This is a genomic window from Shinella sedimenti (assembly GCF_022601905.1).
GTDB lineage: Bacteria > Pseudomonadota > Alphaproteobacteria > Rhizobiales > Rhizobiaceae > Shinella > Shinella sedimenti.
This window is the reverse complement of record NZ_JAKVIN010000001.1, coordinates 418,732-530,540: the sequence shown is the minus strand read 5'-3', so window position 1 is coordinate 530,540 and position 111,809 is coordinate 418,732. Positions and strand designations below refer to the sequence as shown.

Here is a 111,809-nt window from a genome sequence, read left to right as displayed (position 1 = left end):
CAAACGGCGGTTCGGGCACGGTGCGGGGGCGCGCCACGCCTTGACTTGGCCGGCCGGAATGTGAATGGAAAGGAAAACAGAAGACGGGAGACCCCGAAAATGAGCGTAGCATTCACTTTCCCCGGCCAGGGCAGCCAGGCCGTCGGCATGGGCAAGGAACTCGCAGACACCTTCCCGGAAGCGCGCGCCGTTTTCCAGGAAGTCGATGACGCCCTGGACCAGAAGCTTTCCGCCATCATGTTCGACGGCCCCGAGGACACGTTGACGCTGACGGCGAACGCCCAGCCGGCGCTGATGGCCGTTTCCATGGCCGTCATGCGCGTTCTGGAAGCGCGCGGCCTGTCGCTGAAGGACAAGGTATCCTATGTCGCCGGCCACTCGCTCGGCGAATATTCCGCGCTCTGTGCCGCCGGCACCTTCTCGCTGGCCGACACCGCACGGCTCCTGCGCATCCGCGGCAATGCCATGCAGTCGGCCGTCCCGGTCGGCGAGGGCGCCATGGCCGCCATCATCGGCCTGGAGCAGGCGGATGTCGAAGCCATCTGCCAGGAAGCGTCGAAGGGCGGCTCTTGCCAGATCGCCAATGACAATGGCGGCGGCCAGCTCGTCATCTCCGGTTCCAAGCCGGCGGTCGAGGTCGCAGCCCGGCTCGCGACGGACAAGGGCGCCAAGCGCGCGCTGATGCTTTCGGTCTCCGCCCCCTTCCATTCCGCCCTGATGGCGCCGGCCGCCGACGCCATGCGCGAGGCGCTTGCCGCCGTCGAGGCAAAGGCCCCGATCGTGCCGCTCATCGCCAATGTCCGCGCAGCACCCGTCAGCGATCCGCAGGAGATCGTCCGCCTGCTGGTGGAGCAGGTCACCGGCCAGGTCCGCTGGCGCGAAACGGTCGAGTGGTTCGGCGCAAACGGCATCACCACTGTTTACGAGGTCGGTTCCGGCAAGGTGCTGACCGGTCTGGCCCGCCGCATCGACAAGTCCGTCACCGGCATTGCCATCAACACGCCTGCCGACATCGACAATGCGCTCGCGGAGCTCGGCTGAGGGAACAGGCGATAGGCAGCAGATACTAGGGCGGAAAGCGCCCTGCATTCAAAACCCTGCTGCCTCATTCCGACTAGCCAATGCCTTCCCGTCTTCCGCTCAAACCACAGGAGCAACCCATGTTTGACCTTTCCGGCCGCAAGGCTCTCGTTACCGGCGCTTCCGGCGGCATCGGCGAAGAGATCGCCCGCATCCTGCATGCCCAGGGCGCCATCGTCGGCCTGCACGGCACCCGCGTCGAGAAGCTCGAAGCGCTTGCCAACGATCTCGGCGAACGCGTTCATATATTCCCGGCCAACCTGTCCGACCGCGCCGAGGTCAAGGCGCTTGGCGAGAAGGCCGAAGCCGATCTCGGCGGCGTTGACATTCTCGTCAACAATGCCGGCATCACTAAGGACGGCCTGTTCGTGCGGATGAGTGACGAGGACTGGGATGCGGTTCTGGAAGTGAACCTCACCTCCGTTTTCCGCCTGACGCGCGAGCTGACCCATCCGATGATGCGCCGCCGCTACGGCCGCATCATCAACATCACGTCGATCGTCGGCGTTACCGGCAATCCGGGCCAGGCCAACTACTGCGCCTCCAAAGCCGGCATGATCGGCTTCACCAAGTCGCTGGCGCAGGAGATCGCCACGCGCAACGTCACCGTCAACTGCGTTGCGCCTGGCTTCATCGAAAGCGCGATGACCGGCAAGCTGAACGACAAGCAGAAGGAAGCCATCATGGGTGCCATTCCCATGAAGCGCATGGGCACCGGCGCGGAAGTTGCGTCGGCCGTGGCCTACCTCGCGTCGTCGGAAGCCGCCTACATGACAGGGCAGACGCTGCACGTGAACGGCGGCATGGCCATGATCTGAATGGGCTGCGGGCACCCGGTCAACCGGCTGAAATTGCATGTTGACCGCTGGAGCGCCGGCCATTTTCGGACTTTGCGACAGACTTAAACCGTGTTAATCGGGCCATGACTGTCAGCAGTCGACCGGCAAAAGCCTGAGCGATCAGGCGGTGCGAATGAGTATCGCCGATGCCGTTTGCCGGTTGCAGGGATTGCCGGATGTGTTCTTGAGGCACATCGGGCGTGTTGAGTGTCCGGTGCCGTTAAAGGCGCCGATCAAAAACAAAGGTCGAGGAATCCGACATGAGCGATATCGCAGAACGCGTAAAGAAAATTGTCATTGATCATCTGGGCGTTGACGCCGAAAAGGTCAGCGAAGGCGCAAGCTTCATCGATGACCTTGGCGCGGACTCCCTCGACACCGTTGAGCTGGTCATGGCGTTCGAAGAAGAATTCGGCGTCGAGATCCCGGACGATGCCGCGGACTCGATCCTGACGGTCGGCGACGCTGTCAAGTTCATCGAGAAGGCCCAGGCCTGATCGAACCGATTTCCGGCGGGCCGCCTTCGGGTGGCCCGTCCCGGTCTCCGTCCGGGAGGCCGCTCCCCCCTCGTATCGAGGCAACAGAAATAACATTCTATAGGGTGGATCACGGACGATGAGGCGTGTCGTTATCACGGGTACCGGCATGGTATCTCCGCTTGGCTGTGGTACCGAAGTAACCTGGAACCGGCTTCTCGAAGGCCGCAGCGGTGCCGCAAGGGTCACTGCTTTCGAGGTGGAAGACCTTCCCGCAAAAATCGCCTGTTCCATTCCGCGCGGAGACGGCTCCGACGGCACCTATAATGCCGACCATTGGATGGAGCCCAAGGAGCAGCGCAAGGTCGATCCTTTCATCGTCTATGCGATGGCGGCTGCCGACATGGCGCTTGCCGATGCCGGCTGGCATCCGCAGAACGACGAGGACCAGATCGCGACCGGCGTTCTCATCGGTTCGGGCATCGGCGGTCTCGACGGCATTGTCGAGGGCGGCTACACGCTGCGCGACAAGGGCCCGCGCCGCATTTCGCCCTTCTTCATTCCCGGCCGACTGATCAACCTGGCTTCCGGCCATGTCTCGATCAAGCACAAGCTGCGCGGCCCCAATCATTCCGTCGTCACCGCCTGCTCGACGGGCGCGCACGCCATCGGCGATGCCAGCCGCCTGATTGCGCTCGGCGACGCCGATGTCATGGTCGCCGGCGGCGCCGAATCGCCTATCTGCCGCATTGCGCTGGCCGGCTTTGCCGCCTGCAAGGCTCTGTCGACCGAGCGCAACGACGACCCGACCGCCGCTTCGCGTCCCTATGACCGCGACCGCGACGGCTTCGTCATGGGCGAGGGCGCCGGCATCGTCATCCTGGAAGAGCTGGAGCACGCCAAGGCACGCGGCGCCAAGATCTACGCCGAAGTCGTCGGCTACGGTCTGTCCGGCGACGCCTACCACATCACCGCGCCGTCGGAAGACGGTGACGGCGCCTATCGCTGCATGCAGATGGCGCTGAAGCGCGCCGGCATTCCGGCAAGCGAAGTGGACTATATCAACTCTCACGGCACCTCGACGATGGCCGACACGATCGAACTCGGCGCGGTCGAGCGTCTGGTCGGCGATGCCGCGTCGCGGGTCTCGATGTCATCGACCAAGTCTGCCATCGGCCACCTGCTGGGTGCCGCCGGTGCTGTCGAGGCCATCTTCTCGGCGCTGGCGATCCGTGACAACATCGCGCCGCCGACGCTCAACCTCGACAATCCCGCCGTCGAGACGGCGATCGACTTGGTGCCGCACAAGGCCCGCAAGCGCGAGATTAACGTGGCGGTTTCCAACTCGTTCGGCTTCGGTGGAACGAACGCCTCGCTGGTTCTCAAGCGTTACGCCTGACCCTTTACCGCCGGCAAGGCATCCTCATCCGCCTGCCGGCAGTCTCTCCCCGCCGGGGAGAGGTAGAGAACCGAGATATCGCATTCTCATGACCTCCGCGCACAAGGCGGGGAGGTGGCCCGCGGGCCGGATGAGGGGAGAACTCGGCTGATCGATAGAGACGCGGGGGATCATCCCTGCTTTTGCCGCATTGCTCTGCTGGAAGACGTCGAGCAATGCCCGAACATGAGGACAGTCCGTGAGCGACACGAACGAACCTGGTGAAACGCCCTTTGGCCGAGCGGAAACATCCGGCCAGCCGCGCATCATCCCCAAGTCCGCCAATGAGGCTCTCCGGCCCGAACAGGTGCCTGAACCGCCGAGCCGCCGCCGTTCGCGCAAGGCCCGCAGCCAGGTCGTCATCTTCCTGAATTTCGTGATGACGCTGGTCGTCTTCGCCACGGTCATCGGCGTCGGCGTGTTCTATTACGGTGTCCGCAGCTACGACGAAGCCGGCCCGCTGGTCGCCAACACCAATTTCATCGTGCGCAATGGTGCCGGCACCAACGAAATCGCTGCCAATCTGGAGCGCAACAACATCATCACCGATGGCCGCGTGTTCCGTGTGCTCTCGCGCGTCTATCTCGACGGCGAGACGCTGAAGGCCGGCGAATACGAAATCAAGGCCGGCTCCTCGATGCGCGATATCGTCGAGCTCTTGAAATCCGGCAAGTCGATCCTTTACAGCGTCTCCGTGCCCGAAGGACTGACGGTCAAGCAGGTGTTCCAGCGCCTTGCGGACGATCCGGTGCTGGAGGGCGACCTGCCGCAGGACCTGCCGGTGGAAGGCACGTTGATGCCCGATACCTACAAGTTCTCGCGCGGCACCAAGCGTGCCGATATTCTCCAGCAGATGCTGAACGCCCAGAAGAACCTTGTGGACCAGATCTGGGCGCGCCGCGACGAAGGCCTTCCGGTCACCACCCGCGAGGATTTCGTGACGCTCGCCTCCATCGTGGAGAAGGAAACCGGCCGGGCGGATGAACGGCCGCGCGTTGCCTCCGTCTTCATCAACCGTCTCGAAAAGGGCATGCGCCTCCAGTCCGACCCGACGATCATCTATGGCATTTTCGGCGGCGACGGTAAGCCTTCGGACCGTCCGATCTATCAGTCGGACCTCGAAAAGCAGACGCCCTACAACACCTACATCATCCGCGGCCTGCCACCGACGCCCATCGCCAATCCCGGCCGTGCGGCGCTGGAGGCTGTGGCGAACCCGTCGCGCACGCCCGACCTCTACTTCGTGGCCGACGGCACGGGCGGCCACGTCTTTGCCGAAACGCTGGACGAGCACAATCAGAACGTCCGCCGCTGGCGCAAGCTGGAAGCCGAAAAGGCGGCCGCCGCCGCGAAGGAAGCCGAATCCGGCACTGCGCAGTGATGACAGGCAAATGATCAAGCGGCCCCGGAATTTCCGGGGCCGTTTTCTGTTGGAGGCAACACCCGTGCGGACGTCATCCATGGGCTTGGCCCGAGGCTCCGTCCATTGCATTGGCGATGCCGTTTTGGATGCTCGGAAAAGCGTGAATAGGGCGGGCGCCATGTCGGAAGTTCCTGATCCGTACATCCGTTGCCCCGTACATTGTCACCTTTGGTGTGGATCGCGCACGCTTCCGCGCCCTTGGGCGTTTCCAAGCCCTTAAAATTGTTTCACTTTGGGAAATGGTTCCGCCTCACCGGCGCGTATCGGGCTGCCCCCTTTCCGGCGGGCGCCATTGGAGGATGACATGACATTGCAGTCGATGACCGGTTTCTCGCGCGTCGAAGGCACCAGCGGACGAACGCGCTGGGCCTGGGAGCTGCGCTCGGTCAACGGCAAGGGGCTGGACCTGCGTCTGCGCCTGCCGCCCGGCTTGGAGGCGCTGGAGGCAGATGTCCGCCGCCTCGCAGGCGAGGCCTTTTCGCGCGGCAACATGCAGATCGGCCTGACAACGAGCGTCAGCGAGGCGCAGGTCGAGGCCGTCGTGAACGAGGGCGCACTCGCTGCCGTGCTCGCACTGCGCGACCGGCTTTCCGGCACCATCGATCCCGCGCCGCTGAAGCTTGAGACGTTGCTTTCGGTTCGTGGCATCGTCGATTTCCGCGAAGCCGAGGAAAGCGAAGCCGAAGCACAGACGCGCGACGCCGACATCCGCGCGGGCCTTGCCGAAGCGATCCGTCGTCTCGCCGAGATGCGGCGCAAGGAGGGGGCGGCCCTTGCCGACGTGCTGCTCGGTCAGGTCGCCCGTATCGAGGCCCTGACGGCAGCTGTCGAGGCCGATCCGTCGCGCAGCGTCGCGGCCATTGCCGAACGGCTTGCCGTCCAGGTCGCGACGCTCATGCAGGGTGCGACCGCACTCGATCGCGACCGCCTGCATCAGGAAGTGGCGCTGCTGGCCACCAAGGCGGATCTGCGCGAGGAGATCGACCGGCTGAAATCCCATGTGCGCGCCGCGCGCGAGCTGATCGCCGAGGGCGGACCGATCGGCCGCAAGCTCGATTTTCTCGCACAGGAATTTAACAGGGAATCGAATACCATCTGTTCCAAGTCGAACGCGGCTGCTGTAACGGCTGCGGGTATAGAATTGAAGGTCGTCATCGACCAGTTCAGGGAACAGGTCCAGAATCTGGAGTAGGCCATGGCCGAGCAGACCAAGCAGATCCACATCGAGCGCCGCGGGCTGATGCTCGTCATCTCCTCGCCGTCAGGCGCGGGCAAGTCGACCATCGCCCGCAATCTTCTCGAAGCCGACTCGGGCCTCAGCCTCTCGGTAAGCGTGACGACGCGTCAGCGCCGGGCCAGCGAGATCGCCGGCCGGCACTACCATTTCATCAACCACAAGGAATTCGAGCGCCTGCGCGACAGCGACGCCCTGCTGGAGTGGGCCGAGGTGCACGGCAATTTCTACGGCACCCCGCGCGAGCCGGTGGAGGAAGCGATGTCCGCCGGACGGGACATGCTGTTCGACATCGACTGGCAGGGGGCTCAACAGCTGCAGGAGAAGATGCCGGCTGACGTCGTCTCCATCTTCATCCTGCCGCCATCCATGACAGAGCTGCAATCGCGCCTGCACCGCCGCGCGGAGGATACCGAGGAGGTCATCCAGACCCGCCTCGCAAACTCCCGTGCGGAGATCGAGCACTGGCGCGAATATGACTACGTCATCCTGAACGACGACCTTTCCGTCGCCTTCGACGCCGTGCAGAGCATCGTCAAGGCCGAACGCCTCCGCCGCGACCGCCGCCACGGCCTGTTCGAGTTCGTGACGGGACTGGTGACGGAAAAACCGGTTCTGTAGGGCGACAGGGCGAATTCGCCCCTCAGCCTAACCTTCTCCCCGCAAGCGTGGAGAGGGAATTTGCCCCGTAAGAGGTTGCCGTGAGGGAAAACAGCGCAACGCGATTCCTTCGCCCCTCTGCGGGGAGAAGGTGGCCGGCAGGCCGGATGGGGGGCAATCTCTGCGGTCGTTACAGCGCGTTGGCCAGCCGCACGAACTCTTCCACGCTCAGCGTCTCCGCGCGCCGCTGCGGGTCGATCTGCGCCCGCGCCAGCAACGCCTCTCCACCGAGCGACTTCACGCTCTGGCGCAGCATCTTGCGGCGCTGGCCGAAGGCGGCCTGGGTAACGCGTTCGAGGGACGAGACGTCACAGGACAGGGGATTGGCGATCGGCTCCAGATGGACCACTGATGATGTCACCTTCGGCGGTGGCGTGAAGGCCTGCGGCGGCACGTCGAAGGCCATGTGCGCCCTCGTGCGCCAGCCGCAGAGCACGCCGAGACGGCCGTAGTGGTCGTCGTTTTCCTCGGCGACGATGCGCTGACCCACCTCGCGCTGGAACATCAGCGTCAGGGATTCCCAGAAGGGTGGCCAGGTCTTCGGCAGCAGCCAGTTGACGAGCAGCTGCGTGCCGACATTGTAGGGCAGGTTGGCAATGATGCGGACGGGCTCGCCGGGCGCCAGCGCCTCGAAATCCGTCTTCAGCGCGTCGCCTTCGATGACGGTCAGGCGCCCCGGATAATGCGCCGACACCTCCGCCAGCGCCGGAAGGCAGCGCGCGTCGCGTTCGATGGCGATCACGCGCTTGGCGCCGAGCGCGAGGATGGCGCGCGTCAGGCCACCCGGGCCCGGGCCGACCTCGATCACCGTATGGTTCTCGATGGGCCCGGCCGTGCGGGCGATCTTCTGCGTCAGGTTGAGATCGAGCAGGAAGTTCTGGCCGAGCGCCTTCTTGGCGTCCAGACCGTGACGCTGGATGACATCGCGCAGCGGCGGCAATCCGTCGAGGGCGGCCATCAGAGCGTTTCCTTCGATGCCCGCTCGTGCGCGGCGAGCGTGTGGGCGAGCCGCAGCGCCGCCAGCAGGCTGTCAGGCTTTGCGATACCTTTTCCGGCCAGCGCAAAGGCCGTGCCGTGGTCCGGCGAGGTGCGGATGAAGGGCAGGCCGAGCGTGGCGTTGACGGAATCGTCGAAGCCGAGCGCCTTGGCCGGGATCAGCGCCTGATCGTGATACATGCACAGCGCCACGTCATAGGTGGCGCGCGCGGCGTCGTGGAACATCGTGTCGGCCGGAAGCGGCCCGACGGCATCGATGCCGGCCGCCCTGAGACGTGCGACAGCCGGCTGCACCACGGCCTCGTCTTCCAGCCCAAGCGCACCGCCTTCGCCGGCATGCGGGTTCAGCCCGGCAACGGCAAGCCTCGGCCGCGCAATGCCGAAACGCTGGCGCAGATCCCGCTCGGTGATGACGGCCGTTTCCACGATCAGGTCCTCGGTGAGCGCGCCTGGTACGTCCTTCAGCGGGATGTGGATCGTCACCGGCACGCTGCGCAGCTTCGGCCCGGCCAGAAGCATCACCGGAAGCAGGCTCTCGGCGCCGGTCGCCCTTGCTGCGAGGTCGGCGAGGAACTCCGTATGGCCGGGAAAGCCGAAGCCGGCTTCGTAAAGCACCGCCTTGGCGATCGGGTTCGTCACGACGGCCGACGTTCTGCCTGCCATTGTCAGGGCGACCGCCGTCTCGATTGCGCCGGTCACGGCCGCTGCGTTGCGGGGATCCGGCGTGCCCGGCACCGGCGCGACGGCGCATTCGACCGACAGCACCGGCAGAGCCGTGTCAAACAGCGCATTCGCCGTTTCAGGCGTTGCGGTGGCGACGGCAATGTCGAGACCGAGCACGGCCGCGCGTGCTTTCAGCACCTGTGCATCGCCGATGAAAAGGAAGGGGGGCAGCGAAAGGGATCTACGGGCAGACCAGAGCGCAAGCGCGATATCCGGTCCAATCCCCGCGGGATCGCCCATTGTGAGCGCCAGCGGCGGAACAGTCGTTGTCGTCATGATACCCCGCAGCGGGTTGAAAAAGCGAATGCCCCGCCGGAGCGGGGCATCGTGTCGCCGACTCCGCGCTCAGCGGTCGGTGATCGTGGCCTTCTTGCGAAGCTCGGCAAGAAGCTTCTTGCTGTTTTCATCGTTCTCGTTGCCCTTGGCTTTCGCCAGGTCCTCGGCACGGAAAACCATTTCGGCGGCGACGTCGTCATTGACATCGCGCTTCATGCAGATCGCGAGATATTCAACGCCGCGTTCGGTCACGCGCGTGCCGGTCGTCTGACCGGTCGCCTTTTCGACCAGCGGCTTCCAGTCTTCGGGCATCTGCGGCGCAAGCACCCGGCCAAGGTCGCGGATCGATACGTCGTGCATCGTCGCGGCAAAGGCTTTGGCCTGGTCGCAGCCGGGGAATTTCGAGCGCGAGGCCTCCGCTTCCGACTTGCGCTTGCCCAGGATGGCGTTGCGGCGCTTTTCCGGTACGACGAAGATCACCTGCTTGAGGAAATATTCCGTCGTGACGGGCTTCTTGCCGCCATTTTCCTGCATGCGCTCGACGAGCGATTTTCCGGTGTTGGAACCAGCGAAGCGCGCATTCACCACGCGCGGCCAGCTCATCTGCAGCGCAATGAACTGCTTGAAATGCTCCGACCCGACGCCAGCCTGGCTAAGGACCTTGCCCAGCTGCTCCGCCGACATCTTGTTGGAGGAGGCAAAGCGCGCATAAGCGGCATCGACTTCCGACTGGCTGACGGACGCACGCACGCGCAGGATTTCTTCGCGCTTGAGCGTGTCCTCGATCAGCTGTTCGCGTGCCATGCTGCGGAGGTTACCCTTCGCGCGTTGCAGCTTGAGGAAGTTCACACGCTTTTCCACGTCACCGGTGGTGATCGCCGTATTGTTGACGACAGCGACAACGGAGCTTGCCGCCTGCGCCGTGCCGGCTGGCACAACGACCGCAACCGCCGCAGCCAGCGTCACTCCCATCATCACGGAGCGTAGCAGAGAGTGTCTCATCCCGTTCCCTTTCCCGTAGCCGTTCCGCATGGCTTCACCGCACAATGCCCTTTAGGCGTGCTGCCATCCGGAAGTTCTTTTCCCGGATGTGCATATTACATGCGGCCAAACGATGACAAGTCGTACAGCTTTTGAAGCCTTAATCGCTATCTGTGCCGATCTGGATGTCGCCGATCGTCCGGAACATCAGGCGGGCCATGACCGACCAGTCGTTCGCGGCGGTGTTGCTCTTGTCACGCGTCTGTTCATAGGCGATCGAGAAGAGCGTATCGCGGTCGTCATAGGCAAAGCCGACGCCGTTGCGCGCCACGACCTTGTTGCTGATATCATAGGTGACAGAGCCGAAGACCGACCAGTAGTCGCGGAACTTGAACGAGCTCCTGTTCTGCACTTCGCTTGCCGTTTCACTGGCGCCGTAGAGCGGCTGCGCGGCGACGCGGGTATACGTCGTTGTCGTGCTGAAGCGATCGTTGGCGAAGCCCAGCGACACATCGGAGCGGCGCAGCGACAGGTCGTCCTTGTCGAGACGCGCACCCGTGGTGAAGGTGATGCCGATCGGAAGATCGATACCTGCCATGCCGACATAATCGGAGCTATCGGTTTCCAGGCCAGAATTCGCGCCTGCATTGACCAGATCGGGTGTGGCGAAGGAATTCACGCCGCCGAGATGGTAGGACTGGCCGATAATACTGCGCAGCCGCACGTCGTTGTCGAATGTCCCGGTATAGCGGATGCCGACATTGGCCCGGCTGCCACCTTCGATCCGGTCGAAGCCCGAAAACTTGTCGCGCTCGAACAGATTGGAGGCGTCGAAGACGAAGCTCTGCGCATCCTCGTTCGGCAGGCGGCCTGCGAGATCCTCATCCGGCCGCAGATAAAGCTGGGCCATCGGCTCGAAAAGGTGGCTCGACGAGTCGGTGGTAACGAGAATCGGGTAACGGGCTTCCAGCCCCGCCGTCAGCATCGAGCTCGTCGCGCTGCCGGCGGTCTCGAAATCGCCGCCATACCCGACCGGCGAGCGAACGTCGAGGCGATGAATATCGCCACGTGCGGCAAGCAGGGGCGTCAGCACAAGGCCACCCGGCACGATGAACTGGCGCTTCCATTCAACTTCGCTGGTAAAACGTGTCGAGCCGCCTTCGAGGCCAGCAAACCGTATCCCACCGGGAACCAGGGTGCTGTCCGTCAGATCGCGATCGATATTGGTGAAGTTGGTCGTGACGGAAAGCTCGCCGCCGAGAACCGGCTGCGGGACGATATACTGGTGATCCAGAACCTGGGCGATCGCCTGCCGACGCTCAGCTTCATTATTCGGATCAGCGTCCTGGACGTCGAAGTAGAACGCGCGCAAATCAAAGCTATTACGCCGGCTCAAGCCCGTCAGGTAAGCCTGATTGACGTAGGTATCCGCCTTGAAACCTTTGATACTGTAGGTCCGCGAGAAGTTGTTGTCGCTCTGCAGCATGGCGTTCCAGCCGAACGCCCAGCGCGGATTGATCTGGAAGGCACCCGTCGTGCCGACCATGCCGCGATTCGTCTCAAGCTGGTCGCTTGTTCCAGCGGTGAAGCGATCCGGATCCGACTGGTTGATGCCGGCCGCATGCAGCGTCACCATGCCGTTATGGAAGCGCTTGCGGAACTCCGCTTCCATCAGGAAGCCCTGGCTGGTCAGGCCGGTGGGGGAGAGCGTCGCATCCATGTCCGGGGCGATCGCAATATAATAAGGTGTCGTGACGCCGAAGCCGAGCTTCTGATCGAAGCGGAACTGCGGGAAGAGGAAACCGGTTTTCCTCTTCACCGTATGATCCGGCACTTCAAGCACCGGGATATAGGCGACCGGCCGGCCGAACATTTCGAAGCGCGCATGCTCGAGGCGGATCGTCTTGGTGCGGCCGTTCTGCACGACGCGCTCGGCCTTGACCTCCCACACACCGCGATAGGTCGGATTGGTCGCGCAGGGCGTACAGGCGGTATAGACGGCGTGGTTGAGGATCATCTCCTCGTCATTCACGCGTTCGCCGCTCGTCGCCGCGAGCTTCGTCAGATCGGTCGTCTCGACGCGCACCGCATTGACGAAGCCGTTTGCGAAATCGTCCGACAGGTCCATTTCGTCGCCATAGAGGCGGTTCCCCGTTGGTTCGATCAGCTCGATATTGCCGTAGGCCTTCACCCGGCCGGTCTTCTGGTCATAGACCACCTGGCGGGCGACCAGCTTGTAGCCGGCATAATTGATCTGCACCGCGCCGCGTGCGGTCACGGTCTCGTTGTCCTTGTTATACACAACCTCGTTTGCCGCCAGAAGCAGCTTGCTGCCCTCAGGGACATTCGGCGCCATCGCATCGACGCGCGCGTTCTGGGAATATGCGGGGACTGCGGATGCGGACATGAGGGCGCACGCGGCCGCACCTGCAAGCAGGGCGGCTTTCAACCACCGATTCGTTTTGCGGGCGCCTGCCGCCACTAGCCGTCCTCCTGATGCAGAAGAATCGTTGCTCCCAGGGACATCGCGACGACCACTGGGAGCCAAGCCGCAACGAACGGAGGAACAACACCGCTGCTTCCGAATGCCTTCACAAGCACGGTGACGACATAAAGCATGAAGCCCGAAAGGATTCCACCCAGAATCACCGCACGCGATTGATTAAACCGGCTAAATTTCAATGATACACAGGCGGCGATCAGCGTCATCGCAACCAGGAGAAGCGGCAGCGCCAGCATCGTATGAAGCTGTGTTTCCATCGCATGCGTCGGGAAGCCGAAGGATTTTGCCGCTTCGATTTTCCGACCGAGATTGAAAAAGGCAATGGTTTCAGGCTTTTCGAGGCTCTCCTGAACGAATTCCTGTTTCAGGTTGGTACGAAGCTGTACCTCGTCGAGACGCACGGGCAATTCGCCGGCGCGCGTTTCGCGCACATTCTTAAGAAGCCAGTAACCATCTTCCAAAGTCGCCTGGTCTGCGTCCTGGCGAAGCGTGATGCGATTGTCGGTATCGAAGTGGATGACGGACACGTTCATCAGGCGCATTCCGCCGTCGAGAACGGCCTTGGCGCCGATGATCGCCTGGTCATTGCCGTAGATCTGGCGCAGCCACGGCACGGCGGTTTCGGAGCGCGCCGCGTTGGTCGCACCCCACGACGCTTCGAATTCCTGCGCCTTCTTGCTGCCCCAGGCGGCGAGCGGATTGATCGTCAGGATCGCGGCCACGCCGAACAGGAAGGCGCCGAGCAGGAAGGGGCGAAGGAACTGCCATGCGGAAATGCCCGCGGCGCGTGTCACCACCAGTTCATAACGCCGATTGAGCGAGATCAGCGCCGCCATACCGGCGAAGAGCGCGACAAACGGCACCGTCTGCATCAGGATCATCGGAATGCGCAGCGCCGTGACGACGAGGCCCATGCCGAGCGTATAGCCGGGCAGGCCGCCGACGCGATTGGACATCTCGCTGAAGTCGATGATGAAGACGAGCGCGAAGATGCCCAGCAGGAACCAGATGGTGGTGACGATGTACCGGCGAAAGAAATAGAGATCGAGTGTGCGGATCATGGCTGCTTGCCTCCGCCGGGCAGTGCGCGGCCCTTCGCAAAGCGCGACCGAAGTTTTTCCGTAAGCTCCGTCAAGCGCTCGCCTGCCGAACTGGGGAGATCGAGATTCTTGTTGCGTGCGAGATACCGGATCGCGATCGCCGCCGTGAGGAGGGGGATGATGTACATGACAGGAATGAAATAGGCGGATTTTTCGGCGCTGTTGGAGGCATAGAAACTCGCCCAGCGCACGAAGAGCGCGGTCAGCAGTGCCGTCACCATCGGATGCAGGCGCGCTTCGCGATGCGAGCGGGCGTCACCGCTCACCACGAGCGCGATCAGGCCGAAGACCGCCGGAAACAGCCATTCGGTGAAGCGTCGGTGCAGTTCGGCGCTGAAAGCCAGCGGATTGTTCTTGTAGTGCGAATCCGCGGGGTCGGGATTGAGCAGATAGGCGAGATCCCGGTCCTTTGGACGAATGTTTGCCGTGCCGGCGCTCTGCGTCAGGTCGGCGAGGTCGAAGGCGTAGGAATCGAACTTGATGATCGAGACGCTCCCGTCGGGAAGCTTGCGGTGCACCTCGCCGTCCTTCATCACCAGCGCGGCACTGTTCTCGTCCACCGCGCCTTCGCGGGCATAATAGATCATCTCGAAGCGCGGATCGCGCGTGTCGGCGACGAAGAGACCGTGCAGCACGCCGCCGTTGCGCCGCTCCGCCACCTGTACGTAGAGACCGTCCGTGACCTTGCGGAACGTATTTTCCTGCACGACCGAAGAAAGCATGTCCGCATTGGCGGTGGCGATCATCTGGCGCACGGCCATGCGCGAATAGGGCTCGACGAAATTGTCCACGGCGAAGGAGACGACGCTCGTCGCCATGGCGAGAATCATGATCGGCTTGATGATGGTCATGCGTGAACTGCCGGCGGCATTCAGCACCGTCAGTTCCGAATCGCCGTTCATCACGGTCAGCGTCTGCGCCACGCCGATGACCAAGGCGAATGGCAGGATGATTGGGATCACCGAGGGGAGGATGAGCGTCGCGAGCCGTAGGAAGGCGAAGATCGACTGGCCGCTGTCGGTGACGAGATTGACGCTGGTCAGCGCCTGCGTGACCCAGACGATGCCCAGCAGCGGCAGAAGCGTTGCCGCGAACATGAGCGACGCCCGCCGCAGGATATAGCGCTCGATCAGTTTCATCATTCAGTCCGCGTGGTCCAAAGGCGGCTCCGGTCAGCGCCCCCTGGCGCCCCTCTGCGGAACTGCAATGGGCATATAAGCTTTCTTGAGGCTGACGCCATACCCCGAGAGTCTCTACCCGGATGGAAAATTTATGGCGAACAAGCGTGGTTAACGTTCTCTAAACAACCGAACGCATCTTGCCAAGCGCTGCAAAAGCGACAAGGAGTCGATGTTATCGCGGGCTTTGCCCGCCCCGCCGGCGGGTTCCGGCGTCACATGCGGAGTAAGTCATGGCATCCAGGTTCGACATCGGTTTCGCAAAGACGGCACGTGCTTCGGGCGGCGTCGCAATCCTCCTGCAGGCCGCCGGCCAGCCGGCCGCGGGGCTCGCGGATGTCGACCCGGGCAATGTCGTCGGTCGTGCGGCGGAGGTGGCGAAATTCACCGGCAAGGCGCTGAAGAGCCTGGATGTTCTGGCGCCCCACGGCGCGCCGGTGGATCGCATCCGCGTGCTCGGCCTCGGCGAGGCCGACAGGCTCGTCGCGCACGATTGGCTGAAGGCCGGCGGTGCTGCTGCAAAGATTGGCCAAGCCGAAAAGGTCACCATCTATCTCGATGCGCCCGGCGTCACGGTGAGCGCGCGCAATGCCGCCGATTTCGCGCTGGGTATGCAGCTCGGCGCCTATAGCTTCGATACCTACAAGACGAAGAAGGGCGATGAGGACGAGGCAAAGCCCGGCAAGTCGGTGAAGGTGACGCTCGTCACCGCTGCCGCCAGCGCCGCGAAGAAGGCGAACGAGGTGTCCGACGCGGTCGCCGAGGGCGTGATCCTCGCGCGTGACCTCGTCAACGAGCCGGCCAACGTGCTCGGCCCGGTCGAGTTTGCCGCCCGCGCCAAGGCGCTCGAAAAGCTCGGCGTCGAGGTCGACATTCTCACCGAGCGCGAGATGAAGAAGCTCGGCATGGCAGCGCTTCTCGGCGTCGCGCAGGGCTCTGTGCGTCCGCCGCGCCTTGCCGTCATGCACTGGAAGGGCGGTAAGGAGAAGGACCGTCCGATCGCCTTCATCGGCAAGGGTGTCGTCTTTGATACCGGCGGCATTTCCATCAAGCCCGCCGCCGGCATGGAGGACATGAAGGGCGACATGGGCGGCGCGGCGGCCGTCATCGGCCTCATGCACACGCTTGCCGCCCGCAAGGCGAAGGCCAATGTCATCGGCATCATCGGCCTTGTGGAAAACATGCCAGATGGCAATGCGCAGCGCCCCGGGGATATCGTGAAATCCATGTCGGGCCAGACCATCGAGGTCATCAACACCGATGCCGAGGGCCGGCTCGTGCTGTGCGATGCGCTCTGGTACTGCAACGAGACCTTCAAGCCGCAGTTCATGGTCAATCTCGCCACGCTGACCGGCGCCATCATGGTCGCGCTCGGCAGCCATCATGCGGGCCTGTTTTCGAACGACGACACGCTCGCCACGCGCCTCACGGCGGCGGGTCTCACCACCAACGAGCGCCTGTGGCGCATGCCGCTCGGGCGCGAATACGATAAGATGATCGACAGCAGGTTCGCCGATATGAAGAACACCGGCGGCCGTTATGCCGGATCGATCACCGCCGCGCAGTTCCTGCAGCGCTTCGTCAAGGATACGCCCTGGGCGCATCTCGACATCGCCGGCACGGCGATGGGCTCGCCGACGGATGAGATCAACCAGTCCTGGGCGTCGGGCTTCGGCGTGCGGCTGCTCGACGAACTCGTGCGCGCCAATTACGAGGGATGAGGTGAGCGAGGTCCTCTTCTATCACCTTACCGAATCGAAGCTCGAGGATGCGCTGCCGCCGCTCCTCGACAAGAGCCTCGAACGCGGCTGGCGCGTCGTCGTGCAGACCGGCGATGCCGAACGGCGCGATGCCATCGACACGCACCTGTGGACGTTCCGGGAAGACAGCTTCCTGCCGCATGGTACAGACGAGCAGGCCTTCGCCGCCGACCAGCCTGTGCTGGTGACGGCAACGCCGGACAATGCCAATGCTGCAAATGTGCGCTTCATCGTCGCCGGTGCCGCCCCGCCGCCGCTCGATGCCTATGAGCGCGTCATCTTCATGTTCGACGGCTACGACCAGGCGGAGGTCGAGACCGCGCGCGAGCATTGGAAGCGCCTGAAAGGCGAGGGGCACCAGCTCACCTACTGGCAGCAGAACAATGACGGACGCTGGATGAAGAAGGCCTGATCGCGACACTGTCACCGCGCTCATCTTGCCGACGCGAATTCATGGGTATATACCCGCGAAATGAGCAAGGATCTCTGCCACTGCATTCTGCTGCGCAAGGCGTCGCGCAAGGTCTCGTCCTATTATGACGAGGCGCTGGCCCCGCTTGGCATAAACATCGCCCAGTTCAGCCTTCTCAGGAACATCAGGCGCATGGCGCCGGTGTCGCTGACGGATTTAGCCGCCCGCGTCGAACTCGACCGCTCGACTGTCGGCCGCAACGCCAAGGTGCTGGAGCGCATGGGATTGGTCGATATTCGCACCGGTAAGGATCAGCGCGAGGCGACGCTTCTGGTGACGGAGGCAGGCCAGGCGGTTCTGAAAGAAGGTGCCCCGCTCTGGGATCGCGTGCAGGCCGATATCGAATCCCGCCTGGGAGCCGATGGCATCGACCGGTTGCGGGACCTGCTCGCCGTTCTGTGAAATTTTTTGTCGTTAAATGGGTATATACCCGCAAATTCACCGCGACGCGGTGCTGACGAAAGGGACGTGAAGATGGTTTCGGCAAGTGTCGCCAGATGGATGGCCGGCAGGAATGTGCATTACGGCTGGGTGGTGGCCGCGACCACCTTCCTGACCATGCTGGCGACGGCCGGCGCCATGGGCTCGGCGGGCGTGATGATCCAGCCGCTGCATCAGGAGTTCGGCTGGGATATCGCCGACATTTCGTCGGCCATGGCCGTTCGGCTGGTGCTCTTCGGCCTGCTCGGCCCCTTCGCAGCCGCCTTCATGAACCATTTCGGCATCCGCCGGGTGGTGACTGCGGCCGTGTCGCTCATCATGGGCGGCATCGTGCTGTCCTTCTTCATGACGCAGGTCTGGCAGTTGCTGCTGCTCTGGGGCGTCGTCATCGGCGTCGGCACGGGCATGACGGCGCTGGTGCTCGGCGCCACCGTCGCCACCCGCTGGTTTTCCAAGCGCCGCGGCCTGGTCGTCGGCCTGATGACGGCAAGCAATGCGACGGGCCAGCTCGTCTTCCTGCCGCTGCTTGCCGCCCTCACGGAAGCCTATGGCTGGCGCACGGCGCTCACGCTCTCCGTCGCCGTCATCGCCACCGCGATGGTGCTCGTCCTCCTTTTGATGCGCGATCACCCCTCCGATGTCGGGCTGCCGGCCTATGGTGAAACGGCTGTCGTCGCGCCGCCAAAGCAGGATCACAAGCTCGGGGCCACGTTGCTCGCACCGCTCGTCACGTTGAAAAGCGTCTCAGGCAGTCCGGTTTTCTGGGTGCTGTTCGGGACGTTCTTCGTCTGCGGCCTCTCGACCAACGGCCTGATCCAGACCCACTGGATTTCGATCTGCGGTGATTTCGGCATGGCAGCCGTCACGGCGGCAGGCACGCTCGCCGTCATCGGCGTGTTCGATTTCTTCGGCACCGTCTTCGCCGGCTGGCTGGCCGATCGCTACGACAACCGCGTCCTGCTGTTCTGGTTCTATGGCCTGCGCGGACTGTCGCTGCTCTATCTGTCCATCTCGGGCTTCAGCTTCGTGGAGCTGTCGGTCTTCGCGGTATTCTACGGTCTCGACTGGGTCGCCACCGTGCCGCCGACGGTCAAGCTGGCGGCCGAAAATTTCGGGCGCGAGAAGGCCGGCCTGGTCTTCGGCTGGGTCTTCGCCGGCCATCAGCTCGGTGCCGCCACCGCCGCCTTCGGCGCGGGGTACCTCAAGAGCGACTTCGACACCTACATGCCGGCGCTGCAGATCGCGGGGATGATGTGCATCCTCGCCGCGCTGTCTGTGATGCTGTTGAAGCGCCCGCAGCCGCGCCCACTTGCAGCGCAGGCCTGAAAAGCGGAAGGCCCGCCGGAGCGGGCCTTTTCTCAGTCGTAGAACATGTCGACGAACTTGCGCCGCCCCAGCATGAAGGCGTCGGCGACATGGCGCAGCGGCGCCAGATCGACATCCGACTGCCCCGCCTTGATGATCTCCGCAAACCGCTTGTAGAGCATCGGATATTCCTGCTCTGGCTCGTCATGCACGAGCTTGCCGTCGATGGAAAGCTTGGCGCCGCCTTCCGAGAGAACCATCTCGCCCGCCTCGGTCTGTGCCACGATGTCCCAGCTCTGCTTGCCGGTCTGGCGCCAGTCGAACTCGGCCTTGAGGTCGAGACCCTTCGCGTCCGTGAAGGTGATGGCGGCGGCGATCGGCGCATCCCGGTTCTCCGGGAATTCCAGCGTGGCCTCGGTGATGAAGACCGGCCGCGGCAGGATATGGGTGACGATGGACAGCGCGTTGATACCGGGATCGAACACGCCAAGGCCACCGGCCTGCCAGATCCAGTCCTGGTTCGGGTGCCAGTGGCGCACGTCTTCCTTCCAGATCACCTGCATGGAACGCATCGTCGTGCCGGCAAGAAAGCTTTTCGCTGCCTCGACGGCCGGCGCATAGCGCGAATGCCAGCTGGCGAAGAGCGACAGGCCCTTGGAAGCGGCCAGCGCCTCGAGGTCGGCCACTTCCGAAAGCGTCGCGCCTGGCGGCTTTTCGAGGAAGACGTGCTTGCCGGCCGACAGCGCCTTTTCGGCGGCTTCGTAGCGGTATTGCGGCGGCATGCAGAGCGAAACCGCGTCGATGGCGGGCACGGCCGCAAGCATCTCGTCGATCGACTTGAAATTGTCGATGCCATCGACGACGCCATGCCGGCTTGCGGCGGCGATCAGCTTGTAATCGCCGTTCTTCGCGACGGCCGGAAGATGCTGGTCGCGCACGATCTTGCCGACGCCGACGATTGCGAGATTGATCGCTGCCATGTCTCCACCCTTATTTGTATGATGATTGCGCCGCTGTTTTAGCAGAACGCTTTGCGGCGGCAAGGCGTGTTCGCGCCGATAACTGCCTATTCCTTATGCAGTCGATATCCAGCCAGCCGCGCGGCGTTCGTCTTTTGTCTAATAAGGCAGGTGCCGGTCCGGTTTCTGACTTGAAAGCCCCCGCGAAATTGGCACTCTGACCGGGCTGGGCACCATAGAAAAATACGCCACGCGGGGAGGACTATTTCATGAAGACACTGCTGGTTTTCAGCCGGCTGATCGATGCTGTCACGGAAGGTGTCGGCAAGGCGGTCGGCTGGCTCATCCTGATCGCCGTACTCGTCAGCGCCGGCAACGCCGTCGTCCGGAAGGCTTTCAACATCTCATCGAACGCCTGGCTCGAGGCGCAATGGTATCTGTTCGGCGGGGCTTTCATGCTGGCCGCCGCCTACACGCTGGCGCAGAACGAGCACATCCGCATCGACGTGGTCTACGGCAAGTTCTCCCGCCGGGTGCAGCACTGGATCGATCTTCTCGGCCATTGCCTGTTTCTCATGCCCTTCGTGCTTTTGATGATCTATTACCTCGTGCCCTATGTGTTGATGTCCTATCGCTCCGGCGAGGGCTCTTCGAGCGCCGGCGGCCTGATCGTCTGGCCCGCCAAGGCCATCCTTCTCGCGGGCTTCCTGCTTCTGGCCGCCCAGGGCGTTTCGGAGATCATCAAGAAAATCGCGATCATGCGCGGCGACATGGAGGATCCCACCCCCTATGTGCCCACGCACGCGCCGCTCGATATGGCTGCAGGCGGGGAGAAGGGCGCATGATCGAGTTCATCGCTGAAAACCTCGCACCGATCATGTTCGTGTCGCTGATCGTGTTCCTGCTGCTCGGCTACCCGGTGGCCTTCTCGCTTGCGGCAAACGGTCTGCTCTTCTTCGTCATCGGTGTGGAGCTCGCGCCGCTGTCCGATTCCATCAACCTCTCCTGGCCTTTGCTCAATGCGATGCCGGAACGGCTGTGGGGGGTGATGTCGAACGACACATTGCTCGCCATTCCCTTCTTCACCTTCATGGGGATTGTGCTCGAACGGTCCGGCATGGCCGAGGACCTGCTCGACACGATAGGCCAGCTCTTCGGGCCGATCCGCGGCGGCCTGGCCTATGCGGTCATCTTCGTTGGTGCGCTGCTTGCGGCCACCACCGGCGTCGTCGCCGCCTCGGTCATCGCCATGGGCCTCATCTCGCTGCCCATCATGCTGCGCTATGGTTATGACCGGTCGATCGCGTCGGGCGTCATTGCCGCATCAGGCACGCTCGCCCAGATCATCCCGCCATCGCTCGTCCTGATCGTACTGGCCGACCAGCTCGGCCGCTCCGTCGGCGACATGTATGCCGGCGCGCTGATCCCCGGCCTGATCCTGACCGGGCTCTACATGGGCTATATCCTGCTCATGTCCTTCCTCAAGCGTGATTCCATGCCGGCGCTGCCGCTGGAGGCCCGTTCCCTCGGGTCGGGTGTCACGTCGCTGATCGTCGCTCTCGCGGTGGCTGCCGGCATTGCCTATGCCGCGCATGTCTATCTCTACCCGACGCATGGCGAGAATGCCGATATCCTCGGCGGTACGGTCGGGGTGATCTTCATCTACATCGTGGCGCTGGCCGACAAGGGCCTGAACATCAACATGATGTCGCGGCTCGCCCAGCAGGTCATCATCGTGCTGATCCCGCCCTTGGCGCTGATCTTCCTGGTGCTCGGCACCATCTTCCTCGGCATCGCCACGCCGACGGAGGGCGGCGCCATGGGCGCGGTCGGCGCGCTCGTCATGGCAGCAGCAAAGGGCCGGCTCAATCTGGACGTCATGCGCTCGGCGCTTGCCGCCACCACGCGCCTCTCGTCCTTCGTGCTGTTCATCCTCATCGGTGCGCGCGTCTTCTCGCTCACCTTCTATGGCGTGAACGGGCACCTGTGGGTCGAACACCTGCTGGTATCCCTGCCGGGCGGCGAGACGGGCTTCCTGATCGCGGTGAACGTGCTGGTCTTCTTCCTGGCGTTCTTCCTCGATTTCTTCGAGCTCGCCTTCATTATCGTCCCGCTGCTGGCACCCGCCGCCGACAGGCTCGGCATCGATCTCATCTGGTTCGGCGTGCTGCTCGGCATCAACATGCAGACGAGCTTCATGCATCCGCCCTTCGGCTTCGCGCTCTTCTACCTGCGCTCGGTCGCCGCCAAGATACCCTATCTCGACAAGGTCACCGGCAAGCGGATGGAACCCGTCACCACCGGCCAGATCTATTGGGGTGCGGTGCCCTTCGTCGGCATCCAGATCCTGATGGTCAGTCTCACCATCATGTTCCCGGGCATGGTCATGCACTACAAGGGCGAGGGCAGCGGCGTCGATCCCGCCACGATCAAGATCGAGGTCCCCGGCTTCGGCGGTAGCGGCAGCGGCGGCGGCCTTGGTCTGCCGGATAATGGCGGCGGTCTTGGCCTCCCGGGCGGCCTGCAATTGCCCGCCGGCAACCCGCTGGACGGCGGCGGCGAGCAGAAGCCCGCCGAAGGCAACCCGCAGGGCAACGAACAGAAACCCGCCACCGACCTCTCCAGTCCGCCGTCCTTCAACTGACGGGGAGGGGTTGGCAGGCCGGATGTGGGGTAACGCAAAGCGCAGCCCTGCCCGGCGACACTCAAACAAACAGAAACCCCGGAGCGTCGCCGCTCCGGGGTTTTCCATGTCTCGTTCCGACGTTGCTGGTTACAGCTTGTTGGCGCGCTGCTGGAGCATCATGAAGGTGTCGTAGTTGTATTCGGCGATCTGCAGGTTGAGGTAATACTCGCCGCGGAAGGCCTTGATGGAGTCCCAGATCTTCTTGAAGGTCGGGTTGGAGGCTTCCATCTCGGCATAGACCTCGTTGGCGGCGTCGAAGCAGGCCGAGAGGATTTCCTGGCTGAACGGGCTGAGCTTTGCGCCGGCCGCAACGAGGCGCTTGATCGCTGGCGGATTCAGCCAGTCGTATTTCTGCAGCATGTCGGCGTCCGTCGCCTGACAGGCCGTGCGCAGCAGCGACTGGTAGGCCTTCGGTAGGCCCTCGAAGGCCGCCTTGTTGAACAGTGCATGCACCGTCGGGCCGCCCTCCCAGAAGCCGGGATAGTAGTAATAGGGCGCTACCTTCACGAAGCCGAGCTTTTCGTCGTCATAGGGCGTCGTCCATTCGGCCGCATCGATCGTGCCCTTTTCCAGCGCCGGGTAGATGTCGCCGCCGGCGATCTGCTGCGGCACGACGCCAAGCTTCTCGACGACCTTGCCGGCGAAGCCGCCGATGCGCATCTTCAGACCCTTGAGGTCGTCGACGGTCTTGATTTCCTTACGGAACCATCCGCCCATTTGCACGCCGGTATTGCCGCCCGGATAGCCGACCAGGCCTTGCGTGGCGAGGAATTCGTTGAACAGGTCGATGCCGCCGCCATGGTACTGCCAGGCGTTCATGCCGCGCGCGTTCAGCGCAAACGGCACGGCCGCACCCAGCGCCCAGACCGGGTCCTTGCCCCAGTAGTAGTAGGAAACGGTATGCGCGGCTTCCACGGTGCCGGCAGACGCGGCGTCGGCGGCCTGAAGGCCCGGCACGATCTCGCCGGCCGCGAAGACCTGGATCTGGAAATTGCCGTCCGTCGCTTCGGACACGTATTTCGACAGCACCTCCGCGCCGCCGTAAATCGTGTCCAGCGATTTCGGGAACGACGAGGCGAGACGCCAGTTGATCTTCGGGTTGCTTTGCGCGAGGGCCGGCGCAGCGAGTACGGCGGAGGCTGCGCCGCCCACACCTGCTACACCGGCTTTCTTGATGAACGAACGGCGATCCATGGTTTCCTCCCAGTGGCGGGCAGGGCTCCTCAACCCCACCCTTGTGTGACCGGGGAAAGCTAATCATGCCGGGATGTGGGTTTCAAGCGAAGATGGGGCCGGATAAATCCCGCCCGCTACGACTTTCGTCTTAGAGGATGGCGCGCGCGACGCGCTGGTTTCGCAGGCCTTGCGCCGGGCCGGCCGGGTACGTTACCCGGCCATCGCCTCTTCGTATTCCGCCGAAAGCTCCAGCCACTGTTCCTCGGCCTCGTTGAGCTTGTCGGCGGCCATGGCACGCAGCTTGGCCTTCTCGGCGGCCTTTGCCGGGCTCTTCTCGTAGAGCGCGGGGTCCGCAAGTTCTGCGTCAAGCAGTTGAATCTGCTTGTTCAGTTTCGCCGTCAGGGATTCAATTTCATTGATCTTCTTCTTGAGCGGCGCGAATTGCGCACGCCTGTCGGCATTGGCCTTGCGCTGGTCGGCCTTGTTGGCCGTATCGCCGTTCGCCGCCGGCTTGTCCTTGTCGTCGCGCTTGCCGGACTGCACGATGAGGCCGCGATAATCCTCCATATCGCCTTCGAAGGTCTTCACCGTGCCGTTGTTGACCAGCCACAGCCTGTCGACGGTCGCCTCGATCAGGTGGCGGTCGTGCGAGATCAGGATGACGGCGCCCTCGTAATCGTTCAGCGCCTCGATCAGCGCGCGGCGGCTGTCGATGTCGAGATGGTTGGTCGGCTCGTCGAGAATGAGCAGGTTGGGCGCGTCGAAGGCGGCAAGGCCCATCAGCAGCCGCGCTTTTTCACCGCCCGACAGGTCCTTGGCGGGTGTGGACATCTTCTCCGTTGCAAGCCCCATCTGGGCGACGCGGGCGCGCACCTTGGCTTCCGGCGCCTCCGGCATCAGCCGGCGCACGTGCTCGACGGGTGACTGGTCGGGAATGAGGTCGTCCAGCTGGTGCTGGGCGAAGAAGCCGATCTTCAGCCCCGGCGCGCGCTTGACCACACCCGATTCCGCTTCCAGCCGACCCGAGATGAACTTGGCGAAGGTCGATTTGCCGTTGCCGTTCGAGCCAAGCAGCGCGATGCGGTCGTCATTGTCGATGCGCAGGTTGATCTGCTTGAGGATCGGCTTGCCGGGCGTATAGCCCACCGCGCCGCCCTCGATGGCGATGATCGGAGAGGCCGGCTGCCGTTCCGGCTCGGGAAAGGTGATCGGCTGCACCTGGGTCTCGATAACGGCGGAAACCGTGCCCATGCGCTCCAGCGCCTTGATGCGGCTTTGCGCCTGCCGTGCCTTCGTCGCCTTCGCGCGGAAGCGGTCGATGAAGCTTTGCAGGTGCTTGCGCGCGGCGTCGTTCTTGGCCTTCGCCTTCATCTGCAATTCGTCGTTCTCGGCCTTCTGGCGCTCGAACTGGTCGTAGGAGCCGCGATAGAAGGTCAGCTTCTGCTGGTCGAGATGCACGATGGCGTTGACGGCCGTGTTGAGCAGGTCGCGGTCGTGGCTGATGATGATGACGCTGTGCGGATAGCGCCGCACGTAGTCTTCCAGCCACAGCGTGCCTTCGAGGTCGAGATAGTTCGTCGGTTCGTCGAGCAAAAGCAGGTCCGGCTCGGAAAACAGCACGGCCGCCAGCGCAACGCGCATGCGCCAGCCGCCGGAAAAGCTTTTCGCCGGCCGCTGCTGCGCCTCGTGGTCGAAGCCCAGGCCGGCAAGAATGCTGGCCGCGCGCGCCTCGGCCGAATGCGCGCCGATATCGGTGAGCCGCGTCTGGACTTCGGCGATGCGGTGCGGGTCATCAGCCGTTTCCGCCTCTTTCAGCAGGGCGGCGCGTTCCTTGTCGGCGGCCAGCACGATCTCGATCAGCGCATCGTCCGTGCCGGGCGCTTCCTGCGCCACCTGGCCGATGCGCGCATTCTTCGGCAGCGTGATCGTGCCGGCCTCCGGCGAAAGCGCGCCGGTGATGATGCGAAACAGCGTGGACTTGCCGGTGCCGTTGCGCCCGACGAGACCCGCCTTCGTGCCTGAAGGCAGCGAAAGCGACGCGTTGTCGATGAGGAGACGCCCGGCGATGCGGGCGGTGAGGCCGGAAATCGTGATCATGGCGGGTCTATAACCAAATCCCGCGCAAGTGCGAAGCGGTTTTGCGCGCCAGACGCCGTCTCAGGCCGCGGCGCCGCCGCGATAGGTGCGGCCAGCCCGCTCGGCCACCTCCGCGGAGTAGATGCGCAGCGCAATTCCCGTCTCCGCTGCGTACGCCAGCGCCTGGTCGGCCTGTTCGTAGAGCGTGACGGGTGTCGTTGCCGAATCGGTCATCGAAACGCCGGCTGTCAGCGTCAGGAAGCCGGCCGGCAGTTCGCGGTCGAGGAAGGGAAACGGCATTTCCACCACCTTGTCGGCCACCCTTCGGGCAATGCCGGCGGCGATCTCGCGCGTGACATCGCACAGCAGCAGGCAGAAGAGGTCTGGCCCGGTGCGCGCGACGAGGTCGTTCTTCTTCACCGACTGGCGAAAGATGGTCGCCAGTCGCTTGACCGTCTTCTCGTCAGATCCGGCTGCGTGGCTTTCGGCGAATTTCCGAAGCTGCTCGACGCGGAAGACCAGCAGCGCGGAGGTTCCAGCCGCAGCCTTGTCGTCGAAGATACCGTTTAGATGGCTAAGCAGTGCGGCCTTGTTCGCAAGCCCCGTCACAGGATCGTGCGTCAGCGCGTCACGGCTTATGGCAAGGCCGGAGCGCAGGCTGTCGAGATGGCATTGCAGGTCGCCGATGCGGGCGGCAGCGGTCCGGTCGGCGCCGAGAATATCCTGCATGAGCGAAAGAAGCCGCGTCGCATCGCTGGTGAAGTCGGAAATGCCGAGCACCGGGTCGCGCTGCATCCTGGCGGCGATCTCCTCCAGTTCCTGCATTGCGGCGGCGCGCTGGCGCTGGCTTTCCTCGGATGTTTTCGCGATTTCGCAAAGGACGCGCACGGCTTCGTCGGCCGCCTGGCCGGCCGCCAGCGCATTGTGGCTGGGCAGCGCGTGGCGCAGCGCTATGGCATCGAGGGAAAGCTGGTCGGGCGTCTTGCCCAGCGCCGCGACGTCACGCGCGACGCCGGCATTGCCGTTCAGTGCCTCGAACAGCAGTTCGTAATTGCGCGGAAGCGCCGCGATGCCGAGGCCCGCCATCAGCTGCGCGATGCGCGCCACGATCGGCGGACCGGCCGGTTGCGTGCTTTTCGAAGCGGTGGAGGCTTTGCTGCTCATGAAACGCCATCGGGTTCGGCGCGGACGCCAAGGCCCGCGCTCAGAGAATTGTCGGCGTAACTATCGGATTGTGCGGTTAATTTTACGTTCGCCTATGGATGATCCGCCAGCAAATGACGGCGGGCAGGCCCAGCCGGTGTTTCGCGGTGAAACGCCCCGCCAACAAGGGCAGGGCCGTTTCCGTCAGGCGGTGCGTCGCGCTAGCGGCAGGGCCCGCATCACCTGGCCGATCACGTTCAGGCGTTGCTTCTTGGCGGTTCGCAGGGCGCGGTTCTGCTGCAGGTCTCGCAGCGCCGCCGCATAGCCTTCCGCGCGCGCATCCTTCAGCGCCACCTCGAAGGTCTGTTCAATGACCGGGTAGCACTCCTCGGGCAGGTAGGCGTTCGGGGCGTCGGTGCCATAGACACGCGCCATCTTGCAAAGCGTACTGCCGAGCAGGGCTGCCCACTCTTCGTTCGTTCTTGCCATAAGCTTTCCTCTCATCGGGCGAGGCACGCGCCATGAGCGTGGCCCCAACGGAAGCGACTATGCTGCCACCGATCGCCGCGTGGCTGTCACCTGGGTGACACGCACGCGGCAGCCCCCGAAATCGGTGTCGAGCGCTTCCATATTCCTTAACTGTATCACTACTATTGCAGGAGTCGACCCGTCGCCGCACCTCAGATGTGCAGACAAGCCTTTCCCTCGCTGCGGACGAAATAGACGAGGTCGAGTGGCACGCTCGGTCCGCCCAGTGCCGTCAGCATGGCGTGGCATTGCCCCCTGTGGTGGGTCTGGTGGTTGAAGACATGGGTAAGCGCAAGGCCGAGCGGGTGGGTTATGTTGCCCGGATTGCTGAGCGGGCTGTAGGTCACGTCGGCGGCAATCTGCGCTTCGCTCAGCGAATCGATGAAAGCGGCAATTCGTTCGTCCTCCGCCGTCCGTGCCGCATGAAGCCCTGCGAAATCCTCGTGCAGGATGGCGTCGAGACTGGTCGGCGCGTCGCCTGCGCCTGTGAAGCGCTTCAGCCAGATGCGGTCGGCGGCGAGCAGATGGTTGAGCGTTCCGTGTATCGAGCCGAAGAACGCGCCGAGATCGCGGCGATAGTCCGCGTCATCCAGCCTGGCGACGGCATCGTAGAGCCTGGCGTTCGCCCAGCTGTTATAGGCGCTGAACATGCGGTAGTGATCGTGCATCTGGTTCTCCTTGAAACGGCCAGTATAAAGCGCCGCGCATTCGGCGGATGAATGCAATGCATGAAATTATCTGATTTGAAGCCGCAAATTATCTGATTTGCAGCCGCGCCCGCCATGCGTTTCAATGCGCTGAACGGAGGCTTCCAATGACCCGACTGCTTTATGCCCTTGCCGGCGCCGACAAGGCCCGCCAATTCTCACCCCATGTGTGGAAGACGGTGATGTCGCTTGCCCACAAGGGGCTGGATTACCAGACGGTCTGCGTCGGTTTCACCGAAATACCGGCAATCGAAAACGGCGCGACCGCGACGGTGCCGCTGCTGCGCGATGGCGACAGGCTGGTGCGCGACAGTTTCGATATCGCCCTTTATCTCGACGAGGCCTACCCGGATCGCCCCACGCTGTTCGGCGGCGAGGGCGGCAAGGCGATGGCGCGCTTCATTGAAGCATGGTCGCAGTCGACCCTGCATATGGCCATAACCCGCATCGCGATCCTGGATATTCACAACCTGCTCGGCCCCGTCGACCGGGATTATTTCCGCCGCAGCCGCGAAGGGCGCCTCGGCGCGTCGCTGGAGGATATCGCCGCGGCCGGAAAACAGGAGATCGAAGGCTTCGCCAGGAAGCTCCAGCCGCTGCGCAACATGCTGAAGGTGCAGCCGTTCATCGGCGGCGATGGGCCGCTTTTTGCCGACTATATCGTCTTCGGCGCTCTGCAATGGCTGCGTACCACATCAGGCGCGAACGTGCTGGAGGCCGAGGATCCGGTGGCCCTGTGGTTCGAGCGTTGCCTCGATCTGCACGGCAGTGCGGGACGGCGTGTGACGGCGGCATGAAAGTTTTGTGCTGAAAACGCCAAACACCGCCACCCCCTTGTTTTGCCGGGCATTGGCAGCTATTGAACCGCCACTTTCACCGGAAAACCAAGGGAAACCTAAAAATGGCGATTGAACGCACCTTTTCGATGATCAAGCCGGACGCGACGAAGCGCAACCTCACCGGCGCCATCACCAAGATGCTCGAAGACGCAGGCCTGCGCGTCGTGGCGTCCAAGCGCGTCTGGATGAGCAAGCGCGAAGCCGAAGGCTTCTACGCCGTGCACAAGGAACGTCCCTTCTTCGGCGAGCTCGTCGAAGGCATGACCTCCGGCCCGACGATCGTCCAGGTTCTCGAAGGCGAGAACGCGATCCTCAAGAACCGTGAAATCATGGGCGCCACCAACCCGGCCAACGCCGACGAAGGCACTATCCGCAAGACCCACGCTCTCTCCATCGGCGAGAACTCGGTCCACGGCTCGGACGCCCCGGAAACCGCTGCCCAGGAAATCAAGTACTGGTTCTCCGACACCGAAATCGTCGGCTGAATCAATTCCTCCGGCCCCGGTCGGAGAGTATTGAAATGATTCGAAAACCGGGACCGAAAGGCCCCGGTTTTTTATTGCGATGCGATGTCTGCGTTGGCGTTATCCGGCACGCGCACCATCAATGAAAATGGGCGCGAACCTTGGCGATCTTCGGTAATGTCGTCAGCACCGTGGAATAGTGGCCGGCAAAGCTCGCCATATTGTCGGTAAGTGACGAGGCCTTGCAGAAGGACGCCCAAGTGGTGCCTTCAAGTGCCCAGCAATAGAACGCCTTCATCCGACGGTGCGTCCACGGCATTACGGCCTGCCATGGCTTCTTGCGTCCGGTAAAATGCACGATGGCCGGCTGTTCGATAAAGGGCAGGATACCGGTCTGAGCGTTGTAACGTGCATCGAGACGATGCCAGTTTCCATCATAGGCGATGTTTAGCACGTCCTGATCGTGCGACGGAAACCGCTCCGGCTCGCGTTCGAAAGTCTCACGCGCTTTTCGGATCAGGCCGTCCTCGACGCTTTTCTTCCAGTCGAATAACAGAACCCCGGCATTGAAATATCGTCCGCCTTTCTTCAGCCCGATCCTTTGCTGCCTGCGATCGATCTTCTCGGGAAAAGCCATGACGTAATCGTCGACCGCACCGAGCGCCTTGCCGTCGAGGTCTGCCTGGAAAAGCTCATCCAGTGACGCCACGGCGACCGCATCCGCATCGATGTAGAGAAGCCGGTCGATATCACCGGGGACAATGAGCTCCATGTAAAGCCGCGCGAGCGTCGCCCGCGACCAGCGGCCGAATGCGGGCTCATCCGTCCTCGGCGTGGGATCGGGCAGAACATCGATTGTGAGCGAATGCCGTTTTGCGAAGGCGGCGATTTCCTGGAGTTGTGTCTCTTCCGCGCCGAGTGCCAGCAGCAGAAGTTTCGCATTGACGGCCTTCAGGTTGTTGTGGATCGACAGCAGGGCACAGCAGGCGGCCGGCAGCATGTTGGCGTCGGCGCAAGCGATCGCACCATAATTCAGAGCGGGGGTTGGGGACATGAAGACGGCACTCCGACCGGGCAGGGCATGAAACGGGTGGTCGGTCGCGCGGGCAAACCGCCGGGAGCGTCAATATACGATGTCGCAACGGTTCGGAAGAGACAGCGTTGGAAACGCACCGATTGAATTGCGCATCGCGTTATTCCTGCTGGGATTGCGACGCTGCCGCATCCGCATTGTCTTGAGGTTCAGCCGGTGCACGTCGCCGTCTCGAAATGCGCCGGTGCCTTGCCGTCCTTGAAGACCGCGGGGTTTTTCTCATAGGCGGGGCCGATGACGAGGGGTTTGGCGGGCAGGATGTCCTGGTCGAGGCTGGAGGTCACCTGCGTTTCCAACGATTGCAGTTGCTCTCCGTCCGGCCCCAGCACACGGATCGACACCCTGTAGGGATGGTTCTTTTTCACGCAGGTGACATCAGGGCTTTCCAGCACGACGCGCGGCAGGCTGGCGAAGAGTTTGCGCTCCAGCGTCAGCGGTGCGCCGCCGGCCGGGTTCTCGAATTCGGCCCGCACGATCGATCCCTCTTTCAAAGGCTGCGTCTTCTCCAGCGTCACCAGATAGGTCGCATAGGCCAGCCTGTAGTTGAAGACGAACATCTTGCCCGTCAGCTTAAGCGGGTCGGGGCCGGTTTCGCGCTGGCAGGCGGCGAGAAGCAGGGCGAGGGGGAGCAGCACAAGCAGAGCCCGTTTCATGGTCTCTGGTCTCCGCGCCGGCGGCGATAGTGGCGGCTCGCCTTCACCCGGTTGCCGCACACCGCCATGTCGCACCAGGCGCGCGAGCGGTTGCGGCTGCGGTCGATGAACAGCCAGCGGCAGTTCGGGCAGATCTTCAGCCGGTCGGGTTCCGACTGCGCCAGCAGCAGCAGCGCCGAGCGCGCTGTCGCGGTATCCAGCGCCTGCGGACGCGCGCCGGATCGGCGTAGCGTCGCGGCGATCGCCTCCAGCAGGTCCGCGAGCAGATCCGGCGTTCCCGTACCCTCGATTTCGGCACGGAAATGCGCGTCGATGGCTTCGCGTAGCGCAACAAGCCCGTTGCGTGCATCCTCCCGCACCGGCGCCAGCGCACCGAACAGATCGCGCTCGGCCCCGTAATTACTCGCTCCGGCGCAAAAGGCATCCATGGCGGCAGGATCGGCGAACCGGTCGATCCGCCGCGCCGGGTCGTCTCGCAGCACGACGGCGTTCGCGACATCGAGCGCCAGCGCGCCACCGGAAAAACGATGCGGGGTCCAAGAGAAGGTCATGCGATATTCTAACTGGTAAAAGCGATTTTGCCAGTTATAATTTCTGCGGATCGGGGAAGCGCCATGGCCTATTTTCTTCAGCAGATTGCCAATGCCGTGCCCGTATCGGCACTCTATGCGGTGCTCGCCTTTGGCTATTCCATCGCCTTCGCCGTGACCCGCCGCGCCGATATCGCCTACGGTGCGCTCTTCGCGTTCTCGGCCCAGATCTTCGTGCTGTTTTCCGGTTACGGCTGGAACCAGCTCTGGCTCGTCCTGCCGGCCGCGCTCAGCTTCGGCGCAGTCTGCGCGCTGCTCTACAGCCTGGGCGCGGCCGTTCTGATCGGTCGCCACGTCATGCGCCCGCTCGCCTTTTCCTCAGACAATACGGTCGTGGTGGCCGCGCTGGGCGTGGTGCTCGTGCTCATGGAGATAGCACGGCTGGCATCGGATGCGCGCAGTCTTTGGCTGCCGCCGCTGCTCGCGACGCCGGTCGTCTTCTGGAACGACGCCGCATTCCCCGTGGCGCTCACCGTGCTGCAACTGGCCAACACGCTCGCCATGCTGGCCATGGTCGCGCTCGGTGCGGTCTTCCTCGCCCATTCCCGCTGGGGCCGCCGCTGGCGCGCGGTCTCGCAGGACAGGCGGGCGGCGGAACTCTGCGGCATCGATTCGGCGGGCGTCTACCTTTCCGCCTATGCGCTGGCGGCGCTGTTCGCCAGTCTCACCGGCATGCTTGCCGTCTCCTATTACGGCAACATGGATTTCGGCGCAGGGTTGGTCTTCGGCGTGAAGGTGCTGTTCATCGCGGCACTCGGCGGGGCGGGAAACCCCTTGCGGTCGGCCCTCGGCGGCGCGGCCATCGGTCTTGCCGAAACGGTGTGGAGCGCCTATGGCGCCTTCCTCTGGCGCGACGTCGTCGTCATCGCCGCGCTGGTGCTGCTTCTGATTGTTTTCCGGCGCGAGCGGCCCGTCGTGTAAGCAACGTGCCGTGCAGCTACGACCACTTTTCCAGCGCGGTGTCGTCGCTGTCCTTCGCCTCCACCCAGCCGCCTTCGGAACCGTCGGCGAAGTGCTCCTTCTTCCAGAAGGGTGCGGAGGTCTTGAGATAATCCATCACGAAGGACGCGCCGTCGAAGGCGGCGTGACGATGCGGTGCGGCGGCAATCACAAGCACGATGTTTTGCCCTGGCGTGATCCGCCCCACCCGATGGATGGCGGCGATGCCCAAAAGCGAAAAGCGCGTGACGGCCGCAAGGCAGATGCGCTCTATCTCGGCCTCTGCCATGCCGGGATAGTGTTCCAGTTCCAGTGCGGAGAGACGGCCGCCTTCGTCGCGGCAAAGCCCGGTGAAGCTGACGATGGCGCCGGCCGAGGCGCCTCCCGCCACAAGACGCGCCGTTTCGGCCGCCACGTCGAAATCATCGCGCTGCACACGCACGATCACCGGGGCAGGGGCCGCGCCGGCCACCGTTCAGCCCCCCGTCATCGGCGGAAACAGCGCGATCTCGCGCGCGCCGGCAATCGGCTCGTCGTGCTCGACATGCTCCTGGTTGATGGCGATGCGGATGACGTTTTCATGCTCCAGCGCATGGGCATAGCCGTCGCCGAGCGTCTTGAGATGGGCGAGAAGGTCTGCCCCCGTCGTTACGTCGGCGGGCAGGTCGATGTCTTCCTCGCCCTTGCCGATCCGCTCGCGAACCCAGGCGAAATAGACGAGCCGCGTCATCTTACTCGTCCACGATGTGCTTCAGGCCGACCCGGAAATAGTCGTAGCCCGTATACATGGTGATCGCAGCCGCGATCCACAGCAGCGTAATGCCGATCTCTGTGGTGTAGGGCAGCACCTGGTCGCCGGCCGGGCCGGCCAGCAGGAAGGCGATGGCGAACATCTGGATGGCGGTCTTCCACTTGGCGATGCGCGTCACCGGCACGCTGACCTTGAGATCGGCGAGATATTCGCGCAGGCCCGACACCAGAATCTCGCGGCACAGAATGATGATCGCCGCCCAGATCGTCCAGCCGGCAATGGTGCCGTCGGCCGCCATCAGAAGCAGAACGGAGGCAACCAGCAGCTTGTCGGCGATCGGGTCGAGCATGCGGCCGATATTGGAGGTCTGGTTCCAGATGCGCGCGAGATAGCCGTCCAGATAGTCCGTGATCGATGCCACGGCGAAGAGGACGAGCGCCGTCCACCGCGCGAAATCCGATGATTCGAGCCGCCCTTCGATGAAGAAGCACAGAACGATCAGCGGCACCGCGACAATGCGGGCGTAGGTCAGGAGATTGGGTATGCTGTATGCGCGGGAAGCCATGGATTTTCAGTCTCTCGATTTCTGGCTAGAAGATGTGTTTGTAGGAGTGACGTCAACCTTTGTTTCGGGCAATTCTTGGCGAATTTACGGAGCAGGGCACAATGACGCGGCAAGAGGCCCCTTCAAGCCCGCAAAACGGGTGTCACATTGGCGGCGAACCGTCTGTCGTGAACGATGCGGAGAACGTGCCGCCCTCCGAAAACGTGCCCTCGCAGGCGATGGTCATCGGTCCCTTCATGGGATTGCCGAAGCCGCATGTCCCGCGCGCCGGGAAGACATCCGGCGCGTCCGGTGTGTCCTTGCGCGTCATCAGCACCTTGTCGAGATGTATCACGTCCGTGTCGGGCGTCGGGTTCTCGCCGTCCATGCCGGAGAAGCTGACGACGGTGCCGTCCGACAGCAGGAAATAGAAGCTGACGCGCGCGTCCGGATAGGAGACGTTCACCACCTTGGTCGAGCAGGCGGCGGTCAGATCGCGTTCGCCCACCAGCAGCCGGCCGCAATGTCCCGTCACGCTGACCATCTGGGCATTGCCCAGCGTCGTCTGCGCGCCGGCGGCGGTGGCCAGCAGGGTCATGCCGGCGGCCAGGAGTGCTCTTGGGTGAAAGACAGTCATTGCGCCTCGCTGTCGGTTGGAGCGTGGGGTCAAGTTGACCCGGCGGTGGGGCGTAACCGGCCTATCCCGCCGAATCGTCGTGGAAATGGTTGTAGACGATGCGCGCGACGCTCTCCGAAATGCCGGCGACGGCCATCAGATCGGACATGGCGGCGCGTGAAACGGCCTTTGCCGTGCCGAAATGCTGCAAAAGCGCGCGCTTGCGCGTCGGGCCGATGCCGCCGATCTCGTCGAGCGGGTTCTTGACCATTTCCTTCTTGCGCCGCGCCCGGTGCGAGCCGATGGCGAAGCGGTGCGCCTCGTCGCGCATGCGCTGCACGAAGTAGAGCACCGGATCGCGCGGCGGCAGCGAGAAATCAGGAATGCCGCGCATGAAAAAGCGTTCGCGCCCGGCCTCGCGGTCCGCACCCTTGGCGACGCCGATGGCGATCACCTGGTCGGTGATGCCGAGCTCTTCGAGGATCGCCCTGACAGCCGTCATCTGACCCTGGCCGCCGTCGATGAGGATGACATCGGGCCAGGCGGGGAAGGGCAGGTCCGCGGCATCCGCGCCGGTATCGCGCGCGCTGCGGTCCGGCAGGCCCTCTTCCTTGATCAGGCGCGAAAAGCGGCGGGTCATCACTTCCTTCATCATGCCGAAGTCGTCGCCGGGCGTGATCTCCGTCGATTTGATGTTGAACTTGCGGTACTGCCCCTTCACGAAGCCTTCCGGCCCGGCCACAACCATGCCGCCCACGGCATTGGTGCCCATGATATGCGAGTTGTCGTAGATCTCGATGCGGCGCGGCACATAGGGCAGCTTGAAGGTCGCGGCAAAACCGTCGAGCAGCCGGCTCTGCGAAGCGGTCTCGGCCAGCTTGCGGCCATGCGCCTCGCGCGCATTCGCCGTCACATGGTCCACGAGGTCCTTCTTCTCGCCGCGCTGCGGCACCGAAATCGTCACCCTGTAGCTGGATCGCTCGGAAAGCGCCTGCGACAACAGTTCCATTTCCTCGACCGGCTCCGACAGCAGAACCTGCCGGGGACAGGGCTTGTCGTCATAGAACTGCGCGAGAAAGGCATTGAGAACCTCCGCGCCCGAGAGCTGCGGGTCCGCCTTGGGGAAATAGGCGCGGTTGCCCCAGTTCTGGCCCGTGCGGAAGAAGAACACCTGGATGCAGGAAATCCCGCCTTCGTGATGGATGGCGAAGACATCGGCCTCGTCCACACCGGCCGGGTTGATGCCCTGGTGGCTCTGGACATGGGAAAGCGCCGCCAGCCGATCGCGGAAGACGGCGGCGCGCTCGAAGTCGAGATCTTCGGCAGCGGCGTTCATGGCCTCCGCCATATGCGCCTTCACTTTCTGGCTCTTGCCGGAAAGGAAGTCCTTCGCCTCCTGCACCAGTTCGGCATAGTCGGCGTCGCGGATCTCATGAGTGCAGGGCCCGGAACAGCGCTTGATCTGGTAGAGTAGGCAGGGGCGCGTGCGGCTTTCGAAGACGCTGTCGGTGCAGGTGCGCAGAAGGAAGGCGCGTTGCAGCGAGTTGATCGTGCGCCCCACCGCGCCCGCCGAGGCAAAGGGGCCGAAATAGTCGCCCTTGCGCGAGCGAGCGCCGCGATGCTTGAAGATCGCCGGCGCCCGGCTGTCGCCGGTCAGCAGGATATAGGGAAACGACTTGTCGTCGCGAAGAAGCACGTTGAAGCGCGGGCGCAGGCGCTTGATCAGGTTGGCCTCGAGCAGCAGCGCCTCGGTCTCCGTGCGCGTCGTCACGAATTCCATGTTTGCCGTCTGGCGCACCATCTGCGCGAGGCGGTTGGAGTGCACGCGGCCCTGCGCATAGTTGCTCACGCGCTTTTTCAGGCTGCGCGCCTTGCCGACATAGAGCACGTCGCCGGCTGCGTTGAACATGCGGTAGACGCCGGGGCTGTTGGGCAGGCGCTTGACGAAATGCTGGATCAGGTCGGCGCCGGTCAGGCCTTCCGGGACGTCGCCACCCTCGTTCCAGTCCATGCCGCCGGTCGCGACGGCAGGCGCTTCCGTGGCCGGCGATGTGCCTTCCAGCAGTTCGTCGTCCTCGTCCGTCTCGTTTTCGTCATAGAGGATGCCGCCATCCTCCACCTTCCGGCCGTTCATTCCGCATTCTCCGCGACGTCGGGGGTTTCCCAGGCGAGATGCTGCCCGCCGTCGAGCGCTATCATTTGCCCCGTAATGGAGGGCGTGTCGAACAAAAAGCGAACTGTCCGGCCGAATTCCCCCAGATCGGGCCCGCGGCGCAGGATCAGCCCGTCGATCTGCGTCCGGAACGCCTCGTCGGTCTGGCGCTCGTTCGGCAGGGAGGGGCCGGGGCCGATGGCGTTGACCCGCACCTGCGGCGCAAAGCTCTGCGCCATGGTGCGCGTCGCCATCCACAGCGCCGATTTGGAGAGCGTGTAGGAATAGTAGCGCGGCGTCGGGTTCCAGACACGCTGGTCGATAATGTTGACGATGGAGCCGGCCACCCCCTCCGGCAGCTGCCGCACGAAATCGCGCGCCAGAATGGACGGCGCCTTCACATGCACGGCGAAATGCCGGTCCCACAGCGCATCGTCGAAGGCCGCCACCGTGTCCGGCTTGAAGAGGGAGGCATTGTTGACGATGAGGTCGAGCGGGCCGAGGGCGGCGCAGGCCGCCGCGATCAGCCCGGCCGTCGCCGCGCCGTCCGCCAGGTCGCATTGCACCGCGCTTGCCATCTGGCCCCGCGCCCGGATTGTGGCAGCGAGCGCCTCTGCGTCATCGAGCGACGTGTTGGCGTGAATGGCGACCGCAAAGCCGTTGGCGGCGAGATCTTCGACGATGGCTTTGCCGATACGCTTGGCCCCGCCCGTCACCAGGGCCGTCTTCAAGGGTTTTTTCAAGAAATGTCCGTCCTGCCGATTCATTTGATTAACCGGCCAAAGATATAGACATCCGGGCGCAGGCTTAAACTCCCCCGGACAATTGGTTGCGGAAAAATTAACCGCAAAAGACACTTCGAAGTAATTTGAAGTATATTTTCATTGTTTTCTTCACAACTGAAATTATGGTTAATGAATTACCTGGTGCGGAAAAGTCACATCCAGATTTCGCCCTGCGTCTGCCGCAATGAATTCACATTTTGGCTCTTTCATTTCCTCAATCTTTAGTCAATTTCACCTCAACCGGGCGGGACTGAATTGGATGACGGCGCCCGACAACCTCCCCAAGAGGGCGTCGTTTAGTAAAAGGAGAATAACATGCGTACACTTATCGCCACCCTCGTCGCTTCGACCGTTTCCATGGTCGCCTTTCAGGCCGCTCACGCTGCAGATGCCATCGATGACATCCCGCAGGCTCCGGCCGCTGAATATTCCGAGCCGGTCGTAAAGAACTGGTCCGGCGCCTATGTCGGTGGTAACGCCACCTGGCAGAAGGGCAAGTTCAACAACCAGAACGGCGAACGCGGCCACGCTCTCGGCGGCGGTGTCTATGCCGGTTACAACATGCAGAACGGCCAGCTGGTCTACGGTCCGGAAGCCGACCTGAACTACTCGGGCGTCGACCACACCGCCAACGGCTTCACCGCCAAGCAGGGCGTCAACGGCTCGATCCGCGGCCGCGTCGGCGTCGATCTGAACCCGGTTCTCGTCTACGGTACGGGTGGTGTTGCCGCTTCGAGCGTCAAGATCAAGAACGGCCCGACCGGCAACGATGACTCGACGCTTCTCGGCTGGACAGCCGGCGTTGGTGCCGAAACCATGGTTACGGACAACATCACCGCACGCGTCGAATACCGTTACAGCGACTACGGCAAGAAGACCTTCAATGGTGCCGGCGTTCGCAGCGGCTTCGAAGACCACAGCGTTCGCGTCGGTATGGGCGTGAAGTTCTAAGCCTCGAAGGCTCTGGAATGAAAGAAGGCCGCGGAGCAATCCGCGGCCTTCTTGTTTTTGCATGATGTTCGACGGCGCGCGGAGGCCTCCGCCTCAGTCCTTGAACGTCGCGTAATCGGGGAACACAGCCTCGAAGCGGGCGAGGTAGCGCTTCAGCTTCGGGCGGCCGCGCTGCCATTTTCCGGCAAAGCGCAGCTCGATGTAGCGCAGCATGGCGGCGAGCGCGAAATGGCCGGCATTCGGCTTCTTGCCGAGCCGCGGCATGTTGGCTTCGAGATGGTCGAGCGCGCGTTCCACCTTCTGCCACTGACGGTCGATCCACGGCTGGTACACCTTGTCCTCCGGGCGAGCACGGCGCTCGTAGACGATGGCGAGCAGGCAGTCGCAGATCCCGTCGGCGGTCGCCTCCAGCACGTCCACCTCCGTGCGCTTGACCGCATTGCGCGGATAGAGCGCGCCACGCGACTGGCGGTCGATATAGTTCATGATCGCGCGGCTGTCGAAGACGGCAAGGCCCTCGTCCGTCACGAGCGACGGGATCTTTCCGAGCGGATTTGCCGCAAGCAGGTCCGCCGGGTCGGCATTGGTGTCGACGGCGACCGCCTCGGCGGCAAGTCCGGCATACTGCGCGGCCATGCGCACCTTGGTGGAATAGGGCGAGGTGGAGGAATAGAAGATCTTCATGGCGGGTCCTGTGCTCGTTGAAGGAAGATAGGTTAGCGAACCGGCGGTTGTTCGATGCTCTTGGCGCGGCAGGCGGCGCGGTCGACCTGCGGGCAGGTGCGGAAGGCGAGGTCCGCCGTCATGCAGATGCGCACCTCCTCCAGCCGCCCGGCCTCGCAGGTCACGGCGATGCCCTGACCGGAAAGCCCGGGATTGTCAGCGATGAAGGCCGCCTCCACCCCGTCGGGCGACAGGCGCTGTCCCTTGCCGGCATCGAGGCTTGCGGGAATGCGCACCCGCTCGAACGCCGCGCGCGTCACCGCGAAATAGTCCTTCTGCGAAAGCCCCGAACAGCTGCCGTGCTTGCGCCACTGGTGGCCGATCAGGCCCATCGAGGGAATGATGTCGAGCACGGTGCGGCCGAGGTTTTCGGGCACGCGATCCGATTCGCGCGTCGCGCAGTATTCCGGATAGCCGCGATCGTTCTGCGGCCAGAGCCCGTGCACGATAAAACCGTTGTTTTCGCCGCGCCGGCATTGCTGCGTACGGCCGCCCTCGTCATTGTCGGCGCACCAGGTCGGCGACCACGACAGCGACAGCACATAGAAGTCGAAACCCTTGCCGAGCGGCAACTGTGCCGGTGCGGCTGTTTCCTTGCGGCTCGTCTCGGCCTTCGGTTTTTCGGCGGGCTTGTCCTCGCCGCAACCGGCAAGCAAGGCCATGCCTGACAGCAGCAGCGCCACGGTGCGGAGCGGGGTGGAGGAGGGCAGCCGGTCCGTCATGCGGCGGCGGCAGGCAAAGAGGGCATGGCGGTCTCCCGGTTCGGCGCGCGATTGTTGTCGCCGCGCGCGAAAGGTCAAGAGGCCTTGTTCTCGCCGGCAAGCCAGAACGACCGCGAAGAGGCGAAGCGGTCCTGCGCCAGCCGCGCCTTGAGGAAGGGGAGCAGCACGTCGAGTTCCGCCTTCAGCGTGAAGGGCGGGTTAACGACGATCAGGCCGGAGCCGGTCAGGCCCGTCGTCTCGCGGTCGCTCTTCACCGAAAGCTCCGCGCACAGCATTTTGGGAATGCCCGACGCCTTCAGCGCGGCATGGAACTGCGCGATGGGCGCGCCCTTCTTCAGCGGATACCACAGGCAGTAGACGCCGCCCGGGAACCGTCGCACGGCCTTTTCCAGCCCGTCCACCAGCCGCTCGTATTCGCCCTCGATCTCGAAGGGCGGGTCGACCAGCACGATGCCGCGCTTTTCCTTGGGCGGCAGATGCGCGCCGAGCGAAAGCCAGCCGTCGAGATGGGTGATGCGGCTCTGGAAGTCGCCGTCGAACAGCCGGTGCAGCGTCTCGTAATCGTCGGGATGCAGCTCCATGGCCGACAGCCGGTCCTGCGGGCGAAACAGCATGCGGGCCAGTTTTGGCGAGCCGGGATAATAGGTTAGCCCGCCTTGCGGATTCAATTCCTGAACGACCTTGAGATAGGGCGCCAGGATATCGGCCACATCCGCCGGCAGGTCGCCGGCAAGCAGCCGGCCGATGCCGTCGAGCCATTCGCCCGTTTTCTGCGCCTCGATGCCGGAGAGGTCGTAGAGCCCGATGCCGGCATGGGTGTCGAGCACGCGGAACGCCTTGTCCTTGCCCTGCATGTAGGTGACGAGGCGCGCGAGCACGGCGTGCTTGAGCACATCCGCGAAATTGCCGGCATGGTAGACGTGACGATAGTTCATGGCGTTCCCGCGCGATCACGCGCTCTGATGCGACGATGAATTGTTGCGATGGTAGAATGATTTGCCTTTTGGCCGTTCGCGCCCTGCAATATACAAAAGCCATGAACGTTGCGACACCAAATCTTGGAAAACCGCGGACCGCCCATTCGGCCTGCCCGCATGACTGTCCCTCCACCTGCGCTCTCGATGTCGAGATCGGCGCGGATGGACGCATGGGCCGCATCAAGGGCAGCGCCGACAACAGCTACACGGCCGGCGTCATCTGCGCCAAGGTCGCCCGCTATGCCGAACGCCTCTATCATCCCGACAGGTTGATGAAGCCCCTCGTCCGCAAGGGCGAGAAGGGCAACGGCGAATGGGGCGATATCTCCTGGGAAGCCGCACTCGACGCGATCGCCGAGAATTTCGTCAAGGCCGAACAGGCACACGGCGCTGAAGCCGTCTGGCCCTATTATTATGCCGGCACGATGGGCCTCGTGCAGCGCGATTCCATCGAGCGCCTGCGCCACGCCAAGCGCTATTCCGGCTTCTTCGATTCCATCTGCACGAACCCGGCCTGGACCGGCTTCACCATGGGCGCCGGCACCCTGCGCGGCCCCGATCCGCGCGAGATGGCGGCATCCGATTGCGTGGTGATATGGGGCACGAACGCGGTGGCCACGCAGGTCAACGTGATGACCCACGCGGTCAGGGCGCGCAAGGAGCGCGGCGCCAAGATCGTCGTCGTCGATATCTACGACAACCCCACGATGAAGCAGGCCGATCTGGCGCTCAAGCTGCGCCCCGGCACGGATGCGGCGCTCGCCTGCGCTGTCATGCATGTTGCCTTCCGCGATGGTTATGCCGACCGCGCCTTTATGGCCAAATATGCCGACGATCCTGTCGGGCTGGAGGCGCATCTCGCCACCCGCACGCCACAATGGGCAGCCGCCATCACCGGCCTCGATGTCGCTGATATCGAGGCCTTCGCCGCCTTGGTCGGGCAGACGAAGCGCAGCTTCTTCCGTCTCGGTTACGGCTTCACGCGTAGCCGCAACGGCGCGGTCTCCATGCATGCGGCGCTTTCCATCGCCACGGTGCTGGGCTCTTGGCAATACGAAGGCGGCGGCGCCTTCCACAGCAATTCCGGCATCTTCCGCCTGCGCAAGTCGGAACTGATGGGCCTGTCCTATGCGGATCCCGATATCCGCGCGCTCGACCAGTCGCAGATCGGCCGCATCCTGACCGGCGATGCGGTTGCCCTGCGCCATGGCGGCCCCGTCACGGCGATGCTGATCCAGAACACCAATCCGGTGAATGTCGCGCCCGAACAGCGCCTCGTGAAGCAGGGCTTCCTGCGCGACGATCTCTTCGTCGCCGTGCACGAGCAGTTCATGACGGATACGGCGAAGCTTGCCGATATCGTGCTGCCCGCCACCATGTTCGTCGAGCATAACGATATCTACCGCGGCGGCGGCCAGCAGCATATCCTGCTCGGCCCCAAGCTGGTTGAGCCGCCAGCGACCGTGCGCACCAATCTCTTTGTGATCGAGGAACTGGCCAGGCGTCTGGGCGTCGCGGACAAGCCGGGCTTCGGCCTCACCGAGCAGGAGCACATCACCCGCATGCTGCCCGCCTACGACATGGATTTCGACGGACTGAAGGAAGAGAAGTGGATCGATTGCCAGCCGGATTTCGAGACGGCGCATTTCGTGAAAGGCTTCGGCTTCCCGGACGGCAAGTTCCGTTTCCGGCCGGACTGGACCGGAACACCCGCTCCGAACCGGCCGCCCAAGGCGCTGGGCGCCTTCGGGCCGCATGAGGCGCTGCCAGAATTCCCTGACCATGTCGAGATCATCGAGACGCCGGATGCCGAACATCCGTTCCGCCTCGCGACCTCGCCGGCGCGCACCTTCCTCAATTCCTCCTTCACGGAAATGAAGAGCTCGCGTGAACGCGAAGGCCGCCCGGAGGTGATGATCCACCCGGAGGATGCGCGCGCCAACGCCATCGCGGAAGGCGATATCGTGCAGCTTGGCAACGCGCGCGGCGATATCCGCCTGCATGCGAAGGTCACGGATGCCGTCAAGCCCGGCGTGCTGATCGCCGAGGGCATCTGGCCGAATTCCGCCCATCTCGACGGCGAAGGTATCAATGTGCTGACCGGTGCCGATCCCGTCGCGCCCTATGGCGGCGCCGCCTTCCACGACAACCGTGTCTGGCTGCGCAGGACGTGACCGCCCACACATTGCAAGGACTTCCCATGACGGCTTCCGCTTCGTCCGCCATCCGCATCGTCGACCAGCAGACTGTGTGGAAGCGCTTCATCCGCCTCAGCACCATCGTCGTCGAACAGACGCGTGCCGATGGCCGCGTCGAGCGGCTCGATCGCGAGGTGCACGATCACGGTGCGGCGGCTGCCATCCTGCTGGTCGATCCCGATCGCCGCTCGGTCGTGCTGGTGCGCCAGTTCCGCCCCGGCGCCTTCTTCGGCGGCCACCCGGACGGCTTCCTGCTGGAAGTGCCCGCCGGCCTGCTGGACGATGACAGCCCGCAAGACGCCATCGCCCGCGAGGCGATGGAGGAAACCGGCTATGCCGTCACCGACCTGCGCCATCTTTTCGAAATGTATTCCAGCCCCGGCACGCTAACGGAGCGTGTCTCCTGTTTTGCCGCGCGCATCGATGCCGGCAGACGCGACGGCAAGGGCGGCGGGGTCGATCACGAGGGCGAGGATATCGAGATCGTCGAAATGCCTGTCGATGAAGCTTTCGATCTCATCGCGACAGGCGGAATCGTGGATGCAAAGACGATCATGATGCTGCAATGGCTGATGCTGAACCGCAGCGATTTCAACATCTAAGCCCTTCGGCGACGAAAAACACCACCGCGAAACGTCCCCGCTCTTTGCACCCGTGCCCATAATGCGCGTGTCCCGCCGCGGATACACCGGAGCGCGTTGCCGGCGAGGCGGGACCGGTGCCCTTGTCTGTCGATACCGACGCATGTCGCAGGCAAGGGGCCCGGCAGAAAATGGTTTCCCTCCCGGCTCGATGCAGCAGGGGCGTGTCTGTGCGGCACACAAGGGAACCGGCGACTGGACGAAATGGTGTTGCCTTGCCGTCCTTTCGCACCGCCCCGGCATCTGCCGGTGAGCGGTCGCCCTGGAGAAGGCGCCGGTTCTTGCAGAGAAACCGCAGTTGCCGGGCAAAAGACACCGAACGGGGTGCCGGAAGGTGCCATTTAACACACTTACAGATGAGGCAGCTCCGGCGCCCCGTCCGATCCCGGCTGGACCGGGCCATTGAGAAGAGAGCAAAACCACGGACGCAACGCGTCGCGTGGCCACTGTTGCAGGAGCCGTCTTCATGACCGCATCGCAAACCCAAAGCCTTCCGGACACCGAAAGATATACGCTCGAACACGATACGCTCTGCCGGCTGGCGGCGCTTGCGGCGTCCTGCCCGCGCCACTGGTGCCGCCTGCGCCGCTGCCGGCGCGCCGGTATCTGCCTCGGGGCCCTTCGGCCTGTCGAGGGCGCGCCCGCGCTCTTCCTGCCGCCCTGCGTACCCAGTCTCGATGCGCCGCCCGCCGCCGCTTTCCGCGCCTCTGTGCGTTCCTGGGCCGACCGGTTGGCACGGTGCGGCATGTCGGCTTTCGATTCGCCGCCGCGTGACGGGTAAGCGGGGCCGGGCGCTGCCGTCACGCGTTGCCAGCCATTGTCCGGCACGGCTGCAAGGCAGGCGCTCCAGCCCTTGCCGGGCCGTCGCAAGGCCCGCCAAGCCTTGACAAACGGGCTGGGTCATGCGCTTGTCCGCCCGATTTTTCTTGGGTGGCCGCGCCGGGATGTTTCCGCGTGGCCCGTCAGCATTTCAGGATACCACGATGCACCGTTACCGCAGCCACACCTGCGCCGCTCTCCGCAAGTCCGACGTCGGCCAGACTGTTCGTCTCTCCGGCTGGGTCCACCGCGTGCGAGATCATGGCGGCGTGCTTTTCATCGACCTGCGCGACCACTACGGCATCACCCAGGTCGTCGCCGACCCTGATAGCCCGGCCTTCAAGACGGCCGAAACCGTCCGCGGCGAATGGGTCATCCGCATCGACGGTCTCGTCAAGGCGCGCACGGACGACACCGTCAACAAGGGCATGCCGACCGGCGAGATCGAACTCTACGCGCAGGATATCGAGGTTCTCTCGGCCGCCAAGGAACTGCCGCTGCCGGTCTTCGGCGAACCGGAATACCCGGAAGACGTCCGCCTGAAATACCGCTTCATCGACCTGCGCCGCGAGACGCTCCACAAGAACATCGTGCGCCGCACGCAGATCATCTCGGCCATGCGCAAGGGCATGGGCGAGGCCGGCTTTGCCGAATACACCACGCCGATCCTGACGGCTTCCTCGCCGGAAGGTGCGCGCGACTTCCTCGTGCCGTCGCGCATCCACGAAGGCAAGTTCTTCGCGCTGCCGCAGGCTCCCCAGCAGTACAAGCAGCTCCTGATGGTCGCCGGCTTCGACCGCTACTTCCAGATCGCGCCGTGCTTCCGCGACGAAGACCCGCGCGCCGACCGCCTGCCGGGCGAGTTCTACCAGCTCGACGTCGAAATGAGCTTCGTCACCCAGGAAGACGTCTGGGAAACGATGGAGCCGATGATGACCGCCGTCTTCGAGGAGTTCGCCGAAGGCAAGCCGGTCACCAAGCAGTGGCCGCGCATCCCCTATGACGAAGCGATCCGCAAGTACGGCTCCGACAAGCCCGACCTGCGCAACCCGATCGTCATGGAAGCCGTCACCGACCATTTCGCAGGCTCCGGCTTCAAGGTCTTCGCCAACATGATCGCGTCCAACCCGAAGGTTCAGGTCTGGGCGATCCCGGCCAAGACCGGCGGCTCGCGCGCCTTCTGCGACCGCATGAACGCCTGGGCGCAGTCGACCGGCCAGCCCGGCCTCGGCTACATCTTCTGGCGCAAGGAAGCCGACAAGCTGGAAGGTGCGGGCCCGCTCGCCAAGAACATCGGCGAGGAGCGCACGGAAGCCATCCGCACGCAGCTCGGCCTCGATGACGGCGATGCCTGCTTCTTCGTCGCCGGCGATCCGGCCAAGTTCTACAAGTTTGCCGGCGAAGCCCGCACGCGCGCCGGCGAGGAGTTGAACCTCGTCGATCGCGACCGTTTCGAAATGTGCTGGATCGTCGACTTCCCGTTCTACGAATACAACGAGGACGAAAAGAAGATCGACTTCGCCCACAACCCGTTCTCCATGCCGCAGGGTGGCCTGGAAGCCTTCGACAGCAAGGATCCGCTGGAACTGAAGGCCTACCAGTATGACGCGGTCTGCAACGGCTTCGAAATCGCTTCGGGCTCGATCCGTAACCAGTCGCCGGAACTGATGGTCAAGGCCTTCGAGAAGGTGGGCCTCAGCCAGCAGGACGTTGAAGAGCGCTTCGGCGGCCTCTACCGCGCCTTCCAGTACGGCGCGCCCCCGCACGGCGGCTGCGCTTTCGGCATCGACCGTGTGGTCATGCTGCTCGTCGGCGCCAAGAACCTGCGCGAAATCTCGCTGTTCCCGATGAACCAGCAGGCGCAGGACCTGCTGATGAACGCGCCAGCACCCGCTACGCCCACGCAGCTGCGCGAACTGGCGCTGCGCGTCGTGCCGTCGCAGAAGAAGGACTGATTTCCCAAGGGCGGGGCGCTTGGCGTCCCGCCCGAGGGAACCCTTCGGGCTCATGACCGTTCTTCTGCCATCGACAAAGGAGAACGAACATGACCAGCAAGCTCATTCTCGCCGGCGCGGCTGCCTTTCTCTCGCTGTCCGCATCGGCCTATGCCCAGGATACGGTCATCATCCAGCAGACCGATCCGGTCATGACCGAATCGACGGTCGTGGTCCCCGGCGGTGTGCGCACCTACGTCCTGGAACAGCAGGTGCCGTCCGTGACCTATGAAGGCGATGTCCTGGAAGGGCGCGTGATTCCCGAGGCCGTGGAAATCTATCCCGTGGATGGCTACACCGATTACGGCTATACGGTGGTCAACGAGCGCCGCGTGATCGTCGATCCGCAGACCCGCACCGTGGTCCAAGTCCTCGAATAGGCTCATACCCATTGGAAACCCGGCCCAAGCGCCGGGTTTCCGCCTTCTGTGGCAGCAGCGCGACAATGCCGCGAATTCGCCGTCAGTCGATCCCAATTCCGCGAACAATCGGTCGAAATGCACCCCTAGCGTGAGCGCGCCTATAATGGCGAACAACGACTGGAGGGACTTCCATGACCGAACCGCATTCCGACGACCCCGCTTCCGCACCACCCCGGCCGCTGCCCTATCCGGAGCCGCGCGGCAATCTTGCCGCCTTCCTGCGCTCGCCCGGCGTCAAGTTCATCATGATCGGCGTCATCTCGGTGGCGCTTCTCGTGCCGTTGCTCCTCGTCTGGGGCCTCACCGAAGAACGCGCCGAACGCGCGAGGGAGGTCTCCAATCGCATTTCCCATGGCTGGGGCGGGGATCAGGCGGTCAACGGCCCCTATATCGCCGTGCCGTTCGAAGTCATGCGCAGCCGGGAGTTGGACGGCCGCACCCTGATTGAAAAGGTCACGGAATGGGCGCTCGTCATGCCCGAGATGCTGGATGTGACGGCTGACCTCAAGACGGAGGAACGCCGCCTGTCGATCTACACGCTGCCAGTCTATAACGGCGCCCTCACGCTCAAGGGTCGCTTCGGCGCCGGCATCGTGCAGGATCTCGCCAGGTTCGACGGCACGCCGGATTTCAACCGTGCCATCCTCGTGCTCAACATCAACGACATCACCGGTATCCGCTCGGATGCGGGCGTGAAGATCGACAACGGCCCGGTCCTTCCGTTCGATCCCGGCATGCGGCAGATTTCCGCCATGGGCGTGGCCGGCACGATGGACTACGGCAGGTCGCAGTCGAATGCCGGCGTCCACCGCCCGATCGACCGGGCACTCATCGAGAAGGGCTTTACCTTCGACATGGCCTTGTCGCTGAACGGCTCGCGAAGCTTTGCCGTGGCGCCTGCCGGCCAGACGACCAGCTTCCAGGCGAAGGCGAACTGGCCGCATCCCGGTTTCGAGGGTCTTTTCCTGCCGGAGCAGAAAACCATCACCGCCAAGGACTTCACCGCGACGTGGACGATCCCCTATCTCGCCCGCGGCATCGACAAGGCCGTGTCGGGATCCATGCTCCCCTTGTCGGAGAGCATGATGAGCATCAACCTCGTGGAGCCCGTGCAGTTCTACCAGGTCGTCTCGCGCACGCTGAAATATTCCATCGGCTTCATCTCGCTCGTCTTCCTCGCCGTCTTCGTCGTGGAGCTGAAAGGCGGGCGCATGGTGCACTGGATCCAGTACGTGCTGACGGGTCTGGCGCTCATCGTCTTTTACGTGCTGTTGCTGGCACTGGCCGAGCATACCGGCTTCACGCTCGCCTATGGCATCGCCGCCATCGCGACGACGCTCCTCATCTCCGCCTATCTCGGCAGCGCGACGGCGAGCCGTAGAAACGGCCTGGCTCTGTGTGCTGTCCTGCTGGCGGCCTACGGCATCATGTATCTTGTGCTTCGCGAGGATGAATATGCCCTGCTTGCCGGAGCGCTCATCTCCTTCATCGCGATTGCCGCGACTATGTATGCGACGCGCAAGGTTGATTGGTCCGGCACCGCGGTGCGCCCGGCGCAGGCAGAATAGATCACAGTGGCGGCTCGGTGCAGACCCACCGGGCCGCCATTCTTTCTGTGCACGGTTGCCTCGCCACACCATGCGCTTTATAGCGGTGTCATTCACCCCGGACCCGGTGAAAACCCGGGTGGCTCTTCTGGCCGCCGATCCGCCAGACAACGCAAAAGCATCAAACCAGCTCACATGCCGGACGCCGTCCGGTCTGGATGCACTACTCTTGCGGAATTCTCCATGTTCAATCTGACGACCTACAAGCGTGAATGGTTTTCGAACATTCGCGCCGATATTCTTTCCGGAATCGTTGTCGCGCTTGCTCTGATCCCCGAAGCCATCGGCTTCTCCGTCATCGCCGGTGTGGATCCGAAAGTCGGGCTCTTTGCCTCCTTCGCCATCGCCTGCGTTTCCGCCGTTCTCGGCGGCCGGCCGGGCATGATCTCGGCCGCGACGGCTGCCACGGCCGTCCTCATGGTCACGCTCGTCAAGGAGCACGGCCTGGAATACCTGTTCGCGGCCACCCTCCTGATGGGCCTCATCCAGATCGGCGCAGGTCTGCTCAAGCTCGGCCGTGTGATGCGCTTCGTTTCGCGGTCGGTGATTACGGGCTTCGTCAACGCGCTCGCGATCCTGATCTTCATGGCCCAGCTGCCGGAACTCATCGGCGTTCCCGGCCTGACCTACGCGATGATCGCTGCAGGGCTCGCGATCATCTACCTGTTTCCCTATGTCACGAAGGCCATACCTTCGCCGCTCGTGGCCATACTCGCACTCACCGGCGTGGCGTGGTGGAGCGGCATGGATATTCGAACCGTCGGCGACCTCGGCGAACTGCCTTCGGCCTTTCCGGTTTTCGCTCTGCCGCACGTGCCGCTGACCTTCGAAACCCTTCAGATCATTTTCCCTTATTCCATCGCGCTTGCGGCGGTCGGTCTGCTGGAATCGTTGCTGACCGCCCAGATCGTCGATGACATGACGGATACCAGAAGCTCCAAGAGCCAGGAATGCATCGGGCAGGGGGCCAGCAACATCGCCTCCGGTCTGATTGGCGGCATGGGCGGCTGCGCGATGATCGGCCAGTCGGTGATCAACGTCACTTCTGGCGGACGCGGTCGCCTCTCGACCTTCGTGGCAGGGGCTTTCCTGCTGTTCCTGATCCTCGTGCTGGACGATCTCGTGCGGATCATCCCGATGGCCGCGCTCGTCGCCGTCATGATCATGGTGTCCGTCGGCACCTTCTCATGGCGTTCGATCCTGGATATCCGCCGCAATCCGCTGTCGTCGTCCGTCGTGATGCTGGCCACGGTGGCGACTGTCGTCGGGACCCACGATCTGGCCAAGGGCGTGCTCGTCGGCGTCCTGTTGTCCGGTGTGTTCTTCGCCGGAAAGGTGGCCAGGCTTTTCCGCGTCCGCGCGGAGCTGAACGAGGACGGTACGGAGCGGACCTACCGTGTCGAGGGCCAGATCTTCTTCGCCTCGGCGGAAAGCTTCACGACGGCCTTCGATTTTGCCGAGCCGGTCGCCAGGATCACGATCGATGTCTCGCAGGCGCATCTGTGGGATATCACCGCAGTCGATGCGCTCGATAAGGTGGTCCTGAAATACCGCAGGCAGGGCGTCGATGTTGCCGTCATCGGCGTCAACGAAGCGAGCGCGCATATGCTCGACCGCTTTGCGCTGCACGATAAGGACCACGCCGCGTTTTCCGCGACGGCCGGCCACTGAAAAAGGAAAGGCCCGAAGCGATGCTTCGGGCCTTTCCTTCAAGACGAAAGCCGAGTCTTAGTCGTTGGCGGTGACGGTGACGCCGAGGACCTGCGGAATGGTCTGCGGCGCACCCATGGCGGCGCCCATGATCATCGGGAACGGTACCGGTTCCTTCGGCTCGGCGCTGATCTTGATGCTCTTCGGGTCGTCCAGATAGGTGTTTACGGCCGCCGAGATCTGGTTCTGCAGGTCGGGCATGTTGAGCTGCGCGATCATGATCGGAACCAGGCCCTTCAGCGACTGTGCCATCTGGTCGCCCGTGACACCCTGTTCGCTGCCGGCGTAGTCGAGCAGCTTCTTGGTGATGGAGGCGTCTTCGAAGGAGATGGTGGCGCTGTTGAAGGTCAGCTGCTGGACGAGGCCCATCATGGCCATGCCCATGGCGGCGTTGGCTTCTTCCTTGTTCGGATTGGCCTCGGCGGTCTTGATTGCTTCCTGCATGTTCTTGATGAAGTCGAGCGTGTAGCCCGAGAAGGCGAGCTGCAGGTTCAGGCGGCCGATATCCTTGAAGTCGAAGGCATATTCGTCCACGGCGAGCTTGCCGCTGGCCAGTTCCCAGTTGCCGGCCATCGAGACTTCGCCTTCGAGCGACTGGATGCCGAGCTTGTTGAGCGTGTCCTTGGCCTTGGGGTCTTCGACGGTCGTCAGGTCAGCCTTGAGGTCGGAGAACTTGGCGTCGAACTCCAGGCCTGCATCGTTGTCCATGCGGGTGATGTTTGTCTCCATGCCGGACATGGAGAAGACTTCCTTGCCCTTGGAGGTGACGCTGATCGGGCCGGCGGTGGCGGATTCGTACATCAGCAGCGATTCCAGCGTGCCGGGAACGATCTTGCCGGGTACCGCGACGCCGTTGAGGGCGAGATCCTTCGCAGAGACGGTCGATTCGGCTTCGGTGACGTTGACGTCTTCGAAACCGATGGTCTCGATCGTGTAACCGCCGTCGCCGTCTTCCTCGACGCCTTCCATGGTAACGGTGCCAAGCTTGATCGGGGTTTCGGTGCCCGTGGCCTTCAGTTCAGTGCCTTCCAGCGTCACGGTGGAGCCGTCGACGGCAACATTCGAGTAACCGACCGAAACGCCGCTCGTGGCATAGGTGGCGTTCAGCTTGGTCATCAGGTCCGCGCCATCCAGCGCGAAAGCGGGGCTTGCCAGGGTGGCGAACGCGGCGCCTGCAAGAAGGCTGCGGAAGTGGGAGGTGCGCATCATTGATTGGCTCTCTTTCTGGTTTTCTGAACGGCTGCCTTGCCGTACCGCCTCTAGACGAGCGGCGGGGCGACTATATTCGGCTGTTTGCAACTTTCCATGTATTTCTTGCCCCCGGGACCGATTTCGCCAACAGCCTTTACAAAGCGCTATCCACAGGCGGATCGCCCGGATTCCTTGCCGCGAATCGGTATGAAGGCTAGTCAAGACCCATGGGACAAAACACTTTGCCGCCCGATGGCGGAGACGACCACATTCAGCCTATCGACCTCAAGGCGGCGCTGGAAGAGCGCTACCTGGCCTATGCCCTTTCGACCATCACGCAGCGCGCGCTGCCGGATGTTCGCGACGGTCTCAAGCCGGTTCATCGCCGTATCATCCATGCCATGAGCGAGATGGGCCTCAGGTCCAATTCCTCCTTCAAGAAATGCGCGCGTATCGTCGGCGACGTCATCGGTAAGTTCCACCCGCACGGCGACCAGTCGGTCTACGATGCGCTCGTGCGTCTCGCGCAGGACTTCTCGCAGCGCTATCCGATCGTCGACGGGCAGGGCAACTTCGGCAATATCGATGGCGACAATGCGGCCGCCTATCGATACACCGAAGCGCGCATGACCGAGGTCGCGACGCTGCTGCTCGAGGGCATCGATCAGGATGCCGTCGATTTTCGCAAGACCTACAACGAGGAAGACGACGAACCTGTTGTCCTGCCGGGCGCGTTCCCGAATCTGCTGGCGAACGGTTCGTCCGGCATCGCGGTCGGCATGGCGACGTCCATTCCCTCGCACAACGTGCACGAACTGTGCGACGCCGCGCTGCACCTCATCCGCAACCGTGACGCCGATGTCGAGAAGCTGGTCGAATTCGTCCAGGGGCCCGATCTGCCGACAGGCGGCATCATCATCGACAGCCGCGAGAGCATCATCGAGGCCTACAAGACCGGCCGCGGCGGTTTCCGCGTGCGTTCGAAGTGGGAGACCGAGGATCTGGGCCGCGGCGGCTACCAGATCGTCGTCACCGAAATTCCCTATCAGGTGCAGAAGTCGCGCCTGATCGAGAAGATCGCCGAACTGCTGATCGCCCGCAAGCTGCCGCTTCTGGAAGACATCCGCGACGAATCGGCGGAAGACGTGCGTATCGTGCTGGTGCCCAAGAGCCGCACCGTCGATCCGACGATCCTGATGGAATCGCTCTTCAAGCTGTCCGAGCTGGAAAACCGCATTCCCCTCAACATGAACGTGCTGTCGATGGGGCGCGTGCCGAAGGTCATGGGCCTGAAGGACGTTCTCGTCGAATGGCTCGACCATCGCCGCGACGTGCTCCAGCGCCGTTCGCGCCACCGCCTGGCTGCCATCGATCGCCGGCTGGAAATCCTCGGCGGCTACCTGATCGCCTATCTCAACCTCGACGAGGTGATCCGCATCATCCGTGAGGAGGACGAGCCGAAGGTCTCCCTCATGGAGACGTTCTCGCTGACGGACGTCCAGGCGGAAGCGATCCTCAACATGCGCCTGCGCTCGCTGCGCAAGCTCGAGGAGTTCGAGATCCGCACCGAGTTCGACAATCTGTCGAAGGAGAAGGCGGAGATCGAGGCGCTGCTCGCCTCCGACGAGAAGCAGTGGCAGACCGTTGCCTGGGAGATCGGCGAGGTCCGCAAGAAGTTCGCCAAGGCGACCGAACTCGGCCGCCGTCGCACGCAGTTCGCCAGCGCCCCCGCCGCCGACATCGAGGCCATCCAGCAGGCCATGATCGAGAAGGAGCCGGTTACGGTCGTCATCTCTGAAAAGGGCTGGGTGCGCGCGCTGAAGGGGCATATCGCCGATACGTCCGGTCTTCAGTTCAAGGAAGGCGATGCGCTGAAGGTTGCCTTCCCGGCGCAGACCACGGACAAGGTTCTGATCGTGACGACGGGCGGCAAGGTCTTCACGCTCGGCGCCGACAAGCTGCCAGGCGGTCGTGGCCATGGCGAGCCGTTGCGCATCATGGTCGACATGGAAAACGATCAGGACGTGCTGACGGCCTTCGTGCACGATCCCGCGCGCAAGGTCATCGTCGCCTCGCAGGCCGGCAACGGCTTCGTCGTTTCGGAAACCGAGATGGTCGCCAATACCCGCAAGGGCAAGCAGGTGATGAATGTCGGCATGCCTGACGAGGCCAAGCTCGTCGTGCCGGTGCGCGGCGATCATGTGGCCGTCGTCGGCGAAAACCGCAAGATGCTGGTCTTCCCGCTGTCGCAGCTGCCCGAGATGTCGCGCGGCAAGGGCGTGCGCCTGCAGCGCTACAAGGACGGCGGCGTCTCCGACATCCGTTGCTTTGCGCTGGAGGAGGGCCTGTCCTGGGACGACAGCGCAGGCCGCAACTTCGTGCGCAACAAGGACGAGCTGGCCGAATGGCTGGCCGACCGCGCCACTGCGGGCCGCACCGTGCCGAAGGGGTTCCCCCGCAGCGGCAAGTTCAGCGGCTGATCATCAGGGATAGGGGACGCTGACATCACGCAAGAACCGCGTCGCGCCCTCTTCATCGATCTCACCCGCCGCGACGGCGAGAACGAAGGTGATGACATCGGCTTGGGAGGCCTCGACCAGAAAGCCGTTCAGCAGCAGGAAGGTGAACGCGGCAAGGAACCCCGTGCGCTTGTTGCCGTCGGAAAACGGGTGGTTGCGGACGAGGCCATAGAGATACGCTGCAGCCAGTTCAAAGATGTCAGGCTGGCCATAAGCGGCCTTGTTGAGCGGGCGGGCGAGCGCGGCCTCCAGGGCATTGTCGTCCTTAAGGCCGGGCAATCCGCCATGCTCGCGCAATTGCTCTTCGTGCATGATCTCGACGGCCTGGCGAGAAAGCCATTTGATCGTGCTCATTTGGCAAGTTCGCGCAACGCAACACGGTATTTCTCCATGCCCATACGCGCCGCCTTGAGCTGCTCCGCTAGGTCTGCGTTCTGCGCGGCGAGTCTGATTTCACCGTCTTCTTCGCGCAGAACGATCTCATCTCCCGCCTTGACGCCCATGCGGTCGAGGACGTCCTTGGGTATGATGATGCCTTCCGAATTGCCGATCTTGCGGATGGTGATGTTCATGGCTCTGGCTCCGTTATAACCGAGTTATAACATGGGCGGCGGCCAGTCTCAAGGATCAGTGCGTCAGGGGGAGTTCAGCGACCGCGGCACTTGCCCGCGCTGCACGGGATTTCGAGCGCATCTGCCACAGCGAATGGCCGAGCAGGGCGAGGATGAGCACTGCGCCCCCGACCAGCGTCTGTGTCGTCGGCGTTTCGGAGAAGGCGATCCAGACCCAAACCGGCGCAAGCACCGTTTCCACCAGATAGAACATGCCGACTTCCGGTGCCGACAGATAACGCGGGCCCGTGGCGAGACACCAGAAGGCCAGCGGCAGCAGGACGAGGCCGTTGAGAAGGATATAGTACGGCTCGGCAACGGTCAGGCCGCCGGGCGGCAGGAAAAACAGCCCGAGAATCCCCGGTAGCAGCGTGGCGACCAGCGGAACGAAGCCCATTTCCGCGCCGCTTTTCCGGCTGAGCGTCAGCGATGCCGCAAGCAGCATGGCGGAGCAGGCGGCCATCACATCGCCGAAGACGTTGCCGCTCGAAAGTCCGTCATGCACGATCAGGAGAACGCCGCCGACCATGGCGGCCATGGTGATGAGCGTGGCATTGGACGGACGTTCACCGAGGAAGATCCAAGATAGGATCGCCGCGAACATCGAGGTAAAGGCGAGGATGAAGACGACATTGGCGGTCGTGGTGTTGAACACCGCCAGCATGAAGGTCAGGCCGTTGATGCCGTAGAGCAGAGCGATCAAAAGGCCGACTCGGCCGGGCACCAGCACCGTCCTGCGCCGCATCACGAAATTCAGGCCCGCCCACAGGACGAGCGCCATCACGAAGACGGCAACATTCCTCACGACGACCATCGACCAGAATTCGCCATGGGCAGCACGAATCAGCGGAATATCGAAGGAAAGCGCGAGACCGCCGAGGGCGGTTATCAGAAGACCCTTGCGGTGAAGGGCGGGATCATTCGTCTTGGACAAGGCGGGACCGAATATCGATTACGAGGCAGCACTATCTCCATCATAGCGCTCCCATCCGCGCGGCATCAGGTGCTCCTGCGGCAAAAACTTTGTTTTATAATCCATTTTGCGCGATCCCTTCACCCAGTAGCCGAGATAGACGTGCGGCAGGCCGAGCGCCTTGGCACGCCTGATATGGTCGAGGATCATGAAGGTGCCGAGCGAACGCTCGGCCCGCTCGGTATCATAGAAGGAATAGACCATCGAAAGGCCATCGCCCATGCGGTCGGTGAGCGCCACGGCCAGCAGCTCGCCTTGCGGACGCTCCTTGAGGCCCGCGCCTTCCTCGCGCAGGCGGTATTCGATGACGCGGGTGTTGACGTGGGTGTCCTCCACCATCATCGCGTAGTCGAGCACGGACATGTCGGACATGCCGCCCTTCTGGTGGCGGGCATCCAGATAGTCGCGGAACAGCGAATACTGCTCGCTGGAGGGCTCGGCGGGGTAATCGCGCGAGACGAGATCGGCATTGGCCGCCAGCACACGCCGCATGGTGCGGCGCGGCTCGAACTCGTTGACGAGGATGCGAACGGAAATGCAGGCGCGGCACGTTTCGCAGGCCGGGCGATAGGCGATGTTCTGCGATCGGCGGAAGCCGCCCTGGGTCAGCAGATCGTTCAGCTCCGGCGCGCGCTCGCCCACCAGATGGGTAAACACCTTCCTCTCCATCTCCTGCGGCAGATAGGGGCAAGCCGCCGGCGCGGTGAGATAGAACTGCGGAGAGGATGTTGCGTGCGTGTTCATCGGCCGTAAGGCGTACCCGTCGCTCTGTGACACTTCTATGCCAATACCATGGCCTAGTTCAGGAAAAGGTCAACTGGCGGATTTCGCCAGCGCGTTTTCGTCCCCTCAATAACGATCGCGGCGAACGACCACGGTACCGAGCAGAAGGTCGTGCAGCAGGCGGCCGCGATCGGTGAAGAGGCCGACAAGCACGATGAAGGGCGTCAGCACCACGTTGCCGATCCAGAACAGAACGAGATGGACGACGGCCGTCAGGAAATCGATCGGGCGACCATCGGTTCGCGCCAGCATGAGGCCCATCGCGTTCATGCCCGCACTCGCCTGGCTCGGGCCGCCCATCGTGAAGCCGAAATAGAGCAGCGCAACGATGGTGAACAGCGCAGGATACAGGAAGAAGCCGAGGCCGAGCGTCAGGATGCCGAGGAAGAAGACGACCACGGCAGCGGGCACCCAGAGCAGCGCGATGATCGCGTAGTCGATCAGAAAAGCGAAGACACGCCGTGACAGCACGCCGCGATAGGCCTGCCAGTCCGTCGTCGGAACCCGCGTTTCGTTGAAATCAGCGCTCATCTGCTTGTCTCCCGAATGGAACATGATCCAGATATGGGAATTTTCCTGCGGAAAACAACGGCGGCCGTTACGCGTTATGACCCCTTCTTCGCGAGGTGCCGTGCAACATCCATGGCGAAATAGCTGAGGATGCCGTCGCAGCCGGCGCGCTTGAAGGCGAGCAGGGTTTCCAGCATCACGCGCTCGCCGTCGATCCAGCCGTTCAGCGCGGCGGCCTTGATCTGGCTGTATTCGCCCGAGACCTGATAGGCGAAGACGGGCAGCCCGAAGGCTTCCTTTATGCGCCAACAGATATCGAGATAGGGCAGGCCGGGCTTGACCATGAGCGTATCGGCGCCTTCCTCGACATCGAGCGCGGCATCGCGGAGCGCCTCGGTACCGTTGGCCGGGTCGATGTAATAGGTCTTCTTGTCGCCCTTCAGCAGGCCGCCGGTGCCGATTGCGTCTCGATACGGGCCGTAGAAGGCGGAGGCGAACTTGGTGGCATAGGCCATGATGCCGACATTCTGGTGCCCGGCCTCGTCCAGCGCCCGGCGGATCACGCCGATGCGGCCGTCCATCATTTCGGACGGCGCGATGATGTCGGAGCCGGCATCGGCCTGAATGACCGCCGCCTTGGCAACCAGCTCGACCGTCTCGTCGTTGACGATGACATCGCCGCGCAGCACGCCGTCATGCCCGTGATTGGTGAAGGGATCGAGCGCGACGTCGGTGATGACGCCGATATTGGGCACGGCCTGCTTGATGGCGCGGGTCGCCTCGTTGATGAGGTTGTTGGCGGCAAGACAGTGCGAGCCGGTTTCGTCGCGCAGCGACATGTCGATATTGGGGAAGGTGGCGATGGCCGGAATGCCGAGATCGGCCGCTTCCTTCGCCGCTTCGACCAGCTTGTCGACGCTCAGGCGATTGACGCCCGGCATGGCGGCGACGGGATCGACTACATTCGTGCCCGGCACGACAAAGGCGGGCCAGATGAGATCGTCGACCGTCAGACGGTTTTCCTGCACCAGCCGTCTCGTCCAGTCGGCCTTCCGGTTGCGCCGCATACGGCGGTGCCCGGTGATCTCGTCGACGATGTTTCTGTTGCCGGTCATGGTGCCGCTTTCTTGCTGGATGTGTTTTTCGCTCCTTATCATGCCAGCCCCGTCAATCAAATCGCGAGCGCTCGGGAGGGCTGCGGCATATGGCCGTGCGCCGCGCAAAATGCCGGGGCGCTCTTTATGCGGACAAACCTTGCCCTTACTGTCCGCTGCATGCTCGCTGATTCTGCCAAGGGCCTGAGGCCAAGCCTGACCGAAACGCTGTTCGTGCTGTTCCTGCGGCTCGTGGCGGTGACGTCTCTTTGGTTTGCGCTCCAGTACTGGGCCATGCTGACCGGCTTCTCTCTCGGTGGGGCAGGGCGGTTCGATCTCCTGCCGTCGGCATGGAAAGCGGCTGCCACCGCGCTGGCCGTGCTGTTTCCCGTCGCCGCTGTCGGCCTGTGGCTTCTCGTGTCCTGGGGACCGGTGATCTGGCTCATCGCGGCAGCCACCGAGATTGCCATGCACGAGGTGTTTCCATCGGTCTTTGGCATCAACCGGCTGCTGGTCTTTGCGCATGTCGCGGTGGCCGCGACCTTCCTGCTTTTCAATGCTGTGCTCTTCATCCAGCGCCGCCGTCAGGCCCGCACGGTAAGAACTGATTCACCGTGAGACAGCATTGCCTTCTGGTAAGGCGCTGTTAAGGCTGCGGTTTAAGTAGAATTTTAGATGCATTCGTTAGGTTCTCACTCAAGGCGGGAAAACAAACCACACCGCCAAACAAAACAGTGAGGCAGTAACAATGAACACCAAGATGAAGCCGCAGCAGGCCCCGGTCGTCGATCAGCAGGAAGATGCGATCCGCAACCTCTATCTGGAATCCCTCCACCTCGTCGAGCGTCTGCACCGCCGCCTGCTCGATGTGATCAAGGACGAGTTCGACCGTGCCGGTCGTTCGGATGTCAACGCCATCCAGGCGCTGCTCCTCTTCAACATCGGCAATTCGGAACTGACCGCCGGCGAGCTGCGCTCGCGCGGTTACTATCTCGGCTCGAACGTTTCCTACAACGTCAAGAAGCTGGTCGATCTCGGCTTCATCAACCACCAGCGCTCGCGCATCGACCGTCGCTCGGTCCGCATCAGCCTGACGGAAAGCGGCCAGGAAATCGCTGAAACCGTCGCCAAGCTCTACGAGCGCCATATCGGCTCGATCCAGAAGGTCGGCGGCATCGGCGAAGGCGAGTTCAACCAGATGAACAAGCTGCTCCAGCGTCTCGACCGCTTCTGGAACGACTCGATCCTGTACCGCCTGTAAGAGCTCCAGCGTTTCGACCTCCTCCTCAAAAGCCGGCCGCGTTCCCTGCGCGTCCGGCTTTTCACGTTTTCGTGCAAGGCTCCGCGCGACCCTCCCAGACACGAATTGGCCATATTGCTATGACACCCGGACGCTGGGCTTAAGGTATGCGCGGGCGGCACGGCCGGTTTGCGTTTGTTAACCCTGTTCGTGATAGCTGCATCGGGTATGAACCGCGGTTCACGTGCCCCGGCGCGCCCGCCGCTTTGAACGGCGTCTCAGGAGATGGTAGGATAGATGTCTCGCAAAACCGAAACTGATGTGTTCTCGCGCCGCGCATTTCTGCGCTCCGCCGCAACCTTCGGCGCCGCCGCCGTTGCCGGCCCGGCTCTGGCACAGACGGCACTTGACGACGTCCTGAACGCACCCCGCCGTGGCAACTGGGACGACCAGTTCGATGCGCAGGCCTCGCGTGCATCCGCAGCCGTCCAGTCCAACAATCCTATCCTGGGCTCCGGTTCGGTTCCCAACATCCAGCAGGCGATTTCCGATTACCAGCAGATCGTGTCGAACGGCGGCTGGCCGCAGGTCAATTCGTCCCAGAAGCTGCAGATCGGCGTCGTCGATTCCGGCGTGCAGTCGCTTCGCCAGCGCCTGATCATCTCGGGCGACCTGCCGCGTGCAGCCGGTATTTCGGATTCCTTCGATTCCTACGTCGACGGTGCCGTCAAGCGTTTCCAGGCCCGTCACGGCCTGCCGCAGGACGGCGTGCTCGGCGAGTACACGCTGAAGGCCATGAACGTGCCTGCCACGACGCGCCTCAGCCAGCTGAACACCAACCTCGTTCGCCTCCAGACGATGTCCGGCGATCTCGGCCAGCGTTACGTGATGGTGAACATCCCGGCCGCCTATATCGAAGCGGTGGAATCCGGTCGCGTGGCGTCGCGCCACGTCGCCGTCGTCGGCCGCATGAGCCGTCCGACTCACATCATCAATTCCAAGATCTACGAGGTCATCCTCAACCCGTACTGGACGGCGCCCCGCTCGATCATCGAGAAGGACATCGTGCCGCTGATGCGTCAGGACCCGACCTATCTGGCGCGCAACAACATCCGCCTCATCGACGGCAAGGGCCAGGAAGTGGCGCCGGAAACCGTGGACTGGAATGCCGCGAAGGCGCCGAACCTGATGTTCCGTCAGGACCCGGGCAAGATCAACGCCATGTCCTCGACGAAGATCAACTTCCACAATCCGAACAATGAATACATGCACGACACCCCCCAGCAGGGCCTGTTCAACAAGCTGATGCGCTTCGAATCCTCCGGTTGCGTGCGCGTGCAGAACGTGCGCGACCTGACGACCTGGCTGCTGCGCGACACGCCCGGCTGGTCGCGCGAGAAGATCGAGCAGGTCATCAATTCCCGCGTCAGCTCGCCGATCCGGCTGGCGACCGAGGTTCCGGTCTACTTCGTCTACATCTCGGCGTGGTCGGCCCGCGACCGCGTCGTGCAGTTCCGCGACGACATCTACCAGATGGACGGCGCCACCGAACTGGCACTCCAGACCGGCTACAACCAGGAAGGCGGCGAGTCCGTCGAGAGTAATCTCCTGCCGCAATAAGGCAATCGGCCCAAAACCGCCAAAAGCCCCGCATCCCAAGGGATCGCGGGGCTTTTGCGTTCGAAGTGTTCGCGCGCTGTCGTTTTTATTGCAGAAGATGCGTTGAAATGGCGCAAACCGTGGAGCGGATATTGCCCTTGCCATGCGAGGACGATAAACACCGTGCCACCACCCTTAAGGAGCCTCGAGGATGAGCCAGACTTCTGCCACCGACGTTTTCTTCACGCGTAACCTTGCCGATACGGATCCGGATATTTTCGGCGCGATCCAGAAGGAACTCGGTCGCCAGCGTCATGAGATCGAGCTGATCGCCTCCGAGAACATCGTGTCGCGCGCCGTGCTCGAAGCCCAGGGCTCGATCATGACGAACAAGTATGCCGAAGGCTATCCGGGCAAGCGCTATTACGGCGGCTGCCAGTTCGTCGATATCGCGGAAGAGCTCGCCATCGATCGCGCCAAGAAGCTGTTTGGCGTCAACTTCGCCAACGTCCAGCCGAATTCCGGTTCGCAGATGAACCAGGCCGTCTTCCTCGCGCTGCTCCAGCCGGGCGACACCTTCATGGGTCTCGACCTGAACTCGGGGGGGCACCTGACGCACGGTTCGCCGGTCAACATGTCCGGCAAGTGGTTCAACGTCGTTTCCTACGGCGTGCGCGAAGGCGACAACCTGCTCGACATGGACGACGTTGCCGAGAAGGCGCGCAAGAACAAGCCGAAGCTCATCATCGCCGGCGGCACCGCGTATTCCCGCATCTGGGACTGGAAGCGCTTCCGCGAGATCGCCGATGAAGTCGGCGCCTACCTCATGGTCGACATGGCCCACATTGCCGGCCTCGTGGCCGGTGGCCAGCATCCGTCGCCGTTCCCGCATTGCCACGTTGCCACGACCACCACGCACAAGTCGCTGCGCGGTCCGCGCGGTGGCGTCGTGCTGACGAACGACGAGGACATCGCCAAGAAGATCAATTCGGCCGTCTTCCCGGGTCTCCAGGGCGGCCCGCTGATGCACATCATCGCCGCCAAGGCCGTTGCCTTCGGCGAGGCGCTGCAGCCGGAATTCCAGGAATACGCGGCGCAGATCGTCAAGAACGCCAAGACGCTTGCCGACACGCTGAAGGCCGGCGGCCTCGACATCGTATCCGGTGGCACCGACAACCACCTGATGCTCGTCGACCTGCGCAAGAAGAACGCGACCGGCAAGCGCGCGGAAGCCGCACTCGGCCGCGCCTACATCACCTGCAACAAGAACGGCATTCCGTTCGACCCCGAAAAGCCGTTCGTCACCTCGGGTGTCCGTCTCGGCACGCCGGCCGGCACGACCCGTGGCTTCAAGGAAGCCGAGTTCAAGGAAATCGGCAACCTGATCGTCGAGGTTCTCGATGGCCTGAAGGTCGCCAATTCGGACGAGGGCAATGCAGCTGTCGAGGGCGCGGTGCGGGAGAAGGTCGTCAAGCTGACCGAGCGCTTCCCCATGTATTCGTACATGTAAGCTGGCCATTTCAGGACAAGGTGTTGCGCGGTTTCCGTCGGGAACCGCGCAAAGCAAGGAGACCTCATGCGCTGCCCCTATTGCGGTTCGGAAGATACGCAGGTGAAGGATTCCCGTCCCGCAGAGGACGGGGCTGCCATTCGCCGCCGGCGCATCTGCCCGGATTGCGGCGGTCGGTTCACCACCTTCGAAAGGGTGCAGCTGCGTGACCTCATGGTGGTCAAGAAGACGGGCCGCAAGGCCCCCTTCGACCGGGACAAGCTTCTGAAATCCTTCGAGATCGCACTTCGCAAGCGGCCCGTCGACCGGGACCGTATCGAGCGCGCGGTCTCGGGCATCGTCCGCCGGCTGGAAAGCTCCGGCGAGACGGAAATCGCGTCTGAGGAAATCGGCCTCCAGGTGCTGGAGGCGCTGAAGGCGCTCGATGACGTGGGCTTCGTGCGTTACGCATCGGTCTATCGCGACTTCTCCCATGTCGATGACTTCGAGAAGATCCTCGCCGAGGTTGCCGCCAAGATCGCCCGTGATCCGGGCGTCGATGGCTAGATGTCCGGCGGCGCGCGCGACGATATCAGGTTCATGGCGGCGGCGCTTCGCCTCAGCCGCCGCAATCTCGGCCTGACGGCCACCAATCCCTCCGTTGCCTGCCTGATCGTCAAGGACGGCGTGGTTCTCGGCTCGGCCGTGACCGCGCCCGGCGGACGGCCGCATGCCGAGACCCAGGCGCTGGCCGAAGCCGGCGCGGCGGCGCGCGGCGCAACCGCCTATGTCACGCTCGAACCCTGCTCCCATCACGGCAAGACGCCGCCCTGCGCCGATGCGCTCATCGCGGCCGGTGTCGCCCGCGTCGTGGTATCCGTCACCGACCCCGATATCCGCGTGGCGGGCAGGGGACTGTCGATGTTGCAGGCGGCCGGCATTGCTGTCGAGACGGGCGTGCTGGAATCCAAAGGCCGCGCCGCGCTCGCTGCCTACCTGACTCGGCAGACGAAGAAGCGGCCCTATGTGACTCTGAAACTTGCGGTTTCCAGCGACGGCATGCTCGGCCGTCTCGGGGCAGGGCAGGTGGCTATCACGGGCCCGGTGTCGCGCGGGCAGGTTCATGTGCTGCGCGCCGAGACGGACGCGATTCTTATCGGTATCGGAACCGCCCTTGCCGACGATCCCGAGCTGACCTGCCGGCTGCAGGGTCTCGAAGTTCGCTCGCCCGTCCGCGTCGTGCTCGACCCACGGCTGGAATTGCCGGTGACGTCGAAGCTCGCGCGCACGGCACGCGACGTGCCGGTGCTACTGGTTACCGGCGATGACGGTGAGCCCGATCCGGCGTTCTCCGCCCGGCGGAAGGCACTTGAGGCCTTCGGCGTCGAGGTCGTGCAGTGTGACCCACGCCGGCTCGACACCCTGCTCGTCGCGCTCGCAACGCGTGGCATATCCTCGCTGCTCGTTGAGGGTGGCGCGCGGACGGCCCAATCCTTCCTCGATGCAGGCCTTGTCGACCGCATCCTGCTGTTTGGTGGTGCGACACCCCTTGGCAGCGATGGGGTTGCATCCCCATGTGTGCCGGGGCGCGTGCCCGCGGGCTTTTCGCTTCGCCACACGGCCCGCTACGGCGCCGATAGTCTGCAAGATTACGAAAGAGACGATTGATGTTTACCGGCATTGTCACGGATATTGGAACGGTGGAGAAGGTCGAGCCGATGAACGAGGGGGTTCGCCTGCGCGTGCGCACGACCTACGACCCGGCGACCATCGACATGGGCGCATCAATTGCCCATTCCGGCACCTGCCTGACCGTCACTGCTTTGCCGGAAGAAGGCTCGAATGCCCGCTGGTTCGAGGTGGAGGCCTGGGAAGAGGCGCTCCGCCTCACCACGATCGGCAGCTGGAGCGCCGGCACGCGCATCAATCTTGAGCGCTCACTGAAGATCGGTGACGAACTGGGCGGCCATATCGTTTCCGGACACGTCGATGGCAAGGCGGAGATCCTGTCCGTCGAGGCCGAGGGTGATGCCACCCGCTTCCGTATCCGTGCGCCCAAGGGGCTCGAGCGTTTCGTCGCGCCAAAAGGGTCCGTTGCGCTCGACGGCACATCGCTGACCGTCAACGCCGTGGACGGTGCGGTCTTCGACGTGCTTCTCATACGGCACACGCTTGAGGTCACGACCTGGGGCGAACGCAAGGTGGGCGATTTCGTCAATTTCGAAGTCGATACCATGGCCCGCTATGCCGCGCGCCTCGCCGAGTTTCCGGCAAAGCCGTGACTCGCGCGTGACACCTGGCGCGAGCGGTGTGGATTGATGCGGGACACCGCAGAAATTTAACAAACCGGGTAAGACTCTGGATACTTCTGCGTCTTTAGGGTGGCGCATTGGACCGCTGGAGAACGCCCCCGCATGACGCCAGACTACAACACCCTGCTCCTTGCGATCGGGCTGTCCGGCTTTTGTCTTTCCGCCACGCTGTTCGCATCGTGGATGTCGGCCCGCCTCGAGCGTTTCCTTTTGTCCTGGGCCGTCGGCATCGGCATCATCGTGATGGCGGTGGGCGTCTACACTTTCTATGTCGAGAATGCGAGCATCGGCATCACCTGCCTCGCCTTCGTGCTCCAGTTCGGCGGTTTCGCCTTTATTTACGGCGCTGCCTACCGCTTCCGCACCAGCCGGCGCGGGCGCTGGCGCATTGCCGCGGTGTTCTCGATATCGTCGGCTGTGAGCATTCCCTGGATTCTGTTCGGACTTGACGGCGTCGCGCTCATCGCGCTGAACCTCGTGATCGCCGCAACGCTTGTCGCGACGGCGCGGGAATACTGGCTTGGCCGCGCGGAGGCGCCCTTGCCGCTGACCGGTATCGTGGCGCTTTACGTGCTGGTGGCGATGTCCTTCCTGCTCTGTGCCGGCGTACTTCTGGAGCAGCGCCAGTGGTCGATCGGTCATGCGCCCGACAACTGGGCCGAAAATCTCAATCTGATCGCGGCGATCCTCGGCATTACCGGCATCGGCGCCATGTCGCTCGCGCTCAACCAGTGGCGCATCGCTGGCGCACACCAGCGTACGGCGATGACCGACGCCCTGACCGGTCTTCTCAACCGCCGTGCGCTTTTCGACCGCTACGGCGACGAGACCGTCTCCGCCCATCGTGCGGCCATCGCCTTCGACCTCGACAGTTTCAAGGCCGTGAACGACCAGTATGGCCATGCTGCCGGGGATGCGGTGTTAAAGTGCTTTGCCGAAGTGCTTGTAGAGGCCTGCGAAAACGCCGCCTGCATCGCGCGCCTCGGCGGCGAGGAGTTCGTCGTGGTGATGGATAGAGCGGTGCCGGATCGAGTGGCGCGTGTGGCCGAACGCATCCGGGCGGATTTCGCCGCGCGGCTGATCCCGACCGGCCGTGGATCGATCAACTGCACCGTCAGCGCCGGGATCGCCTTCGGCAGCGAGGCCGGGCTGACTTTCGACGCTCTGCTGAGCAATGCCGACCGGGCCCTTTACATGTCCAAGCATAACGGTCGCAACCGCGTATCGCTTGCTGCCTGATATCCCCCTGAGCGGTGCTTCGGGAGCGCTGCACTGCCAGTCCGGGCGCCGAAAACGCCGCAGCAGGCGGAAATCGCTTGCCAAGCCTCGTTTGGCATGGTTTGACCGCCGCCTCTGCCCGCCATGCCGGGCCTGCTCCATTTTCAGGTGATTCATGGCCAACACCGATAATCCTCATCTTCTGATCGTCGAAGCCCGCTTCTACGACGACATGGCCGATGCGATGCTCGACGGCGCGAAACATGCGCTCGAGGCCGCCGGCGCCACCTTCGATGTCGTGACCGTCATGGGCGCGCTGGAAATTCCCGCCGCCGTCGCCATGGCGCTTGACGGTATGGACAATGGCGGCACCTGGTATGACGGTTTCGTCGCGCTCGGCATGGTCATCCGTGGCGAGACCTATCATTTTGATATCGTCGCCAACGAGTCCTGCCGCGCGCTGATGGATATCGCCGTCAGTGAGAGCCTGCCGATCGGCAACGGCATCCTGACCGTCGAGAACGACGAGCAGGCTTGGGCACGCGCCCGTCGTTCGGAAGGCGACAAGGGTGGCTTTGCTGCCCGCGCCGCGCTCACCATGATCGAGCTGAAAAAGAAACTGGGCGGCGAACAGTGACCAGCGAAAACAATTCCCACCCGGTCAAGCCAGCCAACCAGCGCGGTGCCGCGCGTCTTGCCGCCGTGCAGGCGCTCTACCAGATGGATGTCGGCGGTACCGGCGTTCTCGAGATCGTCGCCGAATACGAGACGCACAGGCTCGGACAGGAAATCGACGGCGACACCTATCTCAAGGCCGATGCCGGATGGTTCCGCTCCATCGTGTCGGGTGTCGTGCGCGACCAGCGCCAGCTCGATCCGATGATCGGTGCGGCCCTTCAGGACGACTGGGCGCTGTCCCGTCTCGATTCGACCGTGCGCGCCATCCTGCGTGCCGGGACGTTCGAGCTCAAGGAGCGCAAGGACGTGCCGGTCGCGGTCATCGTCACCGAATATGTCGAGATCGCAAAGGCGTTCTTCGAGGAAGACGAACCCAAGCTGGTGAATGCCGTCCTCGACCGCATCGCCAAGCAGGTCCGGGTCGATCAACGCAAGTAAAGCGGTAGGCAGGCATGAGCGCGAATACGGTCGAAGGTCTTGAACGGGAGCTTTCGGCCGCGCGCCGCAACGTGTTCCTGCTGACGCTGGCGCAGGCGCTGCTCGCGTCCGCCGGGCCGATCGTCTTTTCGGTCGGCGGCCTTGCCGGCTACAACCTTCTCGGACAGGACAAGTCGCTCGCGACAGCGCCGCTCACCGGCTTCAATATCGGCGTGGCGCTCGGCGCCGTGCTGGTCGCCATCGCCGCGCGCCTTCTGGGACGCGCGCATGGCTTCATGGTCGGTTCGCTTGTCGGCGCCGGGGGAGGGCTCGTGGCGGCCATCGCGCTGTTCCGCAGCGATTTCTGGCTGTTCGCCCTGGGCTTCCTGCTGGTCGGCATTTCCAGCGGTTTCGCCCAGAAGATCCGCTTTGCCGCCGCCGATGCCTCGCCGTCCTTCTACAAGCCACGCGCCATCTCCTGGATCCTCGCGGGTGGTGTGTTGTCGGCGATGCTCGGTCCGCAGGTGGTGATCCTCACCAGGGACCTGTTCGCGCCGGTAATGTTCGCCGGCGCCTTCGTGGCGCTGGTGCCGCTGTGCGGCGCGGCCATCCTGCTGTTCTTCTTCCTGCGCCTTCCTGATCACAAGGCGGCGGGCGCGGCAAGCGGCGAACCGGCACGGCCGCTCGGCGAGATCGTGCTGACGCAGCGCTTCCTGACCGGCATGATCTGCGGCATCTCCACCTATGCGCTGATGACCTTCATGATGACCGGCGCACCGCTTGCCATGGTCATCGGCTGCGGCTTCTCGCCGGACCTCGCGACGCTTGGCATCCAGTGGCATGTGCTGGCCATGTTCGCGCCGAGCTTCGTGACAGGCATGCTGATCCAGCGCTTCGGCAGCGAGGTTGTCGTGGCCGCCGGCCTCGTCATCCTCATGGCGTGTGCTGGCATCGCCCATATGGGCATCGAGTTGTGGAACTTCTGGGGCGCCCTCATCCTGCTCGGCGTCGGCTGGAACTTCGGCTTCATCGGCTCGACCGCCATCGTCGCCTCGAGTTACCGTCCGCACGAGGCCGACAAGGTGCAGGGCTTCCACGACATCATGCTCTTCGGCACGGTGGCGCTTGCCTCCTTCTCCTCCGGCAAGGTGTTCACCGCCTATGGCTGGCAGGCCATCAACATGATGTTCTGGCCGGTCACCGGTGTCAGCCTCTTCCTCGTCCTGTTCCTCATGCTGCGCAACCGCCACAAGGCGGCCTGATCGTTTCGCATCCGCCCGGCGGGAAAATCCGCTCGCTCTAGGCTTGTGGCTAGATGCGGCGGCTTGACGCGGCCGATTCGCAAACGCACTCTGGCCTCGCGCCGGCACCCGGCTTGTGAGGAGGCAAACCGGGCGCGGGCGCATAGCGCTGCGGGAGAGGACCCGCGGCATCCAAGGAGGAAAGAGCGAAATGACCATATTGCTTGGCGTTATCGCATGCGGGTTGCTTTCGGTGGTCTATGCCATCTGGGCGACACGGTCGGTGCTGGCCGCCGACCAGGGGAATGCCCGCATGCAGGAAATTGCAGGTTATATCCGGGAAGGGGCGCAGGCCTATCTCACCCGGCAGTACAAGACCATTGCCCTGGTCGGTGTTGTCGTCTTCGTCGGCACCTGGCTGCTTCTTTCCGCAACGGCTGCCATCGGGTTCCTGATCGGTGCCGTGCTGTCGGGCGTTGCCGGCTTCATCGGCATGCATGTGTCCGTCCGCGCCAATGTGCGCACGGCACAGGCCGCGTCCGTCAGCCTTTCCTCCGGCCTCGACATCGCCTTCAAGTCCGGCGCGATCACCGGCATGCTGGTGGCGGGCCTCGCTCTTCTCGGTGTGTCGATCTACTACTGGGTCCTCACCGGCGTCCTCGGGCAGGAGCCCGCCTCGCGCGAGGTCATCGATTCGCTCGTGGCGCTCGGCTTCGGCGCATCGCTGATCTCCATCTTCGCCCGTCTCGGCGGCGGCATCTTCACCAAGGGCGCCGACGTGGGCGGTGACCTCGTGGGCAAGGTGGAAGCCGGCATTCCCGAAGACGATCCGCGCAACCCTGCCACCATCGCCGACAATGTGGGCGACAATGTCGGCGATTGCGCCGGCATGGCGGCCGACCTCTTCGAGACCTACGCGGTGACGGTCGTCGCCACCATGGTGCTTGCAGCGATCTTCTTTGCCGGGACACCCGTTCTGGCGTCGGCGATGATCTATCCGCTCGCCATCTGCGGTGCGTGCATCATCACGTCGATCGTCGGCTCGTTCTTCGTCAAGCTCGGCACGAATGGGTCGATCATGGGCGCCCTCTACAAGGGCCTCATCGTGACCGGCCTGCTGTCCATCCTCGGCCTAGCCGCCGCAACCTCGCTGACCGTCGGCTGGGGCGTGATCGGCACGGTGGCCGGCAAGGAGATCACGGGCGCGAACCTGTTCATCTGCGGTCTTCTCGGCCTCGTCGTGACCGCGCTGATCGTCGTGATCACCGAGTACTATACCGGCACCAACAAGCGCCCGGTCAACTCGATTGCCCAGGCATCCGTGACCGGTCACGGCACCAACGTCATCCAGGGCCTGGCGGTCTCGCTGGAATCGACGGCGCTGCCGGCCATCGTCATCGTCGGCGGCATCATCGCCACCTACCAGCTGGGCGGCCTCTTCGGCACGGGCATCGCTGTTACCGGCATGCTCGGCATTGCCGGCATGATCGTGGCGCTCGATGCCTTCGGCCCGGTGACCGACAATGCCGGCGGCATCGCCGAAATGGCGGGCCTCGACCCGGAAGTGCGCAAGTCCACCGACGCGCTGGACGCCGTCGGCAACACGACGAAGGCCGTGACCAAGGGCTATGCGATCGGCTCGGCCGGTCTCGGTGCGCTGGTGCTGTTTGCGGCCTATTCGAACGACCTTGCCTACTTCGCCGCCAATGGCGACAAATATCCGTATTTCGCGGATATCGGCACGATCTCCTTCGACCTCTCCAACCCCTATGTCGTCGCAGGCCTCATCTTCGGCGGTCTCATCCCCTATCTCTTCGGCGGCATCGCGATGACGGCCGTGGGACGGGCGGCGGGCTCCATCGTCGAGGAAGTGCGCCGGCAGTTCCGCGAAAAGCCCGGCATCATGGCGGGAACGGAACGGCCCGACTATGGCCGTGCCGTCGACTTGCTGACCAAGGCGGCGATCCGCGAGATGATCGTGCCGTCGCTGCTGCCGGTGCTGGCACCGCTCGTCGTCTATTTCGGCGTGCTGCTGATCTCGGGCTCCAAGGCATCCGCCTTCGCCGCCCTCGGTGCCTCGCTGCTCGGCGTGATCGTCAACGGCCTGTTCGTCGCCATCTCCATGACGTCGGGCGGCGGTGCCTGGGACAATGCGAAGAAGAGCTTCGAGGACGGTTTCGTCGACAAGGACGGCAACCGGCATATGAAGGGCTCAGAAGCGCACAAGGCCTCCGTCACCGGCGATACCGTGGGCGATCCCTACAAGGACACGGCGGGCCCGGCGGTCAACCCGGCCATCAAGATTACCAATATCGTGGCCCTGCTGCTGCTGGCCGTGCTGGCCTGAGCCAAAGACGCGCACAAACAAAAACCGCGGGGAGCGATCCCCGCGGTTTCCTTTTGTCCTTGCCGTGTGGGCTTAGTTGTTGCCGCCCAGCATGTTCTTCATCATCGCACCGGGGTTTGCACCGCCGCGCAGCAGCTGGCCGAGGAACGTCGTCTCGGCGCCGCCCGTCGGCGTGACGCGCGCGATCATGTCGAAGACCTTGCCGTCCTGCAGCGTGTAGTGGGCGAGACGCTCGACATTGCCGTCCTTGTTGAAATAGACGGCCAGAACGCTCTGCTCCACGATCTTCGGCTTCATGAAAGCCATCGGGCGCGTGCGCTTCTGCGAAATGTAGTAGAAGACTTCATTGTCGAAGGTTGCCGTCGAGGAGGGCGAGCCGAGCGAAAGCAGGACCTGTTCGCGCGAGGAGCCGACCGGAGCAAGTGCAAGCGTTTCCTGGTCCACGACGTAGCCCTGGTGCATTACCTCGCCCATGCCCATGCCCTGGCAGCCTGCCAGAACAGATGCGGAGAGGGTGGCGGCAATGGCGGCACTACGCAACAGCTTCATATTCACAGCATCTCTCTTAACACTATCCCCGGGACGATGATGGCCGCGCAGCCATTGCAATTCATGCATGCTTCGGTAAACCAGCTTCGACCGTCATGCAACATGACTTGCGACGGCACCATGGTTTGAATCAGGCAAAACTAGGCTTTATGATGATTTTTGGCCTGTTCGGCAAAAAAAACGGCAACCGGCGCATTGTCGAGAAGCAATATGCGACGCTTACAACGGCCGCGCGCCATCCCTATCTCTATGAAGCGCTTGATGTTCCCGACACCGTGATGGGCCGCTTCGAGATGCTCTCGGCGATATTGATCCTGTACTTCCGCCGCACCCGCGCAAGCGCTACATCGGGTCAGGAAATCGCCCAGGAGATCGTCGATGCCTTCTTCGAGGACGTCGATCATTCGATTCGCGAGCTCGGTGTGGGCGATGCGGGCGTGCCGAAGCGCATGAAGAAATTCGCCGGCATGTTCTATGGCCGGCTGGAATCCTATGCGGCGGCGTTCGATGCCGCCGACCGTGACGCGCTGGCAGCGGCGCTGCGACGTAATATCTATCCGGAAGGCGGCGAGGGCGCCCCTTCCATGAACGGCCTTGCCGCTTATCTCTTCGACGCAGAAACGGCCATGGCCGCCGTCGGCGAGGATGCGATTGCGGTCGGCGCGCTCACGGTTCTGGAACCGCGCGCGCCCGCACAGGCCGGCTGAGGCGAAAGGCAGGACGATGAAACACAGTGACGAAACGCCGTTTTCCTACCCGGTCAAGGTGGGAAACATTTCTGCCAACCCGGTCGCGGTGACGATTTCGGCCGATGCGGAGGAACTGGCGGGCCTTGCACGGCTCTGGTCCGTGCTGGAGGTGAAGACGCTGACGGCGGCCTTCGAGGTCAAGCGCTGGAAACGCGACGGCATTCGCGTCAAGGGCCGCGTAACGGCCGATATCGTGCAGGCCTGCGTGGTGTCGCTCGATCCGGTCGAAGCCCATATCGACGAGCCCGTCGAAGTGGTCTTCGTGCCCGAGGGCTCCAAGCTCGCGCGTATGCCGGTCGCCGTCGAGGGTGGCGAAATGGTGCTTGATCCCGAAGGGCCGGACGCGCCGGAAATCTTCACCGGCGACACGATCGATGCCGGCATGGTTGCCGCCGAGCACGTCGCGCTTGCCATCGATCCCTATCCGCGCAAGCCCGATATCGCCTTTGCAGGCCATATCGAGAGCACCGACAAGGACGACCGGAAACCGTCGCCTTTTGCTGTTCTCAAGGACTGGAAAAAAGACTGAACGCCCCAGGGGCGTCCGATAATTCAGTTGTGCCCCCGGCGAAAAGCGGTATTTTGGCCGAATTCCGCTGGGGCGGCTCTTCTGCCGTTGGAAACAAAACTAAGGCAATACACGCGTGGTCAGAATTTCCGTCGATGTCATGGGTGGCGATTTCGGCCCGTCCGTGGCCATCCCTGGTGCAGCCAAGGCTCTCGAGCGCCATCCCGAAACCCGCTTCGTGCTTTTTGGCAACGCTGCTGAATGCGAGCCTCTTCTGGCGCAACACCCGAAGCTGAAGGCGGCGAGCACGTTCCATCACTGCGAGGTTGCGGTTGCGATGGATGAGAAGCCGAGCCAGGCGCTGCGCCGCGGGCGAGGCAAGGCTTCCATGTGGCAGGCGATCGATGCTGTGGCCAAAGGCGAGGCCGACGTTGCCGTTTCCGCCGGCAACACCGGCGCGCTGATGGCGATGTCGAAGTTCTGCCTGCGCATGATGGCCAATATCGAGCGCCCCGCCATCGCCGGCATCTGGCCGACGCTCAAGGGCGAGAGCATCGTGCTTGACATCGGCGCCACGATCGGCGCGGACGCCAACCAGCTCTTCGACTTTGCGCTGATGGGCGGTGCCATGGCGCGTGCGCTCTTCGAGATCGACAAGCCGTCGCTGGGGCTGCTCAATGTCGGTGTCGAGGAAATCAAGGGCCAGGAGGAGGTGAAGGCCGCCGGCCAGCTCATCCGCGAGGCCAATTTCGACACGATCGACTATTATGGCTTCGTGGAAGGCGACGATATCGGTCGCGGCACGGTGGATGTGGTGGTGACGGAAGGTTTTGCCGGCAATATTGCGCTGAAGGCGGCGGAAGGTACCGCACGCCAGATCGCGGAATATCTGCGCGCGGCCATGTCGCGCACCTGGCTCGCCAAGCTCGGCTACATTCTCGCCAAGAGCGCGTTTGACAGCGTGCGCGAGAAGATGGACCCCCGCAAGGTCAATGGCGGCGTGTTCCTCGGCCTGAACGGCATCGTCATCAAGAGCCATGGCGGCACGGATGCCGAGGGTTTCGCGGCCGCGGTGGATGTCGGATACGACATGGTCCGCAACGGCCTGAAAGACAAGATCGAAAAAGATTTGCAGAAATATCATGCCGGCCGCCCCGTCGAGGGCGCTCAGAGCGTGAGCGATGAGGTATCGAAATGATCCGTTCAGTTGTCCGTGGTCTCGGAACGGCGCTTCCCAAACGGGTTGTCACCAATGCCGAGCTGGAAAAGACGGTCGACACGTCCGACGAGTGGATCGTGCAGCGCACGGGCATCCGCCAGCGCTACATTGCGGGTGAGGGCGAAACGACCGCCTCGCTCGGCGAAGCGGCGGGGCGCGCAGCGCTCGAAAAGGCCGGCCTCACCGCCGCCGATATCGACGTGATCATCGTGGCGACCTCCACGCCCGACAACACCTTTCCGGCGACGGCGGTCAACATTCAGAACCGCCTCGGCATGCACCACGGCTTCGCCTTCGACGTGCAGGCAGTCTGTTCCGGCTTCGTCTATGCCGTGACCACGGCCGATGCCTATATCCGCGGCGGCCTCGCCAAGCGTGTTCTCGTCATCGGTGCAGAGACCTTCTCGCGCATCCTCGACTGGACCGATCGCACGACCTGCGTGCTGTTCGGCGATGGCGCAGGCGCCATCGTGCTCGAAGCGCAGGAAGGTGCGGGCAACACCTCAGACCGCGGCGTGCTGACCGCGCAGTTGCGCTCCGACGGCGCGCATCGCGAAAAGCTCTATGTCGACGGCGGTCCCTCCACGACGGGCACGGTAGGCCACCTGCGCATGGAAGGCCGCGAGGTCTTCAAGCATGCCGTAGGCATGATTACCGACGTGATCGTCTCGGCCTTCGACGCAACCGGCTTCACGGCCGATGACGTCGACTGGCTGGTTCCGCATCAGGCCAACAAGCGCATCATCGACGGTTCGGCCAGGAAACTCGGCATTCCCGAGGAAAAGGTCGTGATCACCGTCGATCTGCACGGCAATACGTCGGCGGCGTCCATCCCGCTGGCGCTGGCCGCTGCCGCGGAGGACGGACGCATCAAGCAGGGCGACCTGGTTCTCCTGGAAGCGATGGGCGGCGGTTTCACCTGGGGAGCGGTGCTGCTACGTTGGTAGGATGGCCCCCGCCGCAGGTGCGGCTTGACCCGGGCGTGCAAGGACAATAGTCTTCCGCGACTAACCATACGCTTTCAATAGGAAATCGGTGAGGAACGATGAGCGGCAAGACGGTGACACGCGCAGATTTGGCCGAATCGGTTTTCCGGAAAGTCGGCCTTTCGAGGACTGAATCCGCAGAGCTCGTCGAAACCGTGATCGATGAGATCTGCAACGCAATCGTGCGGGGCGAAAGCGTCAAGCTTTCCTCCTTTGCCACCTTTCAGGTGCGCGACAAGAACGAGCGCATTGGCCGCAATCCCAAGACCGGCGAGGAAGTGCCGATCTCGCCGCGCCGCGTCATGACCTTCAAGGCCTCCAACGTGCTCAAGCAGCGTGTCCTGAAAGCCCATCTCGCGCGCAAGGCGAAACAGAAGCCGGCTTCGCCCGCGTCCTGAACGCTTTTCGGGGTGATAGACCCGCCGCCGGCAATTTGAAACTTGAATATCTCCGGGCAACTCGCTGAAATGAATACGATTCGGCTGCATATCGTGTATGCTGCCGCCGTAACCTTTCATCGAGGCTAGTATGGACAAGAGTCCGGACGCTTTCCGCACCATCAGCGAGGTCGCCGACGATCTCGATCTGCCGCAGCATGTCCTGCGCTTCTGGGAGACGCGGTTCACGCAGATCAAGCCGATGAAGCGCGGCGGCGGGCGACGTTATTACCGCCCCGAGGATGTCGACCTGCTCAAGGGCATCCGCCACCTGCTCTACGATCACGGCTATACGATCAAGGGCGTGCAAAAGCTTCTGAAGCTCAACGGCAACAAGTTCGTCGCGGCCATTGCCAGCGGGGACCTCGCGACCGTGGAGGCGCTGGCTGCGGCCAGCCACGAGGAGCCGTCGCCACCAAAGGCCGGGAGCGACGAGGATCAGATCGTCGGCCGCGCCAAGGCGCCGTCCAGCCGCCGGTTTTTCTCCTTTGTCGGCGGCGGGGACGAAACGCCGGAAATCTCGCTCGGCAAGACCAGCGTCGGCAAGGAAGATCGCGCCTTGTTGCAGGAGGCGCTCTACGATCTCCTGGAATGCAAGCGCCTGCTGGATCAGGTGCGATAGGGCACCCGCAGGCGGCCCGTCATCGCGGCCGCTGATCTTTCCGGTTACGCGGCCCGCAAGCCGCGTTTTCCTACGTCTGGTCCCGTCGAACCGACGGCTCCCAGCCGCGCGTGAAGCCGCGCCCCATTGCGGCACGCATCAGGTCGAACTGGCGTTGCAGATGGGCGCAGTCGGCAAGCAGGGTCTCTATGGTCGCACGCACATCACCGCCATGCCAGGCGAGGGCGGCATCCACGGGGTCGTCATCTGCCGCATCAAGAGTCGCCGCGTCGGTTACAGGCTCGTAAAGCGGCTGCATTTGATTCTCCTGACAATGAATTAGAGCGCCCAGGGGTTTGAAAGAACGCCTTAGCGAGAGATGTTCCTATTATGTTCCTGACGCTCTGTGAGTCAAGGGCAGGGCGGAGGATGAATGCATATTGGGGAAAAAGCCCCGCACGAAGGCGGGGCAAGCAGGCGTCACGCTTGGCTCGCAGTGACGCGGGGAGTGCCCGCAAAGATCGGAGCGGGCAGAACGCTTCTACGACTTTCGTCTTATGTCGCGAAAGGTCGAAAGAGCCGAATCCGGTACGCCTGGCCAAAGAAAAGCCGCGCAGGCGTCACGAAAAGACTCTTAACGCCTTCCATCTGGCCTTTCTCGCACGAAAAAGCCGCCTCTCCCGAGGAGAGACGGCTTTGAAAATATCCTGTTTCCGCTTTATCGCCGGATGGCTCTCGCCAATGCGATGAGAATGCAGGCGCCGATGAAACCTGCGATAAGATAACCGATCCAGCCGCCGAGCGACACACCGATCAGCCCGAGCAGAAGGTTTGCCACGGCCGCGCCGACGATGCCGAGGAGAACGTTCATCAGAACGCCCATGTCGCTCTTCATGAAACGCTCCGCGAGCCAGCCCGCAATACCGCCGATGATGATGGCCGCAATCCAACCGATACCTGCTTCTTCCATTCCGCTACCCTCTCGCTGCCGATGAAACCGGCAAAAAGAGCCGGCGGCATGAGAACGCGCGTGAACAACGAAAGTTCCGCAGGAAAGCGAGGAGGGAGAAAGGAAATTGGTCGGAATGGCGGGATTCGAACCCACGACCCCTTGACCCCCAGTCAAGTGCGCTACCGGGCTGCGCTACATTCCGGACCGAGCAAACCCCTATAGTCTCGATCTTTTGGATGCAAGCCCAAAAATCGGCGTTGCAAACAAAAGTGGTGAGTTGTCGGAAAACGATGCGGCCGCCGCGCTCTTATCGGCATGATATGCGCCGTGCACCACACTTCTCATGCGACGAGGCTGCGATAGATCGCCTCGGTTTCGTCGATCATGCGTTCCAATGCGTAGTCGCCGCTGCGGGCCACGGCGGCGGCGGTGTAGCGCGCAAGGCGGTCGGGGCTGCCAAGATGCAGCATTGCACCGGCCAGCCGTTCCGGGTTGTCGGTGTTCTCGATCAGCAGGCCGTTGTGTTTGTCTTTCAAGACCATAGAGGCGCCGCCGACATCGGTGAGGACAAGCGGCTTGCCGGCGGCGGCGGCCTCCAGCATCACATAGGACATGGCCTCGTAGCGGCTCGGCATGACGAGAACGTCGATCGCCGCCATCGCCTCGGCTCCGGCAAAGCGCGTCGTGAGATGCATGCGCCCGGCGTGGCTGCTGGCCTGGATCCGGCTGCGCGTCGCCTCCTGCGCCTCGCCGGTGCCGATCATCAGGAGATGGGCGCGCGACAGGTGCCCGGCGAGCAGATCGAAGGCCGCGACAAGCCGTTCGGGCGCCTTCTGATGGCAGAGCCGACCGACGAAGCCGTAGAGCAGCGCATCCGCGGGTATGCCGAGTTCTTTGCGAACCCTCGCACGGGTATCGTCCGGCGGCGTTTCGACGCCGTTGACGACGATGGTCAGCTTTTCACGCGGCATGCCAAGGCTGCGCGCATGCGCATATTCGTCCTTGGACACGCATATCAACCTATCTGTCAGCATGTGTGCGAGCATCGTTTCGATCACGCCGTAGATCCGCCGGCCGGACTTGCCCAGCCCCGGATCCATCGTGCGGAACGCGTGCGGCGTGTAGACCCGCGGCACATGGGGTCCCGGCAGGCGCAGGCGTGCGAGCGCGCCCGCCTTGGAGCTGTGGCCGTGGATGATGTCGAAGGGGCCAGCATGGCGCATGACGCCATTCAGCTGACGCCAGGCGCCGAAATCGGCCGGACCCGGCGACCGGTTCATCGGCACGACATGGGTGCCGGCGAGATCGAGTGCGATGAGTTCGGCGACGAACCGTTCCTCCGCCCTGACCGGGGAGTAGATGGCATGCACGCTGTGACCGCGCGCCTGCATGCCCCGGCACAGGTCGATGAAATGCCGGCCGGAGCCGCCACCGCTCGGTTCAAGCACCTGCAGGAGGCGCAGGGATCGTTGGCTGCGGGCCGCGGTGGCGTTCATCAGGCGACGGCGCCTCTGACGGTGCGCAGGTTGTGGCGCCGCTCGAGCGCGAAGCAGCCCCAGAGGATGCCGAGCAGCAGGTAGAAGTGTCTCCAATGATCGGTATCGATGACGAATCCGATCACGCTATGGCCGACGATGGTGATGAGGGCGATCATCAGATAGGGCTGCCACGGCCGGTTGCGCAGCAGATATTTGAAACCGGCGCTGAGTGTCCAGGCGATGAGGGAGACGTAGCAGAGGAAGCCGAGCCAGCCGTAGCTGGTCAGCGATTTCAGCCAGATATTGTGCTCATCTTCCGGAAAGATCTTGCTGAACACCATGGGGCCGATGCCGAGCGGATTTTCCATGGACATGAGGAAGCCGATGCGGTGGCGGTCGAAGCGGCCGAGATGCCCGCCGTCATAATCCTGCACGAGCTGGGTGCGGTTGGAGAAGAGGTCCGCGACCTTGTCGAACTGCAGCGCGACGAGCAGCGCGACCACCATGAGGCCGGCCGCCGAGATGCTGAGGATGAGAATCTTCAGCCGGAAGGCGCCGGTTCGCTCCTTCAGCAGCATGATGAAGACCAGCGCCACCACCGAGAACAGGTAGAGCGCCCAGGCCGCGCGCGAGAACGACAGGAAGACGCCGAGCGCCAGAATCAGCACGCCAACGATCTTCAGCGGTGCACCGAGAATGCGGCCGGAGAGCAAGCCGTGCATGAGATAGAGCGATGGCGCAACGAGATAGGGTCCGAAGACGTTCGGGTCCTGGAAGGCACCCTTGGCGCGGTCGTAGAGCGTGAAGGCTTCCGCGCCGGGAAAGGCGTGGAAATAGCCAAGAATGCCGAGGATGGACGTGATGAGCGCGCCGGCAACCCAGGCACGGAAGATGAGCTCGAGCCGCGAATGGCGGGCCTCGACGATGGCCGCGAAGAAGACGCTGGAAAGCGCGAGAAACAGCGAGACGGCGACATACATCGGCCCGCCGGCCAGATCGTCCATCACGGTCAGCGAAAGCATGCCGCCGACATTGAAGGTCACGAGCAGAACGAGCAGGGGCGCCACGCCGCGCGAGATGCGCAGTCCGACGATGGCCCAGAGGCCGATGAGCCCCGCCATGAACAGCTCATAGGGGGCCGGCTCGCTCATGACGAAGCCGGACAGGAAGACACCGACCGCGACCAGCATCGAGCCGAACACGCCGATGGCCGCAAGCTGCGGCCGGAAGGGCGGGGCATAGGGGAGGGCCGCGTCGCTCAATAGGCGTTTTCCGTGTTGAGCAGCCGGAAGGGCGTTAGGAACAGGATCTTGAGATCCAGCCACAGCGACCAGTTCTCGATGTAGTGGAGATCGAATTCCGTGCGGAAGCGGATCTTGTCGTCATGGTCGATCTCGCCGCGCCAGCCGTTGATCTGCGCCCAGCCGGTGACGCCGGGCTTGACGCGGTGGCGGGCGAAGTAGCCGTCGACCACGTCGACATATTTGCGGTCGTGGGACTGCGCCTGCACGGCGTGCGGGCGCGGGCCGACCAGCGAAAGCTCGCCCTTCAGCACGTTGAACAGCTGCGGCAGTTCGTCGATCGAGGACTTGCGCAGAAAACGGCCGATCGGGGTGACGCGCGGATCGCCTTTCGTGACGGCGGCGCGGGCCGAGGGATCGGAGAGATGCGTGTACATCGAGCGGAACTTGTAGACGTCGATGATCTCGTTGTTGAAGCCGTGGCGCTTCTGCTTGAAGATGATCGGCCCCGGTGAGGAGAGCTTCACGGCAATGGCCGCGCCCAGCATGACCGGCCAGAGCAGGACGAGCGCTAGGACGCTGAAGAACAGGTCGAAGATGCGCTTGGCGACGTTGTCCCAATCGGCGATGGGCTTGTCGAAGATGTCGAGCATCGGCATGCTGCCGACCTGCGAGTAGCTGCGCGGGCGGAAGCGCAGGCCCTTGGCATGCGCGGCAAGGCGAATGTCGACCGGCAGCACCCAGAGCTTCTTGAGCAGCGTCAGGATGCGCGCTTCCGCCGAAAGCGGCAGCGAGATGATCAGCATGTCGATGCGCGCGAGACGGGCGAATTCCACGAGTTCCGCGACATTTCCGAGCTTGGGATAGCCGGCGATGACCGAAGGCGAACGGCGCTCGTCTCGGTCGTCGAAGATGCCACAGATACGGATGTCGTTTTCCGGCTGCAGTTCCAGCGTGCGGATCAGCTCCTTTGCGGGTTCACCGCCGCCGACGATGACGGCGCGCCGCTCCATGGTGCCGTTGCGCGCCCAGCGGCGGATCGCATAGGCGATGATGTGACGCTCGACGATGAGATAGACGGCGCCCACGGCGAACCAGGACACGAACCAGATTCGCGAGTAATGCTGCCCGGATTTGAAGAAGAACACCATCAGCGCCATGATGGCGAAGGCGGCGGCCCATGCGGCCAGGATGCGCGGAATCATGCGCAGCGGCGATCTGAGCGACGGAACCTGATACGTATCGGCCAGCTGAAGCGTAAGCACGCCAACGGCCGCGCCGCCGAACAGCACCAGCGCGTAGAATCCCGTCAGTCCGATGCCGACATAGAAGGCGTGGATGGCGTAGCCGATGACCAGCAGCATGACGAATTCGCAAAGCCGGAGCAGGCCCGTGATCATGGAGGGGGAGAAGGTATCGACACGGAACTGCTGGGCGATCTTGCGCGCGAGCGGATTGAGCTCGACCGTTTCCTCGTCGCCCGACTGCGGCTCCTGCGAAAGGGTGCGGATTTCCGACACCTTGCGGCGCAGGGCATCCGGATCGAAGGAGTCGGGCGGCTGGATCTGGTTCATGGCTGTACCTCAGCAGGCTTTCAGCCTCAGATAGCATGAAGCCCCTAAGAAACGTTTACGGTTGACCGGCGCGGGGCTCGCCGATCGGACGCATTCTGGCACTCTGAGTGCGGAGAATGTCCCGGTAAAGCGCAAGCAGGGCATCCGACATGGTTCTGGCGGAAAAGGTCCTCCTGAACGCGACGGGCTCCGGCATCGCCTTGCGGAGCCAGAGTGGATCGTTCATCGCCTTGGTCATCACCGTGGCGAGCGAGGCCGCATCGCCCGGTTCCGCCAGCACGGGGCTGTCGCGGCCCAGCACTTCTGGAATGCCGCCGACGCGGCTGGCGATGACGGGCCGCCCGGCAGCGATCGCTTCCAGGACGATATAGGGGAGCGCTTCGGCACGGGAGGGTACGACCACGGTGCGGGCGAGCGCGAAGGCCTCCTGCGCCTTCATGGCCGGTAGCAGACCGATGCGGCGCCCCAGCCCGCTCTCCACGATGCGCCGCTCGTATTTCGCCCTGTCCGGCCCGTCGCCGATGATCAGAGCAGAAAGCGGCCGACCGACCCATCGCTCGGTCTGGGCGAAGGCGTCGATGAAAACATCCGGCCCCTTAAGATCGCGCAACATGCCGATATAGAGGAAATCGACGGCATCCTCGCGGGGATAGACGATGTCGAAGTCCCGGTCGTGAATACCATTGTAGATGCGTTCGGCGCGCACGCGCGGCTTGCCGACACGGGCGATATAGGCGTCGCGCTCGTAGTCGCAGACGAAGGTGAGAGCATCACCGCGCCGCTCCAGTAGCCGTTCGGCTGTGAGGATTGCCAGTCCCGCCACCGTGCGGCTGGTATAGTGCAGGCTGCCGCCATGCGGCGAATAGAGGCGGGCTACGCGATACCTGTTGACCCGCAGGGCTGAGCCGATGAGCCGGGCAATGGCGCCACCCTTGGCGCCGTGCCCGTGCAGGACATCCGGCTGCAAACCTTTTATTTCATGATAGCTTTTCCGAAATGCGCCGATGTCGCGAAGGTCGACGGACCGGCTGATGGGCATGCGCACGAGGCCGAGCGAAAGATAGGGGCGGATTTCGTCGAAAAGCGCATCCTCGAACGAACCACCCGTGAGGCTGTCGCAGATAATGCCGACGTCATGCCCGGCCTTCGTGTGAAATTCGGCAAGGTCACGCACATGACGGAAGATTCCACCGATGGGGGAACGGAAGCAGTGAATGATGCGCAGAGGCCCATCGTCCGCCATGATGCTCAGAACAGCCGTTCACGAACATAGATCGTGTCGCCGGCCAGGATAGGATCGGAGATGGAGACACGGCCCGTGACGATCTTGCCGTTGATCTTGCGCGTTACGTCCACGTCGCGCTGGTTGGCGCGCGGCGAAAACCCGCCGGCGACCGCGATGGCGTTCTGAATGGTCATGCCTGCGACATAGCTGTACTGCCCTGCCTGACCGACTTCGCCCATGATATAGATCGACCGGTAGCGATCGACCTCGATGGAGACATCAGGATCGCGCAGGTAGCCTTGGCGCAGCTTCGCGGCGATAATGCTTTCCAGTTCCTGGATGGTCTGGCCGCGTGCCGGCACCGCGCCGATGAGCGGGAAGGCGAGATAGCCGGCCTGGTCGATCGTATAGGTGTTGGACAGGCCCGCCTGTTCGAAGACGGTCACGCGCAGGCGATCACCGCTGTCGAGGCGGTAGGGCTGGATCGTTGCCTCGTGGAAGGCCTTCGGGGCAGGGCGATATCCGCTGCAACCGGCAACGGCCGGCACGATAAGCGCCAGCGCAAGCAGCAAGCCCTTGTTGATCGTTGCGAACGTCATTCGCTCAGTCCCGCAAATCAGAGTGTGGCCTCCGTTATCCATCCGTTAGGGTTAACGGCCGGTAAATATGCGGGCGATATCGTGCACTAAATCGCGCAAAAGTATATGTTGTCGTTTGTGCAACTCAGGATGGTTAACGCTTGGGTTACCATATTTGTTTACCGTGCGCGGAAATCGTCGGTTTGGAGTAGGGATATGTCGGGCGTTCACGGAAGCCAGCAGGATGTCGATATCGACCTTGGCGGCCTTTTCGGCGCGATCTGGCGGCACCGCATGCGCGTGCTGCTGGCGACGGTTGCTTGCGCCGGCGTGGCCTTCGCCGCCGCAAACCTCATCACACCGACCTATAAGAGTGAATCGCGCCTTCTCATCGAGACTCGCGAGCCGGCCTTCACGACGGGCCAGGACCGTTCGCAGGGCAGGGAGCAACCGGCCTTCGATGAACTCGGCATCGCCAGCCAGGTGCAGATGCTCAAATCCGCCGACCTCATCAAGCAGGTCGCGCGCAACATGAAGCTCTACGAACTGGAGGAATTCGATCCGACCTCCAAGCCCTCGGCCGTTTCCGATCTGCTCGTGTTGCTCGGCCTGAAAAAGAACCCGCTCGATATGCCGCCGGAAGAGCGTGTGCTGAAGGAATTCAACGAAAAGCTCGTCGTCTATCAGGTGGAGAAGTCGCGCGTCATCGGCATCGAGTTCTCATCGCGCGATCCGCGTCTTGCGGCTGCCATTCCCAACGAGATGGCGAAGGTTTACCTGTCGCTGCAAAGCGGCGCCAAGCTCGATACGAATTCCGAGGCCTCACGCTGGCTGGAGCCCGAAATCGTCAACCTGCGTGAAAAGGTGCGCGAGGCCGAGCAGAAGGTCGCCGAGTATCGCTCGCAATCCGATCTGCTGCCGACCGGCGAGAATTCGACCTTTGCAGTGCGCCAACTCAACGACATCTCGACCGAGCTTGCCCGCGTGCGCGGCGAACGTGCGACCGCCGAGGCGCGGTCCGAAAGCGTGCGCTCGGTGCTGCAGAATGGCGGAGCGCCGGATACGTTGACCGAAGTCGTCGGCTCTCAGATGATCCAGCGTCTCAAGGAGAGCGAGGCGCAGATCCAGGGGCAGATTTCCGATCTGTCGACGTCGTTGCTGGAAGGGCATCCAAGGCTGAAGGGCCTGCGCTCGCAGCTCGTCGGTATTCGCGCGCAGATCAAATCGGAAACCCAGAAGATCCTGTCGAGCCTCGAAAACGAGGCGAAGACGGCGCGTCTGCGCGAGACGCAGCTCGTCCAGCAACTCAATACGGTGAAGGCGGATACGGCGCGCGCCGGCGAGGACGAAGTCGGCCTCAAGGCGCTGGAGCGCGAGGCAGCAGCCCAGCGTGAACTGCTCGAAACCTATCTTGCGCGATATCGCGAGGCGACCTCGCGCACAGGCGATGGCGCCACACCTGCCGATGCCCGTGTGATCTCCGCTGCCGTCGAGCCGACGGAAGTTGCCTTCCCCAAGGTCGTTCCGATCACCATTGTCGGCGGCGTTGCCGGCTTCGCACTCAGCGCGATCGCCATCCTGCTCGCCGAACTCTTCAGCGGCCGCGCGCTGAAGCCGGTGGTCGGTACGGTGGCAACACCCGTACGCCGCCGCGAAGAGGAGGAGGACGACGACGCCGAGACCGCTGTCATGCTCGAGCGGCCGCCGTTCGCCCGCAGGGAACAGGCCGTCCGCGTCGACCACGCCGCCGTGCGGGACGTGAATGTGCCCGCCCGGTCGCTGCTCGCCGACATCCGTCCCGTCGAGGAGGACGAGGAAGACCTGGAGCCGACGCTTGCGTCCGCGGCCGCCGAAACCTCTGCCGGTGAAGAGGATGAAGGCGATTTCTCGGTCAATGCCGTCGCCCGGCACATGATCGAGAACAACATTTCCGTGGCCATTTCCGTTTCGCCGTCGGGTGATCGCGGCTCGACCGCTGCCGTCATGCTGGCGCGCCGTATCGCGCAGGAGCACCGCCGCACGCTCATCATCGACCTGACCGGCTCGGCCTGCCCGACGCGCCTGATGGCGGAGTCGGTTCATCTTGCGGGGATTACCGACCTGCTGGTCGGCGAAGCCGCCTTCGGTGACATCATCCACGGCGACCGCCTTTCCCCTGCCCATGTCATCCCGCGCGGCAATGCCAATATCCGGCGCGCCATGCGCGGTATCGACCGGCTGGCCATGGTGATCGACGCGCTGTCGGACGCCTATGACACCGTGATCGTGGAATGCGGCCCGGCCGAAGTGGAGGGCGTGCGCCGCCTGACCCGCGACCGGGAGACGGATGTCATTCTCTCGCTGCCTGGTGCGGACGAGGACGAGGTCGTCAAACTCATCGGCGCCTTCGACGAGGCCGGGTACAGCGACATCCTGCTGATGACCGGCGAGACTGGGGAACCGCCCCACAATCCGGGCCGTCGCGTAGCCTGACGGTTCAGTCCGCGTCGTTACCGGCGCGGGCGGCCTGCCGCCCAGAGCGCCGGCGCTGAAGAAAAGCATAGATCTGCGGATTGCGCTTGATAAAGCGCTTGGCGCCTGCCTTAACGCGGTGAAGCGCTGCCGCAAGGCTGCCGGCCGGCGTGGTCGCCCACAACAGATCGTATTGCGGAGTCTCGATCGTGCACCAGGAACGCTTGTAGAGCTGGTCGCCGATGCCGAAATCGAAGAGCGCCACGCCTTCTTCGCAAAGCTTGCGGATGGCGAGATGAAACAGGAACTCGCCGGGGCTGGCACCTGCCGCAACGCTTTCATCGAGCGAGCCGAACTGGCAGATCACATGATCGCCCTTACGCGAAAGCCCGGCAATGGCCGCGATATGGCCCGCATGCGCGCCGGTGAGACGCAGCGCATGAAGCTGAAGCGGGTATTCGCTGTCCGATACGGATGTCGTCACGAGTGCGCGGAAGAAATCGCGGGTCCGCTCGTCGCGAAAGACATCGGGCAGGCCGAGTGCCTGGAAACGAACCGATTTTTGCCGGAAGAAGGTTTCGAGAAGGACAAGCGCCTCGTTTCCGGCGGGCGCGATGACGTGCTCGTAGCCGCCGAGCTCCAGCAGCCGGCGTTCGGCGTTGCGGAACTTCTTGCGCCGGTTTTTGGCATTGATCTGGGCCAGCGTGCGCTCGAAATCGCCGAGCAGCGGCAGCTGGAAGGCGGCGTTCTGGTTCAGGATGGCCGGCAGGTCGCCAAAGGGATTGGCATCGCCGCGCCATTCGAGCGGCACCTTGTCGAGCAGCAGAAGGTCGAAATGGCGGGCGAAGTCGCCGCGCGCCTGGCTCAGTGCCTTGCGCAGCCGGGGCGGCGAGGCGAGCGCCCGGAACGCTCTTGTATAGAGGCCAGTGTTGAGGTTGCTGAAACCCGTGGCGAGCAGGCGGGCGACCCGCACCGGCCCGTGCCGCACAATTTCGAGCGGCAGGATGAGCTGCGTGCGGCCGCCGGACACGCCCTCGACGATCAATAGCTTTGTGTCCTGCGTGCGTGCCCAGGCGCGGCACCAGTCATAGCTCTGGTGAAGGGAGAGGTTATCGGAAGCCTCCATCGCCCGCCAGCGGGCCTCAAGCGGCTCGATCGTCTCGTGCAGGCGGATGGAGAGGGGGCCGAAGGCGAGCGCACCATCACCTGCCGCTGCCGCATCGGCTGGCGCCGGCTCTGACGGCATGGCCTGGAAATGGAGTTGCATCGCGCCCAACCTCTGTGTCCCTTTCGCGCGCGGCACGCAGCCGCTGCCCGACCATAGCGGCCGAGACTGCGCAAATGGTTTAAGCACGGGCGGGGCCGGCGGCAGGGCAGAAGGAATCGGCCGGTGGGGTTAGCAAATGGATAACGCGGCGCGGGTTTGGGACGCTGCGGCAGCGCGCAGGCCTGCTATTCGCTACGCGGCTTGCCGGGCTTTTCCATCCACTTGATGATCAGCATGGCCGGCAGAATCCACAGAAGCCCCGTGAGCGTGAAATAGAGAAGGTGGATATACCACGGCGATTCCCCCAGCGTCGCGACGGCAACCGTCGTTGCGACCAGCGCGTAGACGAGCACGAGGATGATGATCAGGATCGTGCCGATCAGTTTTCTCAGGCGAGCGGGCATTTCGGACCTTCGTTGGGCGGGGCTGCAGGGCGCGACGGCATGCCGCAAAGCTTCGGGCCTTGTTTTGCACGGCCCGGTCGGGCAAATCAACGTCGGAGCAGTTCGCGACGACGGGTGCAGGCCATTTTGTGCCCGCGACTGCATGGAAAAGCCTGAGGGCGGGCGGATTGCCGCTCCGGGCAAAGGAGCCGATGAAATGAGCGCCACCAACGTAACAGCATATCGCAGCGTCGACGACGCGGGCCGCATCGAGCGCAATCGCCGGCAGGTGCGCATCTGGCTGGGTTTCGTTCTGTTCGTGCTGTTCGTGCTGGTTCTCGTGGGCGGCGCAACGCGCCTGACCGGCTCCGGCCTCTCCATCACGGAGTGGAAGCCCATCCACGGTGTCATCCCGCCGATCGGCGCGCAGGAGTGGCAGGAGGAGTTCGAGCTCTACAAGCGCATTCCGCAATATGAGCAGGTCAACAAGGGCATGACCGTCGACGAGTTCAAGACGATCTTCTGGTGGGAATGGGCACACCGGCTGATCGCGCGCTCCATCGGCTTCGTCTTCGCGGTTCCGCTCGTCTTCTTCTGGCTGACCGGGCGCATCGAGCGCAAGATGCGCTGGCCGCTCGTCGGGCTTCTTGCGCTTGGCGGCTTCCAGGGTTTCATCGGCTGGTGGATGGTGTCGTCCGGCCTCGCCGAGCGGGTTTCCGTCAGCCAGTACCGGCTTGCCACCCATCTCACCATCGCCTGTCTCATCTTTGCCGGGACCGTGTGGCTGATGCGCGCGCTTGCGCCGCACAGCGACGATGAGGCCCCGACGCCGGGTTCGCGCCGCATGGCCGGCATCATCGCCTGCATGGCGATCTTCCAGATCTATCTCGGTGCGCTCGTTGCCGGCCTGCATGCCGGCTTTACCTATAATACATGGCCGCTGATGGACGGCGCCGTCGTGCCTGGTGGCCTCTTCCTGCAGCAGCCCTGGTGGATCAATCTCTTCGAGAACCCGAAGACCGTGCAGTTCGTGCACCGCATCGGCGCCTACGTACTTTTCGCGCTTGCGCTTGTGCACCTGATCTCCTCGCTTCGTGCCGCACCCGAGACCACCCATGCGCGCCGCGCACTGGTGCTCTTCGGCCTCGTCTGTCTTCAGGCGACAATCGGCATCCTGACGCTGATCTGGCAGGTGCCGCTCGGCTGGGCGCTGGCGCACCAGGGCGGCGCGCTGGTCGTGCTGGGCTTCGCCATCGCCCACTGGCGCGGCTTCTATGGGGAATACGAAAGAGACGACGTGCGGGCCTGATCCGGTCAGGCCTGCCTGAGAACGTTGCGGATCGCAGCGGCAACGGCAAGTTCGTTGTCGCGATCCTCCGCGTTGCCATCCTCGTCATGCCACGCGGCCGACAGGCAGCCATACGCGAAGGCGTAGCGCAGGATGGTGCGGACATCGCGCGCGAGCGTCTTTGCGAAGACCTCCGTCATGTCGGCGATCCGCTCTTCGTCGCGCGTGAGATCGAAGCGGTCCAGCGGATTGGAGAACATGTTGGCGACGTCGAGCGCGGCATCGCCGATCAGCCCAACGGGATCGATGATGAGCCAGCCGCGCGGTCCGTGCATGATGTTTTCGTGGTGAAGGTCGCCGTGCAGCGGCCTGATGTCCCGTTGATCGGCCAAGAGCGCCTCGGCGATGGTCGCAGCTGCCGCATAGGGGCCGGCACGGCTGTCCCTGCGGTCCCGTTCGGCCTTGGCGAAGAGGCTTGCGAAATAGCGTGAGAGCGGTTGCAGGCTTGCCGGCGGCGGGCTGTCCGACGGACGGTGATAATCAAGAAGAACGTTGGCAGCGATGCGCGTCGCGTCACGGTCGCCGTGCGATAAGAGGTGATCCCGAAGCGTCGTCTTGCCGGCATGCTCCATCAGCAGCATCGTGCCGGAGCGGGCGAGAAGCTTCACGCAGCCAACGCCATCCCGCCATGTCAGGAAATCTGCGCCGCGCAGGCTGTCTTCCAGCGCCTTCGGCTTCAGATGCTTGACGACGGCGTTTTCGCCGCCGGCAAGTGTCACGTCGTAAACCCTGCCGACAATCGTGTCTGCCAGGAGTGCGGCGCTTTCAATCTGCCATTCGCCGGGGAAGGGCAGCTGTTCTATCGTCATGCGCCCAGCATCAGGTCCATGTTCTGCACAGCTGCACCCGAGGCGCCCTTGCCGAGATTGTCGAGCAGGGCGACGAGGTTGACATGCGGCGCGCCTGCGGTGCCGAAGACATAGAGCTTCATGCGGTCGGTATCGGCCAGCTCCACGGCGTTGACGCGGGCAAGATTGGCGCTTTCCTTGAGATCGACCACCTCGACGATATCCTGGCCGGCATAGTGATCTGCCAGCGCTTCATGGATCGAGCCAAGCGACGCGTTGTCCTTGAGGTCGGCGAGGTGGAGCGGCACTTGCACGATCATGCCCTGCGCGAACTTGCCGACAGAGGGCGCAAACAGCGGCGAGCGGCCGAGCAGGCCGTGCACCTGCATTTCCGGCACATGCTTGTGCTTCAGCGTAAGACCGTAGAGGAAATGCGGCGAGGCGATGTGCTCGGCATGGCCTTCGTCTTCCATCTGCGCGATCATCTGCTTGCCGCCGCCGGTATAGCCCGAGACGGCATTGACCGTGATGGGATAATCCTCCGGCAGAATGCCGGCGAGGCGCAGCGGCCGGATGAGACCGATGGCGCCGGTCGGGTAGCAGCCGGGATTGGCGACGTAGCGTGCGCCCGCGATCTTCTTCGGCTGGTTGCGATCCATTTCGGCAAAACCGTAGGCCCAATCAGGGTTGACGCGATGGGCGGTCGAGGTGTCGATGATCCGCACGGAATTGTTGCCCGAGACCATGGCCACGGCCTCCTTGGCCGCATCATCGGGCAGGCAGAGGATAGCGATATCGGCGCTGTTTAGCAGGTCTTCGCGCAGCTGCGCGTTGCGGCGCTCGGCTTCCGGGATGGACAGAAGCTCGACATCGGCGCGGCCGGCCATGCGGGTGCGGATCTGCAGACCCGTCGTGCCGTGTTCGCCATCGATGAAGATCTTCGGTTTCATCTGCTGTCCCATCCTGTCAGTGTCTCGGGCAAATCCGGTCGCAGTGTTGTGCCGCTGCGTCCGGACGTGCGGAAAAGAGAAGTCGCCGCCGATATAGCGGCTCGTTCTGTCGCATTCAATGGTGCTCAGCCGCGACGTTCGGCCAGCGCCTCGGCGTGAAGGCCGAGCATGTACATGGCGATGGTGGAGCCGGCGATGGCGGTGATATCGGCATGGTCATAGGCGGGCGCCACCTCTACGACATCGGAGCCGACGATATTGAGCGCGCCGAGCTTGCGCAGCACCGACAGGATACGCGCGCTGGACGGCCCGCCCGAGACCGGCGTGCCTGTGCCCGGCGCATAGGCTGGGTCGAGGCAGTCGATGTCGAAGGTCAGATAGGTCGCGCGGTCGCCGACATGATGGATGATCGCATCGGCGATTTCGGCAGCACTCATCTCCTCCACGTCGTAGCCATAGAGGATGCGGATGCCGCAATCTTCGGGCGCATGGGTGCGGATGCCGATCTGGATCGACGTCTCGGCATCGATCAACCCCTCGCGGACGGCGGTGCCGACGAAAGAGCCATGGTCGATGCGGCCCTTCTCGTCGGCCCAGGTATCCTGATGCGCATCGAACTGGACGAGGGCGAGGGGCCCGTGTTTTTCGGCATGGGCGCGCAGCAGCGGCAGCGTGATGAAGTGATCGCCGCCCAGCGTCAGCATATAGGCGCCGGATTTCAGGATCTTCTTTGCCTCGCGCTCGATGGTACCGGGCGTCTTCTGGTGGTTGCCGTAGTCGAGCAGGCAATCGCCGTAGTCGATGACGGCCATGTCCTCGAACAGGTCGCGCTCGAAGGGATATTGCGGATCGTTGTCCATGATCGCCGACGCGCGGCGGATCGCCTGCGGCCCGAAACGCGTGCCGGGGCGGTTGGAGGTCGCGGCATCGAAGGGAATGCCCCAGACGACAGCATCGACATCCTTCAGCACCTTGGTATAGCGCCGGCGCATGAAGGACAGGATGCCCGCATGGGTCGGGTCCGACGCTGCGCTCTTCAGCGACTTGGCGGTGATGGCGTGGTCGATCGTCTTGTTGGCCATAAAGTCCCCCCTCGGTCATTTCCGGTAGAAATGCGTGAAACAAGTGCGGCGGGACGTTCGCCAATCGCGGGGCTTTAGGCAAGAGGGTAAAATTGGGAGACGGGTGTGAGCGGGTCACTTTCGAGCGGCAGCGGGATCAGGGGCAACCGGTCCATCCCCAAAACGGAAAGGCCGGGGCGAACCCCGGCCTTTCCTGAAGAAAAAGTCTTCCGAGCGATTAACGCTTGGAGAACTGGAACGAACGGCGGGCCTTGGCCTTGCCGTACTTCTTGCGTTCGACGACGCGCGAGTCGCGGGTCAGGAAGCCGCCCTTCTTCAGAACCGAGCGCAGGGCCGGTTCGAAGTAGGTCAGTGCCTTGGAGATGCCGTGACGAACGGCACCGGCCTGGCCGGAAAGGCCGCCGCCAGCAACGGTCGCGTCGATGTCGAACTGACCATCACGGGCAGCTGCGACGATCGGCTGCTGCAGGATCATCTGCAGGACCGGGCGTGCGAAGTAGGCTTCGAACGACTTGCCGTTGATGGTGATCTTGCCGGAGCCCGGCTTGACCCACACGCGGGCGACAGCGTCCTTGCGCTTGCCGGTGGCGTAGGAACGGCCCTGGGCGTCAACCTTCTTGACGTGAACCGGGGCGGAAGCGGCCGGAGCTGCAGCGGCGACGCCGAGGTCCTTGAGCGAGGAGAGGTCGGCCATTATCAGGCGCTCCTTGTGTTCTTGCTGTTCAGCTTGGCGACGTCGAGAACGACGGGCTGCTGGGCTTCGTGCGGGTGGTTGGCGCCGGCGTAAACGCGCAGGTTCTTCATCTGGCGACGGCCGAGCGGGCCGCGCGGAACCATGCGCTCGACAGCCTTCTCGAGAACGCGCTCCGGGAAGCGGCCTTCGATGATCTGGCGAGCCGTACGCTCCTTGATGCCACCCGGGTAACCGGTGTGCCAGTAGTACTTCTTGTCGGAGTACTTCTTGCCGGTGAAGACGACCTTGTCGGCGTTGATCACGATGATGTTGTCACCGTCGTCGACGTGGGGCGTGAAGGTGGCCTTGTGCTTGCCGCGCAGGCGGTTCGCGATGAGGGTAGCGAGGCGACCGACAACGAGGCCTTCGGCGTCGATGAGGATCCACTTCTTCTCTACCTCGGCGGGCTTCTGTACGAAGGTACCCATGGGAGTAGCTCTTTCTGTAGGGTCCCGAAGCCTTGCGGCCTGGGGCGTTTCTTGTTGCTTGGTTTGGCGCCTTGCGGATGCCAAAAATCGAACGCGGCCCGTGGGGACCGCGATCTGGTGCGGCTTATAAGCGAGAGCGGGTAGGTCGTCAAGCGACGCAATCTGGAGGCCGCGAAAGATAGTCATTTAAAAACAATGCGTTATGAAGGTGGTATTAAGATACCGCAAATTATCGTGGTGGAATCGAGTACGTCGCGGTGGCGTGGGCCACCAGATCCTCGCCGTCGGCATCGAAAATCGAGGCGTCCACGACGGCCAGCCGCTTGCCGAGCTTGAGGAGCCGGCAGTTGCAGGAGAGGGGCCCGGGCGCGGGCTTGCGCAGGAAATTGATGTTGAGGTTGGTGGTGACGGCAAGCGCCACCGGCCCGATATGGGCAAGCACCGCGCACCATGCGCCGACATCGGCGAGCGCGAAGAGCGTGGGGCCGGAAATCGTGCCGCCAGGGCGCAGGTGCCGCTCGTTGGGCATGAGCCGCATGGTCACCGTTCCCGGGCCGACCGCCATCACCTCGAACACCTTGCCATCCTTGTGAAGCTGCGGAAAATCGGTTTCGAGGAAGCGGTTCAGCGCTTCCGGGTCCATGATCGGCGTCAGTTCCATCGCATGCGTCTCCTCTCCCCGCGTTTACAGACCGATTTGCCGCGCCCCGCAAGCCCGCTGAAAGTCTATCTTGCCGCGCTTGAAACGGGCGACGGCGCGGCGTAGGACCACACGACTATACGAGAAGGAGGTCACAATGGCGGATGTGGTGGAGTTCAGGAAAGAAGAGCAGGCAGGACTGGTGCGGATCGAGCGGCAGGCGCCGGTTCTGCGCATCACGCTGAACAATCCGCCGGCCAACGCGCTCTCCATCGCCACCATGCAGGCGCTTGCCGAGGCGCTCGATGCCGCTGCCGCGGATGACGCGATCCGCGTCGTCGTACTGGCCTCGACCGGCAAGGTCTTCTCCGCCGGCCACGATCTCAAGGAAATGACTGCGCATCGTGCGGACGCCGACGGCGGGCGTGCCTTCTTTGAGAAGACCATGCGCATGGCCGCAGACATCATGCTGAAGATCGCCGCGCTGCCGCAGCCCGTCGTGGCCGAGATCGACGGCCTGGCGACGGCTGCCGGCTGCCAGCTCGTCGCGAGCTGCGATCTCGCTATCTGCACGGACACCGCGACGTTCTGCACGCCGGGCGTCAATATCGGCCTGTTCTGCTCGACGCCGATGGTTGCCGTGACCCGCGCGGCACATCCCAAGCAGGCGATGGAGATGCTGCTGATCGGCGAGACCATCGACGCCTCCACCGCCAAGGATTTCGGCCTCGTCAACCGCATCGTGCCGCAGCAGTACCTGCGCCAGGTCGTCGACAAATACGCTGCCGTCATCGCATCCAAGTCGCCGCAGGCGCTGCGCGTCGGCAAGGCCGCGATCCGCGCCCAGGCCGGCCTGCCGGTCGCGGAAGCCTACACCATCGCCGTCACGACCATGGTCGAGAACATGCTGGCAGACGACGCAAAGGAAGGCATCGGAGCGTTTCTCGACAAGCGCATGCCGGAGTGGGATCGGACGTAAATTACGCCAGTTTCAGAATGAGCACGCCGCCGGCGATGACGGCGCCGGCGAGATAGCGCCAGATGCTGGCCTTCTCCTTGAGGATGAAGACGGAGATGAGGAGGGCGAAAAGGATGGCGGTTTCGCGCAGCGCGGCGACCGTCGCGACCGGCGCCTTGGTCATCGCCCAGAGCGCCAGCCCGTAGGAGGCGATGGAGCCCGCGCCGCCGAACAGGCCGCGTGCCCAGTTGCGGCGGACATGGTTCCAGACCGGAGCGGTGCCGCGACGCGCGATGGCCCAGGTAAACAGCAGGACCGGCGGCAGGAGCGCCATCCACAGCGTGTAGGAGATCGCGTTGCCCGAAACGCGCGCGCCCGCGCCGTCCACAAAGGTATAGGTGGCGATGACGATCGCATTGGCGAGCGCCAACAGGATGGCATGGCGCCCGCCGCGACGCGATTCGAGCGCGAGTGTCAGCACGCCAGCCGAAACGACCAGCACGCCGGCCATAGCCGTCGGTGTCAGATGTTCGCCCAGCACGAGGCCGCTCGTCATGGCGACGATGAGGGGTGCCACGCCGCGCATCAGCGGATAAACAAGCCCGATATCGCCGGCCCGATAGGCTGCCGCAACCAGCTGGAAATAGGCGAATTGCAGGACGGCCGAGACGAGGATGAACGGCCAGGCCTCCGGCTTCGGCAACGGCACGAAGGGCAGGAAGAACAGCCCGACAGCCCCCGCGCCGAGCGCGACCATCGCCGCGTCGAGCGACTTGTCCGTGCCGGATTTGACCAGCGCATTCCACGTCGCGTGCAGGGCCGCGCCGAGAAGCACGAGAAGAAGAACGTCGAACGGCAAGCTGGGACCTCGGAAGGGGAAGGCGGCGGACTGGAAGGCGTCTCTTCATCCGCCCAAATCCGTGGATTTGCAATCGGGATCCGCCGCAACTTTTGTGATGAAACGACCAGAATGCGTGATGAATGCGCCGGATTGGCACATATCGCGCTGCAAAGGCCGCGCCGGGCCGCTCTTCTTGTTTAGGGTTTCGCGCTAGAATGGCGGACAGCAAGGCAAGGGAGAGACGTTCGCGACAGCCGGAGGAGGCAGCGATGAACCACGACCATTATCCCGACAGCTATATCCGCGATATCCTTTCCGGCGTGCATACGATCGCCGTCGTCGGCGCGTCACCGAACGATGCGCGCCCGAGTCACGGCGTGATGGGCTTCCTGCTCGGCAAGGGCTATCATGTCATTCCGGTCAATCCGGGGCATGCCGGCAAGACCATTCTCGGCCAGAGGGTGCATGCGCGCCTCGCCGATATTCCTGAAATGATCGACATGGTCGACGTTTTCCGCGCCGCCAGCCAGTTCGGCGCCGTCGTGGACGAGGTGCTGGCACTGCGGCCGCTGCCACGGGTCCTGTGGGGGCAGTTTACGGTGCGTGATGACGTGGCTGCCGCACGCGCGGAGGCGGCCGGTATCCGGGTCGTGATGGACCGGTGCCCGGTGACGGAATATCCTCTGCTCATGCGCAAGGCTTCCTGACATCCATCAATATTGACTTCACGTTGCGTTACCCCAATTCTTCTCGGAAACGGGAACGCGCCATGAACCACGATTTCTATCCGGACTACTATCTTGCCGATATCCTGCGCGCGACGAAGGTGATTGCCCTCGTCGGTGCTTCGCCAAACCCGGAGCGCCCCAGCCAGCGGGTCATGGCGTTCCTCCTGCGCAAGGGATACCGCGTGATCCCCGTCAATCCCGGCCAGGCCCGCAAGGAAATCCTCGGCCAGCGCGTCGTCGGCCGTCTGGCCGATATCGAAGAGCCGATCGATATGGTCGATGTCTTCCGTGCCGCCAATGCGCTTCCCGCCGTCGTGGACGAGGTGCTGGCGCTCTCGCCTCTGCCGAAAGTCATCTGGGGACAGCTGTCCGTGCGCCACGACGAGGCCGCGGCCAGAGCCGAGGCTGCCGGGATCAAGGTCGTGATGGATCGCTGCCCGGCAATCGAGTATCCGCGCCTCATCGGCTGACGAATGCCGCGTGTAGCGCTTTGACGCATCCGCACGCACGCGGAAGACTCCCTTTGACCGGCCGCTATCTCTCTGAAATAGTGCCGGAACTTTAAAAGGGAGGTCATTCCATGACGAAGAACAAGCCGGGCTTTTCCACGCTCGCCATCCACGCAGGGGCCCAGCCGGATCCCACCACCGGCGCGCGCGTGACGCCGATCTACCAGACGGCCAGCTTCGTGTTCAACGACACGGACCATGCCGCCTCGCTTTTCGGCCTGCAGGCTTTCGGCAACATCTATACCCGCATCATGAACCCCACGCAGGCCGTGCTCGAAGAGCGCGTTGCCGCGCTCGAGGGCGGCACGGCGGCGCTTGCCGTGGCCTCCGGCCATGCCGCACAGCTCCTGGTGTTCCACACGATCATGCGCCCGGGTGACAACTTCATCGCCGCGCGCCGGCTCTATGGCGGCTCGATCAACCAGTTCGGCCATGCCTTCAAGAACTTCGACTGGCATGTGCGCTGGGCCGATACGGATGACATTTCCACCTTCGAAAGCCAGATCGACGAGAAGACCAAGGGCATCTTCATCGAAAGCCTCGCCAATCCGGGCGGCACCTTCGTCGACATCGCCGGCATTGCTGATATCGCGCACCGCCACGGCCTGCCGCTCATCGTCGACAACACCATGGCGACGCCCTATCTGCTGCGCCCGCTAGAGCATGGCGCCGATATCGTCGTGCATTCGCTGACCAAGTTCATGGGCGGTCACGGTAATTCCATGGGCGGCGTCATCGTGGACGGCGGCACGTTCGACTGGTCCGCCTCGGGCAAATATCCCGCACTCTCCGAGCCGCGCCCGGAATACGCAGGCATGGTGCTGCATTCGACCTTCGGCAACTTTGCCTTCGCCATCGCCTGCCGCGTTCTCGGGCTGCGCGATTTCGGCCCCGCCATCTCGCCGTTCAACGCCTTCCAGCTCCTGACCGGCATCGAGACGCTGCCACTGCGCATGCAGCGCCATTCCGACAATGCGCTTGCCGTCGCGACGTGGCTGAAGGGCCATGACAAGGTGGCCTGGGTCAACTATGCGGGCCTCGATGATCACCCCAACCACGCGCTGCAGCAGCGTTATTCACCGAAGGGCGCGGGCGCCGTCTTCACCATCGGCCTGAAGGGCGGCTATGAGGCGGGCAAGAAGTTCGTCGAGGGGCTGGAAATGCTTTCGCACCTCGCCAATATCGGCGACACGCGCTCGCTCGTCATCCACCCCGCATCGACGACCCACCGCCAGCTCTCCGAAGAGCAGCAGGTCGCGGCCGGCGCAGGCCCGGATGTGGTGCGCCTGTCCATCGGCATCGAGGACGCCGACGACATCATCGCAGACATCGAACAGGCCCTCGCCAAGGCCTGACGCCATGAGGGCGGCCGATCAGGCCGCCCGAACCCTCCCTGAAGCGGAAGACAGCATGAGCAAGGCACAACCCTTCGACATCTCCGGCGTCGAGCCGGAAACCGGCCGTCCCGCTGCCGACAGGCTGATCGCGGGTGATCCGGTCTTCACCAGCTGGAATATCGAGGAAGCCGACGGCGGCGTCTATTCCGGCATCTGGCAATCGACGCCGGGCAAATGGCGCATCCAGTATGACGAGTGGGAATATTTCCACATCCTCGAAGGCCACTCGATCGTCACCTCCGATGACGGGGAGGTGTTCGAGCTCAAGGCGGGCGACCGCCTGATTCTCAGACCCGGCTTCAAGGGAAGCTGGGAAGTCATTGAAACGACTCGCAAGGACTATGTCATCCGGCTCTAGCGGATCGGTTGCGCCGCCCGGAACGCTTTGGCGAAATCCGGCGAGGAAACGAGCCCTAGCAGACCGCGCATCTCCGCCGAGCGTTCGGCGCCGAAGGCGGCATCGAAGCGCGCCTGCGCGTCGCGCCATAGGGTGAGCGCTTCGGTCTGCTTGGCCGCGCCGGTCGCCGTCAACCTGGCGCGACGGACGCGTCCGTCCTTCTCGTCGGCGATCAGCTCGACCAGTCCGTCCCGTGTCAGCGGCTTCAGCGTGTGGCCGAGGGCGGACAGGTCCATGACCAGCGCTTCCGCGAGAGGCTTCAGGGGAATGCCGTCCCGCCCTGCAAGCGCGATCTGCGACATCAGCGAAAACTGCGTGCCCTTGAGGCCGCTCGGCGCAATCACATCGTCATAGAGCTGGCCAAGCTGCCGCGCCGCGCGGCGGATCGCGCTGTTGGTGCAGTGCTGCCAGACGCCTTCGGGTTCATTCATCTCTCAACTCCTCCAATCCTCGATAAAAATCGAAAGGCCCACTTGCAAGTGGAAACGCGCCTCTCCAATATAATGGTATATACCACTAAATTCAAACCGGAGACCTGCCATGACCACTTCATCCCCGCTCGGAACCGCTCTCGTTACAGGCGCATCCGCCGGCATCGGTGCCACCTATGCCGACCGGCTCGCCCGCCGCGGCCACGATCTCATCCTTGTTGCCCGCGATACGGCGCGGCTCTCGGCGCTGGCGCAGACGCTGAAGGCGCAGTACGGCATCGCCGTCGACATCCTGCGCGCCGACCTCTCTGTGCCCACAGATCTGCGTTTCGTCGAAAAGCGCCTGCGTGAGGATGCGGCGGTCACGCTCTTCGTCAACAATGCGGGCATCGGTCCTAAGGGCCCGCTGCTTGCCGACGATGTCGACTATCTCGACACGATGATCGCGCTCAACGTGACCGCCGCAAACCGGCTTGCCGTTGCCGCCGCACAGGCCTTTTCCGCCCGGGGCAACGGCACCATCGTCAACATCGCCTCGGCGGTCGCCATCGTGCCGGAACTCTTCAACGGTACCTACAGCGGCAGCAAGGCCTTCGTGCTGGCCTTCACGCAGGCGCTGGCGAAGGAACTCGACGGCACGGGCGTGCGCCTCCAAGCCGTTCTGCCGGGCCTGACGCGCACGGAACTGTTCGACCGGGCAGGGGGCTCCGTCGAGGCGCTGGACCCGAATCGCGTGATGGACGTGGCCGATCTCGTCGATGCCGCTCTTGCCGGCCTCGATCAGGGAGAGCTGGTCACCATCCCGTCGCTGCCGGAAAAGGCCGACTGGGAGAAGCTGGAAGCCGCCCGCTTCGTGCTGGGACCGAACATCTCGCACAACAAGCCGGCCGCGCGCTACGCGACGGCCTGACCGTTCACCATTCCAGCTCCAGCGCCTCCAGCCCGTGGAAGTGATAGACGTCCTTGACCACGGGCGGCTTTGCGATGCGCAGGCCCGGCAGGCGCTGGAAGAGGATCGGCAGGGCGATGTTGAGCTCGAGCCGGGCCAGCGGCGCGCCGATGCAGAAATGGATGCCGGCGCCGAACGAGAGATTGGCGCCCTCATTGCGATCCGGCCGGAAAGTCAGCGGATCGGAGAACTTCTGTGGATCGAGATTGGCGGCGGCGAGGATCATCGCGACCTTGTCGCCGCGGCGGAACTGGATGCCGTCGAGTTCCACATCCTCCAGCGCGAAACGGTCGAAGATGTGAACCGGCGCTGAGATGCGCAGGCATTCCTCCACTGTGCGCTCCGTCGCCTTCTCGTCGGCGAAGAGTACCGTGGGGTCGGCGCCGTCTTCCAGAATGGTGCGCACGGCATTGCCGATCTGGTGGACGGTCGCCTCGTGGCCGGCGTTCAACAACACGATGGTGGTGGAGACGAGTTCGTCGTCGGTCAGAAGCTGGCCGCGATGTTCGGTATGCACCATGTGCGAAAGCAGGTCGTCGCGCGGCTCGGCGCGGCGCTCGGCGATGACGCCGCGCACATAGTCCGAAAACTCCTGGGCGGCCTTGTCGGCAGCAAGCTCGTCGGCATGGGTGCGGCCGAACATGTACATGCGCACATAGGCATGCGACCATTTCAGGAGCTGCGGGCCCATTTCATCGGGAATGCCGATCATGCGGGCGATCATGGTGACCGGCAGGATATCCGCGAAGGCCGATAGGAGCTCGACCTTGCCGTCCTTCTCGAAGCGGTCGATCGCTTGATGGCAGAGATCGGTAATCTCCGGCGTCAGCTTCTCGATCATGCGCGAGACGAAGGCACGGTTGACGAGGGTGCGAAGCCGCGTGTGTTCCGGCGGCTCCAGTTCCAGCAGCGACCAGGCTTCAGCGGCATCGAAATGCGCGACATGCGGCTGCGGCTCGGGAAGGCCGAGTTCCTCGCGGCTTGCGACATGAAGAATCTGCCGGCCGAAGCGGCGGTCGCGCAGAAGGCTATTCACATGGTCGTAGCCCGTAAAATACCACTTCTTCTGCTCTTCCCACCAGAAGGTGGGACATTGCGCATGGAGCGCGGCATAGACCGGGTTCGGATCGCGGTAAAAGGCGGGATCGCGGCCATCGAGGGAGACGCGTCGGGTGGCGGCATCGATGGTGAGGAAGGGGAAGGATGTCGTCGTCATACGGCATGACGTAGCGGATTTCATGCGCCCATGAAAGCGCGGCAAAACGCCTTCAACAGCCATCTCATGCGACCCCTTTCACCGGCCGACCGCGACGCCCTCGCGCCGCGGATCGGCCGCACCCTTCAAGGCGTCTGCGGTAAGCTCGATGGCGTGCAGGCCGGAATTCATTTCGCCGATCTTCACCTCGTAACCGAGGTCCTTCAGCGGTGCGGCGAGCTTTTCCGCATCGGTGCCGGCTTCGATGTCGTAGGGGCCGAACCGGTTGATGAGATGGGGCATCGCGACGATCTCGCCGACATCCATGCCCCAGTCGATATAGGCGATCAGCGCCTGCGCGACATAGCCGATGATCTGGCTGCCGCCGGGCGAGCCGATGGCAAGCAGCGGCCGGCCGTCCTTCAAGACGATGGTCGGCGACATGGAGGAGCGCGGCCGCTTGCCGGGCTCGACGCGGTTGGCGACGGGCATGCCGTCGTCATGGGTCTTGAACGAGAAGTCCGTCAGTTCGTTGTTGAGCAGGAAGCCATTGGTCATGAGCCGCGAGCCGAAGCCGTTCTCGATGGTCGTGGTCATGGACACGACATTGCCCTTGTCGTCGACAATGACGAAATGGCTGGTGGAAGGCAGTTCGATGGCGGCGTCGCGACCGAAATTGAAAGCGTGGTCCCATTCTGGCTTGCCGGCGCTCACGGCGTCCTCGACAAGCGCTTTTTCGCCGTCAAGCAGTCTGGCGCGCTCCCCGAGATAGGCTTTTTCCGTCAGTCCCTTGATGGGCGCCGGTACGAAATCCGTGTCGGCGAGGTAACGCTCCCGGTCGGCGAAGGCGAGGCGCTGGGCATCCCCGATCAGCCGCCAGCTTTGCGGATTGTCCTTGCCGAGCGCCTTGAGGTCGAAGTTCTCCAGCATGCCGAGCATCTGGCCGATGGCAACAGCGCCGGAAGAGGGCGGCCCCATGCCGCAGACGTCGAGGGCGCGATAGGTGACGCAGACCGGCTCGCGCTCCTTGACCCGGTAGTTGGCGAGATCGGCGAGCGACAGCACGCCCGCATTCTTTCCCGCCATTCGGACCGTATCGACGATCGCTTCTGCGATCGGGCCCTCATAGAAGGCCGCCGCGCCGCCATTTGCAACGGCCTTGAGCGTCTCGGCATAGGCGGGGTTCTTGAGGATGGCGCCGGCCTTGAGAGGCACGCCGTCGGGCCCGAAGAAGTAGGATGCCGTCGGTTCGAAGGTCTTCAGCCGGTCGCCCTCGGCCGCGATCAGGCCGGCGAGGCGCGGCGAGACGGCGAAGCCATCGCTTGCCAACTTCTGCGCCGGCGCGAAGAGGTCCTTCCACGCCATGACGCCCCATCGGTTATGCGCCTCCTGCATCAGCATCACGGTGCCGGGCGTGCCGACGGAGCGCCCGCCGACGACGGCATCGAAAAACGCCAGCGGTTCGCCCTTGTCGTCGAGGAAAAGCTTCGGCGTCGCCTCCATCGGCGCGGTCTCGCGGCCATCGAGCGTGGTGATCCGTTTTGCCTGCGCATCGTAATAGACAAGGAAGGCGCCGCCGCCGAGGCCGGAGGATTGCGGTTCGACGAGGCCGAGCACGGTCTGTACGGCGATCATGGCATCGATGGCGCTGCCGCCCTGGCCAAGGATTTTCGCGCCCGCTTCGGCGGCGAGCGGGTGGGCGGCGGCGACCATGTGCTTTTCGGCGGTGACGATGCCAACGGCCGCCCGGCCCGTGGCGCGCTCGGGAGCGACTGTGTCGGACGCCTGCTGGGCGGGCGCGGTCGTGCTTGCAAGAGCCAGGATGCCAAAGGCGATGAGGACGCGTTTCATGGTGATTGCCTCCGCTGGAGTCGATATAGTGCAGCCGATCACGGGCATGAGGCAAGGCGGGCGAAAGAATTCATCTTTCCTTCACCCTGTCTGCGGATCGGTTGTGGAAATCCTGCCTGCGCATTGCGCCGATTAACCGCATTCTCGCATACAACGCCGCAAAACATGGCGCCGTCTTGAAGTCAGATACCCTGACACTCTATGTAGGGAATACGAAACTTGCTGATTCCCAACGCTTGGGCGAGGGTTTCAGGGCACTTGAGATGAAGGATTGATATGAGAAATCCCGTAGATACCGCCATGGCTCTGGTGCCGATGGTCGTCGAGCAGACCAACCGCGGCGAGCGTTCCTACGACATCTATTCGCGTCTCCTCAAGGAGCGCATCATCTTCCTGACCGGTCCGGTGGAAGATCACATTGCCACGCTCGTGTGCGCGCAGCTTCTCTTCCTCGAGGCCGAAAACCCGAAAAAGGAAATCGCGCTCTACATCAATTCGCCGGGCGGCGTCGTCACCTCGGGCATGGCGATCTACGACACGATGCAGTTCATCAAGCCGGCCGTGTCGACGCTGTGCATCGGCCAGGCGGCCTCCATGGGCTCGCTGCTTCTGGCCGCCGGCCACAAGGACATGCGCTTCGCCACCCCGAATGCGCGCATCATGGTGCACCAGCCCTCCGGCGGCTTCTCCGGCCAAGCCTCGGATATCGAGCGCCACGCCAAGGACATCATCAAGATGAAGCGCAAGCTGAACGAAATCTACGTCAAGCATTGCGGCCGCACCTACGAGGAAGTGGAACAGACGCTCGACCGCGACCATTTCATGAGCGCCGACGAGGCGAAGGACTGGGGTCTGGTCGACCGCGTCATCACCAGCCGCGAGGCTATCGAGGGTGCTGACGGCGCATAATGTCATGGTTTTGCCGCCGATGAAGCTATTGTGACACATTTGTAAGGTTCACAGGGCTTTATCCCGGCGGCAAAGCCGCTAATATTGGCCGTTAATGCTATGTTGATTTGTGAGGACCTAGCATTCGGTATTTCGGTGGGGGATTCGTTGCCACCGGCCAGGGGTGTGTCGCCCCGTCCGGTTAGTACCCCCTAAGCCTTGACGGGCTGCGCTTCCCGAGCGTTCCGGAAAAGGCGGTTTGAGTGTCCGGCCATCTTGCGAGGGGTGGACGGCGTGCTGGAAGGAAAGTGATATGAGCAAGGTCAGCGGCAGCAACGGCGGCGACTCGAAGAATACCCTCTACTGCTCCTTCTGCGGCAAGAGCCAGCACGAGGTCCGCAAGCTTATTGCCGGACCGACCGTATTCATCTGCGATGAATGCGTCGAATTGTGCATGGACATCATCCGCGAGGAGAACAAGACCTCGATGGTGAAATCCCGCGACGGCGTTCCCACGCCCCAGGATATCATCAAGGTCCTCGACGAATATGTCATCGGCCAGCAGCAGGCCAAGCGCATCCTGTCGGTCGCGGTGCACAACCACTACAAGCGCCTGGCGCATGCCGCCAAGGGCTCCGACGTGGAACTGGCCAAGTCGAACATCATGCTGGTCGGCCCGACGGGTTGCGGCAAGACCTACCTTGCCCAGACGCTCGCCCGCATCATCGACGTGCCCTTCACCATGGCCGACGCCACGACGCTGACCGAAGCCGGTTACGTTGGCGAGGACGTGGAGAACATCATCCTCAAACTCCTGCAGGCGGCCGACTACAATGTCGAACGCGCGCAGCGCGGCATCGTCTATATCGACGAAGTCGACAAGATTTCGCGCAAGTCGGACAATCCGTCGATCACGCGTGACGTCTCGGGCGAGGGCGTGCAGCAGGCGCTTCTGAAGATCATGGAAGGCACGGTTGCCTCGGTTCCCCCGCAGGGCGGCCGCAAGCATCCGCAGCAGGAATTCCTCCAGGTCGACACGACGAACATCCTGTTCATCTGCGGCGGCGCCTTTGCCGGCCTAGACAAGATTATCTCCGCCCGTGGCGAGAAGACCTCGATCGGCTTCGGCGCGATGGTGCGTGCACCGGAAGATCGCCGCGTCGGCGAGGTTCTGCGCGAACTGGAGCCGGAAGACTTGGTCAAGTTCGGCCTCATCCCGGAATTCATCGGTCGTCTGCCGGTTCTGGCGACGCTCGAGGATCTCGATGAGGACGCGCTGATCCAGATCCTGTCGGAGCCGAAGAACGCGCTCGTCAAGCAGTACCAGCGCCTGTTCGAGATGGAAGACGTCGAACTGACCTTCCACGAGGATGCGCTGCGCGAGATTGCCCGCAAGGCCATCGTCCGCAAGACGGGCGCCCGTGGCCTGCGCTCTATCATGGAAAAGATCCTGCTCGACACGATGTTCGAACTGCCGGAACTGGAAGGCGTACGCGAAGTCGTCATCTCCGACGAAGTCGCCAAGGGCACCGCCCGGCCGCTGTACATCTACTCCGAGCGCGCAGACGAGAAGGCCAACGTTTCGGCCTGATCCGTCGCAGCATTTCAGACAGAAGACCCGCCCGGCAACGGGCGGGTCTTGTCATTTACGCCTCAGCGATCATAGGCCGCAATGGCGGCGGGCAGGGCGGCCGTGACGCCGTTACCGACCGCGGGCAGCCCCGTCAGGACGGCGCTGACGACTTCCTCGCGGCTTGCGCCGTTCGCCTTGGCTTCCGCCACATGGAAAGCAAGCCCGCTTTCCAGCCTGACGGCCGCAAGCACCGCGATATAGGCGAGCGACTGCGTCTTGGCGTCGAGCGCCGAGGCCGCGCCAAGCTTCGCCACGGCCTCCAGCCAGGCCTGACTGTGCGCCGGTGCGTCCTTCGTGAATGTCTGGAATGCGTTGCTGACGAGAGAAGTGTCGTTCACGGACGGTCCTTTCCTGATATAGTCGCCAAGATTATGGCACTTCATAAGCCCGCCGGTCTTGCGGCAGGTCAAGAAGCGCGGTTTTTCGGGTGTCCGCTGGGCGGCCGCGCGCTACATTTCGTGATTGGCCGCTTGCGCCCGGAAAGGGCATGATGCAAGGGAGCCGATGTTGCGAGAGACCGTTGCGAAACACCGCGCGGCAGGCGAATATGGAAGACCGCGAATCTGCTTGGCAAAATGCGTCGGCGGCGCCGTTGGTGGGAAGGCCGCAAGGTCCGCGACAGCGCGGAAGACTAGTGTTCCTGATGTTCGTTCGTCTGGCCGGCGGCTGGAAGGGGGCTCCCTGTCGCCGGGCTTGAAAAAGCGTTAACCGCACGCCACTTGTGGATGGAAAAGATCGCCGGCCCGGTGCCTTCAGGCGCCGATCGGTCCGGTTCCCGGAAACGGGACGTTTGAAAGGAAATGACATGACGAAGAAGACGTCTGCGCCGCACGAATCCACGGCCTTCCCGGTCCTGCCCCTGCGCGACATCGTGGTATTCCCGCACATGATCGTGCCGTTGTTCGTCGGTCGCGAAAAGTCGATCCGTGCGCTGGAAGAGGTCATGGGCACCGACAAGCAGATCATGCTTGCCACCCAGATCAACGCTTCCGACGACGATCCGGAAACCGACGCCATCTATCGCATCGGCACCGTGGCCAACGTTCTCCAGCTCCTGAAGCTGCCCGACGGCACCGTAAAGGTGCTGGTCGAAGGCCGCGCGCGCGCCGAGATCGACGGCTACACCGATCGCGAGGAATTCTACGAGGCAACCGCCCACGTTCTGGTGGAGCCGGAGGAGGATCCGGTCGAGATCGAGGCGCTGTCGCGCTCGGTCGTCTCCGAGTTCGAGAACTACGTCAAGCTCAACAAGAAAATCTCTCCCGAGGTCGTCGGTGCCGCGAGCCAGATCGAGGACTACTCGAAGCTCGCCGACACGGTTGCCTCGCACCTGTCCATCAAGATCGTCGAGAAGCAGGAGATGCTCGAGACGACGAGCGTCAAGCTGCGGCTTGAAAAGGCGCTCGGCTTCATGGAAGGCGAGATTTCCGTCCTGCAGGTCGAAAAGCGCATCCGCTCGCGCGTCAAGCGCCAGATGGAGAAGACCCAGCGCGAGTACTACCTCAACGAACAGATGAAGGCGATCCAGAAGGAGCTCGGCGACGGCGAGGACGGCCGCGACGAGATGGCCGAACTGGAAGAGAAGATCGCCAAGGTCAAGCTTTCCAAGGAGGCCCGCGAAAAGGCGGATGCCGAGCTGAAGAAGCTGCGCCAGATGAGCCCGATGTCGGCCGAAGCCACCGTCGTGCGCAACTATCTCGACTGGCTGACGGGTATTCCGTGGGGCAAGAAGTCGAAGATCAAGACCGACCTCAACGCGGCGGAAAAGATCCTCGATGAGGACCATTTCGGTCTCGACAAGGTCAAGGAGCGCATCGTCGAATATCTCGCCGTGCAGGCCCGCTCGACCAAGATCAAGGGCCCGATCCTTTGCCTCGTCGGCCCTCCGGGCGTCGGCAAGACCTCGCTCGCCAAGTCGATCGCCAAGGCGACCGGCCGTGAGTATATCCGCATGGCGCTTGGCGGCGTACGCGACGAGGCCGAGATCCGCGGTCACCGCCGCACCTATATCGGCTCGATGCCCGGCAAGGTCATCCAGTCGATGAAGAAGGCCAAGAAGTCCAATCCGCTCTTCCTGCTCGACGAGATCGACAAGATGGGCATGGATTTCCGCGGCGATCCGTCTTCTGCCCTGCTCGAGGTGCTGGATCCGGAACAGAACTCGACCTTCATGGATCACTACCTGGAAGTCGAATACGACCTGTCCAACGTCATGTTCGTGACGACGGCGAACACGCTGAACATTCCAGCACCCCTGATGGACCGCATGGAAGTGATCCGCATCGCCGGCTACACGGAAGAAGAAAAGCTGGAAATCGCCAAGCGGCACCTGCTGCCGAAGGCGATCCGCGACCACGCGCTGCAGCCGAAGGAATTTTCGGTCACCGACGGCGCGTTGATGGCGATCATCCAGCAGTACACCCGCGAAGCCGGTGTGCGTAACTTCGAGCGTGAACTGATGAAGCTCGCCCGCAAGGCGGTGACCGAGATCATCAAGGGCAAGGCAGAGAAGGTCGAAGTCACGGCTGACAACATCCATGACTTCCTCGGTGTACCGCGCTTCCGCCACGGCGAAGCCGAGCGCGAGGATCAGGTCGGCGTCGTCACGGGTCTTGCCTGGACGGAAGTCGGCGGCGAGCTGCTCACCATCGAAGGCGTCAGTCTGCCGGGTGGCAAGGGCCGCATGACGGTAACCGGCAACCTGAAGGACGTGATGAAGGAATCGATTTCGGCAGCGGCGTCCTATGTCCGCTCGCGCGCCGTCGATTTCGGCATCGAGCCGCCGCGCTTCGACAAGACCGACATCCACGTGCACGTGCCGGAAGGCGCAACGCCGAAGGACGGTCCGTCGGCCGGTATCGCCATGGCGACCGCCATCGTTTCCATCATGACCGGCATTCCGGTCTCGAAGGATATCGCGATGACGGGCGAAGTGACGCTACGCGGTCGGGTCCTACCCATCGGTGGCCTGAAGGAAAAGCTGCTCGCGGCCCTTCGCGGCGGTATCAAGAAGGTTCTGATCCCGGAAGAGAATGCCAAGGATCTGGCTGACATTCCGGACAATGTGAAGAACAACATGGAGATCGTTCCGGTCTCGCGCATGGGCGAGGTCATCGAGCACGCCCTGCTGCGCAAGCCCGAGCCGATCGAATGGGATAGCGCTGCGGCCGAAGCGGCCAAGGTTCCGGCCGTCGAATCGTCGGAAGACAGCACCGGCGCCATCGCGCATTGAGCCATTACGCCGGCTAAAGACCCCGGCTTTTGGACCCTGAACTTGAAAAGACCGGCCCTTTGGCCGGTCTTTTTCGTTGAAAATCGTGTGTAAAGCCCGGATTCTCAGGCGATTGCGACGAAATTTTCTTGCGGGGCGAAGGGTGATGCGTATTCTGCCCCCGACTTGTATGAGTCGTTTCAAACCGTATGAAAGGGGTGGAAACATGAACAAGAATGAACTCGTATCCGCGGTGGCTGAAAAGTCGGGCCTGTCGAAGACGGACGCAGCATCGGCTGTCGACGCCGTATTCGAGACCATCCAGGGCGAACTCAAGAACGGCGGCGACGTTCGTCTCGTCGGTTTCGGCAATTTCTCCGTATCGCGCCGTGAAGCTTCGAAGGGTCGTAACCTTTCGACGGGCGCCGAGATCGAGATCCCTGCACGCAACGTGCCGAAGTTCTCGGCCGGCAAGGGCCTGAAGGACGCCGTCAACGGCTGATCCTCAGTTCGGGCAGAGCGGTTATCCACTCCGCCGCAACACCTGACATTCAGGGTCGGGGTCCGGTTCGTCCGGGCCCCTTTTTATTTGCGGCACAAAGTCCGGGTTCGTCGCCGGCTGTCATGTCGCTGTAACACGAAAGCCGCAGAACCGCCGGGTTCCATTCAACCGGATTCCGGAGGATCCCATGAAAACCCGTTCGCTCACTGCCGCACTGGCAGCCGTGCTGGCTGCGTCCGCTGCGCCGGCCGCAAGCGCCGAGCCCGTCTTCAACCGCATCGCATCCTTTGCCGTTGCCGACAATCTGCCCGATGGCACCGAAAAGGCGACGCCGACCTCGGCGGAGATCATCGCCGCGACGGAAGACGGCAACACGCTGGTCTACTCCGACAGCCCGAACAAGGCGATCGGCTTCGTCGACATCACCGATGCGAAGGCGCCGAAGGCCGGCGGCTCCGTCAGGCTCGAAGGCGAGCCGACCTCGGTAACCGTGGCCGGCGCCAAGGTGCTGGTCGCCGTCAACACGCGTGAAAGCTTCACCAATCCCTCGGGCGTTCTGGCCCAGGTGGATCTCGCGTCGAAGGCGGTCGAGGCGACCTGCGATATCGGCGGCCAGCCGGACTCCATCGCGCTCAACAAGGACAAGACGATTGCCGCGATCGCCATCGAAAACGAGCGCGACGAGGACGTGAACGACGGCGCTCTGCCGCAGATGCCGGCCGGCGACCTGGTGCTTCTCTCCGTCAAGGACGGCGTGGTCGATTGCGGCTCGCTCAAGCGCGTCGATCTGACCGGGCTTGCCGACATCGGTGGCGAGGATCCGGAACCGGAATTCGTGTCCTTCAACAGTCTGGATGAAGTGGCCGTCACCCTTCAGGAGAACAACCATCTCGTCATCGTCGACGGCAAGACGGGCACAGTAAAGAGCCACTTCTCCGCCGGCACCGTCAGCCTGGAAGGCATCGACACCAAGAAGGACGGTGCGCTGAAGTTCACCGGCGAGATGAAGGATGTCGCGCGCGAGCCTGACGCCGTGAAGTGGCTGGACGACAACCGCCTTGTCGTCGCCAACGAGGGCGACTGGAAGGGTGGCGCAAGGGGCTTCACCATCTTCGACAAGCAGGGCAAGGTTCTCTACGAGAATGGCGCGGCCTTCGAGCGCGAGATCGTGAAGATCGGCCACTATCCCGACAAGCGCAACAAGAAGGGCGTCGAGCCGGAAGGCCTGGAAGCGGCGAAGTTCGGCGAGGACAACCTGTTCTTCGTGCTTGCCGAGCGCGCCTCCATCGTCGGCGTTTACAAGGATACCGGCGGCGAGCCCGAGCTTCTCCAGCTTTTGCCCTCCGGCATCGCACCTGAAGGGGCCGTCGCCATTCCCGCCCGCAATCTTTTCGTGACGGCCAACGAGGCCGATCTGGTCGAGGATGGCGGCGCGCGCTCGCATGTCATGATCTATGAGCGTGCGGAAGGCGAGGCAGCCTATCCGCAGCTGGTCTCCACGGAAAAGGATGGCGAGCTGATCGGCTTCGGCGCTCTGTCCGGCCTTGCGCCGGTGCCGGAAAAGCCGGGCTTCGTCTACGCCGTGAACGATTCCTTCTACGCTTCGCAGCCGACAATCTTCACGATCGACGCCACGGCAAAGCCGGCGAAGATCGTCGATGCGTTGCGCATTACCCGCAACGGCGCGGCCGCCCAGAAGCTCGACATCGAGGGTATCACGCCGGATGGCGAGGGTGGCTTCTGGCTGGCCAACGAGGGCGACGCCGACAAGCTCTACAGCCATGCGATCATCAACGTAAACGCCAAGGGCGAGATCCAGATGGAGATCGCCATTCCCGCCGAACTGCGCGCGCATGAAAAGCGCTTCGGCTTCGAAGGCATCACCAGCGTCGGCGAAGGCGACGACAAGGTGCTGTGGATGGCTGTGCAGCGGGAATGGGGCGACGACGAGAAGGGTTTCGTCAAGCTCGTGTCCTACAAACCGTCGTCCAAGGAATGGGGTGCCGTGCGCTACCCGCTCGACAAAGCCGAAACCGGCTGGGTCGGCCTGTCGGAAATCACCGCCAGTGGCGACTATGCCTATGTCATCGAGCGCGACAACCAGATCGGTCGGGCCGCCAAGCTGAAGAAGCTCTTCCGCGTCGCTCTGGCTGACATGAAGCCGGCCAAGCTCGGTGGTGATCTGTCGGTCGTGAAGAAGGAAGAGGTCCGCGATCTCATTCCCGACCTCAAGGCTACCAACGGCTACATCGTGGACAAGGTCGAAGGGTTCACCATCGATGCCGCCGGCAACGGCTTCGTCGTGACGGACAATGACGGTGTGGACGATTCCTCCGGCGAGACGCTGTTCTTCGGGATCGGGCCGATCAACACCATGTAAGCAGAGCGGCCCGGCGCCGGCCCCGCCAGGGGGAGGGCGCCGGCCAGCCGCGCCAGACATGAAAAGGCCGGCATCTTTCGATGCCGGCCTTTTCCGTTTTCATAATGTTCAAACTAGACGGCGTCTTGCAGGGAACGCTGGGGCGCGGCGTCGAATTCGCCGGCACGCTTGTCTCTTTCTCTTTGCAGCTCGTCGGTCTTCTCGCTGAGACAGCGGATGATTTCCTTCATGTGCTGCTTCTGCTCTTCGGTCAGTGCACTGAAGATGGCCTCGATCGTCTTGTGCTGCGGCTGCTGGGCGGCAGAAATGACCGTGCGGCCCATATCCGTAATCGAGACGATCTTGGCACGGCGGTCCTTCGGATCGGGTTCGCGCATGACCAGCTTGTCACGTTCGAGACCGTCGATCGCTTCCGTCACCGTCCTGGGTGCGAAACCAAGAGCGCAGGCGATATCCGTCGACCGCTGCGGGCCCTGACATTCGAGAAGAAGCAGGAACTTGCTGCGGGCGAGCGACACACCTTCGTCCATCATGCACTCGTTCACCAGGCGGCTGACCTGATGGTAGAGTTTGAACATGCCCTGAGAGATTTCTATCGTGCTACTCATGAGGGGAAATATAGGTATTATGAGGTACCATGTCAAATGATCACGAAGTTTTTCGGATAATTTGATCATATATATTGAACGATGACTGTAAATGCGAACGGTCAGCTTAAATGCCGCTTTTCAGGGATTTTCCCGACTTGGTCGTAACATGATGATTTCCGCTGCATAACGCCGCCGGCGCCTCCGCAGGCATTGACCCCGCTGGACGCGGAGGCGATTGTCCGGCCATGTCTTTCCGCTTCATCCACACCGCCGATCTGCATCTCGATTCGCCGCTGACATCGCTTGCGCTGCGCAATGCCGAGCTTGGCGATCTGGTGCGCGGCGCAACGCGCAAGGCGCTGGAACGCATTGTCGATCTGGCGCTGGGAGAGGCGGTCGATGCCGTGGTGATCGCCGGCGACCTTTATGACGGCTCGCAGACCTCCATGGCGACTGCGCTCTTTCTGATGGAGCAGATGCGACGGCTGGAGACGGCGGGCATTCGCGTCTTCGTCATTCGCGGCAATCACGATGCGCAATCGCAGATTACCCGCGAGCTGACCTTCCCGCCGAATGTTCATGTCTTCGATGGCCGCGGCCGGCCTGTGCT

At 63.4% G+C, this 111,809-nt stretch carries 110 protein-coding genes, 1 tRNA gene and 1 other annotated feature (1 of these 112 running past the window's edge); of the genes, 57 read left to right on the top strand and 54 right to left on the bottom strand.

What is annotated here, in order from left to right:
- Nucleotides 1-99: 99 nt before the first annotated feature.
- From fabD to gmk, 7 genes are all read left to right on the top strand, one after another.
- Nucleotides 100-1,041 carry an ACP S-malonyltransferase gene (fabD, locus tag MKI86_RS02695; RefSeq protein ID WP_241596762.1) on the top strand — a complete coding sequence of 314 codons (942 nt, stop codon included), beginning with the start codon at nucleotides 100-102 and terminating at the stop codon, nucleotides 1,039-1,041.
- Nucleotides 1,042-1,160: 119 nt separating this feature from the next.
- Nucleotides 1,161-1,898, top strand: a complete 738-nt coding sequence (gene fabG / locus MKI86_RS02690) for a 3-oxoacyl-[acyl-carrier-protein] reductase (RefSeq protein WP_241596760.1) — start codon at nucleotides 1,161-1,163, stop codon at nucleotides 1,896-1,898.
- Between the two features lie 281 nt (nucleotides 1,899-2,179).
- On the top strand, nucleotides 2,180-2,416 hold the full coding sequence (locus MKI86_RS02685) for an acyl carrier protein (protein ID WP_003531676.1): 237 nt from the start codon (nucleotides 2,180-2,182) through the stop codon (nucleotides 2,414-2,416).
- A gap of 118 nt (nucleotides 2,417-2,534) precedes the next feature.
- On the top strand, nucleotides 2,535-3,794 hold the full coding sequence (gene fabF, locus MKI86_RS02680) for a beta-ketoacyl-ACP synthase II (protein ID WP_241596758.1): 1,260 nt from the start codon (nucleotides 2,535-2,537) through the stop codon (nucleotides 3,792-3,794).
- A gap of 238 nt (nucleotides 3,795-4,032) precedes the next feature.
- On the top strand, nucleotides 4,033-5,214 hold the full coding sequence (mltG, locus tag MKI86_RS02675; protein WP_241596756.1) for an endolytic transglycosylase MltG: 1,182 nt from the start codon (nucleotides 4,033-4,035) through the stop codon (nucleotides 5,212-5,214).
- Between the two features lie 346 nt (nucleotides 5,215-5,560).
- A complete protein-coding gene (locus MKI86_RS02670; RefSeq protein ID WP_241596754.1) occupies nucleotides 5,561-6,448 on the top strand; it encodes a YicC/YloC family endoribonuclease in 888 nt (295 codons plus the stop codon).
- A gap of 3 nt (nucleotides 6,449-6,451) precedes the next feature.
- Nucleotides 6,452-7,111 (top strand): guanylate kinase, encoded by a 660-nt coding sequence (gene gmk, locus MKI86_RS02665; RefSeq protein ID WP_134649837.1) that lies wholly within the window; start codon nucleotides 6,452-6,454, stop codon nucleotides 7,109-7,111.
- Between the two features lie 169 nt (nucleotides 7,112-7,280).
- Here the strand turns inward: gmk and rsmA are convergent, their stop codons facing one another.
- The 6 genes from rsmA to lptF form a co-directional block, all read right to left on the bottom strand.
- Complete coding sequence (rsmA, locus tag MKI86_RS02660) at nucleotides 7,281-8,108, bottom strand: 16S rRNA (adenine(1518)-N(6)/adenine(1519)-N(6))-dimethyltransferase RsmA (RefSeq protein WP_241596751.1); 828 nt, start codon at nucleotides 8,106-8,108, stop codon at nucleotides 7,281-7,283.
- On the bottom strand, nucleotides 8,108-9,145 hold the full coding sequence (gene pdxA / locus MKI86_RS02655) for a 4-hydroxythreonine-4-phosphate dehydrogenase PdxA (RefSeq protein WP_241596748.1): 1,038 nt from the start codon (nucleotides 9,143-9,145) through the stop codon (nucleotides 8,108-8,110). Before pdxA ends, rsmA begins: the two co-directional genes overlap by 1 nt.
- Nucleotides 9,146-9,214: 69 nt before the next feature.
- Nucleotides 9,215-10,147, bottom strand: coding sequence for a SurA N-terminal domain-containing protein (locus MKI86_RS02650; protein ID WP_256465723.1), 933 nt, complete (start codon nucleotides 10,145-10,147; stop codon nucleotides 9,215-9,217).
- A 139-nt stretch (nucleotides 10,148-10,286) separates the two neighbouring features.
- A complete protein-coding gene (locus tag MKI86_RS02645; RefSeq protein ID WP_306424434.1) occupies nucleotides 10,287-12,608 on the bottom strand; it encodes an LPS-assembly protein LptD in 2,322 nt (773 codons plus the stop codon).
- Nucleotides 12,608-13,690 carry an LPS export ABC transporter permease LptG gene (gene lptG, locus MKI86_RS02640; RefSeq protein WP_241596742.1) on the bottom strand — a complete coding sequence of 361 codons (1,083 nt, stop codon included), beginning with the start codon at nucleotides 13,688-13,690 and terminating at the stop codon, nucleotides 12,608-12,610. The genes MKI86_RS02645 and lptG overlap by 1 nt, the downstream gene beginning before the upstream one ends.
- A complete protein-coding gene (gene lptF / locus MKI86_RS02635) occupies nucleotides 13,687-14,868 on the bottom strand; it encodes an LPS export ABC transporter permease LptF (protein ID WP_241596739.1) in 1,182 nt (393 codons plus the stop codon). The genes lptG and lptF overlap by 4 nt, the downstream gene beginning before the upstream one ends.
- Nucleotides 14,869-15,140: 272 nt before the next feature.
- Here lptF and MKI86_RS02630 point away from each other — a divergent pair, with 272 nt between their 5' ends.
- From MKI86_RS02630 to MKI86_RS02615, 4 genes are all read left to right on the top strand, one after another.
- Nucleotides 15,141-16,628 (top strand): leucyl aminopeptidase, encoded by a 1,488-nt coding sequence (locus MKI86_RS02630; RefSeq protein WP_241596735.1) that lies wholly within the window; start codon nucleotides 15,141-15,143, stop codon nucleotides 16,626-16,628.
- Between the two features lies 1 nt (nucleotide 16,629).
- Entirely contained in the window at nucleotides 16,630-17,079 is a 450-nt protein-coding gene (locus MKI86_RS02625) for a DNA polymerase III subunit chi (protein ID WP_241596732.1), read from the top strand.
- A 60-nt stretch (nucleotides 17,080-17,139) separates the two neighbouring features.
- Nucleotides 17,140-17,541, top strand: coding sequence for a MarR family winged helix-turn-helix transcriptional regulator (locus MKI86_RS02620; protein ID WP_241596728.1), 402 nt, complete (start codon nucleotides 17,140-17,142; stop codon nucleotides 17,539-17,541).
- Nucleotides 17,542-17,613: 72 nt separating this feature from the next.
- A complete protein-coding gene (locus tag MKI86_RS02615; RefSeq protein ID WP_241597810.1) occupies nucleotides 17,614-18,906 on the top strand; it encodes an MFS transporter in 1,293 nt (430 codons plus the stop codon).
- A 32-nt stretch (nucleotides 18,907-18,938) separates the two neighbouring features.
- Here MKI86_RS02615 and MKI86_RS02610 read toward each other — a convergent pair whose 3' ends face one another.
- On the bottom strand, nucleotides 18,939-19,865 hold the full coding sequence (locus tag MKI86_RS02610; RefSeq protein ID WP_241596726.1) for a Gfo/Idh/MocA family protein: 927 nt from the start codon (nucleotides 19,863-19,865) through the stop codon (nucleotides 18,939-18,941).
- 248 nt (nucleotides 19,866-20,113) lie between these two features.
- Between MKI86_RS02610 and MKI86_RS02605 the strand changes: the two genes are divergently transcribed.
- Nucleotides 20,114-20,689, top strand: a complete 576-nt coding sequence (locus tag MKI86_RS02605) for a TRAP transporter small permease subunit (protein WP_241596724.1) — start codon at nucleotides 20,114-20,116, stop codon at nucleotides 20,687-20,689.
- Entirely contained in the window at nucleotides 20,686-22,488 is a 1,803-nt protein-coding gene (locus tag MKI86_RS02600) for a TRAP transporter large permease (RefSeq protein WP_241596722.1), read from the top strand. The genes MKI86_RS02605 and MKI86_RS02600 overlap by 4 nt, the downstream gene beginning before the upstream one ends.
- Before the next feature lie 129 nt (nucleotides 22,489-22,617).
- On the opposite strand, the gene MKI86_RS02595 is transcribed toward MKI86_RS02600, so the two are convergent.
- The 5 genes from MKI86_RS02595 to MKI86_RS02575 form a co-directional block, all read right to left on the bottom strand.
- Complete coding sequence (locus MKI86_RS02595; protein ID WP_241596720.1) at nucleotides 22,618-23,724, bottom strand: TRAP transporter substrate-binding protein; 1,107 nt, start codon at nucleotides 23,722-23,724, stop codon at nucleotides 22,618-22,620.
- 192 nt (nucleotides 23,725-23,916) lie between these two features.
- Nucleotides 23,917-25,803, bottom strand: a complete 1,887-nt coding sequence (locus MKI86_RS02590; protein ID WP_241596718.1) for an ABC-F family ATP-binding cassette domain-containing protein — start codon at nucleotides 25,801-25,803, stop codon at nucleotides 23,917-23,919.
- A gap of 60 nt (nucleotides 25,804-25,863) precedes the next feature.
- A complete protein-coding gene (locus MKI86_RS02585) occupies nucleotides 25,864-26,946 on the bottom strand; it encodes a GGDEF domain-containing protein (RefSeq protein ID WP_241596717.1) in 1,083 nt (360 codons plus the stop codon).
- Between the two features lie 183 nt (nucleotides 26,947-27,129).
- Nucleotides 27,130-27,414 (bottom strand): hypothetical protein, encoded by a 285-nt coding sequence (locus MKI86_RS02580; protein ID WP_241596715.1) that lies wholly within the window; start codon nucleotides 27,412-27,414, stop codon nucleotides 27,130-27,132.
- Nucleotides 27,415-27,605: 191 nt separating this feature from the next.
- A complete protein-coding gene (locus MKI86_RS02575) occupies nucleotides 27,606-28,121 on the bottom strand; it encodes a DinB family protein (protein WP_241596713.1) in 516 nt (171 codons plus the stop codon).
- A gap of 146 nt (nucleotides 28,122-28,267) precedes the next feature.
- Between MKI86_RS02575 and MKI86_RS02570 the strand changes: the two genes are divergently transcribed.
- Together MKI86_RS02570 and ndk are read left to right on the top strand one after the other, a co-directional pair.
- Nucleotides 28,268-28,957: a glutathione S-transferase family protein gene (locus MKI86_RS02570; protein WP_241596709.1), complete on the top strand. Its 690-nt coding sequence runs from the start codon at nucleotides 28,268-28,270 to the stop codon at nucleotides 28,955-28,957.
- A gap of 104 nt (nucleotides 28,958-29,061) precedes the next feature.
- Entirely contained in the window at nucleotides 29,062-29,484 is a 423-nt protein-coding gene (gene ndk / locus MKI86_RS02565; RefSeq protein ID WP_028736091.1) for a nucleoside-diphosphate kinase, read from the top strand.
- A gap of 118 nt (nucleotides 29,485-29,602) precedes the next feature.
- On the opposite strand, the gene MKI86_RS02560 is transcribed toward ndk, so the two are convergent.
- From MKI86_RS02560 to MKI86_RS02550, 3 genes are all read right to left on the bottom strand, one after another.
- Nucleotides 29,603-30,517: a glycosyltransferase family 8 protein gene (locus MKI86_RS02560; protein ID WP_241596707.1), complete on the bottom strand. Its 915-nt coding sequence runs from the start codon at nucleotides 30,515-30,517 to the stop codon at nucleotides 29,603-29,605.
- A gap of 188 nt (nucleotides 30,518-30,705) precedes the next feature.
- Complete coding sequence (locus tag MKI86_RS02555) at nucleotides 30,706-31,209, bottom strand: hypothetical protein (protein WP_241596698.1); 504 nt, start codon at nucleotides 31,207-31,209, stop codon at nucleotides 30,706-30,708.
- Nucleotides 31,206-31,760, bottom strand: a complete 555-nt coding sequence (locus MKI86_RS02550) for a CGNR zinc finger domain-containing protein (protein ID WP_241596695.1) — start codon at nucleotides 31,758-31,760, stop codon at nucleotides 31,206-31,208. The genes MKI86_RS02555 and MKI86_RS02550 overlap by 4 nt, the downstream gene beginning before the upstream one ends.
- 63 nt (nucleotides 31,761-31,823) lie before the next feature.
- Between MKI86_RS02550 and MKI86_RS02545 the strand changes: the two genes are divergently transcribed.
- Nucleotides 31,824-32,720 carry a branched-chain amino acid ABC transporter permease gene (locus MKI86_RS02545; protein WP_241596693.1) on the top strand — a complete coding sequence of 299 codons (897 nt, stop codon included), beginning with the start codon at nucleotides 31,824-31,826 and terminating at the stop codon, nucleotides 32,718-32,720.
- A gap of 16 nt (nucleotides 32,721-32,736) precedes the next feature.
- Here the strand turns inward: MKI86_RS02545 and MKI86_RS02540 are convergent, their stop codons facing one another.
- The 6 genes from MKI86_RS02540 to MKI86_RS02515 all read right to left on the bottom strand — a co-directional run bounded on the left by MKI86_RS02540 (nucleotide 32,737) and on the right by MKI86_RS02515 (nucleotide 37,544).
- Entirely contained in the window at nucleotides 32,737-33,210 is a 474-nt protein-coding gene (locus MKI86_RS02540; RefSeq protein WP_241596691.1) for a molybdenum cofactor biosynthesis protein MoaE, read from the bottom strand.
- 3 nt (nucleotides 33,211-33,213) lie between these two features.
- Nucleotides 33,214-33,468 (bottom strand): molybdopterin converting factor subunit 1, encoded by a 255-nt coding sequence (gene moaD / locus MKI86_RS02535; RefSeq protein ID WP_241596689.1) that lies wholly within the window; start codon nucleotides 33,466-33,468, stop codon nucleotides 33,214-33,216.
- Between the two features lies 1 nt (nucleotide 33,469).
- Nucleotides 33,470-34,054 (bottom strand): CDP-diacylglycerol--glycerol-3-phosphate 3-phosphatidyltransferase, encoded by a 585-nt coding sequence (gene pgsA, locus MKI86_RS02530; protein WP_241596687.1) that lies wholly within the window; start codon nucleotides 34,052-34,054, stop codon nucleotides 33,470-33,472.
- Nucleotides 34,055-34,196: 142 nt separating this feature from the next.
- Nucleotides 34,197-34,670 carry a hypothetical protein gene (locus tag MKI86_RS02525; RefSeq protein WP_241596685.1) on the bottom strand — a complete coding sequence of 158 codons (474 nt, stop codon included), beginning with the start codon at nucleotides 34,668-34,670 and terminating at the stop codon, nucleotides 34,197-34,199.
- 61 nt (nucleotides 34,671-34,731) lie between these two features.
- The gene (gene uvrC / locus MKI86_RS02520) at nucleotides 34,732-36,783 is read right to left on the bottom strand and encodes an excinuclease ABC subunit UvrC (RefSeq protein WP_241596682.1); all 2,052 of its coding nucleotides are present in this window, start codon (nucleotides 36,781-36,783) and stop codon (nucleotides 34,732-34,734) included.
- Nucleotides 36,780-37,544 carry an SDR family oxidoreductase gene (locus tag MKI86_RS02515; protein ID WP_241596674.1) on the bottom strand — a complete coding sequence of 255 codons (765 nt, stop codon included), beginning with the start codon at nucleotides 37,542-37,544 and terminating at the stop codon, nucleotides 36,780-36,782. Before MKI86_RS02515 ends, uvrC begins: the two co-directional genes overlap by 4 nt.
- A 357-nt stretch (nucleotides 37,545-37,901) precedes the next feature.
- On the opposite strand from MKI86_RS02515, the gene MKI86_RS02510 reads away from it, so the two are divergent.
- Nucleotides 37,902-38,537: an outer membrane protein gene (locus MKI86_RS02510; protein ID WP_241596671.1), complete on the top strand. Its 636-nt coding sequence runs from the start codon at nucleotides 37,902-37,904 to the stop codon at nucleotides 38,535-38,537.
- Nucleotides 38,538-38,630: 93 nt separating this feature from the next.
- Here MKI86_RS02510 and MKI86_RS02505 read toward each other — a convergent pair whose 3' ends face one another.
- The 3 genes from MKI86_RS02505 to MKI86_RS02495 form a co-directional block, all read right to left on the bottom strand.
- Nucleotides 38,631-39,221, bottom strand: a complete 591-nt coding sequence (locus MKI86_RS02505) for a glutathione S-transferase (protein ID WP_241596668.1) — start codon at nucleotides 39,219-39,221, stop codon at nucleotides 38,631-38,633.
- A 32-nt stretch (nucleotides 39,222-39,253) separates the two neighbouring features.
- Nucleotides 39,254-39,982, bottom strand: a complete 729-nt coding sequence (locus MKI86_RS02500; RefSeq protein ID WP_241596665.1) for a ribonuclease T2 family protein — start codon at nucleotides 39,980-39,982, stop codon at nucleotides 39,254-39,256.
- 74 nt (nucleotides 39,983-40,056) lie between these two features.
- Nucleotides 40,057-40,917 carry a 23S rRNA (adenine(2030)-N(6))-methyltransferase RlmJ gene (locus MKI86_RS02495; RefSeq protein WP_241596662.1) on the bottom strand — a complete coding sequence of 287 codons (861 nt, stop codon included), beginning with the start codon at nucleotides 40,915-40,917 and terminating at the stop codon, nucleotides 40,057-40,059.
- 56 nt (nucleotides 40,918-40,973) lie between these two features.
- Here MKI86_RS02495 and MKI86_RS02490 point away from each other — a divergent pair, with 56 nt between their 5' ends.
- From MKI86_RS02490 to MKI86_RS02460, 7 genes are all read left to right on the top strand, one after another.
- Nucleotides 40,974-43,133, top strand: a complete 2,160-nt coding sequence (locus MKI86_RS02490) for a molybdopterin-containing oxidoreductase family protein (RefSeq protein ID WP_370879870.1) — start codon at nucleotides 40,974-40,976, stop codon at nucleotides 43,131-43,133.
- Between the two features lie 26 nt (nucleotides 43,134-43,159).
- Nucleotides 43,160-43,759 carry an NUDIX domain-containing protein gene (locus tag MKI86_RS02485; protein ID WP_241596645.1) on the top strand — a complete coding sequence of 200 codons (600 nt, stop codon included), beginning with the start codon at nucleotides 43,160-43,162 and terminating at the stop codon, nucleotides 43,757-43,759.
- 505 nt (nucleotides 43,760-44,264) lie between these two features.
- Nucleotides 44,265-44,579, top strand: a complete 315-nt coding sequence (locus MKI86_RS02480) for a hypothetical protein (protein ID WP_241596642.1) — start codon at nucleotides 44,265-44,267, stop codon at nucleotides 44,577-44,579.
- A gap of 202 nt (nucleotides 44,580-44,781) precedes the next feature.
- Nucleotides 44,782-46,572 carry an aspartate--tRNA ligase gene (gene aspS, locus MKI86_RS02475; RefSeq protein ID WP_241596640.1) on the top strand — a complete coding sequence of 597 codons (1,791 nt, stop codon included), beginning with the start codon at nucleotides 44,782-44,784 and terminating at the stop codon, nucleotides 46,570-46,572.
- A gap of 89 nt (nucleotides 46,573-46,661) precedes the next feature.
- Entirely contained in the window at nucleotides 46,662-46,991 is a 330-nt protein-coding gene (locus MKI86_RS02470) for a DUF1236 domain-containing protein (RefSeq protein WP_241596638.1), read from the top strand.
- A gap of 173 nt (nucleotides 46,992-47,164) precedes the next feature.
- The gene (gene creD / locus MKI86_RS02465) at nucleotides 47,165-48,601 is read left to right on the top strand and encodes a cell envelope integrity protein CreD (protein ID WP_241596636.1); all 1,437 of its coding nucleotides are present in this window, start codon (nucleotides 47,165-47,167) and stop codon (nucleotides 48,599-48,601) included.
- 96 nt (nucleotides 48,602-48,697) lie between these two features.
- Nucleotides 48,698-48,753, top strand: a sequence feature (sul1 is cis-regulatory element that is thought to sense ions involved in sulfur or methionine metabolism; They are found in Alphaproteobacteria).
- A 70-nt stretch (nucleotides 48,754-48,823) separates the two neighbouring features.
- On the top strand, nucleotides 48,824-50,311 hold the full coding sequence (locus MKI86_RS02460) for a SulP family inorganic anion transporter (protein WP_241596634.1): 1,488 nt from the start codon (nucleotides 48,824-48,826) through the stop codon (nucleotides 50,309-50,311).
- A gap of 57 nt (nucleotides 50,312-50,368) precedes the next feature.
- On the opposite strand, the gene MKI86_RS02455 is transcribed toward MKI86_RS02460, so the two are convergent.
- Nucleotides 50,369-51,559, bottom strand: coding sequence for an aq_1923 C-terminal domain (locus tag MKI86_RS02455; RefSeq protein WP_241596632.1), 1,191 nt, complete (start codon nucleotides 51,557-51,559; stop codon nucleotides 50,369-50,371).
- A 209-nt stretch (nucleotides 51,560-51,768) separates the two neighbouring features.
- Between MKI86_RS02455 and parC the strand changes: the two genes are divergently transcribed.
- Nucleotides 51,769-54,021: a DNA topoisomerase IV subunit A gene (parC, locus tag MKI86_RS02450; RefSeq protein ID WP_241596630.1), complete on the top strand. Its 2,253-nt coding sequence runs from the start codon at nucleotides 51,769-51,771 to the stop codon at nucleotides 54,019-54,021.
- A 3-nt stretch (nucleotides 54,022-54,024) separates the two neighbouring features.
- On the opposite strand, the gene MKI86_RS02445 is transcribed toward parC, so the two are convergent.
- From MKI86_RS02445 to hemB, 6 genes are all read right to left on the bottom strand, one after another.
- Complete coding sequence (locus tag MKI86_RS02445) at nucleotides 54,025-54,414, bottom strand: type II toxin-antitoxin system death-on-curing family toxin (protein WP_241596628.1); 390 nt, start codon at nucleotides 54,412-54,414, stop codon at nucleotides 54,025-54,027.
- Entirely contained in the window at nucleotides 54,411-54,632 is a 222-nt protein-coding gene (locus MKI86_RS02440) for an AbrB/MazE/SpoVT family DNA-binding domain-containing protein (RefSeq protein WP_241596625.1), read from the bottom strand. The genes MKI86_RS02445 and MKI86_RS02440 overlap by 4 nt, the downstream gene beginning before the upstream one ends.
- A 55-nt stretch (nucleotides 54,633-54,687) precedes the next feature.
- Nucleotides 54,688-55,605 (bottom strand): DMT family transporter, encoded by a 918-nt coding sequence (locus MKI86_RS02435; RefSeq protein ID WP_241596622.1) that lies wholly within the window; start codon nucleotides 55,603-55,605, stop codon nucleotides 54,688-54,690.
- 18 nt (nucleotides 55,606-55,623) lie between these two features.
- On the bottom strand, nucleotides 55,624-56,388 hold the full coding sequence (locus tag MKI86_RS02430) for an arginyltransferase (protein ID WP_241596619.1): 765 nt from the start codon (nucleotides 56,386-56,388) through the stop codon (nucleotides 55,624-55,626).
- A gap of 105 nt (nucleotides 56,389-56,493) precedes the next feature.
- Entirely contained in the window at nucleotides 56,494-56,958 is a 465-nt protein-coding gene (locus MKI86_RS02425; RefSeq protein ID WP_241596616.1) for an RDD family protein, read from the bottom strand.
- Between the two features lie 74 nt (nucleotides 56,959-57,032).
- On the bottom strand, nucleotides 57,033-58,052 hold the full coding sequence (hemB, locus tag MKI86_RS02420) for a porphobilinogen synthase (RefSeq protein WP_241596613.1): 1,020 nt from the start codon (nucleotides 58,050-58,052) through the stop codon (nucleotides 57,033-57,035).
- 126 nt (nucleotides 58,053-58,178) lie between these two features.
- Between hemB and MKI86_RS02415 the strand changes: the two genes are divergently transcribed.
- The 12 genes from MKI86_RS02415 (at nucleotide 58,179) to MKI86_RS02360 (ending at nucleotide 70,572) form a co-directional block, all read left to right on the top strand.
- Nucleotides 58,179-58,649, top strand: a complete 471-nt coding sequence (locus tag MKI86_RS02415; RefSeq protein ID WP_370879867.1) for a DUF6163 family protein — start codon at nucleotides 58,179-58,181, stop codon at nucleotides 58,647-58,649.
- A gap of 130 nt (nucleotides 58,650-58,779) precedes the next feature.
- On the top strand, nucleotides 58,780-59,292 hold the full coding sequence (gene ldtR, locus MKI86_RS02410) for a transcriptional regulator LdtR (RefSeq protein ID WP_241596608.1): 513 nt from the start codon (nucleotides 58,780-58,782) through the stop codon (nucleotides 59,290-59,292).
- Nucleotides 59,293-59,568: 276 nt separating this feature from the next.
- Nucleotides 59,569-60,891 (top strand): L,D-transpeptidase family protein, encoded by a 1,323-nt coding sequence (locus tag MKI86_RS02405; protein ID WP_241596606.1) that lies wholly within the window; start codon nucleotides 59,569-59,571, stop codon nucleotides 60,889-60,891.
- A 190-nt stretch (nucleotides 60,892-61,081) separates the two neighbouring features.
- Nucleotides 61,082-62,380 (top strand): serine hydroxymethyltransferase, encoded by a 1,299-nt coding sequence (gene glyA, locus MKI86_RS02400; protein ID WP_241596604.1) that lies wholly within the window; start codon nucleotides 61,082-61,084, stop codon nucleotides 62,378-62,380.
- 66 nt (nucleotides 62,381-62,446) lie between these two features.
- Entirely contained in the window at nucleotides 62,447-62,926 is a 480-nt protein-coding gene (gene nrdR / locus MKI86_RS02395) for a transcriptional regulator NrdR (protein ID WP_134649886.1), read from the top strand.
- Nucleotides 62,927-64,027: a bifunctional diaminohydroxyphosphoribosylaminopyrimidine deaminase/5-amino-6-(5-phosphoribosylamino)uracil reductase RibD gene (gene ribD, locus MKI86_RS02390; RefSeq protein ID WP_241596601.1), complete on the top strand. Its 1,101-nt coding sequence runs from the start codon at nucleotides 62,927-62,929 to the stop codon at nucleotides 64,025-64,027.
- The gene (locus tag MKI86_RS02385) at nucleotides 64,027-64,641 is read left to right on the top strand and encodes a riboflavin synthase (protein WP_241596598.1); all 615 of its coding nucleotides are present in this window, start codon (nucleotides 64,027-64,029) and stop codon (nucleotides 64,639-64,641) included. Before ribD ends, MKI86_RS02385 begins: the two co-directional genes overlap by 1 nt.
- Nucleotides 64,642-64,773: 132 nt before the next feature.
- On the top strand, nucleotides 64,774-65,910 hold the full coding sequence (locus MKI86_RS02380; protein WP_241596595.1) for a GGDEF domain-containing protein: 1,137 nt from the start codon (nucleotides 64,774-64,776) through the stop codon (nucleotides 65,908-65,910).
- A 154-nt stretch (nucleotides 65,911-66,064) separates the two neighbouring features.
- Nucleotides 66,065-66,526, top strand: coding sequence for a 6,7-dimethyl-8-ribityllumazine synthase (gene ribH, locus MKI86_RS02375; protein WP_134649890.1), 462 nt, complete (start codon nucleotides 66,065-66,067; stop codon nucleotides 66,524-66,526).
- On the top strand, nucleotides 66,523-67,005 hold the full coding sequence (gene nusB, locus MKI86_RS02370; RefSeq protein WP_241596590.1) for a transcription antitermination factor NusB: 483 nt from the start codon (nucleotides 66,523-66,525) through the stop codon (nucleotides 67,003-67,005). Before ribH ends, nusB begins: the two co-directional genes overlap by 4 nt.
- 14 nt (nucleotides 67,006-67,019) lie before the next feature.
- Nucleotides 67,020-68,246 carry an MFS transporter gene (locus MKI86_RS02365; protein ID WP_241596588.1) on the top strand — a complete coding sequence of 409 codons (1,227 nt, stop codon included), beginning with the start codon at nucleotides 67,020-67,022 and terminating at the stop codon, nucleotides 68,244-68,246.
- 190 nt (nucleotides 68,247-68,436) lie between these two features.
- Nucleotides 68,437-70,572, top strand: a complete 2,136-nt coding sequence (locus MKI86_RS02360; protein WP_241596585.1) for a sodium-translocating pyrophosphatase — start codon at nucleotides 68,437-68,439, stop codon at nucleotides 70,570-70,572.
- Between the two features lie 72 nt (nucleotides 70,573-70,644).
- Here MKI86_RS02360 and MKI86_RS02355 read toward each other — a convergent pair whose 3' ends face one another.
- Nucleotides 70,645-71,121: an outer membrane protein assembly factor BamE gene (locus MKI86_RS02355; protein WP_241597806.1), complete on the bottom strand. Its 477-nt coding sequence runs from the start codon at nucleotides 71,119-71,121 to the stop codon at nucleotides 70,645-70,647.
- A gap of 152 nt (nucleotides 71,122-71,273) precedes the next feature.
- Here MKI86_RS02355 and MKI86_RS02350 point away from each other — a divergent pair, with 152 nt between their 5' ends.
- From MKI86_RS02350 to MKI86_RS02325, 6 genes are all read left to right on the top strand, one after another.
- Nucleotides 71,274-71,828, top strand: a complete 555-nt coding sequence (locus tag MKI86_RS02350) for a ubiquinol-cytochrome C chaperone family protein (protein ID WP_241597802.1) — start codon at nucleotides 71,274-71,276, stop codon at nucleotides 71,826-71,828.
- Nucleotides 71,829-71,844: 16 nt separating this feature from the next.
- Nucleotides 71,845-72,399 (top strand): YceD family protein, encoded by a 555-nt coding sequence (locus MKI86_RS02345; protein WP_241596583.1) that lies wholly within the window; start codon nucleotides 71,845-71,847, stop codon nucleotides 72,397-72,399.
- A gap of 115 nt (nucleotides 72,400-72,514) precedes the next feature.
- Nucleotides 72,515-73,576, top strand: coding sequence for a phosphate acyltransferase PlsX (gene plsX, locus MKI86_RS02340; RefSeq protein WP_241596581.1), 1,062 nt, complete (start codon nucleotides 72,515-72,517; stop codon nucleotides 73,574-73,576).
- Nucleotides 73,573-74,544, top strand: a complete 972-nt coding sequence (locus MKI86_RS02335) for a beta-ketoacyl-ACP synthase III (RefSeq protein WP_241596579.1) — start codon at nucleotides 73,573-73,575, stop codon at nucleotides 74,542-74,544. Before plsX ends, MKI86_RS02335 begins: the two co-directional genes overlap by 4 nt.
- A 98-nt stretch (nucleotides 74,545-74,642) precedes the next feature.
- Nucleotides 74,643-74,981: an integration host factor subunit alpha gene (locus tag MKI86_RS02330; protein WP_064329714.1), complete on the top strand. Its 339-nt coding sequence runs from the start codon at nucleotides 74,643-74,645 to the stop codon at nucleotides 74,979-74,981.
- Between the two features lie 130 nt (nucleotides 74,982-75,111).
- Nucleotides 75,112-75,642 (top strand): MerR family transcriptional regulator, encoded by a 531-nt coding sequence (locus MKI86_RS02325; protein WP_134649898.1) that lies wholly within the window; start codon nucleotides 75,112-75,114, stop codon nucleotides 75,640-75,642.
- Nucleotides 75,643-75,712: 70 nt separating this feature from the next.
- Here MKI86_RS02325 and MKI86_RS02320 read toward each other — a convergent pair whose 3' ends face one another.
- From MKI86_RS02320 to MKI86_RS02285, 8 genes are all read right to left on the bottom strand, one after another.
- The gene (locus MKI86_RS02320; protein ID WP_241596577.1) at nucleotides 75,713-75,940 is read right to left on the bottom strand and encodes a dehydrogenase; all 228 of its coding nucleotides are present in this window, start codon (nucleotides 75,938-75,940) and stop codon (nucleotides 75,713-75,715) included.
- Between the two features lie 399 nt (nucleotides 75,941-76,339).
- On the bottom strand, nucleotides 76,340-76,591 hold the full coding sequence (locus MKI86_RS02315) for a GlsB/YeaQ/YmgE family stress response membrane protein (protein ID WP_241596575.1): 252 nt from the start codon (nucleotides 76,589-76,591) through the stop codon (nucleotides 76,340-76,342).
- A gap of 107 nt (nucleotides 76,592-76,698) precedes the next feature.
- Nucleotides 76,699-76,775 (bottom strand) — tRNA-Pro (locus MKI86_RS02310).
- Between the two features lie 139 nt (nucleotides 76,776-76,914).
- The gene (locus MKI86_RS02305; protein ID WP_241596572.1) at nucleotides 76,915-78,069 is read right to left on the bottom strand and encodes a glycosyltransferase family 4 protein; all 1,155 of its coding nucleotides are present in this window, start codon (nucleotides 78,067-78,069) and stop codon (nucleotides 76,915-76,917) included.
- On the bottom strand, nucleotides 78,069-79,313 hold the full coding sequence (locus MKI86_RS02300; RefSeq protein WP_241596570.1) for an O-antigen ligase family protein: 1,245 nt from the start codon (nucleotides 79,311-79,313) through the stop codon (nucleotides 78,069-78,071). The genes MKI86_RS02305 and MKI86_RS02300 overlap by 1 nt, the downstream gene beginning before the upstream one ends.
- On the bottom strand, nucleotides 79,310-80,866 hold the full coding sequence (locus MKI86_RS02295) for an undecaprenyl-phosphate glucose phosphotransferase (protein WP_241596567.1): 1,557 nt from the start codon (nucleotides 80,864-80,866) through the stop codon (nucleotides 79,310-79,312). Before MKI86_RS02295 ends, MKI86_RS02300 begins: the two co-directional genes overlap by 4 nt.
- A gap of 55 nt (nucleotides 80,867-80,921) precedes the next feature.
- Entirely contained in the window at nucleotides 80,922-82,109 is a 1,188-nt protein-coding gene (locus MKI86_RS02290; RefSeq protein WP_241596564.1) for a glycosyltransferase family 4 protein, read from the bottom strand.
- A gap of 5 nt (nucleotides 82,110-82,114) precedes the next feature.
- Entirely contained in the window at nucleotides 82,115-82,690 is a 576-nt protein-coding gene (locus MKI86_RS02285) for a polysaccharide biosynthesis/export family protein (protein ID WP_134650928.1), read from the bottom strand.
- Between the two features lie 195 nt (nucleotides 82,691-82,885).
- Here MKI86_RS02285 and MKI86_RS02280 point away from each other — a divergent pair, with 195 nt between their 5' ends.
- The gene (locus tag MKI86_RS02280) at nucleotides 82,886-85,141 is read left to right on the top strand and encodes a GumC family protein (RefSeq protein WP_241596561.1); all 2,256 of its coding nucleotides are present in this window, start codon (nucleotides 82,886-82,888) and stop codon (nucleotides 85,139-85,141) included.
- 4 nt (nucleotides 85,142-85,145) lie between these two features.
- Here MKI86_RS02280 and MKI86_RS02275 read toward each other — a convergent pair whose 3' ends face one another.
- Nucleotides 85,146-86,387, bottom strand: coding sequence for a GNAT family N-acetyltransferase (locus MKI86_RS02275; protein WP_241596558.1), 1,242 nt, complete (start codon nucleotides 86,385-86,387; stop codon nucleotides 85,146-85,148).
- 185 nt (nucleotides 86,388-86,572) lie between these two features.
- Entirely contained in the window at nucleotides 86,573-86,791 is a 219-nt protein-coding gene (locus tag MKI86_RS02270) for a DUF2842 domain-containing protein (RefSeq protein ID WP_241596555.1), read from the bottom strand.
- Between the two features lie 196 nt (nucleotides 86,792-86,987).
- Between MKI86_RS02270 and MKI86_RS02265 the strand changes: the two genes are divergently transcribed.
- Entirely contained in the window at nucleotides 86,988-88,079 is a 1,092-nt protein-coding gene (locus MKI86_RS02265; protein ID WP_241596554.1) for a COX15/CtaA family protein, read from the top strand.
- 5 nt (nucleotides 88,080-88,084) lie between these two features.
- Here the strand turns inward: MKI86_RS02265 and MKI86_RS02260 are convergent, their stop codons facing one another.
- The 6 genes from MKI86_RS02260 to MKI86_RS02235 form a co-directional block, all read right to left on the bottom strand.
- A complete protein-coding gene (locus MKI86_RS02260; protein WP_241596550.1) occupies nucleotides 88,085-88,927 on the bottom strand; it encodes an aminoglycoside phosphotransferase family protein in 843 nt (280 codons plus the stop codon).
- Nucleotides 88,924-89,856 (bottom strand): N-acetyl-gamma-glutamyl-phosphate reductase, encoded by a 933-nt coding sequence (gene argC / locus MKI86_RS02255; protein WP_241596547.1) that lies wholly within the window; start codon nucleotides 89,854-89,856, stop codon nucleotides 88,924-88,926. The genes MKI86_RS02260 and argC overlap by 4 nt, the downstream gene beginning before the upstream one ends.
- Nucleotides 89,857-89,981: 125 nt before the next feature.
- On the bottom strand, nucleotides 89,982-90,938 hold the full coding sequence (gene speB / locus MKI86_RS02250) for an agmatinase (protein ID WP_241596544.1): 957 nt from the start codon (nucleotides 90,936-90,938) through the stop codon (nucleotides 89,982-89,984).
- Nucleotides 90,939-91,155: 217 nt separating this feature from the next.
- Nucleotides 91,156-91,632 (bottom strand): 30S ribosomal protein S9, encoded by a 477-nt coding sequence (gene rpsI / locus MKI86_RS02245; protein WP_241596541.1) that lies wholly within the window; start codon nucleotides 91,630-91,632, stop codon nucleotides 91,156-91,158.
- A gap of 2 nt (nucleotides 91,633-91,634) precedes the next feature.
- A complete protein-coding gene (gene rplM, locus MKI86_RS02240; RefSeq protein ID WP_134650939.1) occupies nucleotides 91,635-92,099 on the bottom strand; it encodes a 50S ribosomal protein L13 in 465 nt (154 codons plus the stop codon).
- A 229-nt stretch (nucleotides 92,100-92,328) separates the two neighbouring features.
- Nucleotides 92,329-92,760, bottom strand: a complete 432-nt coding sequence (locus MKI86_RS02235; RefSeq protein WP_241596538.1) for a PaaI family thioesterase — start codon at nucleotides 92,758-92,760, stop codon at nucleotides 92,329-92,331.
- A gap of 136 nt (nucleotides 92,761-92,896) precedes the next feature.
- On the opposite strand from MKI86_RS02235, the gene MKI86_RS02230 reads away from it, so the two are divergent.
- Nucleotides 92,897-93,718: an enoyl-CoA hydratase gene (locus tag MKI86_RS02230; protein ID WP_241596534.1), complete on the top strand. Its 822-nt coding sequence runs from the start codon at nucleotides 92,897-92,899 to the stop codon at nucleotides 93,716-93,718.
- 1 nt (nucleotide 93,719) lies between these two features.
- Here the strand turns inward: MKI86_RS02230 and MKI86_RS02225 are convergent, their stop codons facing one another.
- On the bottom strand, nucleotides 93,720-94,556 hold the full coding sequence (locus tag MKI86_RS02225; RefSeq protein ID WP_241596531.1) for an EamA family transporter: 837 nt from the start codon (nucleotides 94,554-94,556) through the stop codon (nucleotides 93,720-93,722).
- Between the two features lie 251 nt (nucleotides 94,557-94,807).
- Here MKI86_RS02225 and MKI86_RS02220 point away from each other — a divergent pair, with 251 nt between their 5' ends.
- The 4 genes from MKI86_RS02220 to MKI86_RS02205 all read left to right on the top strand — a co-directional run bounded on the left by MKI86_RS02220 (nucleotide 94,808) and on the right by MKI86_RS02205 (nucleotide 97,530).
- Nucleotides 94,808-95,245: a CoA-binding protein gene (locus MKI86_RS02220; protein ID WP_241596528.1), complete on the top strand. Its 438-nt coding sequence runs from the start codon at nucleotides 94,808-94,810 to the stop codon at nucleotides 95,243-95,245.
- 62 nt (nucleotides 95,246-95,307) lie between these two features.
- Nucleotides 95,308-95,736 carry a CoA-binding protein gene (locus tag MKI86_RS02215; protein WP_241596525.1) on the top strand — a complete coding sequence of 143 codons (429 nt, stop codon included), beginning with the start codon at nucleotides 95,308-95,310 and terminating at the stop codon, nucleotides 95,734-95,736.
- A 110-nt stretch (nucleotides 95,737-95,846) separates the two neighbouring features.
- Entirely contained in the window at nucleotides 95,847-97,130 is a 1,284-nt protein-coding gene (locus MKI86_RS02210; protein ID WP_241596522.1) for an O-acetylhomoserine aminocarboxypropyltransferase, read from the top strand.
- Between the two features lie 55 nt (nucleotides 97,131-97,185).
- A complete protein-coding gene (locus MKI86_RS02205; protein ID WP_241596519.1) occupies nucleotides 97,186-97,530 on the top strand; it encodes a cupin domain-containing protein in 345 nt (114 codons plus the stop codon).
- On the opposite strand, the gene MKI86_RS02200 is transcribed toward MKI86_RS02205, so the two are convergent.
- Nucleotides 97,527-98,000 (bottom strand): MarR family winged helix-turn-helix transcriptional regulator, encoded by a 474-nt coding sequence (locus tag MKI86_RS02200; protein ID WP_241596495.1) that lies wholly within the window; start codon nucleotides 97,998-98,000, stop codon nucleotides 97,527-97,529. The genes MKI86_RS02205 and MKI86_RS02200 overlap by 4 nt on opposite strands.
- Nucleotides 98,001-98,109: 109 nt before the next feature.
- On the opposite strand from MKI86_RS02200, the gene MKI86_RS02195 reads away from it, so the two are divergent.
- Complete coding sequence (locus MKI86_RS02195) at nucleotides 98,110-98,910, top strand: SDR family NAD(P)-dependent oxidoreductase (RefSeq protein WP_241596492.1); 801 nt, start codon at nucleotides 98,110-98,112, stop codon at nucleotides 98,908-98,910.
- 4 nt (nucleotides 98,911-98,914) lie between these two features.
- Here MKI86_RS02195 and MKI86_RS02190 read toward each other — a convergent pair whose 3' ends face one another.
- Complete coding sequence (locus MKI86_RS02190) at nucleotides 98,915-100,165, bottom strand: cytochrome P450 (RefSeq protein WP_241596489.1); 1,251 nt, start codon at nucleotides 100,163-100,165, stop codon at nucleotides 98,915-98,917.
- A 78-nt stretch (nucleotides 100,166-100,243) separates the two neighbouring features.
- Nucleotides 100,244-101,995: a gamma-glutamyltransferase gene (gene ggt / locus MKI86_RS02185; protein WP_241596486.1), complete on the bottom strand. Its 1,752-nt coding sequence runs from the start codon at nucleotides 101,993-101,995 to the stop codon at nucleotides 100,244-100,246.
- A 276-nt stretch (nucleotides 101,996-102,271) separates the two neighbouring features.
- Between ggt and MKI86_RS02180 the strand changes: the two genes are divergently transcribed.
- Together MKI86_RS02180 and clpX are read left to right on the top strand one after the other, a co-directional pair.
- The gene (locus MKI86_RS02180; protein ID WP_241596484.1) at nucleotides 102,272-102,904 is read left to right on the top strand and encodes an ATP-dependent Clp protease proteolytic subunit; all 633 of its coding nucleotides are present in this window, start codon (nucleotides 102,272-102,274) and stop codon (nucleotides 102,902-102,904) included.
- A 292-nt stretch (nucleotides 102,905-103,196) separates the two neighbouring features.
- Nucleotides 103,197-104,474, top strand: a complete 1,278-nt coding sequence (gene clpX / locus MKI86_RS02175; RefSeq protein WP_134650951.1) for an ATP-dependent Clp protease ATP-binding subunit ClpX — start codon at nucleotides 103,197-103,199, stop codon at nucleotides 104,472-104,474.
- 62 nt (nucleotides 104,475-104,536) lie between these two features.
- Here the strand turns inward: clpX and MKI86_RS02170 are convergent, their stop codons facing one another.
- Complete coding sequence (locus MKI86_RS02170; protein WP_241596482.1) at nucleotides 104,537-104,854, bottom strand: carboxymuconolactone decarboxylase family protein; 318 nt, start codon at nucleotides 104,852-104,854, stop codon at nucleotides 104,537-104,539.
- 467 nt (nucleotides 104,855-105,321) lie between these two features.
- Between MKI86_RS02170 and lon the strand changes: the two genes are divergently transcribed.
- The 3 genes from lon (at nucleotide 105,322) to MKI86_RS02155 (ending at nucleotide 110,609) form a co-directional block, all read left to right on the top strand.
- Complete coding sequence (lon, locus tag MKI86_RS02165; RefSeq protein WP_241596480.1) at nucleotides 105,322-107,748, top strand: endopeptidase La; 2,427 nt, start codon at nucleotides 105,322-105,324, stop codon at nucleotides 107,746-107,748.
- A gap of 205 nt (nucleotides 107,749-107,953) precedes the next feature.
- The gene (gene hupB, locus MKI86_RS02160; RefSeq protein WP_023516583.1) at nucleotides 107,954-108,229 is read left to right on the top strand and encodes a DNA-binding protein HupB; all 276 of its coding nucleotides are present in this window, start codon (nucleotides 107,954-107,956) and stop codon (nucleotides 108,227-108,229) included.
- Nucleotides 108,230-108,416: 187 nt separating this feature from the next.
- Nucleotides 108,417-110,609 carry an esterase-like activity of phytase family protein gene (locus tag MKI86_RS02155; RefSeq protein WP_241596478.1) on the top strand — a complete coding sequence of 731 codons (2,193 nt, stop codon included), beginning with the start codon at nucleotides 108,417-108,419 and terminating at the stop codon, nucleotides 110,607-110,609.
- 113 nt (nucleotides 110,610-110,722) lie between these two features.
- Here MKI86_RS02155 and MKI86_RS02150 read toward each other — a convergent pair whose 3' ends face one another.
- A complete protein-coding gene (locus MKI86_RS02150) occupies nucleotides 110,723-111,217 on the bottom strand; it encodes a MarR family winged helix-turn-helix transcriptional regulator (RefSeq protein ID WP_306424433.1) in 495 nt (164 codons plus the stop codon).
- 227 nt (nucleotides 111,218-111,444) lie between these two features.
- On the opposite strand from MKI86_RS02150, the gene MKI86_RS02145 reads away from it, so the two are divergent.
- Nucleotides 111,445-111,809, top strand: the 5' end (the start) of a protein-coding gene (locus MKI86_RS02145) for a metallophosphoesterase family protein (RefSeq protein ID WP_241596475.1). Its footprint extends 904 nt past the window's final position; the window shows 365 of its 1,269 coding nt (coding positions 1-365); the start codon lies at nucleotides 111,445-111,447; its stop codon lies off the right edge, out of view.

Bases quoted from the DNA above. Each gene is read 5' to 3' on its own strand.
- fabD (WP_241596762.1), top strand. From the start codon at position 100: ATGAGCGTAGCATTCACTTTCCCCGGCCAGGGCAGCCAGGCCGTCGGC.
- fabG (WP_241596760.1), top strand. From the start codon at position 1,161: ATGTTTGACCTTTCCGGCCGCAAGGCTCTCGTTACCGGCGCTTCCGGC.
- MKI86_RS02685 (WP_003531676.1), top strand. From the start codon at position 2,180: ATGAGCGATATCGCAGAACGCGTAAAGAAAATTGTCATTGATCATCTG.
- fabF (WP_241596758.1), top strand. From the start codon at position 2,535: ATGAGGCGTGTCGTTATCACGGGTACCGGCATGGTATCTCCGCTTGGC.
- MKI86_RS02670 (WP_241596754.1), top strand. From the start codon at position 5,561: ATGACATTGCAGTCGATGACCGGTTTCTCGCGCGTCGAAGGCACCAGC.
- gmk (WP_134649837.1), top strand. From the start codon at position 6,452: ATGGCCGAGCAGACCAAGCAGATCCACATCGAGCGCCGCGGGCTGATG.
- rsmA (WP_241596751.1), bottom strand. From the start codon at position 8,108: ATGGCCGCCCTCGACGGATTGCCGCCGCTGCGCGATGTCATCCAGCGT.
- pdxA (WP_241596748.1), bottom strand. From the start codon at position 9,145: ATGACGACAACGACTGTTCCGCCGCTGGCGCTCACAATGGGCGATCCC.
- MKI86_RS02650 (WP_256465723.1), bottom strand. From the start codon at position 10,147: ATGAGACACTCTCTGCTACGCTCCGTGATGATGGGAGTGACGCTGGCT.
- lptG (WP_241596742.1), bottom strand. From the start codon at position 13,690: ATGATCCGCACACTCGATCTCTATTTCTTTCGCCGGTACATCGTCACC.
- lptF (WP_241596739.1), bottom strand. From the start codon at position 14,868: ATGAAACTGATCGAGCGCTATATCCTGCGGCGGGCGTCGCTCATGTTC.
- MKI86_RS02630 (WP_241596735.1), top strand. From the start codon at position 15,141: ATGGCATCCAGGTTCGACATCGGTTTCGCAAAGACGGCACGTGCTTCG.
- MKI86_RS02620 (WP_241596728.1), top strand. From the start codon at position 17,140: ATGAGCAAGGATCTCTGCCACTGCATTCTGCTGCGCAAGGCGTCGCGC.
- MKI86_RS02615 (WP_241597810.1), top strand. From the start codon at position 17,614: ATGGTTTCGGCAAGTGTCGCCAGATGGATGGCCGGCAGGAATGTGCAT.
- MKI86_RS02610 (WP_241596726.1), bottom strand. From the start codon at position 19,865: ATGGCAGCGATCAATCTCGCAATCGTCGGCGTCGGCAAGATCGTGCGC.
- MKI86_RS02605 (WP_241596724.1), top strand. From the start codon at position 20,114: ATGAAGACACTGCTGGTTTTCAGCCGGCTGATCGATGCTGTCACGGAA.
- MKI86_RS02600 (WP_241596722.1), top strand. From the start codon at position 20,686: ATGATCGAGTTCATCGCTGAAAACCTCGCACCGATCATGTTCGTGTCG.
- MKI86_RS02595 (WP_241596720.1), bottom strand. From the start codon at position 23,724: ATGGATCGCCGTTCGTTCATCAAGAAAGCCGGTGTAGCAGGTGTGGGC.
- MKI86_RS02590 (WP_241596718.1), bottom strand. From the start codon at position 25,803: ATGATCACGATTTCCGGCCTCACCGCCCGCATCGCCGGGCGTCTCCTC.
- MKI86_RS02585 (WP_241596717.1), bottom strand. From the start codon at position 26,946: ATGAGCAGCAAAGCCTCCACCGCTTCGAAAAGCACGCAACCGGCCGGT.
- MKI86_RS02580 (WP_241596715.1), bottom strand. From the start codon at position 27,414: ATGGCAAGAACGAACGAAGAGTGGGCAGCCCTGCTCGGCAGTACGCTT.
- MKI86_RS02575 (WP_241596713.1), bottom strand. From the start codon at position 28,121: ATGCACGATCACTACCGCATGTTCAGCGCCTATAACAGCTGGGCGAAC.
- MKI86_RS02570 (WP_241596709.1), top strand. From the start codon at position 28,268: ATGACCCGACTGCTTTATGCCCTTGCCGGCGCCGACAAGGCCCGCCAA.
- ndk (WP_028736091.1), top strand. From the start codon at position 29,062: ATGGCGATTGAACGCACCTTTTCGATGATCAAGCCGGACGCGACGAAG.
- MKI86_RS02560 (WP_241596707.1), bottom strand. From the start codon at position 30,517: ATGTCCCCAACCCCCGCTCTGAATTATGGTGCGATCGCTTGCGCCGAC.
- MKI86_RS02555 (WP_241596698.1), bottom strand. From the start codon at position 31,209: ATGAAACGGGCTCTGCTTGTGCTGCTCCCCCTCGCCCTGCTTCTCGCC.
- MKI86_RS02550 (WP_241596695.1), bottom strand. From the start codon at position 31,760: ATGACCTTCTCTTGGACCCCGCATCGTTTTTCCGGTGGCGCGCTGGCG.
- MKI86_RS02545 (WP_241596693.1), top strand. From the start codon at position 31,824: ATGGCCTATTTTCTTCAGCAGATTGCCAATGCCGTGCCCGTATCGGCA.
- moaD (WP_241596689.1), bottom strand. From the start codon at position 33,468: ATGACGCGGCTCGTCTATTTCGCCTGGGTTCGCGAGCGGATCGGCAAG.
- pgsA (WP_241596687.1), bottom strand. From the start codon at position 34,054: ATGGCTTCCCGCGCATACAGCATACCCAATCTCCTGACCTACGCCCGC.
- MKI86_RS02525 (WP_241596685.1), bottom strand. From the start codon at position 34,670: ATGACTGTCTTTCACCCAAGAGCACTCCTGGCCGCCGGCATGACCCTG.
- uvrC (WP_241596682.1), bottom strand. From the start codon at position 36,783: ATGAACGGCCGGAAGGTGGAGGATGGCGGCATCCTCTATGACGAAAAC.
- MKI86_RS02510 (WP_241596671.1), top strand. From the start codon at position 37,902: ATGCGTACACTTATCGCCACCCTCGTCGCTTCGACCGTTTCCATGGTC.
- MKI86_RS02505 (WP_241596668.1), bottom strand. From the start codon at position 39,221: ATGAAGATCTTCTATTCCTCCACCTCGCCCTATTCCACCAAGGTGCGC.
- MKI86_RS02500 (WP_241596665.1), bottom strand. From the start codon at position 39,982: ATGACGGACCGGCTGCCCTCCTCCACCCCGCTCCGCACCGTGGCGCTG.
- MKI86_RS02495 (WP_241596662.1), bottom strand. From the start codon at position 40,917: ATGAACTATCGTCACGTCTACCATGCCGGCAATTTCGCGGATGTGCTC.
- MKI86_RS02490 (WP_370879870.1), top strand. From the start codon at position 40,974: ATGATTTGCCTTTTGGCCGTTCGCGCCCTGCAATATACAAAAGCCATG.
- MKI86_RS02485 (WP_241596645.1), top strand. From the start codon at position 43,160: ATGACGGCTTCCGCTTCGTCCGCCATCCGCATCGTCGACCAGCAGACT.
- MKI86_RS02480 (WP_241596642.1), top strand. From the start codon at position 44,265: ATGACCGCATCGCAAACCCAAAGCCTTCCGGACACCGAAAGATATACG.
- aspS (WP_241596640.1), top strand. From the start codon at position 44,782: ATGCACCGTTACCGCAGCCACACCTGCGCCGCTCTCCGCAAGTCCGAC.
- MKI86_RS02470 (WP_241596638.1), top strand. From the start codon at position 46,662: ATGACCAGCAAGCTCATTCTCGCCGGCGCGGCTGCCTTTCTCTCGCTG.
- creD (WP_241596636.1), top strand. From the start codon at position 47,165: ATGACCGAACCGCATTCCGACGACCCCGCTTCCGCACCACCCCGGCCG.
- MKI86_RS02460 (WP_241596634.1), top strand. From the start codon at position 48,824: ATGTTCAATCTGACGACCTACAAGCGTGAATGGTTTTCGAACATTCGC.
- MKI86_RS02455 (WP_241596632.1), bottom strand. From the start codon at position 51,559: ATGATGCGCACCTCCCACTTCCGCAGCCTTCTTGCAGGCGCCGCGTTC.
- parC (WP_241596630.1), top strand. From the start codon at position 51,769: ATGGGACAAAACACTTTGCCGCCCGATGGCGGAGACGACCACATTCAG.
- MKI86_RS02445 (WP_241596628.1), bottom strand. From the start codon at position 54,414: ATGAGCACGATCAAATGGCTTTCTCGCCAGGCCGTCGAGATCATGCAC.
- MKI86_RS02440 (WP_241596625.1), bottom strand. From the start codon at position 54,632: ATGAACATCACCATCCGCAAGATCGGCAATTCGGAAGGCATCATCATA.
- MKI86_RS02430 (WP_241596619.1), bottom strand. From the start codon at position 56,388: ATGAACACGCACGCAACATCCTCTCCGCAGTTCTATCTCACCGCGCCG.
- MKI86_RS02425 (WP_241596616.1), bottom strand. From the start codon at position 56,958: ATGAGCGCTGATTTCAACGAAACGCGGGTTCCGACGACGGACTGGCAG.
- hemB (WP_241596613.1), bottom strand. From the start codon at position 58,052: ATGACCGGCAACAGAAACATCGTCGACGAGATCACCGGGCACCGCCGT.
- MKI86_RS02415 (WP_370879867.1), top strand. From the start codon at position 58,179: ATGCGGACAAACCTTGCCCTTACTGTCCGCTGCATGCTCGCTGATTCT.
- ldtR (WP_241596608.1), top strand. From the start codon at position 58,780: ATGAACACCAAGATGAAGCCGCAGCAGGCCCCGGTCGTCGATCAGCAG.
- MKI86_RS02405 (WP_241596606.1), top strand. From the start codon at position 59,569: ATGTCTCGCAAAACCGAAACTGATGTGTTCTCGCGCCGCGCATTTCTG.
- glyA (WP_241596604.1), top strand. From the start codon at position 61,082: ATGAGCCAGACTTCTGCCACCGACGTTTTCTTCACGCGTAACCTTGCC.
- nrdR (WP_134649886.1), top strand. From the start codon at position 62,447: ATGCGCTGCCCCTATTGCGGTTCGGAAGATACGCAGGTGAAGGATTCC.
- ribD (WP_241596601.1), top strand. From the start codon at position 62,927: ATGTCCGGCGGCGCGCGCGACGATATCAGGTTCATGGCGGCGGCGCTT.
- MKI86_RS02385 (WP_241596598.1), top strand. From the start codon at position 64,027: ATGTTTACCGGCATTGTCACGGATATTGGAACGGTGGAGAAGGTCGAG.
- MKI86_RS02380 (WP_241596595.1), top strand. From the start codon at position 64,774: ATGACGCCAGACTACAACACCCTGCTCCTTGCGATCGGGCTGTCCGGC.
- ribH (WP_134649890.1), top strand. From the start codon at position 66,065: ATGGCCAACACCGATAATCCTCATCTTCTGATCGTCGAAGCCCGCTTC.
- MKI86_RS02365 (WP_241596588.1), top strand. From the start codon at position 67,020: ATGAGCGCGAATACGGTCGAAGGTCTTGAACGGGAGCTTTCGGCCGCG.
- MKI86_RS02360 (WP_241596585.1), top strand. From the start codon at position 68,437: ATGACCATATTGCTTGGCGTTATCGCATGCGGGTTGCTTTCGGTGGTC.
- MKI86_RS02355 (WP_241597806.1), bottom strand. From the start codon at position 71,121: ATGAAGCTGTTGCGTAGTGCCGCCATTGCCGCCACCCTCTCCGCATCT.
- MKI86_RS02350 (WP_241597802.1), top strand. From the start codon at position 71,274: ATGATTTTTGGCCTGTTCGGCAAAAAAAACGGCAACCGGCGCATTGTC.
- MKI86_RS02345 (WP_241596583.1), top strand. From the start codon at position 71,845: ATGAAACACAGTGACGAAACGCCGTTTTCCTACCCGGTCAAGGTGGGA.
- MKI86_RS02335 (WP_241596579.1), top strand. From the start codon at position 73,573: ATGATCCGTTCAGTTGTCCGTGGTCTCGGAACGGCGCTTCCCAAACGG.
- MKI86_RS02330 (WP_064329714.1), top strand. From the start codon at position 74,643: ATGAGCGGCAAGACGGTGACACGCGCAGATTTGGCCGAATCGGTTTTC.
- MKI86_RS02325 (WP_134649898.1), top strand. From the start codon at position 75,112: ATGGACAAGAGTCCGGACGCTTTCCGCACCATCAGCGAGGTCGCCGAC.
- MKI86_RS02320 (WP_241596577.1), bottom strand. From the start codon at position 75,940: ATGCAGCCGCTTTACGAGCCTGTAACCGACGCGGCGACTCTTGATGCG.
- MKI86_RS02315 (WP_241596575.1), bottom strand. From the start codon at position 76,591: ATGGAAGAAGCAGGTATCGGTTGGATTGCGGCCATCATCATCGGCGGT.
- MKI86_RS02305 (WP_241596572.1), bottom strand. From the start codon at position 78,069: ATGAACGCCACCGCGGCCCGCAGCCAACGATCCCTGCGCCTCCTGCAG.
- MKI86_RS02295 (WP_241596567.1), bottom strand. From the start codon at position 80,866: ATGAACCAGATCCAGCCGCCCGACTCCTTCGATCCGGATGCCCTGCGC.
- MKI86_RS02290 (WP_241596564.1), bottom strand. From the start codon at position 82,109: ATGGCGGACGATGGGCCTCTGCGCATCATTCACTGCTTCCGTTCCCCC.
- MKI86_RS02285 (WP_134650928.1), bottom strand. From the start codon at position 82,690: ATGACGTTCGCAACGATCAACAAGGGCTTGCTGCTTGCGCTGGCGCTT.
- MKI86_RS02280 (WP_241596561.1), top strand. From the start codon at position 82,886: ATGTCGGGCGTTCACGGAAGCCAGCAGGATGTCGATATCGACCTTGGC.
- MKI86_RS02275 (WP_241596558.1), bottom strand. From the start codon at position 86,387: ATGCAACTCCATTTCCAGGCCATGCCGTCAGAGCCGGCGCCAGCCGAT.
- MKI86_RS02270 (WP_241596555.1), bottom strand. From the start codon at position 86,791: ATGCCCGCTCGCCTGAGAAAACTGATCGGCACGATCCTGATCATCATC.
- MKI86_RS02265 (WP_241596554.1), top strand. From the start codon at position 86,988: ATGAGCGCCACCAACGTAACAGCATATCGCAGCGTCGACGACGCGGGC.
- MKI86_RS02260 (WP_241596550.1), bottom strand. From the start codon at position 88,927: ATGACGATAGAACAGCTGCCCTTCCCCGGCGAATGGCAGATTGAAAGC.
- argC (WP_241596547.1), bottom strand. From the start codon at position 89,856: ATGAAACCGAAGATCTTCATCGATGGCGAACACGGCACGACGGGTCTG.
- speB (WP_241596544.1), bottom strand. From the start codon at position 90,938: ATGGCCAACAAGACGATCGACCACGCCATCACCGCCAAGTCGCTGAAG.
- rpsI (WP_241596541.1), bottom strand. From the start codon at position 91,632: ATGGCCGACCTCTCCTCGCTCAAGGACCTCGGCGTCGCCGCTGCAGCT.
- rplM (WP_134650939.1), bottom strand. From the start codon at position 92,099: ATGGGTACCTTCGTACAGAAGCCCGCCGAGGTAGAGAAGAAGTGGATC.
- MKI86_RS02235 (WP_241596538.1), bottom strand. From the start codon at position 92,760: ATGGAACTGACGCCGATCATGGACCCGGAAGCGCTGAACCGCTTCCTC.
- MKI86_RS02230 (WP_241596534.1), top strand. From the start codon at position 92,897: ATGGCGGATGTGGTGGAGTTCAGGAAAGAAGAGCAGGCAGGACTGGTG.
- MKI86_RS02220 (WP_241596528.1), top strand. From the start codon at position 94,808: ATGAACCACGACCATTATCCCGACAGCTATATCCGCGATATCCTTTCC.
- MKI86_RS02215 (WP_241596525.1), top strand. From the start codon at position 95,308: ATGAACCACGATTTCTATCCGGACTACTATCTTGCCGATATCCTGCGC.
- MKI86_RS02210 (WP_241596522.1), top strand. From the start codon at position 95,847: ATGACGAAGAACAAGCCGGGCTTTTCCACGCTCGCCATCCACGCAGGG.
- MKI86_RS02205 (WP_241596519.1), top strand. From the start codon at position 97,186: ATGAGCAAGGCACAACCCTTCGACATCTCCGGCGTCGAGCCGGAAACC.
- MKI86_RS02200 (WP_241596495.1), bottom strand. From the start codon at position 98,000: ATGAATGAACCCGAAGGCGTCTGGCAGCACTGCACCAACAGCGCGATC.
- MKI86_RS02195 (WP_241596492.1), top strand. From the start codon at position 98,110: ATGACCACTTCATCCCCGCTCGGAACCGCTCTCGTTACAGGCGCATCC.
- MKI86_RS02190 (WP_241596489.1), bottom strand. From the start codon at position 100,165: ATGACGACGACATCCTTCCCCTTCCTCACCATCGATGCCGCCACCCGA.
- ggt (WP_241596486.1), bottom strand. From the start codon at position 101,995: ATGAAACGCGTCCTCATCGCCTTTGGCATCCTGGCTCTTGCAAGCACG.
- MKI86_RS02180 (WP_241596484.1), top strand. From the start codon at position 102,272: ATGAGAAATCCCGTAGATACCGCCATGGCTCTGGTGCCGATGGTCGTC.
- clpX (WP_134650951.1), top strand. From the start codon at position 103,197: ATGAGCAAGGTCAGCGGCAGCAACGGCGGCGACTCGAAGAATACCCTC.
- lon (WP_241596480.1), top strand. From the start codon at position 105,322: ATGACGAAGAAGACGTCTGCGCCGCACGAATCCACGGCCTTCCCGGTC.
- hupB (WP_023516583.1), top strand. From the start codon at position 107,954: ATGAACAAGAATGAACTCGTATCCGCGGTGGCTGAAAAGTCGGGCCTG.
- MKI86_RS02155 (WP_241596478.1), top strand. From the start codon at position 108,417: ATGAAAACCCGTTCGCTCACTGCCGCACTGGCAGCCGTGCTGGCTGCG.
- MKI86_RS02150 (WP_306424433.1), bottom strand. From the start codon at position 111,217: ATGAGTAGCACGATAGAAATCTCTCAGGGCATGTTCAAACTCTACCAT.